Source organism: Variovorax sp. E3, assembly GCF_016082275.1.
GTDB lineage: Bacteria > Pseudomonadota > Gammaproteobacteria > Burkholderiales > Burkholderiaceae_C > Variovorax.
On the sequence record NZ_MOWM01000009.1, the window covers coordinates 1 to 111,241 of the forward strand.

Consider the following 111,241-nt stretch of genomic DNA (forward strand, 5'->3'; position numbering starts at 1 on the left):
TTCCTGCTGGTGTGCGCGGCATCGGCGCTGCTGCTGCGGCTCGGTTGATCAGTCGATTGCATTTTTCCGTTTCACAACCACTCACTCCAAGGACTTTCCATGCCTCATTCCCATGAGCACCACGACACGCTCGACGTCTGGTCCGTCGAAGGCCGCTTCCAGCACCTGATCTACAGCCCCAAGGGCGGCATCGAAGGCGTGCTGATCGACACGGACGGCGTGGCCACGCAGTTCGTGTTCGAGCGCCACGATGAAGCCGCCGCGTCCGCCTTCGCGGGCTTGCAGGTCGGCCAGGCGCTTGTGATCGAGGGCACGGAGGAAGGCCCCTCTCCAAAGGGTAAGACCAAGGGCGACGCGGCGCACACGGTGTACCGCTTCGAGCGGCTGGCCTCGATCGACGGTCAGCCGCCGCAATACGCCAAAGCCGACGAACGCGTCGACGGCGAGGTGGTGCGCTTCAACTACGCGCGCCACGGCGAAGCCAACGGCGTGGTGCTCGACACGGGCGACTTCGTCCACACCAGGCCCGAGGGCCTGGCGCGGCTGGGCCTGAAGATCGGCGACAAGGTACGAGCCGAAGGCCGCGCCCACCTGTTGGTGACCGGCGAGGGCCGCGTGGTCGAGGCCGCGCGGGTCAATGGCCGGCCGGTGCGCGAAGCCGGGACCAGCTGACGCCGCCCGCATCGGCTTGCACAGGATCGCTTTTCCTTCAACCAGTTCGCACCAGAGCTCTGACACGCGTTCCGCAAAACACCCTGGCGGCCCAGAGACCATCGGCACCCTGGGCGCGAACGGCGTCCGGTCTTGCTTTGGGACCGTGGAACCGCGGCGGACGGCAGGCCGCGCTGCAGGCGGATGCCGTGTTCGACAAGTCGACGGAACGGGAAGCCTTCTTCGCGCATTGCTCCCGCCATCCCTCGGGTTAGGCATGCAGCGCCGCTGCCGGCGGCAGATGCACAGGCGCAGCCCGCGCCATGCGAAGCCCCCGCCCGGGATTCAGTCGCTCAGTCGCCCTTGGTCACCGCAGCCAGGATCTCGCCGAGCATGGATTTGAGAACGCCCATGTCGCGGTTGTGCCGCGCCTCGATCAGCGGATCCACGCCCGCAGCGCTGGCACCGCCCCCCATCGAGCCCTGCGCACGGCTCACCACGTTGTCGAGCTTGGTGATGAGGTTGTTCCGCATTGCAGTGAATTGCGCCAGTTCACCGCGCATCCGGGCCATCTCTTCCCGCATGGCTGTCATCTGCTCGAGCACATGCTGCAACGCCGCTTCAGTGCTGAAGGCCACGGAGTCGGCGCGGGTGACGGGTTCAGCGGCCGTCGCGGCCAGGACCGCCGCCGAAAGGACGGGGCCAAGCCGCGCCTCCAGATGGTCCGCGGCCCGCGCGGCGGCCAGATCCAGCGCGGCAGGTGCACCCGGGCCCCCCAGGTGCGGCCATTGCGCGTAGACCCGGGCGATCGCGCGCTGGGTGTGCAATCGCAGTCCGGGCCGCCCGCCGCGCGGCTGCCGACGCAGCGCATCGCGTGTGGCGGAGGAAGGTGCTCGTTCGGCCGCTTCTTGCGGGGGAGCCACACAATCGGAGAAAGCGCCCGCCGCGCTCCACTTCTTCAACGAGGACTCGCTGGGCGCTTGATGACCGTGCAGCATGGTCAGGATGCGGGCCAGTTCCGCCAAGCTGCAGCGCGGCGGCCAGCCCTGCAAGGAGGCCGCAACGCTCGGGAGGTCCGGATCGCCGGCTGGGAGAGAATTTTCCATTCCGTTTGGTTACCCCATAACTGAATTATCACTGCGACAGGCCTCGTCCATGCCCTTTCGCCCGCAAACAGGCGCTTTCCGTGAAACATTGCGTGCTTTTGGTCGAGAAAATCGATCTAACTCCTTGTCCCACATCATTTTTTTCTGAAGTGGAAAAAATCCGTGAAACATTGGGATGTGCCTTCTCGCAGATCACGAGCGCCGGCTGTGGATGGCGGGCGCCGGCGATGGCCTCGAGGTCGGCGACACCCCCAAGGCTCGCCAGCGCGTTGTTGCGATCCGCGGGCCCGCCAAGGGCCATCGACGCCCGGGGACCGGGCATACCGCATTCATGGAGAAGAACACCTATCGGGAAATATGAAGTGAGCGCAAACACACTTCATAAATGGAAGCGCGTCCGCCGCGGGATGCGCGGCGGGCGCCAGCGCTCGCGGGTCAGGCGGCCTTGAGCCCGAGGAAGCCGTCGAGCAACTTGACCAGGCGACGTTGCTGGGTTTCGTCCAGCCCTTCCAGGAGGATCGTTGCCCGGCCCTTGCGATCCGTGCTCATCGACGCGACCCGCCTGCCCTGCCCGTCGAGCCACTCCGCCGCGCCGGCACGGCGCGGCTTGACGCCCGGCGTCTGAATGAGCATCTTGAACACGTCGGCCGACGCTGGCCGGGGCTCCTGAGCGGCCATCGCGCGCGCGCGCTCCAGCACCCCTTCAGGATCCTTCTGCAACGCTTCCGTCAATGGCTTGCCCCATCGGAACTGCAGGTCCAGTGGAGACATGAAGGCGGCCACGACCTCCTGCGGCAGGCTGCTGAGCGAACGGGCTTTCGAGACCGCGCCCATGTCCACGCCAAGCGCGGCCGCGAGCTGCTTGCCCGACGGAAACAGGCCTTCATCGAGCGCCCGCGCGTACATGACGCCCTGCTCCCAGGGAGACAGATCCGCGCGCTCCCGGTTCTCCCGGTCCATCTCGATGAACAGCTGCGCATCCTTCATGCCCTCCTCGACCAATGCCAGCACCGGCAGGCCCAGCTCGAGACAGGCCCGATGGCGACGATGGCCGTAGACGAGTTCGAAGCGCGGCGCATCCGGCACGGCGGCCGAGATGGCCCGTACCTTGATCGGCTGGATGTTGCCACCGGCACTTTCGATTTCGGCTTTGAGGCTGGCGAAGGCTTCGCTCGTGAAGTGCGCCGCGTTGCGATTGGCCCATTTCGAGGCCACGACATGGCGCGGATCCAGGCGCCGGGTGATCTCAGCCCCATCGAAGGCTTCCAGCCGCTGGCGCAGCTCGACGACCTCCTTGTGCACCTCCGATTGCTCGGCCATGAAGGCCAGCATCGACCCCGGGCTGGTCCTTGGGGCGACGACTGGACGGACCACCGGCAGCGATTCGGACACAGAGGCTGCGGGGGTGGGCGCAGCAGGTGCGCCCACCTCCTCGGCACTCGCCGGCTCCACCGGGACGGCGGCCACGGGCGACTCGACCGGCGCCAGGTGCAGCGCATCCACCCGTTGACTCGGAAGGTTGGCGGTGACGCTGAAAGCGCGCTTGATCAGGTTCTTGTTTGCCATTGCTTTGATCCCTCTCTAGTCGCGGTGTGCCACCGCTGGTTGTTGCCCCCGTCGACCGCGGGCATCGAATTTTTCCGGTGACGCCAAGCGCCCTGCCCTTGCCAAGCAGCGCGGATTTCCGTCTCGCCAACCCGGCACGGGGTGCGCGAAGAACGGGGATTTGAACGGTTCAAACCCCCATGCCGAGGCGATCACGCCAAAGGACCGACCCTCGGGTGCGTGGCGCTTTTTTTGACAGGCGGGTCTCGTCCTGATCAAAGACCGCAGGGAAAACAGGTCCCAATGCACGTCCTTGCGGGCCTGCGCCACGCCGGCGGCGCGATGTCCAGCAGAGGCTTTGAACCGTTCAAACCCCTGCACTGGTGGTCGAGAACGGGCACGGCCTGCTTGGGTTGCTCCGGCTGTTGCCGGCAACCTCCGGCGTCGGCAGCGATCCACACGACAAGATTGCGAAGAAAGGGTCTGTGTCCGGCCCGCGTCTTCAGAAAAAAGAATCTGAGCGGCGAAGGACCCGTCCGGATGTGCGGTTCGGCCTCGCCCCGGTCGCGGCGCCTTTTGCGCGCTCAAGCCACCACCTCCTGGGGGTTTGAACGGTTCAAACCTCCCAGGCCCTCGTCGGCCTGAAGCTGTCGGCTCCACGCGTTGCGCACCGACACTTCCACATGCTGCACGAAAAGATCGTACGCATCCCGCGCTCGCTTGTACGTCTTGTCCTTCGCGTCGCTGGCCTCGCTGTCATAGACCGTTCCGAAGCCCGACGATTTCTGCGAAGCGATCGAGGTTCTTGGAATCTCCAGCGGCAATACCTTCTCCTTGTACGTCGCGGTGATCCATTCGCGCACGGCGTCGGCGGTCGTGGACGCGCCGCGGCCGGCCTTGGGAGGCACGCGAGACAGAAGCACATTGATGAAATCGAAGCTCTTGGTCTGGCCGCGCGACTCGAGCATGCTCTCGGTCAGGTCGGAGAACAGCGACCAGAACTGGGTCGAGGAGGCGAAGTCCAGCGTCTCGGGCGGCAACGGCATGATGATGCCGTTGGCCGCCATCAACGCATTGATCGTCAGGTAAGACAGGGCAGGGGGGCTGTCGATGATGATCACGTCGTAGTCGGCCCGCACGTCGTCGATGCCCAGGTCCAGCACCTTGTAGAACTCGAAGCCCGACAGCCCCTCCTTGCCCTGGCGCGAAGGCAGCATGAACTCCGCGTCGAACAGCGAGGAGGCCGCGGGTACGAGGTCCAGCCCATCCCAGTAGGTGCTGCGGATCAGCGGACGCACGGTCGTGAGCGATCCATCGGCCAACGACATGATCGTGTCCTTGGCACCGATCTCCACATCGGGCAAGATGCCGAACAGGGTCGTCAGCGACGCCTGAGGATCCGTGTCGATGACCAGCACCTTGTGTCCCATCAGCGTCAGGCCCTGGGCCAAGGTCATGGCCGTGGTGGTCTTGGTGGTGCCACCCTTGAAGTTCGCAATCGAGATCGTCACGGCCTCCGCACCTTCCGGGCGCAATACCGCCTTGCGATACTCGCGCACCCATTGCCTGGCCTCCGCGAGCTCGAACACCCGTTTGCGGCCGTTCGACACCAGGGTGCCGGCGGGCATGTCCTTGCGGCTGCCGATCTTGTGGGCGAAGGAGCCGCGAGACGATGCCTCGCACATCGTGGCGACCTGGTCGGCACTGAAAGTGGGAGAGGCTTTGCGAACCATCGGCGCCAGCATGGCCGCGCGAATGCTGGCCAGCATCTCCGCGGCATCCTCTGCCTGCTGATGAACCCCTGCCAATGTGATCTGCGGTCGAATTTCCATTGTTAAGCCGTTTGTGGTTTGATGGTGCGATTGTGCAGGTTGGACGAGTTTTGCGCAAACAGATGAGATTTCGTCCAAATGATTGGGCTTTCTTCCTGAAAAAGCTCCACGCGCCGGAGGCGGGTATTTTCAGATTTCATACCCTTGAAACCCTTTATCTCTTTAGCAGGGAAAAGTCTTTTAAAATCAACAGCTTACGACATATATTGGAGGTTCTTCGGTTGAAAATGGAGGTCCTTCAGGCCGCCATGGAGTGGATTCAGGACGATCCGGAGAACGGGCAGGGCGCTCTGGCGGTGGATACAGTGACCTGAAAAAAACCGGTTTTCGCACGCTTTGGTGGCAAATATCCGACCGAAAGGGCGCCGTGCCGGAGCTTTTTCGGTGAACACGGACGCCGCCGCAGGCGCGGGTGCCTCCCAGTAGGCGGAGCTTTTTCAGTGAACCCCAGGGTGGGACCTGAAAACCCACAGGTGAATCGCCGACTCACATGTCGCCGTCGGTGCGTTAAAGTCGCGGCCATGAATCAAGGAGCGAGAGATCTCACGGCGGTGGCACGGGCGGCAGGACCGCTGCGCAAGCCCGTGTTCTCGCTCGCGCTCGTGCCGCAGAACAGCAAGATCACGGCGCTGGGACGACGCACCTGGAATGTGCTGCTGCACATCGCACAGAGCCAGGGCCTGGAGCAGGAGAGCTTTCGCGCCGCGCTGACCGACATCGTGCGCGGACTGGACTACAACTCGGGCGACATGAAGATCATCAAGACGCATCTGCGCTCGATGGTGTCCACGCTCGTGGAGTGGCAGTCGCCCACCAGCGGCGAATGGCAGACCTGGGATGTCTGCGGCATGCTCTCGCATGCCCGGCTGAGCAAGGAGCGCGGCCAGGTCTTCGTGGAGTGGTCATATGCGGTGAACATGCGTCACGAACTGCTCGACCCCGAGATCTTTGCCAAGCTGTCGCTGGATGTCATCTCGCAGCTGGGCTCGCACCCGGCCGTCGCGCTGTACGAGATCTGCTCGCGCTATCTCGGTGTGGGGCAGACGGCGCGCAAGGCGTGGGGCTGGTGGCGCCCGGTATTGCTAGGTCGCCCGGACGACGAGCGGTTGCAGAAGCTGGAGTACCGCATCTTCAAGCGCGACACGCTGCGTCCAGCCATCGCCGAGATCAACGCCTTGGCCGACATCGAGATCGAGATGCTCGAATTCAAGTCGGGGCGTTTTGTCGCTGACCTGCAATTCACCGTGCGCAAGAAGCCCGCCAAGACCCTGGTGTCCCAGCAGCGCAGCGCAGCCGAGCCGGTGGATGTGGCCGTCCTGGCCAGTGCCCAGCGCCTGGGCATCGACCACGCGCGCGTGGAGCGCCTGATCGACGAGTTCGGCGAAGGGGCGGTGACGACCGGTCTGGAGGCGGTGGAAAAGCGCGCGGCCAGCGCGTTCCCCGAGCCGCTGCGCGATCCGCTTCGCTACCTCAAGAGCGTTTTGCCCGGCCACGCGGTGGAGCAGGAGCAACTGGCGCAGGAGAAGGGGCAGGCCGCCAGCGAAGCGGCGATGCCGGCCGCGCTGCCGCCGGCCGAGAAGCTCGTCCAATGGGAAAAGAAATGGCTCACTGGACGTATCGAGCGCATCGTCCAGGAAATCGGCGCGCTGCCGGCGCCGCGGCAAGCTGAACTGATCGAGGAATTGCGCGAGCACCTGCAGCGCCGCAATGCGCACCCCGCGGTGATCCAGCGACTTGCCGCCAAGGGCTGGACGCACGGCATGGTCCGCCATGAAATGGTCAGCTTCTATGCTGCGGCGGTCTACGGCGAGCATTGGGACAAGCCGACCGACCGCGATCTGCTGGTCATCGCGACGGAGTAGGGCGGCCTCGTGCGCGAGGCGCGTTGCCCCCGCCGTGGCGCGATCGATCAAGCGTCGGACGGCAGCGCCGGTAGCGCGTCTCGCAACGTCCCATCCGTCTTTCGGTCTCTCTGACTCTCAAACTCGGAGCCTCGCGAACAAGGCTGTCGGCGCGGCATCCTGCCGCACCCGGGTGTGCGGCTGGCCGGCGGCGTTGGCGGCGGGACGCAGGCCGAGCCGTCCCAGGATGCACGGCTCGTTCCGAAGTGGTCGGTACCGCTCAGTCGCCGCAGACGCGGGCAAGCCCACGATCGAGCGCGATGGCTTCCAGCGTGCTCAGCCGGCGCGACTGCGCGTACGCCTTCGTCGTGCGTGCCATGTCGCCGCGGCACGCCGGGGCATCCCGCAGCGTTTGGGTGGCCGCCAGCTCGTCGATGAACCGGGCGCGCAGATCGTCGAGGGCAGGGCGCAGTTCGGTCTTCAGATCGGCGCGGCGTTCCGGCGGTGCCGTGCCGGCGCGTCGCCACTCGGCCATCAACGCGAACTGCATGAGCTTGCTGGCCTCGATCTGGTCCGAGAAGAATGCTGCGGCCAACTCCGTCGGCACGTTGCGGCGTTTCGCCTCGTCCACCGCCGCAGCGATCACCTCCTTTTCGCGCGGATCGTTCGGGGGATCGGCAACCGGTTGGCGCGTGTCCCATTTCGTCAGCGCGACGCCACGCGAGATGCCCAGGCGCTTGGCGCTCAGATCCACGAGCGCAGTGAAGTCCCGCGCGGGGACGGCCTTCGCGAGGCTGCAGACACTGGCAATGCAAAGCGCGAAAGCCATCGCCGTGCCCGCGGCACGAAGCGATGGGCGAGAAAACGTGAACGACATGAAAACTCCTTTCGGTCTCGGGTTGGGGAAAATTGGAAAGGGTGGCGCATCGGCGCCAAGGACCGTGGGCGGCGCGACGTGCGCGCGATCACCGTGGCGAGGCCGGGGACGCGAGGCACCCGCGGCGCAAGGTGCGGGTGGCATCAGAACGACTGCCGAACGAACCGTCGGATCCGAGGGTCCGCGTCGTCAGAAAAGAATTCGCCCGGTGTCGCTTCGAGCAGGATGCGCCCGCCTTCCATGAACACGATCTTGTCGGCCACGGCGCGCGCAAACCCCATCTCGTGCGTGATGCAGATCATCGTCATGCCCTCGCGCGCCAGCAGCAGCATCGTGTCGAGCACCTCCTGGACCATCTCCGGGTCCAGTGCGGACGTGGCCTCGTCGAAGAGCATGACCGAGGGATGAAGGCACAGTGCCCGCGCGATGGCGGCGCGCTGTTGCTGACCGCCCGACAGCTGTGCGGGGTAGGCCGACGCCTTGTCGGCCATGCGGACCCTGTGCAACTGCTCCAGCGCGAGTTGGCGCGACTGCTGGACCGAGCGGCGACGCACCCAACGCTGTGCCAGCGTGCAGTTGTCCAGCACCGTCAGGTGCGAGAACAGGTTGAACTGCTGGAACACCATGCCGATGTTGGCGCGAACCAGATCTGCATGACGCATCGCGGGCGAGACGCACATGCCGTTGACGATGACGCTGCCACTGCCGTAGCTTTCGAGACCGCCGATGCAGCGCGCCAGCGTCGACTTGCCTGAGCCGGACGGACCGCAGACCACCACACGCTGCGCTGCATGGACCAGGAGGTCGACGTGGCTGAGGACTTCGTGGGCGCCGAAGTGCTTTGTGAGGCCACGCACGGACACCACGGCGGATGATTCAAGCGGGTCCATGTTCATGCGCCCCGCCGGTAGAGCGCCGCGGCCGGACTCTCGGGCCACGCGAGCAGACGGGCGGCGCCCGTACGCTCGCGTCCGTAGACGATCCATGCATCGTCCACGGTGCCGAGAAACTGCACGGTGCGCACGCACTCGGGATGCGTGGCCGCGATCGACGCATAGGCAAGCCCGGCCCCGAACCGTCCTTCGATGAGTCCGCGGGTGACCTCGGCCACCGTGGCCACCAGCTCGACGCGCTCCCACTCGCCGGGGTCGATGTAGTCGAGCGTGGGGCGCATCGCGGCCAGCGCGGCGGGATGCGCGACATCCCTGCGCTGGACGATGGCCAGATCCTGGCTTGCCGAGATGAACGTATCGATCACGAAGAGGCCGCGGCGGAACTTGGCGACCGTCGCCGCCGTGGCTGGATGCACCGCGCACTGGACCATGAAGTCCGCGCGGCCGTCGAGCACGGCGGCCGCGCCTTGCTCGAAATCCGCGACGAATTCCAGCGTCGCGCGGTCGTGCAGGCCGTGGAACGCGAGGTAGCGAGAGGTGACGTGATCGTGGTTGCTGCCCGAAGGGCCGAGCGTGATGAATTTCAGGTGGTTCATGCGGGAGTGGCGCGGTGGTGGTCGAAGCGTTTTTCCAGGCGCCGCATCGCGAACATCAGGGACGTGTTCAGCGCGAGGTACATGAGGCCTGCGCTCAGGAAGACCTCGTACGGCGCATAGGTCTGGGCCGTGAGCAGGCGGGCGGTGCCGGTGAGCTCGAGCAAGGTCACGGTGCTCGCGAGCGAGGTGGCCTTGCAGGTGAGGATGAGTTCGTTGCCGAAGGCCGGCAGCGCCGCGCGAACGGCCAGCGGCAGCTCGATGAGCCAGAAGGTCCGCGCGCTGCTCAGCCCCAGCATGCAAGCGGCCTCGCGCATGCACGCGGGGACCGCGCGCAGGGCGGTCGCCAGCGTCTTGCCGGTGTAGGAGGCGGAGTTCAATCCCAGCGCGATCACGACGCACCAGAAGGGATCGCGCAGCACGGGCCAAAGGGGCGACAGACGCAGCACGTCGAACTGCGCCGCGCCGTAGTACAGCAGAAAGAGCTGCACGAGCGACGGTGTGCCGCGAAAGAACATGATGTAGGCGCCAGCCAGCACGCGCAAGCCGCCAAGGCGCGCATTCCGGCACAGCGCAAGCGGCAGCGCGAGCGCCGTGCCGACGAGGATGATCAGGGCCGAGAGTCTGAGCGTGAGCCAGATTCCCGTGGCCAGCGTGGGCATGACGGACCCGACGAGAGGAAGGTCGAACATGGGGATCAGCGGGCGTAGGGGCGCGAGGCGCGATGCTCCGCCCATTCCAGCAGCACGGTGGCGCCGGCCGTCAGGGCGAGGTAGATGCTGGCGGCGGCCAAGTACATGGTGAAGGGTTCGCGCGTGGCGCCTGTGGCCTCGGCCGCTTTGCGCATGAGTTCATCGCAGCCCACGATCGAGACGATCGACGTCTGCTTGAGCAGCACGATCGACTGGTTGCCGAACGGGGCCAGCGCGGCGCGCATCGCTTGCGGCCAGATCACGGTCCGCAGCGCCTGCATCCTTGTCAGTCCGAGCGATCGCGCCGCTTCGCGCTGTGTCCGCTCCACCGAGCGCAACGCGCCGCGCGCGATCTCCGCCACGTAGGCGCCGAACGACACAGCCAGCGCGATGATCCCGGCCACGAAGCTGTCGACCTCGACGTAGCGCCCGCTCAGGTGGGCGAGCGTCAACGAGCCGCCGAAGAACACGGCGAACACGATCAGCAGATCGGGCACGCCCCTGACCACGGCCGCGTAGGCATAGCCCAGGGCTCGCAGCGCCCGCAGGCCGGACAGCTGCAGCCAGCAGCCGGCCGCGCCGAACAGCACGCCGACGACCAGCGCGCAGCCCGCGAGTTGCAAGGTCGTGAGCGCCCCCAGCAGCAACTGGCTGCCGAATCCGTGAAGCATTGCCATGGCTGCGGGCCGTCCTACATGAGCTTGAAGGGGAAGTACTTGGCCGTGATGCGGTCGTAGGTCCCATCGGCTCGGATGGCAGCGAGCGCGGCATTGACCTTGGCGCGCAGCGCCGCGTCGCCCTTGCGCATGGCGATGCCGTTGCCGTCACCCAGCAGGCCGCCTTTGAGGTCGGGGCCGACGAAGGCGAAGTCGCGGGCCTGGGGGGTCTGCAGGAAGCCCACGAAGTAGGTCACCATGTTGCCCAGGATGTACTCGACGCGACCTGCCACGAGGTCGTTCTCGGCCGCCTGGGGCGTGTCGTAGTACTTGATGTCCGACGCCCGGAATGCATCGGCCAGGTAGGCGGCCTGGATTGAGCCGCGCTGCACGCCGATGGTGCGGCCCTTGAGTGCGGCCGGGCTCACGTCGGGGGACGCGCCCTTTCTCGCGATGAAGCGCGAGACCGTCTCCTTGTATTTGTCCGAGAAATCGACGCGTTGGCGACGTTGCTCCGTGATGGCCATGCTCGCGACGATGAGGTCGTAGCGTCGGGCCATCAGGCCAGGAATGATGCCGTCCCAGTCCTGGGCCATGACCTCGCACCGAGCCTGCATCCGTTCGCACAGCGCATTCGCGATGTCGACGTCCCATCCCTGCAAGGTGCCCTGCGCGTCCTTGAAGCTCCACGGCGGGTAGGTGCCTTCGGTGGCGATGCGATAGCTGACCTGCGCACTCGCGCTGCTGGCGGCGATCCCGCAGCAAAGCAGCCACCAGAGCCATGGGCGTGGCCGCCCGACAAGAGAAAGAGCGAAATTCATGGAAAGACCTCGTGAAGCAACCGGCGAATGCTCACGAAACCCAGCCCGACCCGCAACGCTTGCATCCTGTGCAACCGCATCGTCCTTTACGAACTGCGGCTGTTCGAGAGCACGCGCGTCGCGAAGGACATTGCAGCGCATGCAAAACATGCCTTGGCTTTTTTACGAAGTCTTCTTCCTCCTCTGGCTGGCCGGCAGCTCTGCAACCAGGTATGAAGACGTGGTGGATGCCACGGCAAACACAGGTGCGAATCGCTCGGAGATCCGTCGCAGGCTCAGCTGCTTTGCCTCTCGGATTTCAGGGACGACCTCGAGCACCAGGGCGACTGTTGACTCGTCCCGCACTTCGCCTGGAGGCAGCAGGGTGACGGCCGCTCGAGCCTGCGGAACAGAACCCTCCGCGAGAAGCCGCAATTCCGCGAGTGATGCCAAGTCGGTGTCGATCTCCTCCCAGAACTCCTTCGCCAATCTTTGCATCGCCGCAGCATCCCGGTCTTGGATGTCGCAAGCGCGGAGCGGCCGCAGGGGTTCGCTCCACAGCCGTCTTCGTTGGCGATCGATGTCAGAGCCTCAAGTGCCGATGAACAGTTCTTGCGCCGCCTGCTCCAGGCACTCGGCGAAGCTGGGATCTCCGGTGTAGGGAGAGTGTCCGCGCAACCACAACAGTCCCACCGGGCGAACCAGGAGCGGCATCTCCGTGCGCAGCGGGGCCAGGGTGCCGAGCTCCGCATACTTGTGGACCAGCGACGCGGGCAAAGTCGCGATCGCGTCGCTGCCCTGCAGGTAGGCCAGCGTGACGTTCAGCGAGAGCGTCTCGATGAAACTGATGGGCGGTTCGACGCCGTTCACTTCGAACGCCGTGAGCAAGGGCTGGCGCAGCAGCGAGTCATGTGGCGGCAGCACCCACGGACATTCCACCAGTTGGCGCCAGGTCGGTTTGAACTCGCCCCGTGCCAGCGGGTGGCCGTTGCGGGCCACCAGCATGGTCGCGTCTTCGAAGAGGGCCTTTTCCTCGAGGTTTGTCGCGGCCAACTGGGACGGCAACGTGCCGACGATGAGATCAAGGTGTCCCAGTCGCAGTTCTCCCAGCAGGATGTCCATGGTGGCCTCGCGAACCATGATCGACGACTTGGGAGAGGCGTGCTTGAAGAGCATCAGCGCCTTGGGAAGCAGCCAACCGGCCGAGGCCGGTAGCACGCCTACACGGATCTTGCGGGACGTTCCCGTGGCCAGCGCGTGCAGTTCCTCGCCTGCCTCCGACAGATCCTGCAGGACCTTGCGAGCGTGCCGGATCAGACATTCACCATAGGGCGTCGGCCGGAGTCCGCGACCGGTTCGTTCGAACAGCGCATGGCCCATGGCCGCCTGTAGATCCGTCAGCGTGCGGGACAGCGCCGGCTGCGTCACGTTCATGGCGGTGGCTACCTTGCCTTGATGACGAAGGTCATCGAGGGCCACGAGGACCTGCAGGTGGCGCATCTTCAATCCGGCGCGGATGTACCAGTCCAGTTTGGCCATCGGGAGTCTCCTGATATGCATTCCCGCGAGAGCGGCAAGACGCGAATCATCGCAGTAACTGGTACAGGCCTGGACTCAAGGGGTTACGTTTTAACAAAAACGTTATATCGAGCACTTATTTTTCTAATTGTCTCGGGGACTTTGCGCGCCCATGATTCGGCTCCCGGGGATGGCAGAAAGTCCTCAAAAAGTACACAGATCGCTAGCCCGACCAACGTTCTGAAGGAGCACGAAAACATGTTGAATAAGTCGCTGCGCTGGGCCGCCGGCTTGGTGCTTGTCGCCAGCCTGGCCTCAGGCGCTTGGGCGCAGGCCCCCATCAAGATCGGCTTTCATGCCGGCCTCACCGGCCCTGCCGCGGCCGACGGCAATGCAGCGCTCGCAGCCGCGCGGGTGGCGATCGAGCAGGCCAACGCGCAAGGCGGCATTGGCGGCAGGAAGCTTGCGCTCGTGGTCGAAGATGACCAGGGCAAGCCTGAACAGGCGGCGCAGGTTGCCAACCGCCTGATTGGCGAGGGCGTGCTGGCGGTGATCTCCGCTGCGTACTCCGCGCCAGCGCGCGCCGCCGCGCCGGTTTTCCAGAAGGCGCGGCTGCCCTACGTGGTCGCGGTGTCCTCGGCGCCCGAAATCACTCGGGGTGGGGACTACATGTTCCGCGTCACCAGCGTGGGCGAAGTGCAGGGTCGCGCCGCCGCCAAGGCGATGGGCGAACTGCTGCACAAGAAGCGCATTGTGCTGCTCACGGTGAAGACGGACTTCGGCAAGGCGCTGGTCGCCGGCTTCAAGGAAGCGGCGCCACGCTTTGGGTTGGAGATCGTGAAGGAGTACGAATACGCGCCGACCGATCGCCAGTTCGGGCCGCTGATCGCATCCATCAAGGCAGACAACCCGCAGGCCATCTATGCCACCGGTTTCTATTTCACCGGAGGCCCGCTGGTGGCGCAACTGCGAAGCGCCGGCGTGACGGCCGACATCATGGGTGCGGAATCGCTCAGTCCACAGCCATTCATCGACATCGCCGGCCCGGCAGCCGAAGGCACGGTGATCACCAACGTCATCGACTGGGGTTCGCAGGATCCGGGGATCGTGGACTTCCTCAACCGCTACAAGGCGGCGACCGGGACACCCGCGGCGGCGGTGGCCGCGACGACGCATGCCGCAACGACCGTCCTGCTGGCCGCCTTGCGCAACGCGAAGTCGGATGAGCCCGCCAGGATCCGTGCGGCGCTGGAAACCACCGAAGTCATGACGGTGATGGGTCGAGTCAGCTTCAACAAGTTGCGCGAAGTCAGAAAGAATTTTCCGCTCTCGATCGTCCGCAACGGCAAGTGGCAGCGCTTCGGCGTCATCGACGACGCCGGACTGCTGGCGCCTCCCGAGCAGTGATCCCCCGAAAGAGACCATCGCACCCGTTGGTGCGTCAATGAAGGTGAAACGCAAATGACCTACCACGCCCATACACGCAAAGTCGCCCACGATGACCTGGTCTGGGACTTCGGCACGCCGACTTACCAGGTTTTTCCGTACGAGCACTATCGCTGGTGCCGCGAGAACGACCCCGTACACCGGGTGAACCTGCCGAACGGCAATGTCGTCTACATGATCACGAAGTACGACGACATCAAGGCGGCGGCACTGGACCACAAGCGGTTTTCCGCCGCGGTCACGGACACCGTCGGCTGGCTGATGTTCAAGGATCCGCCCGAGCACACGACGATCCGCAGCAGCGTGCAGTCGCATCTGTCGAAGAAGGGCATCGATCTGATCGATGAGGCCATCGACCGCATCAACCGCGAGACCTTCCAGTACCTGCTGGACGGCCGGGGTGGCGACGCGGCCACGTATTGCCAACTGTTCCCGGCGGCCGTGGTCAATCACATGCTCGGGATCAAGATCGACCCGCAACAGATCGACTACTGGATCGGCTGCTCGCTCAGGGCCATGGGGCAGGCCTTCGGCTTGCCAGGCAAGCCGGAAGACCACAAAGGCCAGGCGGACCTTGTCACCTTCCTCGAAGGTGTGGTGCGCGACTACATCGCCCATCCGGAAGACAACATCGGGTCGCTGCTCGCGCAGAACGCGGCACCGGGCGGCAAGTTGTCCGTGCGCAATGTGGCCGACTTCATGAACATGCTGTTCACGGGCGGACATGAAACGACCACCTTCACCCTCAGCAGCGCGATCGGCATCCTGGGTCAGGACCCGGCCCTGTTCAGGCGCCTCAAGGACGATCGCTCGCGCATCCCGGCCTTCATCGACGAGACGCTGCGCTACCGGCCCGTGCTGCAGTCGAACCCTCGCATCGCGGCCGAGGACATCACGATCCGCGGGGTGACGATTCCCAAGGGCTCCATCGTGAAGCTGTGCACCGGCAGCGGCAACATGGATGAAGACGTCTTCGAGAACCCCGAGGAGTTCAACATCGACCGGCCGAACGTGAGTGAGCATCTGTCATTCAGCCGCGGGGTCCACACCTGCATCGGAGCCGTCCTCGCGCGGCGTGAGCTGTCCAAGGCCATGACGCACTTGTTCGAGACGGTGGCTTCCATCCGGCTGGACGCCGATCGCCCCGTGAAACCCCACCTCGGGGGAACGGGCAACGAGCACGGCTTCGATTCCGTGCCGGTGGTGATCGAAGCGGATGCAGTGAGGGCCTGAGCCGTGAAATACACGAGCATCGAACGATCGAGCCCGCAGTCGCAGGCGGTGCGTGAGAACACGCGCGGCTTTCGCGCGAGCTGCGAGCGACCCGACGCGGTGTCGGTGCAGGATCGCAGGCAGGCCATCGCGGGCATGATGCGGGAGGGCTACAGCCAGCACGTGCGGCGCGAGAGCGACGTTTTCGGTTCGGTGGACATGGATGGAGTATCGGCCGAGGTGGTCAGCATCTCGGGGACGAAACCCGATTGCAATCTGCTGTTCCTCCACGGCGGCGCCTATTTCCTTGGAAACCCGCAAACCGCGCGGACCCTCACAGTCCCATTGGCGCGGCTTGCAAATGCCAAGGTGTTCGTTCCTGACTATCGCCTGGCCCCGGAACACAAGTTTCCCGCCGCGGCGGACGACGCCTGGGCCGCATACAGATACCTCATCGAGGTGGAGGGAGTCGACCCAGCCAGCCTGTTCGTCGGCGGCGACTCCTGCGGCGTCAACCTGGCCTTCGGCGCGCTGCTCAGAGCGCGGCAAGCAGGTCTGCCCACGCCGCGCGGCGTCGTCGCTTTCTCGCCGTGGCTCGACCTGACTTCTTCGCTGCCGTCGTTTCGCACCAATGCCCAGCTCGACGAGTTCGTGCACGTCAACATCGTCGATACGTGGGTCGCGCAATACATGGGAGAGCAGAGCTGGGGCCATCCGCTGGCGTCACCCTTGGGCGCGGACCTCAGAGGCATGCCGGCCTGCTTCATCGCCTGCGGCAGTACCGAAATGTGGCATGACGATGCCGCGGTTCTCGCGCACAGGCTCGACAAGCTCGGCGTCGATGTCGAACTCGAAGTCTGGAAGGACCTGCCGCACGTCTGGCCCATCTTTGCGGGGCAGCTACCCGAAGCAGACGAAGCCCTGAGCAATGCAGCGCAGTTCATGCGCCGCTGTCTGCGCTGATCGACCTCATCCCTTGACTGGAAAGAACATGGACTTCAAGAGCTATATCTGTCTGAGCTGTGGTTGGGTGTACCAGGAGAGCGAAGGCTTGCCCGAGGAAGGGCTCGCCGCGGGAACACGCTGGGAGGACATCCCGGCGGACTGGCGGTGCCCGCACTGCGGCGACAAGAAGTCGGATTTCAACATCGTGGAGTTTTGATCATGACTGTCATCGTCACAGAAAAGTGCGATGGGTGCCGGTTCACCGACTGCGTGACCGTCTGCCCCGTGGCCTGCTTCCATACCGACGGCACGATGGTGTACGTGAACCCGGTCGAATGCATCGATTGCGGTGCCTGCATCCCGGTGTGTCCGGTCCATGCCATCTACGAAGCGCGAGACCTGCCGGCCGAGTTCGAGCACTGGCGAGGGGTGAACGCCGAGCGCGCCGCTGGCCTGCCAAACATCTCCGAGAAGCTCGAACCACTGCCGACCGCACTCGGCCGCCAGCAGGCCATGGGCTATGGCAGTTAAGCCGCCTTCCCACGCAGGAGTGAACCCCATGCGCATCGCGATCATCGGCAGTGGACCTTCGGGCTTTTACGCGGCAGAAGCCGTTCAGAAGAAGGTTCCCGGCGTGGCCATCGATATGTTCGAACGCCTGCATGCGCCCTATGGCCTGGTTCGCTACGGAGTGGCCCCCGACCACGAAAAGCTCAAGTCGGTGACCAAGGTCTTCGACATGATCGCGGCAAAGCCGGGCCTGCGATGGTTCGGCCAGGTGGAGTTGGGGCGTGACATCCAGCTGGAAGACCTCACGCGGCGGTATCACGCCGTCGTGCTCGCCACCGGCGCCCAGGCCAGCAGAAGGCTCGGCATCCCCGGGGATGACAAGCCGGGCAGCTACAACGCCGCGGACTTCGTCGCCTGGTACAACGGCCACCCCGACTTCCGTCACCTTCGGTTCGACTTGTCAGGCGAGACCGCGGTGGTGGTCGGCCATGGGAACGTGGCATTGGATGTCGCGCGCATCCTGCTCAAGCCGGTCGACGAGTTGGCTTCTACCGAGATCGCCAGCCATGCGCTGGAAGCGCTTCGCAACAGCAAGGTGCGCAAGGTGTGCGTGGTCGGCAGGCGCGGGCCGGCTCAGGCCAAGTTCACCAACAAGGAACTGGCCGAGTTCGAGCAACTTGCGGGCGTTAGCGCGTTGGTGCGCGACGACGAGATGGCATTCAACGAAGCCAGCCGATTCGAGCTGGAAAGTCCGGCCGGGGACGAGGCCCGCAGGAACGTGGCGCTTCTGCGCAAGTTCGCCGAGGCGCCCGCCGATGCCGCATCTCCCAACGAGCGGTGCATCGAATTCAGGTTCTACCTGGCACCCGTCAGGCTGGAGGGGGAGGAAGAAGTCGCGGCGTTGGTGCTGGAGCGTACGGCCCTGACCGGATCCGCCTTCCAGCAGGGATCGCGCGGCACGGGCGAGTTTCTTCTCATGCCCTGCCACGCCGTGTTTGCCAGCGTTGGCTACAAGGGCGTTGCACCGGCCAACGTTCCTTTCGACGCGCGCGCAGCGACCGTACGCCATGTGAACGGCAGGATCGTTGACGAAACAGGCGCGCAACGCCCGGGCCTGTATTGCACCGGTTGGATCAAGCGTGGCCCGAGCGGTGTCATCGGCACCAATAGAAACGACAGCTCGGAAACCGTGGCGACGCTGTTGGCCGACCTTCGGGCCGGTGCGCTGGGCGAGCCGGCGGCCGACGGCGACATTGCGACCTGCTTCGCGACCGCGGCGTCGACTTCCTGGACTTCCAGGCGTGGTCCAGGCTGGATTCGTTCGAAAAACAAACGGGCGCGCGCTCCGGTAAAGCGCGAGAAAAACTGGTCCACCGGCACGAAGTGCGCGCGGCGCTTCAAGCAATCGCTGGATCTTCATTGACCTGCACTACGTGAGAAACACATGGATCTAAATCTTTCCGGCAAGAAATTCTTCGTCACCGGCGTGGCATCAGGAATCGGTCACGCGACCGCCGAACTGCTGATTCGAGCCGGCGCTGAAGTCGTGGGCGCCGATCGCGCCGAGTTGAGCAGTCCGCTGCCACTCGCTGTCTTTCATCACCTGGATCTGAGCGATCCCGCGCTGATCGATCGCGCCGTCGCGGCGGCAGGTGACGGCTACGACGCGCTGATCAACGTCGCGGGTGTGTCGTCGCTCGCCTCGACGGACATGCAGTTCCGCGTCAACTTCCTCGGCACGCGGCACCTGACCCTGGCGATGGTGCCCAGGCTCAAGGCCAAGTCGGCCGTCTTCAACGTCGCCTCCAGCACGGCGGTGCGCTGGGAACAACATCTGGACCGTTTCACGCCGCTGGTCGAGACGAAGAATTTTGAAGAGGGCTTGCGGTGGCTCCAGGCGAATCCTCAGGAGAGCCCGATTTCCTATGCATGGTCCAAGGAGGCGCTGATCATCTGGACCATGAAGACCGCGCTCGAATGGATCGGCACGGGGCGCCGCATCAATGCCTTGAGCCCGGGACTGACCTACACGCCGATGCATGCCGAATTCGTGCAGGCGCACGGCGAGGCCCTGCTGAAGAAGGACGCCGAGCGCACCGGCGACGCCGGCCGCGCCGAAGACGTGGCGAAGGCCCTGGTCCTGCTGCAGCACGACTACGCCGCCTGGTGGAACGCGGCCAACATCAATGTCGATGGCGGCTTCAGCGCCTCGGTGTTGCTGGCGAAGGAAAACTTCGGCGACGTCTGAGCGCCCGCTGGGCAAGCGTCACGGCAGTCGAGTCAATCCAGGAGACATGATGAAAACCCCAATCCGTTCCAAGATCCGACCGGCCTTTGCGCTGGTCACCCTGATGCTGGCGGCCGCAGCTGCATCGGCTCAAAGCCCGAGCACGGTCGAGTCCAGACTCAAGGCCGAACTGACCGCCATGGGCTACCCCGAAGGCAAGCTGCCGAGCCTGGCGCCCGACAGCGGTCCCTGGCTGCACGGCGCCGTGGTCGGCAACCTGTTGTTTCTCTCGTCCGCCGCTCCGCAGGATGCCGATGGCCAATGGGTCAAGGGATCCGTTCCGGACAAGATTTCGGTGCAGAACGCGCCCATGCTCGCGCGCCGTGCGTGCGTGCGGCAGATCGCCCGAATGAAGCACGTGCTTGGGGATCTGGATCGGGTCAAGCGGATCGCCTACGTGCGTTTCAACATCGCCGTGGCACCTGGGTTCTCCGACCTGACTCCGATCGCGGAGGGTTGCTCGACGCTCTACACCGCGGTGTTCGGTGAGGCCGGAAAGCATCCGCGCGTGCTGGAGGGGGTGAGCGCCAACCCGAGCAACACGGCGATGGAAGTCGAAACGATTGTGGAAGTCCGGTGATCCGGATTCTTGAAGGAGCAGATATGGAAGTGATTGTTGTTGGGGCAGGTATCGGTGGACTGAGTACCGCACTCAGCCTGCACGATGCAGGAATTCCCGTAAAAGTTTATGAAGCAGCGCCGCGCATCGAGGCGATGGGTCTCGGTATCCACCTGCAGCCCAATGCCGTGCGTGAACTCACTGAACTGGGCCTGGGTGAAGCGTTGAAGGCGATTTCCGTCGGCATCGAGAACCTGGGCTTCTACAGCGTGCATGGCAAGCGAATCTGGAGCGAATCGCGCGGCAGCGCTTCCGGTTACCGCTGGCCCCAATGCGCGGTGCACAGAGGCGATTTGCAAGTGCTCTTGCTCAAGGCCGCCAGGGAGCGCATCGGGGAGCAGAACATCGTCACCAATCACACCTTGACGGCGTTCGAGCAGGACGAGGATGGCGTCACGCTGCACTTCGTCGACAGCGAGACCCGGCAGCGGCTGCCCTCCGTGAAGGGCGGCATCCTGGTGGCCGCGGATGGCCTGCATTCGAGCGTGCGCAAGCATTTTTTATCCCGAGCAGGGATTGCGATTCGGTGGCCAGTTGATGTGGCGCACGGCCGTGGCCGTGGAGGCTTGGCTGGGCGGCAACACGATGACCATGATCGGCCACCGCAACCAAAAGCTGGTGGCCTACCCGATCCGTGCACTGCCCGATGGCCGGGTCCTTGGCAACTTCATCTTCGAGCTGGGGCAGTCCGGCGACGGCCCGCCGCGCGAGGAGTGGAACCGCAGGATCGACAAGGCAAAGTTCGCGCACGCCTTCGCGGATTGGAAGTTCGACTGGCTCGACGTGCCCGCGCTCATTGAGGCGGCGGACAGCATTTTCGAGTTTCCGAAAGTCGATCGCGACCCTGTCGAACGCTGGTCATTCGGACGCGTCACCTTGCTGGGGGATGCGGCCCATCCCATGCACCCGGTCGGATCGCAGGCCGGCTCCCAGGCCGTGGTGGACGGCCGCGTGCTCGCCAAGCATCTGGCCGACCATCCGGACCGCCCCGAGTTCGCCCTGCAGGAATATGAAGCGGAACGACTGCCGCCGATGCGCGACATCTGCCTGTCCAACCGCAACCTGTCGCACGAGATCATCATGGACCTTGTGCAGGAGCGTGCACCCAACGGGTTCAGCGACATCGACGATGTCATTCCGGCAGCGGAGATCGCGCAGCGTGCCGAGGCATTCCGCACCAGGGCGGGATTCGACGTGACATCCCTGAATGCGCGCGAATCCCACTCGCGCCATCGGGGCTGCCCGGTTCATCGCGCTTGAGGCCCTGGCCTCCACTTGACTCATCTTCAAGGCAATAGGCGCTCTTCATGAACCTTATTCTGAATCTCACCACCCAGGGGCTGATCAACGGCGCGATCTACGCGCTGGTCGCGATCGGCCTGGCCATGGTGTTCGGGTTGCTGCGGGTGCTGCACATTGCGCACGCGGGCCTGTTCACCCTCGGAGGCTACCTGGCCCTGGTCACTACCAACGCCACGGGCAGCTTCGCATTGGGCGTGCTTCTGAGCATGGCAGCCGTGGCCGCGTGCGGAATGCTGATGTACCGGCTCTGCTACGAACCGATCCTGGAGCAGCCGCCGTATGTGCCCCTGATCGCTTCCGTGGGCATGTTTCTCGCCATCGAGGAACTTCTGCGGCTGGTCTTTGGCGACTATGGCCTGTCCTACCACGTGCCGCCGCTGCAAGGCGCCGTAGTGCTCGCCGGCATGCAGATCAAGTACGCCGAATTGGCCGCCGTGGCCATGGCCGTGATTCTTCTGGCGGGGCTTGCCGTCTTTGCCGCGCGCACACGGGTCGGCATGGCCTGGCGCGCCAGCGTCAGCGAGCCGCGCATGGCGGCGTCGTGCGGAATCAGCCTGCGGCAGGTCCGCTATGTCAATTTCGCGATCGGTTCCGCCTTCGCCGCGGCCGCCGGTGTGATGGTGGGTGTGCTCAACAACCTGGTGGAGCCTTCCATGGGCGCGGTGCCTACCTACAAGGCCCTGGCAATCATCGTCATTGGGGGGCTGGGCAACATGGGAGGCACCCTCGTGGCGTCACTTCTGCTGGGCCTGGTGGAAGCGTTTGGATCGACCTACCTGGCCAATGTGCTGGACCGCGACAGCGTGGCGTTCGCCGCAATGCTCGCCGTGCTGCTGGTCAAGCCGGAAGGCCTCTTCTCCGGCGGCCACTGGCTTCGCCGGCTGGTGCAGCTTACGAAACAGAAAGGAGCGACTCAATGGGCGCTTATGAAACGTCACTCCTGACCCTGGTGGCCATCCATGTGATTCTGGCGCTGAGCCTCAACCTCATCACGGGCTTGTGCGGGCAGGTGAGCCTGGGGCACGCGGCGTTCTTCGGCGTTGGCGCCTATGCGACCGCGCTGCTCGCCAAGGCCGGCTTCGGCATGGCCGTCACCTTGCCCTGCGCCTTGCTGCTGGCTGGCGTCGTCGGCCTGGTGGTCGGCTTCTGCAGCCTGCGGGTGCGGGATGACTTCCTGGCGATCGCGACCATGGCGGCGGGCTTCCTGTTCGTCGGCGCGGTGCGCACGACCGATGCGCTGGGGGGAGAGCTGGGCATCTCGCAAATACCCGCGACCGGCCTCGGTGCTGCCTACCCGCTCCTGGTGGTCGCCTGCGCGGCATTGACAGGGTCGGTCTGCTGGGTCGTCAAGCGCAGCTGGCTGGGCTATGTTTTCGAAGCGGTCAGCGCCGATGAGCAGGCCGCGCGCAGCCTTGGAATCGACACGCCGCTTTACAAGCTGGCGGCGTTCACGATCGGCACGGCATTGGCAGGCCTGGCCGGTTGCCTGTACGCCTATCACCTGGGCAACGTGGGCACGGAGGCATTCGGGTTCCCCGTCTCCGTGATGATCCTGGCCATGGTGGTGATCGGCGGTATGGGTTCGCTTTGGGGCAGCGTGCTCGCCGCGGCGCTGCTGACACTTGCGCCCGAGTGGTTCCGCTTCGTGAACGACTACAAGCTTCTGGTGTTCGGGCTGTTGCTGTTCGCCATCATGCGTATCGCCCCTCAAGGATTGTTTCCCTGGCTGGTGCAGCAACTGCGCCTGCTGCGGGCGAAGGAGGCCGCATGAGCACGAAGCTGTTGCAGATGCGTGACCTGGGCGTGCGCTTCGGCGGAGTCGTCGCGGTGAACGGGGTCTCGTTCGAACTCGCCACGGGCGAACTGGTGGGGTTGCTCGGACCCAACGGGGCCGGCAAGACCACCCTGCTGCGGCTCATTTCCGGAGCGGTCGCACCCGGATCGGGCGAGATCCTGTTCGGCGGCCGGTCCATCAGCGGGCTGGCCGCGGCTGCGCGCGCGCGGCTCGGCATGGCGATGTCGCATCAGATCGTGCGTCCGTTCCGCAACATGACCCTGCTGGACAACGTGGTGCTGGCCGCCGGTGCCCAGATCACCCTGACACCATGGCGCGCTGTCGCCACATTGGATCGCAAGGGCCTGCGCGAGGCGGCGCTGCGCTGTCTGGACATGGTGGGCATCGCGGCTTTGGCGAACAGCATGCCTTCGACTCAGCCGCTGGGGGTACTCAAGCGCCTGGAGGTTGCCCGCGCCCTGGCGACGAAGCCTCGCTTGCTTCTGCTGGATGAACCGCTGGCGGGCCTCGGGCACGACGAGGCGGTGCGATTGGCCGACCTCATCCAGCGGCTGAACGCATTGGGAACCACGATCCTTCTGATCGAACACAACCTCGCCGAGGTGATGCGGATCTGTCCGCGCATCGTCGTGCTGGACAACGGCCGCAAGATCGCCGACGGCCGCGCCGCCGAGGTGATGACCAACCCGCACGTGGTCGAGGCTTACCTCGGCGAAGGAGCAGTCCATGCTTGAAGTCGAGCGCTTGAGTTGCGGGTATGGCGCCGCCGTGGTTCTGCATGAACTCTCTCTGACGGTGAAGAGGGGAGAGATCATCGCGCTGATCGGATCGAACGGCGCAGGCAAGACCTCCACGTTGCAATGCATCGCCGGCCATGTGCGCGCGACCAGCGGCAGCGTCCGTTTCGATGGCCGGGATGTCACCGCCTTGGCGCCGCAGGCCCGGGTGCGTGCCGGCATCGCCATCTCGCCCGAAGGCCGCAAGCTGTTCGGCGACATGACGGTGCGCGAGAACCTGCTGGTGGGAGGCTATTCGCAGCCCGGCCGCGTGGCTGCGCGCAACATGCAACGCGTGCTGGACATGTTCCCCCGGCTGCAGGAGCGATTCGGATCGATGGGACGCACGCTCTCGGGCGGCGAGCAGCAAATGGTGGCGATCGGCCGCGCGCTGATGGCGCAGCCGGATCTCATCCTCATCGATGAACTGTCGCTGGGCTTGATGCCGAAGAATGTGGACATCTGCTATGCGGCCCTTCACCAGCTCAAGCAGCAAGGGCTGGCGGTGCTGCTGGTCGAACAGAACCTGTCCAAGGCACTGGCGTTTTCGGATCGCGTGTACGTCCTGGACTCCGGTCGGCTGATCTGGTCGGGCAGCGCCAAGGCCGCGCGTGCGCGCGGCGACCTGGCCGCCACCATTCTGGGACATGCGCCCGCCGAAGCCGGCGCGCAAGAGGAGGCACTCCAATGAAGGCGATCGACCTGGCCTACGTGCGCTACCAGACGCCCGATCTGTCGCGACTGGAAACCTTCCTGCTCGACTTCGGCATGCATCCGGCAGCGCCCTGCGACGGCAAGCGCCTGCTGATGCGCGGGAGCGGCACCGCGCCGTTCGTGTATGAGGCCGTACTGGGCAGCGAACCTCGCTTCCTCGGCGCCGGACTGCAGGTGGCATCGCGCGCCGACCTTGCCGCACTGGCGCGCTTGCCCGGATCGAGCGAAGTTGAGCCGGTGTCCGAACTTCCCGGGGGCGGCGATCGCGTGCGCATGCGCATGCCCGACGGCTTCGAGATCGATGCTTTGCACGGTGCTGTGCCCGCGCAGCCGCTGCATCTTGCGCGGGTGGACGACTTCAACGCCGCTGCAGCCAAGCCGCGCAAGAACCTGCCGGTGCGGGTGGCACGGCAGATCCAACCGGTGCGGCGCCTGGGCCATTTCGTACTGCACGTCAGCGATCACGACGCGTCGGTGGCCTGGCTGCGCGAACGCTTCGGGCTCATCGCCTCGGACTACCTGGCCGTGCCAGGCGAACCGGCGCGCACCATCGGCAGCTTCCTGCGGGTGGATGCGGGACAGGCGTGGGTGGACCACCATTGCATGCTTGTGCTGCAGGCGCCGGTGGTCGGCGTGCACCACTGCTCGTTCGAGATGGACGGGCTGGATGCGGTGATGAGCGCGCACGACTTCCTGCTGGAGCGGGGCTACACCCTTGACTGCGGTGTCGGCAGGCATCTGCTCGGAAGCCAGATCTTCGACTACTGGCGCGATCCCTTCGGCTTCCGGATCGAGCACTACACCGACGGGGACGTGGTGAATCACCTGCACCTCGCCAGCGTCTTCGCCGGCACGGCCGACGAGACCACCCAATGGGGGGCGAAACCGCCCCTGGACTTCTTTTCTTGACGGAAGCAAAGCGCATGACGATACAACGCATCAGCAGCCCCGAGGTCACCGAACCCGCGCCGGGCACGTGGTCCAACTGCCTCAAGGTGGGCGACACGGTGTACGTCGCAGGCCTCACGGCCCGCGACCGCAATCTGCAGCCCGCCGGCGGCGACGAATACCACCAGGCTCGCCTGATCTTCGAGCGGATCCAGCATCTGGTCGCCGCCGCGGGTGGCGCCATGCGCGACGTGGTGAAGCTCAACATCTACGTCACGCGGATCGCAAATCGCGAACAGGTCTGGCGGGCCCGCCGCGAATTCTTCGAGGGCGCGTTTCCGGTCGCTACCTTGGTCGAGGTCAGCGCGTTGGCGCAGGCCGAGATCCTGGTGGAGATCGAAGCGGTCGCCGTGCTGGGACATGGAGGAAGGCCATCATGAATCTCAGGGAACAACCGATTCACAGCGACGTCGCGACCGTTCTGTCGCCCGCCACACGCGAGAAACTGTCGCAGGTGGGGACGGCGAACATTGCCAACTCGCTGCTCAGGCGCGGGTTCCGCAACGCCTACCTGTTGGGGCTGCATCCGGTTTCCGGAATGCAGGAGTCGATGGTGGGACCGGCCTACACGCTGCGCTTCATGCCGGCGCGCGAGGACATCGACACCATGGCCAATTACGGCCGTGACGACAACCTGCACCGCCGCGCCGTGGAGGAGTGTCCGCCCGGCCACGTGCTGGTGATCGACACGGGCGGATGCGTGCGCTCGGCTGCCGCGGGCGACCTGATGGCGTTGCGCATGCGCCAGCGCGGTGTGGCAGGCGTGGTCACCGATGGAGGCTTCCGGGACACGCCCGGTATCCGCGCCACGAACCTGCCGGCCTACCAGCGCCAGGCCGCGCCACCGGCTACCCCCATTGCCATGCACCCGGTCGAGCTCAATGGCCCGGTGGGCTGCGCGGACGTGGCGGTGTACCCGGGCGATGTGCTGGTGGGCGATGCCGAGGGCGTGGTGGTGATTCCGCTGCACCTGGTTGACGAGATCGCCCAGGAAGCACTGGAGGCGGTCGATTACGAGCGCTTCGCGGCACTGCACATCTCGCGCGGGCGCCCGATCTTCGGATTGTTTCCGGCGACCCCGGAAAGCCGCAAGGAATACGACGGCTGGGTCGCGGCCGGGCGTCCCTCACTGGAGGTTCTGCAATGAATGCGCCCAACGAAGCCACGATGAAGACCCTTGAACTGCTGATCCGCACGCAGGAGCTCGATCCGGCCAAGTGGATCGACTTTTCCGAGTACGGATTTCGCCAGTACTTTCTCTGGAAGAACGCGGACACCGGGGCCAGCATCGCCTTGCTGGAGTACCAGAAGGGCGGCCGCATCCCCGTGAAGCACTCGCATGCGTCCAACCAGTTCATGTACTGCCTGGAAGGCGACTACGAGTACACGGACAGCCAGCTCCGGCTGACTGCGGGTTCTTTCTACATGAACCCGAAGGACCATCCGCACGGCCCCACCGTCGCGCACGAGCGCAGTGTGCTGATCGAAATCTACGACGGCCCCCACTACTACGAGAAGCCGGCGTTCCACACGGACCAGTCCATCTCCGGCTTCCTTTCCAAAACCTGAGGAACTCACTCAAATGTTCGACACGCAAGAAGTGCTGCGCCAATTCGGCATCCAGCCAATTCACGCCGGCGCCTGCTCCGGCCCCCAGGGCTGGAGCACAACCGAAGACCGCGTACGCATCGACGCGGTCAATCCGGCCGACGAAACGGTGACCGCCCGCGTTGCCGGTGCGAATGCCGTCGACTACGAGAAGGTAGTGGCCGCGGCAGCCGCCATGCAGCAGTCCTGGCGCATGGTGCCGGCACCTCGGCGCGGTGAACTGGTGCTGCGCATCGGACAGCTGGCAACCGAACACCTCGAAGGCCTGGCGGCCGTCGTCGCGCTCGACACGGGCAAGTCGCTGATGGAGGCCCGGTCCGAAGTGAAAGAGCTGGTCGACATGGCGACCTTCGCCGCGGGCCAGTCGCGCATGCTCTACGGTTTCACGCAGCAGTCGCAGCGCGCAAAGCACCGCATGTACGACCAGTGGCTTCCGCTCGGCGTGGTCGGCGTCATCTCGGCCTACAACTTCCCCGCGGCCGTGTGGGCTCAGAACGGCTTCCTGGCCGCGATCGGCGGCAACACGGTGGTCTGGAAGCCGAGTCCGAAGGTGCCGCTCACGGCCCTGGCGCTTCAGCACCTGAGCAACATCGCCATGCAGGAAATGGGTTTCGAAGGCGTTTTCACGCTCTTCATTCCACAGAGCAATGAGCTCGCCGAACTGCTCGTGGCCGACGCGCGCGTCGCACTGGTCTCGTTCACCGGATCCACCACGGTGGGCCGCAAGGTGGCCAACGTCGTGGGCCGCACGCTCGGGCGACGCTACATGCTGGAATGCTCCGGCAACAACGGCTGCATCGTGGACGAAACGGCAGACCTCAAGCTGGCCGCGCGCAGCATCACCTTCGGCGCCGTGGGCACGACCGGGCAGCGCTGTACCAGCACGCGCCGGGTGATCGTGCATCGTTCCGTCGAAGGCGAGCTCGTGGAGTTGCTGAAGAAGTCCTTTGCGCAGATCCGGATCGGCGACCCGCGCGAGCCCGGCGTCGTGGTCGGGCCGCTCGTGGACAAAGCCGCCGTGGGCCACTTCGAAAGCGCGGTGCGCGACGCGACTGCATCGGGCGGCCAAGTCGTTTTCGGCGGCCGGCGCATCGACCGCCCCGGCCACTACGTGGAGCCCACGCTCATCACCCGGGTTCGCCCGGAGTGGCCTTGCGTGCAGCACGAAACATTTGCGCCCATCGTGTACGTGGTCGCTTACGACTCCATCGAGGAGGCCATCGACATCCACAACGGCGTGCCCCAGGGCCTGGCGTCCGGCATCCACAGCACGAACCTGGGCAACATCGAACTGTTCCTCTCGGCCGCGGGCAGCGATTGCGGTATTGCCAAGGTCAACATGGGAACGACGGGCGCCGACATCGGTGCGGCGTTCGGCGGCGAAAAGGAGACGGGCGGCGGTCGAACGGCCGGGTCCGATGCCTGGAAAGGCTACATGCGCCGGCAGAGCGTGTGCATCAACTGGGGCGGCGAGTCGCCCTGGGACAGCCGGCTCAAACTCTGAGGACAATTCTTGAAACTAGGAACTGTTGAACTGCGCACCGGCGAGGAGCGCCTTGCCTGTCTGCGCGCGGACGGCAACGTCGTGATAGCTCCGCGTGAGTTCAGTGACATGCAGCGCGTGATCGACGCATGCGACACCGCCGTTCCGGCATTGCGCAAGCTTTGCGAGTCCGCGCGCTCCGAAGTCACCGCGCTCTCCGAGTTGCGGCTTCTGTCTCCGATCCGCCGCTTGCGCCGCGACGTGCTGTGCACGGGTTGGAACTACTGGGACCACTTCTACGAGAGCGATGGCAAGCGCGAAGGGCAGGACGTCCCGAAACCCGAAGCCCCGACCTTTTTCACCAAGGGACCGGATGTCCTGATCGGGCCGCACGACGACATCGCGTACGACCCCGTCATTTCCGGGAAGTGGGACTACGAGGCCGAGATTGCGCTTGTCATCGGCAAGGAGGGGCGCAGCATCCCTTGCGAGCACGCGATGTCGCACGTGTTCGGCTACTGCCTTGCCAACGACGTCTCCCAGCGCGACCTGCAACGCCGGCACGGCGGCCAGTGGCTCAAAGGAAAGAGCATCGACGGCACCATGCCCCTCGGCCCGTGGCTCACGCTGCGCGACGACGTCGAACTGGCGAATGTCACTCTCGAGTGCGAATTGAACGGCGCCGTCATGCAGCAGGCGAGTGCATCGCAGATGGCATTCGGCATTGCCGAGCTGGTGAGCGAACTCTCGTTTGGAATGACCCTGAGGCCCGGCGACGTGCTCCTCACCGGCACCCCCAGCGGGATCGGCAACGCACGAACACCGCCGGTGTTCCTCAAGGCGGGCGATCTGGTGGTCGTCCGCGCGACCGGTCTGGGAGAACTGAGAAACCGGCTCGTCGCCAAAGACTTGGCTTTCTATGAGACCCCCGCCTGACATCCCCCATCCAATGAAACCAAAGGAATTTTGCATGCCCACCATTGCAGTCGTCTTCCACTCCGGCTACGGCCACACCCAGCGCATGGCGCAGGCGGTGGCGCAAGGCGCCGGCGCGGAACTCATCGCCATCGACGCCGAGGGCAACCTGCCGGCCGGCGGCTGGGAGCAGCTCAAGGCGGCCGACGCCATCATCTTCGGCACACCCACCTACATGGGCAGCGTCAGCTGGCAGTTCAAGAAATTCGCCGATGCCTCATCCAAGTACTGGTATGCGCAGGAATGGAAAGACAAGATTGCCGCCGGCTTCACCAACAGCGCCGGCGTGAACGGCGACAAGCAGTCGACGCTCACCGCGCTGTTCACGATGGCCATGCAGCACGGGATGATCTGGGTCAGCCAGGGGCTGATGCCGAGCAACACCAAAGACGCGAAGCGCAATGACGTGAACTATCTCGTCTCCTTCAGCGGCGCCATCGCGCAGTCGCCTTCCGACGCGGGCGCGGCGAGATGGCAGCGGGCGACCTGGAGACGGCGCGCCTGTTCGGCGAGCGCGTGGCGTCGGTGACGGCCCGGATGGCCGCCGCGCAGCATTCGGACACCGCGCCCGCTTGATCGCCGGGGCCATCACGCTGCCTTGAAGCGATTTCCTCTCGACAACCATCAGGAGCAATGCGAGTGAAAACGCCCGCCATCGTCAACCGCCGAACCGCGCTGCTCGCAGCCGCCTGTTGCCTCCCGGGGGCGGCGGCTTTCGCGCAGGAGCCGCGGTTCCCCTCGCGGCCCGTGCGATTGATCAGCCCATTCCCCGTTGGCAGCGGGCCCGACGCAGTGGCGCGTCTCGTCGCGGACAAGCTTGCACGCGCCTGGGGCCAACCGGTCGCGGTAGAGAACAGGCCGGGCGGCAATGGGTTCATCGCCATCAACGCCTTCAAGCGCGGCGCCACCGACGGGCACGACTTGATCCATCTGGAGAATGTGCACCTGACGGCGTACCCGTATCTCTTCAAGAGGCTGCCCTTCGACGGCAACAGGGATTTCGAACTCATCGCCCCGCTGTTCAAGACCTATTTCTTCATCACTACTTCGGCCAACAGCAAGTACCGCGACGTGGCCGACCTGGTCGCCGATGCCAAGGCGAACCCGGGCGGGCTCAGTTATGGCTCCTGGTCGGTCGGCAATCCTGCACACCTGGGGTCGGCACTCTTCGAGACGATGACGGGCACCGAAATGCAGCACGTCGTCTACAAGGAAACGAGTCAGCTTTACAGCGGTGTTGCCAACGGGGAACTGACCTTCGCCTTGGGCACCAGCGCCACGGCGGGCGCGCTCTATCGGGCCGGAAAGCTCAAGTTTCTTGCGATCGCGGCTCCCCGCAGGCTCGCGGCATACAAGGACGTGCCCACGGTCGCGGAAGCAGGCGGGCCCGCCGGGTTCGAAGTCAGCGGTTGGACCGCTTTTGCCGCGCCGCGCGGCGTATCCCCGGCGGTGCTGGAAAAGATCCGCCGCGATGTCGCCAAGGCCCTGAGCGAGCAGGATGTTCGCGACAAGCTCGCTGCTTTGGGCTACGAGCCCTTTTCTGCCACCCCCTCGGAATTCGCCCGGCATATTTCCGCCGAATCATCCAGGTTCGCCGAAGTCATCAAGAAAGTAGGCGCGCATCTGGACTGACGCGTCCGCTTTCAAGGCTCGGGCTCGGGCTTGTGCTGGCGCTATTGCCTGATCTTGCCCGTGCTGCTGACGATCGAGAGTTCGACGTACCTCGAGCCGACATGCATCCCCGGCTTGAAGGCGACGACATAGTCGCCCGCGTCATAGTTGCCAATGCTTTCGAGCGTCGCGGGCATGGCTTCACGGGTGACCTTCGCGTTCTGGCGCCGAACCGCTTCCACAATCACCTTGGCCGCGATGAAACCCTCCATCATGGCGAAACTCACCGGCAGGTCCAGCTTGCCGGCCCGTTCGGCGGCGTCGTTGAGCTCCTTCGCGAGTCGGCTTGAAATCCGATAGGGGCTGGGCGTTACTTGAGCAATTGCCACGCCTTGCAGCTGCTCCTTGCCAAGTCGCTTGGACAGTTGCTCGACATCGGCATTGGAGCTTGCGAACAGTTGCGCAGACCCGCCGCTCGCGCGGTATTGCTCGATGAATGCGGCCGCGGGGGCGCCATTGGACACCATGATGATCGCCTGCGGCGATGCTTTGGCGAACACTTCGACTGCGCGAGCGACACGGGTGGTGCCTGGCGGATAGGAGGCCTTGGCCATGATGGCCACGTGTGCCTTTGCCGCCGCTTCGTCTGATGCCGCAATGACTCCTGCGGCATCCGGGCCGTCTTCATAGAAAAGACCCAAGCGGGTGATCCCTATCGTGGCAAGGTGTTGCGCGATCTTGCCGATTTCGTCGTGCAGACCAGCGCGGATGCTATACAGGTAAGGTGTACTGGCGCGCAGGTCGGTCGCGCGGTATCCCAGCAGTGCAATCTTGTTTTTTTCCAGGATGCCGGACTCCACGAGGCTGGTGATGTTCCGATTCCCGAAATAGCCGGCCAGCACGAGCGGCCGTTCTTCGGCAATGAGTCGCCGGGTCGCGTTGACCGTATCTTCCGGCCGGCCGCCGTCGTCTCGAGTTGCCAAGGTGAAAGTGTTGCCGTTCGCGCCTCCCGCCTTGTTGACGGTGTCGAAAAGCAGTTGCATGCCAGCGGCATACGCACGCCCCTGACCCGCCTCGAGACCCGACATCGGGCCCACTTGGCCCACAACGATCTGACCGCCTTGGGCAACCGTCATGAATACGGCGGTGGCGACGGCCAACGAGAGGCGCACCGAGCGAGGGGTAGATTGCACTTGAGATACCTTCTGTGTGACGACATCGACCTGATGCGTCAACGGGTCCGCAATCAGAGCCCCAGTGGAAAAGAAGCGATTGTTGCCAGGTCCCTCCTTCACATCCAATGAGTTTGTCGGAGACCGACATAACTGCCCTGGCATGATCCCAATGGCAGTGACCTGCCCGGTTTCTTCGAGACATCAATTTCCAGGAAGACGCTCCCGCCCGAAGAGGAGCCCATGAAGAAGAGCCGATTGAGCCAAGAACAGATGGTCGCCATCCTGCGTGAAGCGGATCGCACCACGGTGGCCGAGGCGGTCAAGAAAAGCGAGGTCGGCGACGCCACCATCAATGCCTGGCGCAAACACTTCGACCAGATGGAAGCGACCGACGTCAAGCGTTGACGGCGCTGCCTGGTCAGCGTCGCCTGCAGCCGGCGGTAGCCATCGCAGCGGTGGTTCAGGTCGAAGATGTCGATGATGGTTTGCCGCAGCGCGGCGTGCTTGTCTGCCACCTTCACATGCGCTCGATGGTAGAGGTACGGGCTGCGCGCCAGATCCAATTGGGCAAGGAGCGCTGGCAGCGCATAGGGCTCTTTGAGGTCGCCAACCAGCATCCTCGATTCCGGAGATGGCATGGTCCGCCCACCTACAGTTCCGCGGTTGAAGTGAGGCATCTGCCCAGCAGGATGGGGTCTCGCGGAGGCGGAACCAGCGTGCCAAAGTGGAGGTTCAACGTAACCACTTAACCTGGAGGCCCCAAGCATGCAATCTATCGCAAATCTGCCGGTTATTGGCCTGGATCTGGCGAAGTCGGTGTTCCAACTGCACATCGTCGATGCAGATACGGGCGAGATCCAATGGCGTCAGATCAAACGCGCGAGACTCACCGAGTTCTTCACCAAGTGCGTTCCAAGCCTGGTCGCCATGGAAGCGTGTGGCGCCTCCCACCACTGGGCTGGAACAATTCGGCAACCGGGTCTCGAGGTCAGGCTTCTGCCGGCTCAGCATGTCAAGGCATTCTTGCTTCGCGACAAGACAGATGCGATGGATGCCCAAGCGATATGGGTGGCGGCTCAACAGCCGCACATTCATTGCGTGCCCGTCAAGACGGAACGTCAACAAGCCTGCATGGCGCTGCACGGGATGCGTCGCCAGCTTATGAAGATGCGCATCATGCAGACCAATGCGTTGCGAGGGATCTTGGCCGAGTTCGGAGTCGCGAGCCGAAGCTTGCCGACCCGGACGCACGCACGGGGCGGCCCAAACGCGCGACGAACGGCGAATCGCCCTGGGAGGGAAGGCTCGGCGAGGCTGTCAGGGTGTAGGCGGGCCGCAGCGCGCGGCCTGCTCAAAAGCGCAGATGGGCGCGATCTCAGGTCTTGCCGTGGAACTGGTCGCGGTATTGCGAAGGGGACATCTTGAGCACGCGAACGAAGGCCCTTCGCATGACCTCTTCCGACGAGAAGCCGCAGTGCGATGCCACCGCCTTGAGCGACAGCAGCGTGTTTTCGATGGCAATGCAGGCCGTCTCGATGCGCAGAAGTTCGACCGCGCGCGCAGGCGTGATGCCCGTGGCGCGTCGGTAGAAGCGCGCGAACGTGCGCTGCGTCATGGCCAGCCGCCGCGCAAGGCGCTCGTTGGTCAGCGGTTGGCGCGGATGCTGGACGATCCAACGGTGCAGCGCCAGCACGCGCTCGTCATCGCGCCCTTCGCCGGGAAAGCCGGTGCGAAACCGCCGGGGCGTTCCAAGGCGATCCGCAGAAGGCGAAAGGCGCTGCGCGATCTGCGCTGCGAGCGCCTGGCCGCAGTCATGCGCCACGATGTGAAGTGCCAGTTCCATCCCCGACGCGGCGGCGATCATGTCGATGCCGTCCGGCGATCCGACTTGCGACGCGCGCGCGCTCGCCGCTTGCCCCACGACGAATCCTTCCTCGCCGATCGAAGCCAGCGAGCGGATCCGTTCGCTTTGGCGCGCGATCCACTCCACCACCTGTTGCTGACCCAGCGAGAGGTTGCGCACTGCGCGGACGGCGCCATGTCCGCCAGCGACGATGAAGCGATCCACCGGCCGCTGCGGTTCGTCGGGCAGCGCCGCAACATGCAGTGCGGCCTCGCCGTTGCTGTGCACCGGGCCGGCCCGCGTCGCAAACGTGCGTACGGCGTAGTGCGGCGGCGTTTGCGCGTCATGGCACGCCTGGCGATCGAGCGTCTCGTTGGCCAGATCGAAGGTGCGCATGGCGGCGCTGGCCTCGAACAGGTCGAAGCCTTCCAGCAGAACGATCCACACCTCTGGCATCGGTGTGCGCGCTACCGGGACCGCGCCGCAGGCTCGGCGCACATCCTGATGCCGCGCGCATCGCAATGGAAGCTTTGGTTCCAAGCGCTTGGCGTGGACCGCTCGGCGTGGCAGGAACAATGGAAGATTTGTCGCTGCGGTCCCACGCTGGTCTCCTTAGACTTTTGATCTTAGGCCGCGGCCGTGCGCTTGCCTACAAACCTGAAGGCGCAGCGCATTCCACGCGGCTTTTCCTGGGGTTCGTGCCCCCGATGAAAGGTGGAAGATGAGCGCACAAGGTCGCTTTGGATGCGAAGGACGATGCTGCGAAAAGTCTGTGAGCACAGAGGGCGCCAGCGTTCTGGCCGAGCCGGCGCGAAGCGACGTGCAAAGGGACATCCGCGATGCACTCGAACAAGTCACCGACCTGCAGGCGTTGTTCGACGTGGTGGCGCGCGGGGCGCGCAGGCTGGGGTTCGAGCAATGCGCCTACGGGCTGTGCCTCGGCCTGCCGTTCACGAACCCGAAGACGCTCATCATCAGCAACTATGACGCGCGGTGGCAGCGTCGCTACTGCGACGCGGGGTACCTGCGCATCGATCCGACCGTCGCGCACGGCATGCGCTCGGACAGTCCGCTGATCTGGAGCAACGAGCTTTTCCGGCATGCGCCTCAGCTGTGGTCGGAGGCACGGTCGTTCGACCTGCGGGTGGGATGGGCGCAGTCGCGCTTTGGCGCAGCCGGTACCGTGGGCATGCTGTCGGTCGCACGCTCGCATGATGCGCTGTCGACCGCGGAAATGGCGGCCCGCGACGCAGCCTGCGGTGGCTGGTCATCGCCGCTCACTTCAAGCTGTCCGCGGCGCTTTGCCGTGTGCATGGTGTCGAACGACCGGCGCTGACGGCGCGCGAAGCGGAGGTGCTGCGCTGGACTGCCGACGGCAAGACCTGCGAGGAGGTCGCGCTGCTTCTTCGCATCTCGGTGAACACCGTCAAATTCCACGTCCGCAACGCGGTCGAGAAATTGAGCGTGGCGAACAAGACCGCTGCTGCGGCAAACGCCGTCGCACTGGGCCTGCTGTGAGGCGACGGGGCGCGTTTCGCGCAGACGTGCGGCAGTGCCGTCGCGCCTTGCTTGCGTCCCAACTCACCAGCGCGCATCGTCCGTGCGTGTTCACCGGGCTCACGCGCTGACACGCGCGCGATGCGCCAGGGAGGGCGCAAGTTCGATGCGACAAGCAAACAGCCCATGCCGGCCCAGGCACACCGGAGGCGCAAGGCGCGTGGCCGTGATGCCTGCGCGCGCGAGCATCCGCTCGATGCCCAGCGGCGACACGGTCACCAGCTGCTGCACGCCTGCTGCGCAAGCGATCTTCATGACGCTGTCGAGCAGCGCGAGCGCGTCGGCCGATGCACCGAAGCGGGCATTCGCGGGGCGCGGCGCATCGGGGTCGATCGCGGCAAAGCGCGACAGCTCCCAGACGCGGGCGCTGCGCACGGGCGCCTGGCCCCCAAGAAGCTCGGGAAACTCGTCGGCCAGCAGGTACGGGCGCTCGGTGGGCAGCAGGCGTGCCATGCCGCGCACGCTGCCGCCGTCGTCGTCGAGCGCAAGCACATACCGGGTGTCTCGCCGGTCGAAGCGGTCGAGCTCGAGGCGTCCGCGCGGATGAAGCTTCCATCCCAGCATCTGCACGAAGACCCGGTATCGATAGTGCGCCATGTCGAAGAGCGTTGCCGCGGGCAACGTCTCTGCCGTGCCTGTCACGATCTTCATGAGACCCTCCAGTTGGCTGTGACAGGGTCATTACAAGCAAAGCGCGCGGCGCTCAAAACTACCCGAATGGGCAGGTCGTGATGCTGCACGGCGCGCGCGCCGGGATCCTCGCGCAGCGTCCTTCGGTTGCGGGACTTGCATGAGATGGCGCCGCCTGCCGCTGCGCATGGACCGGTTTCCAGGGCGAGCGCGCTGGCACCATCGCGCGCGGCAGCAAGCGCGGGCGGATCGGCCTTCCTTGCACCGCATGCAACGCTTGCTGCAGTGCCGGCCAGCAGGAATGATCCTTGCCCCATGACCATACCGCGACACCATCCTTGCCATCCTCGCGATGGGTTTGCCGGAAGAGGCTGCGCGCATCGACCTGCTCGCACTCCAGAGCGGCAGCCCGCAGGAAGGGGCACCGGCTTTGCCGCAGCGTTGCGGCTGATTCGTCCACGGGCGTTGCCGGGAAGGCGCCGGCATGCGCGAACCCTGCCGCATGCAGGCGCATGCGTGGAGAGTCTGCCGTGAGCCGCAAGCAACGCGCGTCGCCCTTTCCCACCGCCAGCGTGTTCAAGCTGCCGCTGCGCATCTCCTCCGCCTCGGTCAGGCCCGCGCCGTCGCAGCCGCCACGCAGTGAACCTGCCTCGTTGCTCGGCCTGCAGATTCGGGCGCTGCGCAAGGCCGCGCTCACCAGCGGCGGCGAACTTGCGGCACGCGCCGGCGTCTCGCGCTCGATGCTCTCGCGGGTTGAACGCGGCCTGGCGTCGCCCTCGGTGGAGACGCTCGAGCGCATTGCGCAGGGCCTGGGGGTCTCAATCTCGCAGTTCTTCGCTGCACGCGCGCCGCGCGAGATCTTCTTTCATGTGCCGGCGGGGCGCGGCTTGCCGCTGGACCGAGCGCTCACGCACGCGCGCATTCGCCACGAGCTTCTGGGGCGACTGCGCTCGGGCGATCTGAATGTGATGCCCTGCCTGGTCTGTGTTGACGCGCCGTTCCAGACGCCGGAAATGGTCCGGCACGAGGGCCTGAAGTTCATCTACGTGCTCGGCGGCAGCGCGCAATACCGCCATGGTGCCAGGCAGATCACGGTGAGTCCCGGCGACGCCTTGCTGTTCGATGCCAACGTCGAGCACGGCATCGTCGCAACGCAGGATCTGCCGCTGCGCTACCTTTACGCGGCCTTCTCTTTGCGCGACTGACTCCCCGGCCGCGGTTGCCGCATGACCCGGTGGGAGGAAAGAAGCAACAAGCGCGGCGCGTGCGGCGGGACGCCGATGCCGTCCTTGCCGGGCCGGGACCACCGCGCGGGGTCACGCGGGGCGGGCACCGCGCAGGTTGGAGATCCCGGCGACAGCGATCACCGCGATGCCCAGCAAGGTGACCGGGTCAGGCACGTCGCCCCAGACGAGATAGGCCAGCAAGCTGGCCCACACGAGGATGCTGTAGCGAAAGGGCGCCACCAGCGCCAGATCCGTTCGGCGGCACGCCGCGATCAGCGCATAGTTTCCGGCCGCGGCGCAGGCGGCCGCGCCCAGCAGGGCCAACGTCTCGCGTCGCATCAGCGGATGCCATGTCTCATGCAGGGCAAGGCCCAGCAGCGGGGCTGCCGCACAGACCGCTGCTGTCGTGGCGACGGCGACCGTGGCGGTCGATACCGATGGCGGCAGACGGCGCGTCACCACGTCCCTGGCGGCCAGCGAGATGGCGCACAGGACCGCCAACGTGAGACCGGCGCCATGGGATCGGGCCTGGGGCCGCATCACGAGCAATGCGCCGAAGAGGCCGGCGAGGACGGCCAGCAGCCGTGCCGGCCGCAGCGGCTCCCACCGCATCAGCATGCTCGCGACGGCCACGAGCAGAGGCGCGACCATCATGAGCGCGCTGACCGTCGTGAGAGAGGCGCGCGCGAGCGCGAGCACGGAGGTGACGGCTGTACTGACCTCCAGGGCGCAGCGCAGCAGCACGCCGGGTTCGCGCAGGTCTGCCTTGAGTTGCGTCCCGTCAGGGCGCACGACGATGAGCACGAGGACGCTGGCGGCCACCCCTCGCACCGCCAGGACCTGACCTGCTGGAAAGGCCTGCAGCGTCAGCTTCACGAGCGTGTCGTTGAGCACATAGCACGCCATCGCGGCCATCATCAGGAGTGGGCCGCGCCAGGCAGGGGCCTGCTCAATCACCGTTGCCCCCCATGGGCGCAGGCGGAGCTACCGTGGTCGGTTCCGATGTCGGCGACGCGCCCGGGGCGGCGCCACATTGCTGAAGCACTTCCACCGCCGCGCGTGCCTTCAGCACGATCTCGGCCACCTCGTCGTCGGGGTCCGAAAGCGCGATGATGGCGCCGCCGCTGCCGATCGACACGCCTTTGTCGGTGCTCACGATGGTGCGGATCACGATGTTCAGTTGTGCGGTGCCATTGAACGACAGGTAGCCGATGCTTCCCGCATAGACGCCGCGTGGCGCGCCCTCGAGATCGTCGAGGATGCGCATGGTGCGCTCCTTGGGCGCCCCCGTCATGGACCCTCCGGGGAAGGTGGCGCACACGCAGTCGATGGCGCCCAGTCCCGCGCGCAACTGGCCGCGGATGGTGCTGACCATCTGATGCACGGTGGCATAGGATTCGATGTCGAACAGGCCGGGGACATGGACCGTGCCGACCTCGCAGACCCGGTTGAGATCGTTGCGCAGCAGATCCACGATCATGAGGTTCTCGGCGCGCGTTTTCTCATCGGCCGCCAGGACTTCGCGGATGCGGCGGTCCTCCTCTGCATTCGCGCCGCGGCGCGCGGTGCCCTTGATGGGGCGGGCCTCGACGCCGGCGTCGGCCCCGATGCGCAGGAACAGCTCCGGCGACGCACACAGCAGCGCCAGACCGGGCGCGTTCAAAAAAGCGGCGTAGGGCGCCGGGTTGCGCGCGCGCAGCGCCCGGTAGACCCGCCAGGCCTCGATGCTGCCGTCCCCGGCAAGCTGGTTGGTCAGGCACACCTCGTACGTCTCGCCCTGCAGGATCTCCTGCTGGGCACGCAGAATGCCCTCCCGGTAGGTCGACAACTCGGTGCGCCAACGCAGGGGCCCCAGGCGCTGCGCCGCGCCGGTGGCGTCGCCTGCAGCGCTTGCCGGTGCCTGCAGGAGGTGCGCCTGCGTCGCGTCCAGCCATTGCGCATTGGAAGCGCACAGCGTGGGCGCGTCCAGACAGACGATCCATGTCTGTTGCTCCGCGTGGTCGAAGGCGATGAAGCGGTCCGCGAGCATCCAGAGCGCATCGGGCGTCTCGGCGTGGTGACCGGGCCCGCCGCCGAGTTCCCGCTTCAGCTCATAGCCGAAGTAGCCGACGAAGCCGCCCGCGAAATCGAAGGGCAGGGGCGGCGTGCCGGGCCGCGGTGGGGGAACGTGTTCGCGCAGGTAGTCGAAGATGCTCTGTGCGCGCTTTTCGACCGTGCCATGCGCGTGGATCTCCAGCTCCCGGGTGTGGGCGCGATAGGTCACCCGCTTGCCGAGCGGACCGCCTGCGTCGCCCATGAACGAGAACCGCGCGCGCCCGGTGTCCGCCAGGCTGCTGTCGAGCCAGAACGAGACGGGGGCCTGCGCGAACAAGGTCGCGAACACCTGTTCGGGGTCGGGCAGCAGGTCGATGCACCGCGCATGCACCGACGGTGCGGCCTCCTTGCCGAAGCGGAACTCCGGCAGGAAGCTGCCCATCGTGGAGGCTCGGCGCCGCCCGTCGCGCCAGGTCTGCGTGAGCTCTCGGAAATTGCGCAGCAGCGTCGCGCCATACTCGGTGCAGATCGATTCCGGATGGAACTGCACACCCCACCAGGGTCGTGTTCTGTGCCGCAGCGCCATCAGCGTGCCGTCTGCCGACCACGCCAGCGGCTCGAGCTCCGCGGGCAACTGCGTCACGGCCAGCGAGTGGTATCGCACGGCCTCGAAATGGTTGGGAATGCCGCGAAACAGATCGATGGCTTGATGGGCGATGCGGTCCAGTCGCCCGTGCATCGGGCGCACGGCCAGGTCGACGTTGGCCCCGCAGTGGTGGGCGATGGCCTGGTGTCCGAGACACACGCCGAGCACCGGCACGCGCGCATGGCACAGCGCGTCGGCCGAAATGCCCAGGTCACTGCGCCGCTGCGGGCGGCCTGGACCGGGCGAGATCACGATGTTGTCGAAGTCCAGTCGCTGGACATCGCGCCAGGCCATTTCGTCGTTCTTCACCACCATGGGTGGCTCGTCGTTGCATGCGGCCAGGTACTGGTAGAGGTTGTAGGTGAACGAGTCGTGGTTGTCGATCAGGAGGGTGCGCATGGGGGACTCCAGACGGTGCGAATCAAGCTGCGCATGGTTGGCTCGCGGCGGGGTTGCTGCAACTGCCGGATCGGGCAGTTGACACTTGAGGCGGCCGCGCCCAGGCTCATCCAACGCGTCGTAAAAGCGTTGACTTGTTTCGGCGCGGCATCCCCGGGATAGCGTTTGCGCCAGTACGCCCGGTAGCAGATGTCGGTATCGGTGGGTACCGCGTTGTCAGCGCCCGCCAGCACGACGGGCACGCCGCTTGCCTAGAGCTTCTTCGCATGCCGGTTGAGCGTCCCGGCCCATGGGAGCTCGTGGCCGAATCTCGTCCCCGGTCGTGGATGGGTGTGGGGGCAGACAGAGGCAGCCGATCAGCACGCCGTGGACCACCGCCTTGACGCAGTGGCGCTCGAGGGCGTCTTCCATGTCAGCCAGGCCGCGGCCTGTTTCGATCGGCTCGCCTCCGCGTGAGGACGGCCACGCCGTTCCAAGCGCGTTGCCCGTGAGCGACCCCGCCGTAGCCCGCGCCTCGAAGCGCCACGAGCGGCAGCCTCTCGTTCGGCCTGCCCAGGCGGCGGAAAGCGCTTCGGTTGCGGGGGCTTTCCTTTCGAGCCGAATGCAGCGGGTTTCGGGTCATCGCGGGACGCGACGTGCAGGGCATCCGAATCCGAAGCCGCGATGCCGAACCCCTTGAGCGCAACTTCGCCGATCTGCACAAACTCTGGCCCGGGTTTTGCCGCCAGGCTGTGCGACGGGTCTTTGCGTGGCGGCCGCGCGCTGCCTCGGGATGGGGGCGCGGCAAGGGTAGCGCTCAGACGACGAGCATGACCTCAAGGAGCGGCTGCTGGATTGCGCGAAGCGGCGGTGCCCTTGCGAGCCGAAGGTCTTCTGCGAGTGACATATGCCGGATGAAAGCTGCGCCGGCTGCCATCCGGGAACGCAACCGTGATGGAACTCGTGTCCGACGCGACAACCACACCCGCACCGAATCGCCCGACCTTGACGGCATCGCTCGCCGCGAATTGGGTGCTGCCGCGCACCGTGGCCGTGGCTGTTTGCTGCTCCTCGGTCACGAGGATCGGGCTTGCCATCTCGGCCTCATGGGCCGCGATGCGCCGACAGTTGTCGCAAGTGCCGCAGCGCTTCATCGACGATGCGGCGTCCAGATCGCTCAAAAGCAGCTGCCAGCGACATTGCCCGGATTGCGCATAGGAGATCATGCGCTCCAGCGTTTCGCGGTCTTGCGCGCGCCTGTTCTTGTCGTCCTCCAGCATGGCCGCGAAATTGAAGTCGCCCTGTGCGGTCTGCCGTTTGCGAAGCGTGATCTTGCCCTGCCGGTCGACCTTCAATACCTTTTGCGCTCTCATCAAGGCGAGAGCCGATTGCATCTTGGCGCGGGGACGGCCAAGCGCATCAAGAAGACCGGCGGTGCTCCAACCCGAAGGCTCGGGTGGTGTGGCCAGCAGTTGCCGGTAGAGGGCATCGAGGTCTTCGAGTTGAGGATACCGGCCCGCAAGGAAGAACTGCTGCACTGCGCGGTCCCTGGTATTGAAAAGCAGCACGCAGCGCGCGGGACGACCGTCGCGGCCCGCGCGCCCGGCTTCCTGGTAGTACGCGTGAATGCTGGACGGCATCTGACAGTGCAACACGAAGCGAATGTCGGGTTTGTCGATGCCCATGCCGAATGCATTGGTGGCCACCATGATACGGATCGCGCCCGACATGAATGCCTCCTGTGCATCGCCGCGTTCACGCGCGCCAAGCTTGCCGTGGTAGATCGCGACCGATTCGTCGTGTGCCTTCAGAGCCTCAAAGGCTTACTGCGCGATCTTGACGGTGGCCGCATAGACGATGCCGCAGCCCGGCGTCTGCTGAGCGAACTGGGCGACACGCCGCAGTCTTTCCTTTTCATCGACCATCTGTTCCACGGCGAAGTGAAGGTTTTCCCGGTACGCGCCCGTGTCGATCAATCCGGACCTCGGAATGCGCAGATGCTTCATGATGTCGCGGGCCACGTCGTCACCCGCCGTGGCCGTGAGCGCCAGCACGGATGGTTGACCGAGCGCCTGCAGCGCGGGACCGATCTCCAGGAACGCGGGCCTGAAGTCATGGCCCCACTGGGAGATGCAATGGGCCTCATCAACCGCGACCAGGCGCACGGGATGGGCACGCAGGCGCTGGATGAAGGCCGGGTCGCAAAGCCGTTCGGGCGTGGTCAGCACGATGTGTGCGCTGCCGTCCTTGATGGCGAGTTCGGCCTGCGCCAGTTCTGCAGCATTCAGCGCGCTGTGGACCTGGATGGCTGCGATGCCCTGACGCTGCAATTTGTCGCACTGGTCTTTCATCAACGCGATGAGTGGCGACACCACGACGGTGCGTCCCGGGAGTACCACTGCTGGCAGCTGATAGCACAGGGATTTGCCCGCCCCTGTGGGCATCACCGCCAGTGTGGGAAGACCTGCCATGACCCGTTCGATGACCTGCGCCTGCCCGATGCGCAGGTGGGTGTGACCAAAGACGCTTCGCAGCGTATGACGCAGGCGTTCGTCGAGCGACCTCTGTGATTCATGGGGCGCTTGGGCGATTGCGCCAGACATTAGTCGTTCTCCTCGTCGTTGGTGTCGTCGCTCCCAAGCTCCAGTTCGTGGGCGTTTGCCGCCACCTCGGCGGCGGCGTCCGGAAGCACGCCCACGCGGTCGGGAAGGATGTCCGCGTGCGTTGGTTCCTCGATGGCTGCTTTGCCCGCAGCGCGGCCTTCGGTGCCTGCGGCGTCGCTGCCACTGTCACTGGAATCGCTGGGGCCCAGGCTGTCCACATCGACGCCCTTGTGTTCGACGGGCGGAAGGGTGCCGCCCAGAATGCTGCTCGTTGCCATTTCATGCTCCTTTGCTGAATCGGTGTCACCACCCTGGCCGTTTCTGATCGGGAGCAAAGTAGGAGCGGGGCGCGTCCGGAACGCTGCGGTGTTCTGCCTTGATGTGCTGTTGCGCGCTGGTGGGTCGTGGAAGCAGGATCGCCCTGTGCCGCACACTCGCGGCCGCAGGCGTCTCGTTGCCAGGGGCAGTCCGTGCGGGAAGGGCTTGGCGCCGGCGGGGTGCGCTGTGGACCGGGGCCACCGCGGGCCGAACTCACGCCCTTGGCTGGCGCCTCAGCACGGTGAGTTGGCCATCGCGCTCGAGGGTCGCGCGCGCGACGTCGGAGAGCGACGCGTCGCCCAGTTGCTGGCGTATCGCCTCTTCGAGGTTGCGCCGCGAAACCAGCGCTTGATGCATGGCGTCCTCGTCGAGGTGGCCGTTGTTCAGCAGCACGATTTCGTGTCCGTTGACGAGGTCCTCGAAGCGTGGCCAACGGCTGCTACCCAAGGCCACGGCGCGGTGCACGAGGACCAACGCGGCACCTGCGGCCATGGTGCTCCAAAAAGGAGATGCCCCCACCACTGCACGGCCCAGTACAGCGCCCAGCAAGACGGTGATGCATGCGTCGAACGCGCTATGCTGGCCGAACGAGCGGCGCCCGGAAGCACGGATCAGGGCGAGCGTGATGAAGAAGACCGCGACGGCTCTGGCCGCCATCTGCCACACCTCAAGCTCAGAGCCGTGTCCGAACAGCCAAGCGGCAAATTGCATCGTCGCGTGCATGGGATCTCTTCGCGGACTTGGTGGCTACCGCGAAGTTCGCTGTTCCAAAGTTCTGCCCTGAGGCCTCAGGGCCGGGGTTTGCTCGATCGGGACGCCGGCTGCGCATCGCTGACTTTCTTCTTCGCGGTTCACTGGGCAGCTCGGCTGGCGTGCGGCCGTCAGGATTTGTTCCGGTCGTCGGCTCGGGTGTCTTGGAGGGACTGCCCGCCGAATGAACTCCTCTTCGCTGTGCCATCGCTGTCTCCGTGGAAATCAATGCGGCAAACATCGCGCGTTGCCAGCCAACGCGTGTAGGCAGGGGCCGCTTTCTCCTTGAAGAAGCTTCCGAATGTGGATGCGGAGGGTCGTGGATCGCCGGGCATTCTGTTCGGGCATGCCGGGCTGCGGCATGGGCCGCGCGCTCCGCGTGCTGTTGGGCCTGCCGGTGCGAGGGGCCGATGGAACGTTGGCAGCCGTCATGCGCACGGCGATGGCTCGCCCCTTTCTGCTGGCGGCCGGTGGGTCGATGTCTGACCTCGGGCGCGACATTGCAGCTTGCGTCGTCGTCTTGGGTGCCTGCGCGACTGGGCAAGCGCGTGTCGGTCGCGCCGCTGCGCAAGCACGCCCTCTACGAGATCCTGATGGCACAGGGTGTGAAGTTTGGGCGAGTGATCCAGGAGATCACTGCGGAGGTGGCCGATCCTGCGCGCGCGCGCCTGCTGAACGTCGAAATCGGCGCGCCGCTGCTGAAAATGGTGCGCCTGCTGCACGACCTCGACGCGCAGCCGGTGCAGCACCTCACGGTGTCAATGACCGCCGAGCGCAGCCGCGTGCTCATGGACATCCCTGGCGAGACCATCAACACGCTCACCGCCGGGCAACTGGTGCACGAAGTCCATCCCGCGAGGTCACCGCGAACCGCCTGATGCGTTGGGAATGGGGCGCAGCCCGGACCGGTACGCTGCCATCCGCTCTCGTTCAGGCTTGCCGAAGGCAGGTACGTGTCGAGCAATTCGTCGAAGAGCGCGGTGCCCGACCGGCTGCGAAGGAGGGAGAAGGCCAAGTAGGGTCGGCCATTTCACTGGATGCAGGTTGACAGCCGGACTTTGCTATCGTGACGAGAAGGCTTATGGTGACTACGGTAGGGCGGCAACCGAGGTCGCAGTCGTTGCACGGCGCGACGCAGCCCTCGGCGGGCTTGGGCGGTGCCTTGATGCGAAGCATGATGAGTCAGAGCGTGCGCCATGAATCGCCGATTCCCCCTCCGTGCTGCCGTGCGATCAGCGGCCGGTAGTCGCCCAGTTCACCGCAGCCATCCCCGCGAATTCGCCAGAGGCAGTGACTTGGCGTCCCGCGGTGCAGACTTCGACGAGATGCATACCGCCGTGCGCGCCATTTCGCGCGGGGAGTTCGTGCTGGTGGTCGACGACGAGCATCGCGAGAACGTGGGCGCGCATCACCGACGTTTTCCACAACCCCACGGCCGCGACGATCGATGCCTCGGTGCTCTAGGACACCCATCTCGGCTCCGACAACGGGGGCATCCTTTACCCCACGCCAGACGCCACGCAAAAGGCATGGAGCGCATGGGACTACAAGTCGAGCGGCAACGGTGTCGGCGGTCGGGACGTCGGCTTCGCATTCGGCACGGCGGACACTGTCACCTACAAGTCCGCCACGGCACGTGGCACCAGGGACGGCAGCGACGATATCAACTTCAAGTTCAACATCTCGGTCCCGGCAGGCGGCACCGTCACGCTGAAGAACTTCTAGGCGACGGGAAGTTGCTGCCGTGAGTTGACTAGCTGCCCACCGACCGCGCGCGCCGCGGGCGACGGGCCGGCGTCTTCGCAGCCGACAAGCCGCGCTGCTGTGCGACCTGTTGGGCCGCGTCGGCAAAGTACGCCCGCACGATGGCGAATGCGCGCTCGGCCGCGGGTGCCAGCGTCCGTCCGGCGTGCCTCACGATGCCTAGCGTCATGTCCAGATCGAGCTTGGGCTCCACGTCGAGGGCCACCATCGTTCCTTCGCCCAAGGCCGAGATCACGGCGATGTCGGTGGAGGGGGCAATGGCGTCGCTTGACGTGACCAGCGTGTGGATCGTGTTCACGTCGTCGGTGTTCAGGGCGAAATGATTCTGCAGCGGCATCGAAAGACCATAGAGCTCTGCAATGCGGTGGATGACCGACTGATCCGCGTATCCCGCCATCACCATCGGATGGGCGGAAAGTTCGGACATGCCGATGCGTTTCCGCCCGGCCAGCGGATGGCCGGCGCGTGCGAACCAGCCGAAGGTGCTCACATAGGCGGGCTCCGCCACCATGTCCGGCTCGTGCGCCGCCATGCGCACGTCGCCAATGAAGAAATCGAGCCGCTCCTTGCGCAGCGCGTCGAACAGCACGTCCGAGCTTTGCACCATCGCGCTGAGCCTGAGGCCGGGTGATTCCGCCACGAGCTTCAGCATCATGAGCGCCAACAGGGAGCGGGCAATGGACGAACCCATGCCGAAGGACAGCGACCCCAACTCGCCCGCGCGCATGAGCGACAGCGACCGGGCGCCTTCCTTCTCGTCGAAGACGATGCGTCGAGCGCGTTCGACATAGGCGTTGGCATAGGGCGTGGGTCGCAGGCGCCGCCCTTGCCGGTCGAAGAGCGGCACACCCAGGGCCTCTTCCAGCGCACTCAGGCTGCGCGAGAGGGCCGGCAGGCTCAGGTGCACGCGCTCTGCCGCGGCACTGAGCGAGCCGAGATCCATCACGGCTAGGAAATGTCTGAGCTGTCGCGTGTTCATGTTTTTTACTTGCACTTCATGCAAGTTTTTCTCAGTTAAATTGCAATTTACTAAACTGTAGTCGATTCCTAGACTGCGATCGAACTCACCAGATCGCGTCGATGAATCCCAACTCTCCCCGTTCTCCAGCCCTTCGACCCGTGGTGGTCATCGCGTCCGATCGCATCGAGCGGGACGGCCATGCCGCGCACGCGGCGCTGGACGGCTACGTGCGTGCCGTCGGCGAGATATCCAAGGCGCTGCCGCTCGCGCTGCCGGCCGCCGGCGAGGCGATCGATGCCGACAGCCTGATCGATGCGATCGACGGCATCGTGCTCACGGGCAGTCCGTCCAACGTGCATCCCTCACGCTACGGCGCCGCCGAGCCGCACCCTGAAATGCAGCTCGACCTCGCGCGCGACGCGACGATCCTGTCGTTGCTGCCCCGGCTCATCGCCGCCGGCGTGCCGGTACTTGCCGTGTGCCGCGGCTTCCAGGAACTGAACGTCCTCTACGGCGGCACCCTGGAGCCTGCCGTGCACAGGCAGCCCGGCCGTCTGGACCACCGCGAGGGCGACCACAACCGTCCGATCCAGCGTTGGTACGACGACAGCCATGCGCTGCATATCGTCGAAGGTGGCGTGCTCGCGCAATTGGCGGGCGGCACGCGCGCGGTCGTGAATTCACTGCATCACCAGGGCATCGAGCGACTCGGCAAGGGCCTGCGCGTGGAAGCGACCGCACCCGACGGACTGATCGAGTCGTTCTCGATCGAATCGGCACCGCGGTTCGCACTGGCCGTGCAATGGCATCCCGAGATGCGTATCGACGACAGCGCGTTTGCGCGCGCGTTGTTCAACGCCTTCGGCGACGCTTGCCGCGTACGCGGGCGAGAGCGCCTGGGCACCCCTGAATCCACTTGAACAGCACGCCTGGAGACACCCTTGAAGAACAATCAGATCACCGCGCTCTTCAGCGCTGACTACGCCGAGGCACGCGGCAAGTTCCTGCGCGCCGCGGCACGACGCGGCCTTGCCGTCGAATCGCACGAGCTCGCGCTACCCGGCGCGCAAGGCGAGGTGCTGGCCACCGACGTCGTGCTCGACGGCCCCGCCGATGCATCGAAAATGCTCGTCGTCATCAGCGGCGTGCATGGTGTGGAGGGCTTCTGCGGATCGGCGATCCAGACCGGCATGCTCGATCTCGGTGCCCCGGCGCAAGCACAGGGCGCGCACGATACCGCGGTCCTTTACGTTCATGCGGTGAACCCCTATGGCTTCTCCCACCTGCGCCGGGCCACACAGGAAAACATCGATCTGAACCGCAACTTCGTCGACTTCTCGAAGCCTCTGCCGGTCAACGCCGGCTACGCCGAGATCCACGAGCTGTTGCTGCCGCCCGAATGGCCACCGCAGCCGGACACGGAATACCGTCTCGATGCGTATGGCGAGCGCCATGGCGCCCGGGGCCTGCAGCGGGCCATATCGCTCGGCCAGCACATCCATGCCGACGGGCTGCACTACGGAGGCACCGAGCCGGCCTGGAGCAACCGGACCTTTCGCGAAATCCTGAGGCGCTGCGCAGCCCAGGTTCGTGAGCTTGCTTCCATCGACATCCATACCGGCCTGGGCCCCTACGGTGTGGGAGAGCGAATCTTTGCCAGCTTCGACGAGGCCGTGCTCGAGCGCGGAACGCGCTGGTGGGGTGAGCTCACCTCCGTGACCACCGGTACCTCCACCAGCATCCCGTTGACGGGTCCGATCCAGACAGCACTGGCCGAGGAGTGCCCGCAGGCAAGGCATGTGGGCATCTGCCTGGAATACGGCACCTGGCCCATGCCGCGGGTCTCGGCGGCCATGCGCGCCGAGCATTGGCTGCATCGCCACGGCTGCGCCGACGTGGCCAAGGCGGCCGCGATCCGGCAGGAGATGAAGGATGCCTTCTTCCCCGACGCCGAAGACTGGAAGCTTGCAGTCTGGAAGCAAGGCTCGCAAGCCTGCCAGCAAGCGCTGCGCGGACTCAACGAAGACGCCGCGTCGAAGCTTGCAGCCTGACCCGAGCGTCGCACCACCACGCAGAACAAAGAGACAAAGAGGCCCCACCATGAGCACCACCATCGCCCACGTCCGCCCGGGCGGCGCGACACGTCCGGGCAGCACTGCCACCGACGCGCCCGAAGACGCGGCAATCAGCCGCAAAGCAGTTGCCGCCGCCGTGGCCGGCAATGCGCTCGAGTTCTATGACTTCGTCATCTACGCCTACTTTGCGGTCTACATCGGGCGCACCTTCTTTCCGGTGGGCGGTGAGTTCGGCAGCCTGATGCTTGCCCTTGCGACCTTCGGCGTCGGTTTCTTCACGCGCCCCCTGGGCGGCGTGCTCATCGGCGCTTTCGCCGACAGGGTCGGGCGCAAGCCCGCCATGATGCTCACGGTGGCGCTCATCACGTTCGGCACGCTGGGGCTGGCGGCCACGCCGAGCTACGCGAGCATCGGCATCGCGGCACCCCTCATCGTGGTCTTCTGTCGCCTGCTGCAGGGCCTGGCACTCGGCGGCGAGGTCGGTCCCGCCACCGCGCTTCTCATCGAGGCAGCGCCGCCTGGGCGGCGTGGTCTCTATGCCAGCTGGCAGATCGCAAGCCAAGGCATCGCGGTTGCGGTGGGCGGCGTGCTCGGCGTGACGCTGTCGCTCGTGCTGCCGCCCGAGCAGCTCGCCGCCTGGGGCTGGCGCGTGCCGTTCCTGCTCAGCCTCGTCCTGATTCCGGTCGCCTTCTACATCCGCCGCAGCTTGCCGGAGACGCACGAGGGCTCGCGCGACCAGACAGGCGCACAGATCGTCGGCTCGGTCTTCGGCAAGCACCGCCGCCTCCTCGTGCTGGGCATCCTGATCTCGGCTTCCACGGCGGTTGCGTCGCAGGTGGGCAACTACATGGTCACCTATGCGGTCCAGGTGCTCAAGCTGGCACCGGCGCTGGCGCAGGGCTCGGTTCTGACAGGGGGGATCATGACCTTCTTGTTCGCGTTGCTGGGCGGCTGGCTGTGCGACCGGTACGGTCGCAAGGTCACCAATACACTGCCGCGCGTCGCGCTGCTGGTGCTGATCGTGCCGATGTTCCTGTGGCTGTCCGGCGCACCGAGCGCGCTCACGTTGCTGGGCGTTTCCGCAGTCCTGGCGGCGCTGACTGCCATCTTCGGGGCGGCCGGCCTCGTGACCGTGCCGGAGCTGATGCCGATCGCGATCCGGAGCACGGGCCTGTCCCTGGTCTATGCGATCAGCACCTCGGTGTTCGGCGGCACCACGCAATTCGTCGTGACCTGGTTGCTGGCCGTGACGCACAATCCGCTCGCGCCTGCCTACTACGTGATGGTGATCAGCGCACTCAGCGTCTGGGCCATGTGGATGCTGCCCGAGTCACGAGATGTCGATGTGACAAAGTGAGGCTGCGAGCGCGGTGGGCATCCGAAGACGAGCGCTACTTCGGCGCGTAGCTCATCTGAGTGACCACGTCCGTGCTCTCGGGTCGCCCGCCCGTCGCGGGAACGAAGGCCTTCAGGCGCTGGCCGCGAAAAGGCCCTTCGGCCGCGATCCATGACGTGACATCGACCGTGATGTCGGGCGACTTGCCCATGGTGGTGGTGCTGGCCAGAACGAATCGGCAGGTGTCGAACGTGCCGAGCGCCGTCGACAGCTTCTCGCGGCCCTGGTAGGTCAGGGCTTCGGTGACGTCCATGGCCACCTTGGCACCGGGACTGACGGTTTCCACGCGGTAGGCGAGGGTCACGGTCTGTCCGGGCTGCATCGAGACGGGAATCGCTGGTACGGGCGTATGGGTGCTCGTTGCCCGCGTGCCGCCGCCGTGCGTCTCGCCGTAGCGCACCATCTTGCCGTCGACCAGGTCCCGCAAGATCGTCGCCGTGGCGAACGGCTTCTTGCCGGCGTCGTAGAACGTCTGCTCGAAAGCCACCGGCGTGGCGCCGCCGAACGATTGGCGCTTGCCTGTGGTGACGCCGTGGTGCGTAGTACCCGTGGGCCGGCCGGGCGAGGTCTGCTGCAGGTCGTAGGTCAGCTGCGTGCCTGCGTTGAAGTCGGCCTCGTTGGTGCAGGCGGACGAATCCGCTGCTGCAACTGCCGCCGGGGAGGGCGCTGGCGAAGCTGCCGCCGGTGACGTCGTCGCGGCCACGGGCGGGGTGCCTGCATCGCGGCCACCGGTACCACTGTCGCCGCAGGCCGTGAGCCACACGGCCGCCGTGAGCAGGGAGAGTCGACGAACGCGTGCGGTCCTGGAAATTGGCATGGGTCCCTGTGGTGCGGGGGGCGCGATCACGACATGTGACAGCGCAAGAACTCTAGCAGCGCGGCACGGCGCTCACCAGTCACGAAAGTCATGGCGGGCCTTGCCAGCCGACCGCTTTCTCCGACGCGGGCGCCTACGAGACTTCGAAGGGCGAGCTCTCTCTCGCAGGACCCCTCACGGCGGGCGCGAATTTCCGCAGCAGGACACATCGCTTCCCGATGCGGCGAAATCCTACCGAGCTCACCGCCTCTCGCCCACGGCCTCGCCGCACCGCGGCCCTACGCTCTTTGCAACGCAGCAAAGGATCCGCAAGCATGGCCCACCGCAAAGTCGCCGACCTCGTCATCGAAACCCTTCAGCATGCCGGCGTCAAGCGCTGCTACGGCATCGTCGGTGACACCCTCAACCATGTGACCGACGCCATTCGTCGCAGCGAGATCGAATGGGTGCATGTGCGCCACGAAGAGGCGGCCGCCTTCGCTGCTGGCGCGGAGTCGTATCTGTCGGGTGAGCTCACTGCCTGCGCGGGCTCGTGCGGGCCCGGAGGGCTTCACTTCATCAACGGGGTCTTCGAGGCCAACCGCAACCGCGCGCCGATGGTGCTCATCGCCAGCCAGATCGTCACGACCGAGCTGGGCATGGACTTTCCGCAGGAGGTGGATTTCAAGTCGCTGTACGCGGGTTGCAGCGTGTTCTGCGCGCAGGTGCACTCGGCCGATCAGGCGCAACGCGTGACGGCGCTGGCCGCACAGGCGGCGTTGTCGCGCGGCGGCGTGGCCGTGGTCATCTTGCCGAGCGACATCGCGCAGACCGAAGTGAAAGAGGGCCTGACCTTTGCCGTCCACCGCACCGCGCCCGTGGTCCGGCCGAACGACAGCGAACTCGCGCAGTTGGCGGCGTTGCTGGGCAAGGGCAAGAAGATCGCCATCTACGCCGGGCACGGCTGCGAAGGCGCGCACGAGATGCTGCTGGCCCTCGGCCAATGCCTGAAGGCACCGATTGCCCACACCTCGCGCGCCAAGGACTTCGTGGAGTACGACAACCCGTTCAACATGGGCATGACCGGCATCTTCGGGGTGGAGTCGGGCTATCGCGCGCTGCAGGCGTGCGACACGTTGCTCCTGCTGGGCGCCGACTTCGCGTGGAGCCAGTTCTATCCGTCCAAGGCCACCATCTTGCAGATCGACACGGACGGCAGCCACCTGGGGCGACGCCATCCCGTCGCGCTGGGGCTGGTGGGTGACGTGGCGCACACCATCGAGGCACTGATTCCGCTGCTCGAAGAACGCAGCGACCGGAGCTTTCTCGACGAATGCCTGCGCCACCGCGAGGATGCAGTGCAGACGCTGCGGCGCGACGAGCGCCCTGGCAAGGAGGGGCTCATTCATCCGCAGCACCTGACGCATGTCATCGACGAGCTGGCGGCCGACGACGCCATCTTCACCGCCGACGGCGGCAGCCCGATGGTGTGGTCGCTGCGCCACCTGCACATGAACGGCCGGCGCCGCACGCTCGTGAGCCTGCTGCACGGCACCATGGCCAACGCGATGCCGCAGGCGCTGGGCGCGCAGAAGGCCTACCCGGGGCGGCAGGTGATTTCGCTGTCCGGCGACGGCGGCATCGCGATGCTGCTGGGCGACCTGATGACTGCGGTGCAGGAGAAACTCCCCATCAAGGTCGTGGTCTACAACAATGCGAGCCTGAACTTCGTGGAACTCGAGCAGAAGGTGGAAGGCCTGCTGGACAACTACACCGACTTGCTGAACCCGGACTTCGCGCGGTTGGCGGAGGTGATCGGCTTCTATGGCCAGAAGGTCGAGCGCGCCGAGCAGTTGCCCGACGCCGTGCGTGCCTTCCTGGCGCACCCGGGGCCTGCGCTGCTGGACGTGAAGGTCAACCGTACCGAACTGGTGATGCCGCCCAAGGTGGAGTTCAGCCAGGTGGCGGGCACCATGCTGTATTCGGCCAAGGCCGTTCTCAGCGGCAGGTCGTCGGACGTGGTCGATCTGATCAAGGACAACTTCACGCAGTAGGGACCAAGAAGTTGTCTGACTCGCACAGGAGAAAGAACCCCGCGAGCCGGCGGTGGGCGAGAAGAGAGTTTCACTCTCATCGAACACCAGCAGGAGCACTTCATGAGCAACGCATCCACCGTCGGTTCCGGCGACGGAACCCGACCGACCACGAGCGGGGGTGTGGACAACATCGGGGGCGCGGAGAAATTCTCCCCCACCAGGAATTCGGCGGGGGAAGGCGTGTCCGGCCCCGCACCCCAGGAACGCATGCAGGACAGGCGCAAGGGCGCGGAGGCCTCGAAGAATGACGATTCCGCGGCATTCGGGCTGAAGGAAGATCTCACGCCCACACCCAATCGGGAACCCGAGCAAGGTGCTCGACCGCGCGATCCTGCGGAAAGGGAGGCCGCCATTCGGCGTGCGGCCTATGAAGCCTACGAGCGGCGGGGTGGCGAGGCCGGTCACGAGACACAGGACTGGCTGGATGCCGAGGCCGAAGTGGATCGGCAGGATGCGGCCCGGGGCTGACCCGCCGACAGGCGAGCCGCGTCGGCCCGCCATTTTTTCATTGCAGCTTTTTTCGAGGAGCGCATCGCATGACACATCCCATGCAGGCCGGCCCGCGCCCGCCTTTTCATACCCCTGCGCAGACGCCGCCGGGCCTGGAGTCCGACATGACGCCGCGCCCGGACTTCGGCGAGACCTCCTATGCGGGCTCCGGCAAGTTGAAGGGCAAGGTCGCGCTGATCACCGGGGGCGACAGCGGCATAGGCCGCGCCGTGGCGCTGGCCTTTGCCCGCGAGGGGGCGGACGTGCTGATCTCCTATCTGGCCGAGGAGGAGTCGGATGCGCAAGCCACGGTTCGACTGATTGAGGGCGAAGGGCGCAGCTGCGTGCCGCTGCCCGGGGACATCTGCAAGGAGGCGCACTGTGTGGCGCTCGTCGAGGCCGCGGTCTCGCGCTTCGGCAAGCTCGACATTCTGGTGAACAACGCCGCGTTCCAGGCGACCCACAAGGATCTGGCGGAGATCACCGAAGAAGAGTTCGACAGAACGTTCCGCACCAACGTCTATGCCAACTTCTTTCTCTGCAAGGCCGCCGTGGCGCACATGAAGCCGGGAAGCTCGATCATCAGCACGGCCTCCGTCAACGCGGACAAGCCGAACGCCACGCTGGTGGCCTATGCGGCCACGAAAGGGGCGATACAGAACATGTCCGGTGGCATGGCCCAACTACTCGCGGAAAAGGGCATACGGGTCAACTGCGTGGCGCCGGGGCCGTTCTGGACGCCGTTGATCCCTTCGACGATGCCGCCGGACAAAGTGAAGGAGTTCGGAATGCAGACGCCGATGAAGCGGCCCGGCCAACCGGCGGAACTGCAGGCCGTGTATGTGCTGCTCGCGTCCGATCAGGCGAGCTATATTTCCGGCGCAACAATTCCAGTCACCGGCGGCGTGCCTTTCATCTGAAGCGGACCGACACCGACGGCCGGGGAGATCGCCTACAGGGCGTGTCGAGTCTTTCCGATGAAGTTGACAGGTCGCGCGCGCCACACCTGCGATCCTGGGCTTTGCGGCATCGTCGGCGTTTCCCAGACGCGCCGGCTCGGAGCACACCATGGCACTCTCGGCAACGGTAATTTCCTCGGACAAGGTGGAAGGCACGACGGTCTACAACGCGGCCGGCGACAAACTCGGAACCATCGACGACCTCATGATCGACAAGATGTCGGGTCAGGTGCGCTATGCGGTGATGGAGTTCGGGGGATTTCTGGGAATGGGCACCGATCGCTATCCCATCCCGTGGGCTGCGCTGAAGTACGACACCGGCAAGGACGGGTATGTCGTGCCGCTGGACAAGGCAACGCTCGACGGCGCGCGAAGTATGACGACGGCAGCGTGCTTCGTACGACGACCAGTACACCACCAGCATCAACAGATACTACGGTTTCTGACCCTTCAAGAAAATTCAGGAAAAGCGCGCGGCGCTGCGCCACGGCACCCTATCGATGGTTGATCAGAACAACAAGCCTGCGCACCCTGTAGAGCGTTTTGTGCGCGTGCGCGGCGCGCGAGAACACAACCTCAAGAGCGTCGATGTCGACATTCCGCGCGACGCGCTCGTGGTGTTCACCGGCATCTCCGGCTCCGGCAAGTCGTCGCTGGCGTTCGGCACGCTGTTTGCCGAAGCCCAGCGGCGCTATCTGGAGTCGGTCGCGCCCTATGCGCGCCGGTTGATCGACCAGGTCGGCGTGCCGGCCGTGGACACCATCGAGGGCCTGCCGCCCGCGGTGGCCTTGCAACAGCAGCGGGGCACGCCCAGTGCGCGGTCTTCCGTGGGCAGCGTGACCACGTTGTCCAGCCTGCTGCGCATGCTCTATTCGCGCGCTGGCGACTACCCGGCCCGGCAAGCCATGCTCTACGCCGAAGACTTCTCCCCCAACACGGTGCAGGGCGCCTGCCCCGTGTGTCACGGGCTGGGCCGGGTCTTCGAGGTGACCGAGAAATCGATGGTGCCGGACGACTCGCTCAGCATCCGCGAGCGCGCCGTCGCCGCGTGGCCGCCGGCCTGGCACGGGCAGAACCTGCGCGACATTCTGGTCACGCTCGGGTATGACGTCGACAAGCCGTGGCGCGAACTTCCGAAGAAGGCGCGTGACTGGATCCTCTTCACCTACGAGCAGCCGACCGTGCCCGTGTATGCGGGCTTCACGCCGGCCGAAACGCGTGCCGCGCTGCGCAGCAAGATGGAGCCGAGCTACCAGGGCACCTTCATGGGCGCGCGCAAATACGTGCTGCACACCTTTGCGACGACGCAGAGCGCGCTCATGAAGAATCGTGTCTCGCGCTTCATGGTGGGCGCGCTGTGCCCTTCGTGCAAAGGCAAGCGGCTCAAGAAGGAAGCGCTGTCGGTGCGGGTGGGCGGCCACGACATCGGCGAGATCGCCCGGATGCCGCTGGACGAGCTGTCTCGCGTGCTGGCGCCCATTGCGGCGGGCCGGCTGCCGGGACACGCCGAGGAAAAGCGCATCGCCGCGCAGCGCCTGTCGCACGACCTGCTCGAGCGCGTGAGCACGCTGCTCGGCCTGGGCCTGGGCTATCTGTCGCTCGACCGAAGCACGCCCACCTTGTCGCCCGGCGAGCTGCAACGGCTGCGACTGGCCACGCAGATTCGATCCAACCTGTTCGGCGTGGTCTACGTGCTCGACGAGCCGTCGGCCGGCCTGCATCCGGCCGATGGGGAGGCGCTGGTCGCGGCGCTGGACATGCTCAAGCGCGCGGGCAATTCGCTGTTCGTCGTGGAGCACGATCTCTCGCTGATGCGGCGCGCCGACTGGCTGGTCGACGTCGGGCCCGACGCGGGGGAAAAGGGCGGCGTCGTGCTTTACAGCGGTCCGCCGGCGGGCTTGCGCGACGTCAAGGCGTCGCACACGGCGCGCTACCTCTTCGAAAAGCCGCAATTGCTTTCGCAAGCGCCGCGCGCGCCCGCCGGATGGCTCAAGCTGGCGGGCATCAGGCGCAACAACCTGAGCGGCTTGTCCGCCCAGTTTCCGCTCGGCGTGCTGACCGCGGTGACGGGTGTCTCGGGCTCGGGCAAGTCGAGCCTGGTGACGCAGGCGCTGGTCGAACTGGTCTCGGCGCACCTCGGCCACGAGCCGGAGGCGGAAGCAGGGGACGCCGAGGCTCCCGCGCTCGTCGAGCGCTCGGCGGGGCACATCGTGCAGGGCATGGAGGGCATCCGACGCCTGGTGCGGGTCGACCAGAAACCCATCGGGCGCACGCCGCGCTCGAACCTTGCCACCTACACCGGGCTCTTCGACCAGGTGCGCAAGCTGTTTGCGAGCACACCGGCTGCACGCAAGCACCGCTATGACGCCGGCCGGTTCTCATTCAACGTCGCCAAGGGCCGTTGCCCGGCATGCGAAGGCGAGGGGTTCGTCAGTGTCGAACTGCTGTTCATGCCCAGCGTCTACGCCCCGTGTCCGACCTGCCATGGCTCCCGCTTCAATCCGCAGACGCTGAAGGTGACCTTGCGCGGCAAGACCGTGGCCGATGTGCTGGGCATGACGGTCGACGAAGCCCACGGCTTCTTCGAGGGCGAGGCCGGGGTCGAGCGACCCTTGCGCCTTTTGCGCGCCATCGGCCTGGGCTATCTGCGGCTGGGCCAGCCCGCCACCGAGCTGTCGGGCGGCGAGGCACAGCGCATCAAGCTCGCGACCGAATTGCAGCGCGCCCAACGCGGCGACACCCTCTACGTGCTCGATGAGCCCACCACCGGACTGCATCCGGCGGACATGGACAAGCTCATGGTGCAGTTGAACGGCCTGGTCGATGCCGGCAACACCGTCATCGTGGTGGAGCACGACATGCGCTGGGTCGCGGCCTGTGACTGGGTGATCGACATGGGGCCCGGCGCGGGCGGCGAAGGCGGACGCATCGTGGCCCAGGGAACGCCGCGCGAGGTCGCCAAGGTTGCCGACAGCCGCACCGCGCCCTACCTGCGCGCCTGGACATCGGGGCAGCAAGACGGCCCTTGAGGGGGCCTTGTGCGCGCTTGGCCTACCTTGACGAACGCCATCGGCGGATGGTCACGCTGCCGTGCGGCGGCAACGTAGGGGCTCTTACTGGAGCCCACTGTGCCCATCGCCGTTCCTTCGTCGAGGCTCATCCGGCTGTATCGCCTGTGCAGGGACGCGGTGACGGCGTGGATCGATGATTTCGCGCCGAGCATGGGCGCCGCCATCGCGTACTACACGATGTTTTCACTGGCACCGTTGCTGGTGATCGTGATCGCCGTGGCGGGGGCGCTCTTCAGTGCCGAGGCCGTGCAGGGGCAGATCGCCGCGCAGTTGTCCGGCCTGATCGGTCGGGAGGGGGCGCTCGCGGTGCAAGGGCTGATCAAGAGCGCGAGCGCACCGTCACGCGGCCTGATTGCCGGGGGCATCAGCATCGCCGTCCTGATCGTCGGCGCGACCACGGTGTTCGCCGAACTGCAGAGCGCGCTCGATCGCATCTGGCACGTGCCCGAGCGCGTGAAACCCAAGGGGCTCTGGGGCATCCTGCGAGCGCGCGTGCTGTCGTTCGGCTTGATCCTCGGCTTGGCGTTCCTGCTGATGGTCTCGCTCATCGTGAGCGCCGCCCTGGCGGCATTCGGAAGCTGGACGACCGGGCTTTTTCCGGGGTGGGAGCTGCTGTTGCAGTCGATCAACGTGCTGGTGTCCCTGGGCATCCTCACAGTGCTGTTCGGAATGATCTTCAAGTTCATGCCGAGCGCACCCATCGCGTGGCATGACGTCTGGATCGGGGCCGTGGTGACGGCCGTGCTCTTCGAGGTGGGCAAGGTGCTCATCGGGCTGTATCTGGGCAAGAGCGGCGTCAACGAATCCTTCGCGGCCGCCGGCTCGCTGGTGGTGCTTCTGGCGTGGGTGTACTACGCCGCGCAGATCTTCCTGTTGGGTGCGGAGTTCACCAAGGTGTATGCCGACGCGCATGGCTCCGTAGCGGCCGCCAAGGCACAAGAAGCCACGGACACCGCGGCGTTGCAGGCCCAGGCAGGCACGGACGCGTGGTGGTGGACAGGGATGGTGTCGCTCGCCTGGCAGACGTGCAGCGGCTGGTCGAGAAAAAGACACGGCAAGCCACGGCGAAACTCACGCGCCAGCTGATCGCATGGGCAGCGGTCACTTTGGCGAGCAGGTTGCTCGCGCGGCGCCGCCGCAAGCAACCGCGGGCAGGGCGCCGATCCGCCGACCCCATTCAGTGAAAGAACAGCGCGATCAGGATGATGACGGGGATCGGAACGCCGAGGAAAAACAAAAGAAGAGAGCGCATGGAATGCTCCTTGAAAAGGGATTGCGTTCAGAGGTCACGGCGGCGGCCGCCGTAGGTCGCTGCAAAGCTCGCGACAAAAGCGCCGATGAGCATCGAAATCACGAGCCACAGCGAGCCGTACGCCGACGCCTTGCGCGCGGCATCCGCGGCTTCCTTGGCCTTCGCTTGCGCCTCCTTCAAGGCGGCCTGGGCCTTGGCATAGGTGTCGTTCACGCGCTTTTCGGCATCTTGCTGGCTGAGACCGGTTCGCTGTGCCACGACCTGCGCCACATACTTCGCGTCTTCGGGCGGCAGTGCGCCCGTGCGAATGCTGTTCAGGAAGATGCGGCTGACCTCCGCGTTCGCGGCGCCGGCGCCGCGCTCCCCGGCGGCAGGGACCGTCGGCGGGGTCGTGGACCCGTCGGTCGCCGCGGGCGCCGGATTGCTATCGGGAGCGCGGCGGAAAAGCGAATCGATGAAATAGTTCATCGGCCCCGCGCCGGCGTCGGTGCCGGCGCGCGAGCCGGGGGATGCCATACCCGTTCCGGCCGCGCCGGCCGCTGCGGCAACGCCCGCCGCCGATGCCGTGCCGCCGGCCACCGTGGCCCCGGCCTGCGCGCCCGCCCCGAGGACCGAGCTCACTGCGGAGCCGAGCAGTGCGGCCGTGAAGAGGGTGGCCACCGACCATGCCAGGAAGCCATGCGCGGTGTCTCTGAAGTAGACCTCGTCGGTGTGGACACCCGACCATTTGGTGCGCAGTCGCCCCGCCAGATAGCCGCCCATGCCGGAAGCCGCGATTTGCGTGAAGGTCAGCCAGAGGATGGTCGCGATGCCGATCGCCGTGGCGCTCGCGCCCTGGCTGGCCCAGGGGCTGATGGAAGACATTCCCAGGCCGGTTCCCAGCAGGAGCAGGATGAGCGAGAGCGACGCGGCGCCTGCGGCGCCGGCAAATATCGCTCCCCACGAAACCCCGCTCGGGCTGGCATCGCCCTCGATCACGCCGACTGGTGTATTGACGCCGTATTGGGCCATTGCTGCTCCTCGAAGTGGAAGCGTCAATGTCGAATCGGCCCCAGTGCCCCTTCGTCATCTGCTCCCGCAAAAAGGGGTAGGCAATGGGCTCGCGGGACCTGCCATTGCGCCTACAAGCCGAAGTAGCGCGGTGACGGTGTCGTCGGTGCCGAGGCGTGAGCTGGATCTTTCTGCTCCCGCAAGGCGAGTGCACCTCGCAACCGGCGGCCCCATCGACAGCATGGAGCTGCGCGATCACGGTGGTACTAGCCCACAGGGTCAGCGTCTTCGTTTTCGATGGTCCGAGGGCCCACTTTTCGTTCCTCCAGCAGGCGCAGAAACGTCAGGTGCCCGGACGACCACGCATCCGCCCAGGTGTCGCACGTCTGTTCGCAAGCGCGTATGTCCGTCCATCCATCCGCAGTGCGCTCATGGAGCACCCATCGGTACTTGCCAGGCGTCGGCTCTTCGACGTAGAAGGAAATCAACTTCAGTGGAGCTGTCATGGCCGCAATCTATCGGAATGGCGAGGGATGCTGTTCGTCTCACAGCATACTGCCGCGCGAACGCCATGGATATGCGGGTCATCGCCCCTCGGAGCGGGCGTTGTTGACCTTGGCGCAGAACTCGAAAAGTCCCTCGAGCTCTGTGGATTTATCGAAGACGGCATCGGCGCCCAAGGCAAGGCACTGGCGTCGAACGTCGTCAGTTGCGTAGTTGGAAAGGATGATGACCCGTTGGGATGGCAACCGGTTTCTGCAACCCTTCAAAACGCCCAGGCCGGACCCCTCCTTCAAGAAGAGGTCCACGACAGCCAGATCCCAGGTGCCTCCATGGGACGTCAGCCACTGGGTGGCCTCCTGTTCTCCGTCCGCAAATCCGATGACCCGCGCATTGGCCAAGTCCGCCAGGGTGGGAATGAGGTTGTCCCGAATGGTCGCGCTGTCTTCGACGAGAAAGGTAATGATTGCCATGAGCGTGTCCCCGGTTGAAGGCAACGTAGGGGGCGCGAATATCGCTTGGCGTGGTGGTATTGCCCGCAGCGGTGTCGGATCCTCCCTTCAACGATCCGGTGCACAGACATGGACCTTGGTCTTGCCGGCCGTTGCATCGACGAGGCCTCAACCGGTCGAGCCGTTGTCTTGCAGCTTTCGCAGCGGGGGACGTAATAATCTTCCGACAGGCCAGACCCCAAAACGTGGAACAAAAAACCGCCCATCGCGTGCAGCTCTTCAGCCCCGAGGAGCGCAATCGCCTGCTCGTGGCTGCAGTGTCCGACTACGCGATCTACATGCTCGACCCGGACGGCTTTGTCGTCAGTTGGAACGCCGGGGCCCAGCGGCTGAAGGGATATACCGAGGCCGAGATCCTGGGGCGCCATTTCTCGACTTTCTATGAGCCCGAAGACGTGAGCGCAGGTTTGCCGACGCGCGCGCTGGAGACGGCGCTTGCCAAGGGCCGGTTCCAGGCGGAGGGCTGGCGTTGCACGAAGGCCGGTGAGCGTTTCTGGGCCTCTGTCGTCGTGCATCCCATCTGGGCGCCTGACGGGGAACTCCTTGGCTACGCGAAGGTGACGCGCGACCTCAGCGAGCGTCATGCCGCCGAGGAAGCATTGCGTCTCAGTGAAGAGCAGTTTCGACTGCTTGTTCAAGGGGTGACGGACTATGCCATCTACATGCTCGACACCCAAGGCATCATCACCAACTGGAATTCGGGTGCTGAGCGAGCCAAGGGGTACGCGCCGGGCGACGTCATAGGCACGCACTTCTCCCGCTTCTACCAGGAAGGGGACCGCGACGCAGGGCTGCCCGCCCGGGCGCTTGCGACGGCCCTGAAGGAAGGCAGATTCGAGGGCGAAGGTTGGCGTGTGCGCAAGGACGGCACCGAATTCTGGGCCAACGTGGTCATCGACCCCATCTTCGATGGCAACGGCGTGCACCGCGGCTTCGCGAAGATCACGCGTGACATCACTGAAAAGCGCAAGGCGCAGCTGGCCCTGGAAGAGGCGCGCGAAGCGCTCTTCCAGTCTCAAAAGCTTGAGGCGATCGGGCAGCTGACAGGCGGTGTCGCTCACGACTTCAACAACCTGCTGGCAGTCATTCTGAGCAGCCTCGAGTTGCTTCGACGCAAAGTCCCGGATGACGCGAAGCTCAAATCACTGATCGAAAACGCTGCGCAGGGCGCCAAACGGGGCGTGGTGTTGACCCAGCGGATGCTCGCGTTCGCGCGTCGCCAGGAGCTTCGTCCAGAGAGCGTGGATCTGGAGTCGCTCGTCGGCGGCATGAAGGAAATGCTCGAGCGAACCCTCGGTCCGACGATTGCCGTCGAAGTGGATTTTGCGGAACATCTGCGCCACGTGGTGGTAGACGCTCATCAGCTCGAACTGGCCATCCTCAACTTGGCAGTCAACGCGCGCGACGCGATGCCTGAAGGCGGAACGCTGAGAATCGAGGCGTCGGAGCACATGCACGCGACGACGTCACGTGAGCCCCATGGCCTGAAGGCCGGAACGTATGCGCGTCTGTCGGTCCGCGACTCAGGCAGCGGCATGAGTCCGACGACGCTGGCGCGCGCTGTTGAACCGTTCTTTACGACGAAGGGCGTGGGCAAGGGGACAGGTCTCGGCTTGGCGATGGTGCAAGGGTTGGCAGTCCAATCGGGAGGCGGCTTCGCGTTGTCCAGCACGCAGGGCATTGGAACCCGTGCTGATCTGTGGCTTCCTCTCGTGACCGCCGATTCCGTCGAATCGGTCAGCGTCGTCCCGCCCAAAGGGCCGACCAGTTTTCCGCAGGCTGTCCAACGGCTGAAGGTGGTCGTGATCGACGACGACCCGCTTGTTCTGCGGGGGACCGTCGCGATGCTGGAAGACCTCGGGCACAGCGTGGACAGCGCCTGCAGCGCTTCGGACGCACTTGCACTCATCGACGGCACGGTGGACCTGGTCGTTTCAGACCAGGTGATGCCCAAGATGACCGGCGCGCAGCTTTTTGCTGTTCTGCGAGAGAAGCAGCTCAGGCCGAGTCTCGTGCTTGCCTCGGGGTATGCGGACCTGCCGGAGGATACGGAATCGGGGATGGTCAAGCTCGCCAAGCCGTTTGATCAGGAGCAACTCCATGCGGCCATCGCGCAAGCCATGGCTGACAGGACAACACCGGCAAGAAAAGCAGGGGGATGACGCAGGAACCGGCCCACGAAGGCGTTGGGCAGGTTGTGCTTCGCAGGTCGCCTCGGCGTGCGGGATTTTTCCTGTCGCAATTCTCCCGAAGGCGATGAGCCGCAATCCTACAAACGCCCCTTCTCGTCACCCATAGGCTCGCGTTCCCATTTTGAGAGGACGCCATGCCCAAGAAAGCTCCAGCATCCACCGCGGCAAGCGCCGCCGAGATCGACGCGGCCCGCGCCGCGGCCCGCGCCGCGGCACGCAACACCGACAGCGCCCCCGCCAGTCCCGCGCCGGCTGCGGCGGGAAAGGGCGATCCCCCCGCGCAGAAAGCCATCGACACCCAGGCCACGGCCGGCGGCATGCCCGCCAACGTGAGCAAGCCGCTGGAGTACGGCGAAGCCAACGCGCAATCCACGCCGGCCGGCGCCACGGTGTCCGCGCCGTCGAGGCTGCCGGGCGCCAGCACGCTGTCGGAAGGCAATGCGTCGGACAAGACGGGATCGGCGGCGCCCGAGGCGCTGAACGCCACCATCGGCAGCCTGGACCGCGTGCGCGTCGATTCAAGCGGCCAGGTGCTGACCACGAACCAGGGCGTGCACGTCTCCGACAACCAGAACTCGCTCAAGGCGGGCGCACGGGGGCCGGTGCTGCTTGAAGACTTCGTGCTGCGCGAGAAGATCACGCACTTCGACCACGAGCGCATTCCCGAGCGCATCGTGCACGCGCGCGGCTCCGGTGCGCACGGCTTCTTCGAGTGCTACGAGCCGCTCACCCGCTACACCAAGGCCGCGCCTTTCAAGGAGGCGGGCAAGATCACGCCGGTGTTCGTGCGTTTCTCGACGGTGGCCGGCGAGCGCGGCTCGAAGGACACCGCGCGCGACGTGCGCGGCTTCGCCGTGAAGTTCTATACCGACGAGGGCAACTGGGACCTGGTGGGCAACAACATGCCCGTGTTCTTCATCCAGGACGCCATGAAGTTCCCCGACCTCGTGCATGCGGTCAAACCCGAGCCGCACCACCAGATGCCGCAGGCGGCCAGCGCGCACGACACCTTCTGGGACTTCGTGTCGCTGATGCCCGAGTCGACGCACATGCTCATGTGGCAGATGTCGGACCGCGCCATACCGCGCAGCTACCGCATGATGCAGGGCTTTGGCGTGCACACCTTCCGGCTGGTCAACGAGGCCGGGGAGAGCGTGCTCGTCAAGTTCCACTGGCAACCCAAGCTCGGCACGCATTCGCTCGTGTGGGAGGAGGCGGTGAAGATCTCGGGCGCCGACCCCGACTTTCATCGGCGCGACCTGTGGGAAGCCATCGAGGCGGGCGAGTATCCCGAATGGGAACTGGGCCTGCAGATCTTCACGGAGGAGCAGGCCGAGCAGTTCAGCTTCGACATCCTCGACGCGACCAAGATCGTTCCCGAGGAGCTGGTGCCCGTGCAGATCGTCGGGCGCATGGTGCTGAACCGCAACCCCGACAATTTCTTCGCCGAGACCGAGCAGGTCGCGTTCTGCACCGCGCACATCGTGCCGGGCCTGGACTTCACGAACGACCCGTTGCTCGCGGGGCGCATTCATTCCTACGTCGACACGCAGATCAGCCGGCTGGGCGGGCCCAACTTCCACGAGCTGCCGATCAACGCCCCCGTCGCCCAGGTCCACAACAACCAGCGCGACGGCATGCACCGCCAGGCGATCCACCGGGGCCGCGTGGCCTACGAGCCGAACTCGCTGGCCGGAGGCTGTCCGTTCCAGGCGGGCGCGGCGCAGGGGTTCACGAGCATTGCAAGGCGAATCGACGCGAAGGAAAGCGCCGACAAGGTGCGCATCAAGCCCAAGAAATTCGCCGATCACTACACGCAGGCGCGGCTGTTCTTCGAGAGCCAGAGCGAGGCGGAGCAGGCACACATCGGCAACGCTTCCGCTTCGAGCTTTCGAAGGTCACGGTGCCGGCCATTCGCGAGCGGGTGGTGGCCAGCCTGCTGAACGCGTCGCCGGAGCTGGCGCAGCGGCTGGCGCAGGACCTGGGCATGACGCTGCCGGCGCCGCTGCCCAAAGCCCTGGAAACGCCCGTGGCCCCGGAAGTCGATCAGTCGCCCGCGTTGTCGCTGATGGCTCGGCCCGGCGACGGAGGCATACGCACGCGCAAGGTCGCCGTGCTGGTGGCGCAAGGCGTGGAGGGCGCCTCGCTGCAGAAGCTCGTGTCCGCCCTGGTAGCCGAGGGCGCGGTGCCGCGGCTCGTCGGCGCGCGGCTGGGAACCTGCATCGGCGCCGGCGGGGAAAAGTTCGCCGTCGACGCGACGATGGAAAACTCCCCCGGCTTCCTGTTCGATGCGCTCGTGCTGCCCGACGGGCCACAGGCGGTGGAGGCGCTCGACGCCGACGCCCACACGCTCGAGTTCCTGCGCGACCAGTACTGGCACTGCAAGACGATCCTGGCGCTGGGCGCGTCGAGCGCGCTGCTGGCCGAGGCGCAGATTCCGATGACGCTGCCGGACGGGTCGGCGGACCCGGGCCTGATCCTTGCGGATGCGGCGGGCGTCGACGGCGCCATCGCCGCATTCATCGCGGCGGTGGGCGGCCCGCGCCATTTCGGGCGCGAGAACGATCCGCCGCGCGCACCCTGAACCTCACCTTGGGCGACCGAGCCATGGTGCACCGCTTCAAAACGCAGCACATTTGCGCAGGCACGGCGGCCGATGCGAAAGCCTGGGCGAAGAACCTGGGCTGCACTGTCGCCGAGCTTCGCATCGCCCTTCGGGCCGTGGGCAACTCGGTCGAGCGCGTCAAGGCGTACCTGCATGCGCTGAACGGCCGGGAAGGCGCGGGGCATCCTCCCCCCGCGTGAGTGAAGCGGATCGGCCTAAGCGAGGGGAACGTCGAGTTCGACCCACGCCGGTGCGTGGTCGCTGGCGCCGGGCAGGCCGCGCACGTCGCGGTCGACGCCGGCCGCGCGAAGCATGGGGGCGAGCTCTTCGCTCAGCAGCAGGTGGTCGATGCGAAGCCCGGCGTCCCTCGGGTAGCGGTTGCGCCAGTAAGTCCAGAACGTATAGGGTACGCGGTCGGGGTGACAGGTGCGAATCGCGTCGCACCATCCCTGCTCGAGCAAGCGTGCGAAGGCGTCACGGCTTTCGGGTTGCAGCAGCGCGTCCTCGCGCCATGACGCGGGGTTGTAGATGTCGGCGTCGGTGGGAACGACGTTGTAGTCGCCCGCCAGAACCACGGGCATGCCGCTCGCGACGAGCTTCTTCGCATGCCGGTTGAAGGCTTCGAACCATTGCAGCTTGTAGTCGAACTTCGGCCCCGGGCGCGGGTTGCCGTTGGGCAGGTACAGGCAGCCGACCACCACGCCGTGGACCACCGCCTCGATGTAGCGGCTTTGCGGGTCGGCTTCCATGCCGGGCAGGCCGCGCCCGGTTTCAATTGGTTCCCGCCCGCGCGCAAGAATGGCCACGCCGTTCCAGGCGCGCTGCCCGTGCGCGACCACGCCGTAGCCCGCGTTTCGTATCGCATCGAGCGGCAGCTTCTCGTTCGGCGACTTCAGCTCCTGCAGGCACGCGACGTCGGGCTTCGATTGCGCAAGCCACGCCAGCAGGCGTTCGAGACGGCTGCCGATGCCGTTGATGTTGAAGGTGGCGATCTTCATCGGTGTCGGAGCGGTGGGGAGTCGAAAAAAGATGTCGTCATCTTCCGCCTTCCGCCGGCTGGCCGCGCGTCGGACAACGCGTCTTCTTGGACGATGACAAGGCTTCCAGCGATTCCCCCGATGCTCGCCAAGGTGGCGGCGGACCTGCCGGACGGCGGCGACTTTCTCTTCGAGCCGAAGTGGGACGGCTTTCGCGCCATCGTGTTCCACGATGCCGATGGCGTTCGCATTCAAAGCCGCGATGCCAAGCCGCTCGATCGTTACTTTCCGGACCTGCACGCGGCGTTTGCCAACGCGTTGCCGCTCGGCTGTGCGCTGGATGGAGAGATCGTGGTCGCCACGCCGTCGGGGCTGGACTTCGACGCGCTGCAGCAGCGCGTTCATCCCGCCGCGTCGCGCGTGGCGCGGCTGGCCGCCGAGCAGCCGGCCGCTTTCGTTGCCTTCGACATCCTGTACCTCGGCGGTGCCAGCTGCATGCCCCGGCCCCAGGCCGAGCGCCGCCTGCTGCTTGAAGCACTGCTGGCCGGCGCCGAACCGCCGCTTCGCCTGACCCCACTGACCATCGACCTCGGCTTGGCGCGGCGGTGGCTGCGCGACTTCGAGGGGGCCGGGCTGGACGGGGTCATGGTCAAGCCGGCCGAGGCGCCGTACCAGCCCGGCAAACGGGCGATGCTCAAGGTCAAGCATGTGCGCACCGCCGACTGCGTGGTCGCCGGGTTTCGCTGGCACAAGAGTACCGTGGACGGCGGACCGGCCGCCGTCGGCTCGCTGCTGCTGGGCCTGTACGACGGCGCGGGCGTGCTGCAGCATGTGGGCATGACGGCTTCCTTCGGCATGGCGATGCGCCGGGCGCTCGCGGCGGAACTGGCCGCGCTGCGAAGTCGCGCGCTGGCCGGGCACCCGTGGGCCTGCTGGGCCAGCGACACCAACGACGACGCGCGGCGCATGCCCGGTGCACGCAGCCGCTGGAGTTCGGGAAAGGATGCGTCGTGGGAGCCCTTGCGGATCGAACGCGTCTGCGAGGTCAGGTACGACCATCTGCAAGGCGACCGCTTTCGCCACGGCACCACGTTCATGCGCTGGCGCCTGGACAAGTCGCCGGCCGAGTGCACCTACGAGCAACTCGAGATCACGCCGCCCTACGAGATCGCGAGGGTGTTCAGGGCCTGAGGTCTTCGACGCGCCACCCGCGGCTGCCGCAAAGCAACCCCTTCACATCCACGTCGTGCCGAGCATCGCCAGCGCGGCAGCCGCCATCACGCCGGTGGCGGCCCAGCCGATGACTTTCCACCGCAAGGGAATGACCAGCTCGCCCATGACCTTGCGGCTCGATCCCGCGAGCATCACGCCGGCCATGATCGGCACGGAACTCACCGCGTTGATCACCGCGGCGTAGACCAGTGCCTTCATCGGGTTGACGCCCGACACGCCGATTGCCAACCCGAGCAGCATGGCTGCCGCAAGGATGCCGTAGAACGCCGGCGCGCCGGCCGCGGGCCGGTCCAGACCCTTGCGCACGCCGAGCATGCTGGCAAGCGCATAGGCCGCCGAACCCGCCAGCACCGGCAGGGCGAGCAGGCCGGTCCCCACGATGCCGAGCGCGAACAGCACGAACGCGGCATTCCCGGCGATCGGCTTGAGTGCCTGGGCCGCCTGCGAGGTCGTTTCGATGTGCGTCTGGCCATGGGCATGCAGCGTGGCCGCCGTGGCCAGGATCATGAAGAACGCGACGACGTTGGAAAAACCCATGCCGATCCAGGTGTCCGTCTTCAGGCGTCCCAGCTGGGCCGGCGCCTGGTCGGGTGCCCGCTTCAGGGGATGGTCTTGCGGCACGCGCCGGATCTCCTCGACTTCCTGCGAGGCTTGCCAGAAGAACAGGTACGGGCTGATGGTGGTGCCCAGGATCGCGACGACGGTCGTCACGAACTCCTTGTCCCATTGAAAGCGAGGCAGCAACGCGCCCTTGAGCGACTCGAGCCAGTCGACGTTCGCGGCGAATGCGACCGCCACATAGGCCAACAGCGAAAGCGTGAGCCACTTGAGAACGCGCACATAGCGCTCGTAGGGCAGCCAGACCTGCAGCCCGAGCGACAGCAAGCCGAAGAAGATCGCGTAGGCGGCCTTCGGTCCGCCGATCACCAGCGCGACCACGTCGCCCATCGCGTTCAGGTCGGCGCCCAGGTTGATGACGTTCGCGACGACCAGCGACGCGATCAACAGCCACACCACCGGTGCCGGCCACAGCCGCGAGAAGGCCTCGGCCAGGCCCTGGCCGCTGACCCGGCCGATGCGCGCGCTGGCCAGCTGGATGCCGACCATGAGGGGGTAGGTCAGCAGCAGCGTCCATCCCACGCTGTAGCCGAATTGGGCGCCCGCCTGCGAATAGGTGGCGATGCCGCTGGGGTCGTCGTCGGCCGCGCCGGTGATCAGGCCGGGCCCCAGCTTTGCCAGCCAGCGCTTGTCGGCAGGCGGTGTTTCGCGGGGCGTCGCGAGGCCGACGGGGTCTGGCAAGTCTGTCATGGCGTGGTCCCGAAGGTGGGCGGGCGGTGGCTGTCGTATCAGGTCATGGCGCTCGTGCCGCGCACAGGCGCGACGACAGCCTGCGCAAGCCGCTGCGCGACGGCATTCAGCAAGGCGCCCGCGAATCCGCCGGGCGCTCGCGAGTCGACACGCGCGCTGGTCACGACGCGGGGCAGGGAACTCCAGGCGACACGGTGGCCGGCGGCGGCCAGTGCCGCGACCAGGGCCGCGACCAGGGCCGCGACCAGGGCCGCGTCTTCGCCGCAGGCCAGGTGCCTGAAGCCGCCAACGCTCCGGTACGCCTCGGCGGACACGCCAAGATTTGCGCCATGCACATGCCGGTGCCCCTCGCAGTCGAAGTAGGTCTGCTGGAAATGCGCGCGCAGCAACTCGGCGTTGCAGCCGTGGGGCGACCAGTCGTGGACACAGACAGTGCCGCAGACCACGTCGGCCTGTACCGCGAGTTGATGGGCCAACCACTTTGCGGAAACCACCGTGTCGGCGTCGGTGAACGCGAGCCACCTCGCGCCCCGCGCGAGCAGCACCTGTGCGCCGACGGCCCGCGCCATGCCCACGTTGCGACCGCGAATGGACACGGTGAGGGCTCCGCCGGCCGCGGCCAGCACACCCGTGGCATCGCTGCAGTCGTCCAGCACGACGACAATCTCTACGGGCTCTCCCTGGAGCGCAGGGTGCTCGGCCGCAGTGCGTGCGGCGCCGAGGCAGGTGGCAATGAGCCGCTCTTCGTTGTGCGCCGGAATGACGATGCCGATCATGATCGAGACGCTCCTGGTGCCGGTCCTTGAATGGGGATTGCAAGGACCATAGATTTGCACTCGACGGCGCTGCGTCAGGCAAGAGGCGCCGAATTTGTAGGTGTCCGCTTCATCCCCGGCCAGACGAGGCCGCCAGGTCACGCGCCGTCCGGTGAATGGGTCTCCGAGATGGAGGCTGCCATCAGGCGCGTCGCTTGCGCGAAGCCGCCGCAGCCGCAGCAGCGCCTCGCCGGTGGCCGTGTGTGGCAACTGGTCGAGCAGCCGGATCTGGTCGGGGCGTTTGCGCTTTCCCGGTCGTGCCTCGTTGTGTGCACACGATCGCGCCAGCAGCGCGCCAGCAGCGCGCCAGCAGCGCGCCGGCACCACGAAGGCCACGGGCCTTTCGATGAACTGCTCGTCGGGACGCCGACCGCGCAGCATTCCCAGACGCTCAGCACCTCTGAGCATCGCTGCCGCGATCCCGAAAGAAGACGTGGCTGAACGAAGGCGGCATGCGACGAAGTCGACCTCTCCTCGCGCGATCGCCAGCAACGCATTGTCTTGACCGGCTGCAGCAGGCGGGCGTCGGCGCGTGCCGCCCGGCACGCTCTCATCGTCGCTTGATTTGGGCTAAATTCAGTGCTAAATTTAGACCCACGTGCGCTCAGGGGATCTCTATGCCATCCGTTGCCAACATCAAGTCCATCTCTTACTTGAAAAGTCACGCCGCCCAGATTTCCGAAGAGCTGGAGATGAACGGCGCGCCTTTCTTCATCACGCAGAACGGTGAAGCCAGCATGGTGATTGAAAGCGTCAAGCAGTTTCAGGAAAAAGAGGCACTCATCGCCGCCCTGAGGGTCATGGCATTGGGCGAAAAAGATCGAACGCAGGGCAAAGGTATTTCCGTGGCTGACTCTCGCGCGCAGTTGGCTGCAGCTCGTCAGCGTCGCAAGTAGTGGCCCTCTTCATTCTTCCCGATGCCCAGAAGGACCTACTCTCGCTGCAGGAGTACATGCTCGACAAATGGAGCGAATCCGACTGGCTCAAGGCTGAGGACGAGATTTTCGAGAAGCTGGCGCTGGTGGATACGGGTTTTTTGACTGGGACGCCGGTCCAGGAACTTGCATCCGTTGGCATCTTTGACTACCAGAACGTCTTCACCTCGCACCACAAGCTGGTCTATCGGCGCATCGCCGACGACACCTTTGTTTATGCCGTCGCGGGGCATCGGCAAGACTATCCAACGCTCTTGATGAAGCGCCTTCTGAGGGTCTGAGGAGAGGGTATTCGACTTGCCTGCGGCCCTCTACGACATCCTCCCCGTCCACTGCCTGTGGCCGACGGTCGGCGAGGTTGGGTTCAGCAGCCGCTGCGGGCAGTGGAGGCGCTTCCCTGCAGACCGCGGGCGCCAGGGATGAGCTGCGCAAGCGTTCCAAGGCTCGACAGGTTCGTTGCAGCGCGGCAGGCGAGGCGTTTACGCGTAGAGTCCAGGTTCGCACAGCCGCAAACCTGCAGGGCAGACCACTGTTCTTACCCCACACCAGCGACGCGCGGCAATCCCGTCGACTTACGTGGTCGCGATCTCGTGGTTCCTTTGCATCTCAGGGGCAGCACGTCGGCCGGGGCTGCTGCAGAGAGCCGAACGTTAGCTCTTTGTGTGGGGCGCACGGGCTGTAGCGGTTGTGCCGAGCTACTGTTTGAGCAGGGCTATGGATTCCAAGGTCAAACGTCAACGGAAGTGTTTGAGGAATTCGTCCTTCAGATCTTCTGCCTTGTCCTTGACATCCAGAAGCTAAGCTTTTGGTGAGAACGCTCGTTGGCCAGGTATGGCGTCGAGGAAAACCACCCGCCATCCACCACGATGTCGGTGCCTGTGATGTAGGACGACTTTTCGCTCGCAAGGAACAGGGCCGTGTTGTTCATGGCGTTGGACTGCATCTTCTTCATCAGCGGATTCGAAGTCATCGGCGCTGTGAGATGGGTCTCGATAAAGCCGGGCTGCAGGACGTTGCCGCGGAGCCCCCAATCGGCGTACACATACGCAGCAGAACGCGACAGCTCCTCGACCGCCCATTTGGAGGAAGAGTAGGCGGTGCTGAAGTTGCCCGTGATGTCCGCGACGGAGCCGATGTTGACGATGGAGCCACCACCCGACGTCGACAGAAACGATTGAACACGGCTGCCCATCAAGATCGGCAAGGGATTCGAGAACTGCATGTGCGCACTGCTTGATGTCGGAGAGCGCAAAGCGACCTGGATCGTCGTGAAGCGGAACTCAAAAATGCTGATGGAGGTTTGGATCCTCTCCTTGGCGCTCAAGGGCACCGACGTAGAAGTTCGAGGTTCTGAAATAGAGACAGGGCAGATACGTCCGCCACAAGCGGCGTAGGCATGCGGCTCCATTCATGTTTCTTGCCAGGGCGGCGGTCGATCGACGGGTGCTCAAGAAAAGCAGTCCGACACATTCGTGTGCCGAAGAACTTTGAAGCTCGAAAACTGCGGATCTTTGACCCGGTCTGCAACGACGAATGCGAGGAAGAGTGCGTGTCCTACGCATTCGCAGTTGAACAAGCTCAACCGCGTTCTATCCACCGCTTGTGCCAACAATCCTCGGCTAACTGAAGTGAAGATCTAGTGCGGGCTCAAGTCGTTCAATGATCGGCATCCGTCGGACAGTAACCAGTTAGAGCGGCCTGCCAAGACGATGCGGGTAGCGCTTGACTCGCAAGAAGCTGGTCTTGCCGAAATCCTTCTGTGTGCTTTAGCGGAGGAAGTCACCAAAGCGCCGAGGGGGTGCTGCTTGACCTGCTCTGCGCGATGCCCACGAACGGAGTGTTCATGCCGGCTCCCGAGGACGCAAGGAAAGATCTCATCGGCGATGATGCTCGGGTCCCTCCGATCGCAAGATCCTGACGCGCGGGGCAAGCGAACTGGGTATGAGCGACGGAACGTTGAATTTGACTGTGCACCTCACGTACCGGCCTGAGTTTTGGCCCTGGCGACGCCAGCTGCAGGTGATCGTGACGTTCGCGAGCTCCCCGGTGGCGCGACCGTCCAGCAGGTTGCCAATTGCTTGGGCTATGAGTCACCCTCTGCCTTCACAGGATGTTCAAGAAGGTTTTTGGAAAGCCACCCGCCAGCTACGTCGGTGACCGCTTTCGCGTCGGTGGATGACACGTGAGTTCAGATCGGCGCGCCGCCCCGGACGCCAGCGGCCATCCAGCAGTCACACTCACCTGTAGGCTCGGGCGTGGGTCACACCACCGTCCACCACCAGGGTGGCGCCCATGACATAGTCACCTGCGCGCGACGCCAAGAAGATCGCCGCGCCCGCGATGTCCTCTGATGTGCCGATGCGTCTGGCGGGTATGTATTCGGACAGCTCGTCGCCGCGGTCGCGTGCGTTGCGGTTCATCTCGGATGGAAACGCACCAGGTGCAATGGCGCTGACCGCGATATTGTCCTGGGCCAGGCGCAGCGCCATTCGCCGTGTCAGATGGATCAAGCCCGCCTTGCTGGCGACGTAGGAGTAATTCTCCTGAGGGTTGAGCGCGATGCCATCCGTGGAGGCGATGTTGATGATCTTTCCCACATGCCCCTTGGCCGCAGTGCGCAGCGGCTCGGACAGTGCTTTCGTCAAGAAGAAAGGCGTTTTCAGATTGAGATCAACCACCTTGTCCCAACCGCTTTCCGGGAAAGCATCGAAGTCTTCTCCCCAGGCGGCGCCGGCGTTGTTGACCAGGATGTCCAAGGTGGTTTCATGCTGCGCGTAGGCAGCGGCCAGGGCCTGGCAGCCGGTGACCGTCGAGACGTCGGAGGGCAGCGAGACGCAATGGCCGTTCTTCGACAGTTCCGAAGCCGCCAGATCGCACGCCGCGGCTTTGCGCGCGCTGATATAGACGCGTGCGCCTTGCGCCAAGAACCCCTCGGCGATCATGCGACCAATACCGCGTGAGCCACCCGTGACGAGCGCGGTGCGGCCTCGCAGAGAAAAAAGATCTTGCGTCGTCATCGCGATGCCTTGGCCGTGGTGTTCTTGCGCATGTGAAATAACTCCTGTCTGACTTCTGGGCGCCAAAAGATGTAAGGCCCTGCCGGAGAAGGACCATGGGGCCTTTGGCGCAGAGCTGGCGTCCTTTGCTCGCCGGCTGGCTCATCGGCGGCGCGCCAGCTTCGTGGCCACCGGCCCTTCGCCCCGCTGTCTTCAGAACTGCCGCGCCGGCAGTTTGGTGAGATCAGCCCGCGTCGAGAAGGGCTCGCCTCACGTAGCGGTGCCATCCAACAGCCGGCGAGCAGTTCGAGTGAAGTGCACTTCCCGGACCGTCCACTGGTCGTCGCCTGTGCGAGCCACGTTCGCAAAAATTCCGATCACGCCGCTGGGATGACCGATGCGGATGCGCGTGGGACCGGTATGACTTAATCGCGCCTCGGCAGGAATCGTCCCTGCGATCTGTGCGGCCACGGACAGGCACACCGAGCCGCCGCCCGGAAAAGCCTTGTGCATCGCACCGCCATTGAGAACCATGCGCGCAACGAAGTCGATCTCCGACGACTGGACGATTCGATCGCCGCCGATGGTGCGGTAGTCCTGCGCCGCGCCGATGAGGATCTGGTAGGGCGTGAGGGTTCCTGACGCTGGCAGGTTGCAGCGATCGGCGGCCCAGCGCCGCACCTCCTCGGCCATTTCGTAGATATCGGGGCTGAGTTGACCGGGAAGCTCGGTGCCGATAACGCCGAGATCCGCCGCGCGGATGAACACACACGCCGTGCCCACATCGACGATCGAGACGGGTATCTCGCGGCCGAGTTGGGAGACGTAGACCGAATCACGTGCCTGCCCGGTGGGCAGCAATCTGCCGGTGGTGGCGCCGCTGGTGCCGGAGTAGTCCAGCGCGACCTCGGCGCCCCTGGCGGGCACCCCATCCACTTCGGTGTCGCCCTCCACGCGCGGCTCGCCGTGCGCACATTGCACGACCATGCGCAGAATCTTGCCGGTGTTGGTGTTGTGCACCCGCACGGTGGTGGCGGGCTCCTGCACGGGAATCAACCGCTCCTGCAGTGCGTAGACCCCGGTGGCCGACGAGATGTTGCCGCAGACGATCTCGAAGCTCACGCTGGGCTGATCGATCCCGATCTGCACGAAGGTGTAGTCGATGTCTGCGTCAGGCCGTGACGGCGGTCCAATGATCGCGCATTTGCTTGTGAGGATGTCGGCGCCTCCCAGCCCGTCGATCTGGCGCACGTCCGGGCTGCCGAACAGAGCCAGAAGGAAGCGCTGCAGCGCCTGCGGATCGGAGGGCACGTCACGCCGTGCGAGAAAAACAGCCTTGCTGGTGCCGCCGCGCATCAAGGTGACCGGAACGCTCATTTGTTCTTTCATTCATTCAGTATGCGCGTGCGCATGGCGTGCGTCCTTGCAGTTTGGCTGCGCTCGCTTTAGCAGAACTACACGCTTGAAACGCTTTAGGAAGGCTAAAGAGTGCGCAGCACAAATCCAATGACCGGGCGGCGCGGGGTCACCACACTTCCTGTTGTCGTGGCCATCGCCACCGGAACAGGAGACACCTTTGAAGATCATCAAGCGTACGGATTCCCACATCCGTGACACCCCTGGCGGCATGGTGCTTGTGGCCACCCAGGCAGGCGGACAGCCCCCCCAGTTTCCGCCGATCGAATTCGTCCACAACGACCAGCCGGTCGAGGAAATCGAGCTCGGACCGACCGGGTCCCTCTACAGCTTCACCGTGGTCCATCCCGGCAAGGACAAGCCTGCCTACGGCCTGGCGATGGTCGACTTCGAGTCGGGGGTTCGCGCCTTCGGTCGGCTCCTCTTCGATGGAAGCCCGCCTGCGATCGAAAGCCGCGTGCGCGTGGTGCCTTTCACGTTGCCCGACGGCACCCCCGACTACGCCTTTCAGGAGCAATGAAATGAAGCAACCAATGATCACCGGCGTGGGAATCACCGACTTCGGCCGCTTTCCGGAATTCACCGAGGAGGCGATGGTCCAGTCGGCCATTCTCGACGCGCTGGAAGACGCCGGCACGCGGCTTTCCGAGGTACAGGCGCTCTACTGCGGCAACGCGCTCGGTGCCATGTTGCCAGGACAGCGGGCACTGCGTGAACTGCATGCGAACGGGGGCGCGGTCTACAACGTGGACAACGCCTGCTCCAGCGGAGCGACTGCACTGAATCTCGCATTGCAGGCGCTCAAGGTCGGGCAGTACGACACCGTCCTGGTATTCGGCATGGACCATCTGAGCGCTCTGGGAGGCGGGCCGTTGCAGCTGAGCCAACAGGACTGGAACAACAGGCGGGGCATGATCATGCCCGCCTTGTACGCCATGCGCGCTCGGCGGTACATGCATGACCACGGGCTCGGGCTCGAGACGCTTGCGGACATCTCCGTGAAGAACCGAAAGCACGGCGTTCTCAATCCCATCGCCAAGTTTGCAAAGCTGGCGACCCGCGAGGAGATTCTTGCGTCCCGCCCGGTGGCTGAGCCGCTCACGCTGCTGCAGTGCTGTCCCGCCGTGGTCGACGGTGCTGCGGCGCTCGTGCTCAGCACCAAGCCCTCCCGAGGCGTTGCGAAGCCGGTTCAGGTGCTGGCGTCCGTGGTGCAGTCCGGCTTGTTCGAAACCACGCCGGTCGACATGACGGAGGCAGAGATCACGGCGCGTGCCGCCAGGCTGGCCTATGAGCAGGCCGGTGTGGAACCGCAGGATCTCAGCCTGCTCGAAGTGCACGACGCCTTCACCATCTCCGAATTGCTCTACTACGAAGCGCTGGGGCTGTGCGATCGCGGCGACGCGGCTGCGTTGCTGCGCAGCGGTGCCACCGCCCTGGGCGGGCGGGTGCCTGTCAATCCGAGTGGCGGCCTTCTCGCAAAGGGACATCCGCCCGGCGCAACCGGTGTCGCACAGATCGTGGAAGTCTGCGAGCAGTTGCAAGGCCGCGCGGGAGCTCGGCAAGTGCAGGGGGCACGGATCGGCCTCACGCAGGTGACTGGTGGCGGTATCTGGGGCGTGGACCACGCCGCCTGCGCCATCCATATTCTTTCGCTCTGATCGGCTCGACATGAACCAGAAACATCCAACTCCTGCGGCCTCGCTGCAAGGCCTTGTCGCCGTCGTCACCGGGGGCGCGAAGGGCATCGGCCTTGGCATCGCCCTCGAGCTGGCGCAGGCCGGCTGCCGTCTCGCGCTGTGGGACCTCGACGACGAAGCCCTGCAAGCGGCCCAGCGCAGCCTTGCAGGCGAAGGGGTCGACGTGACCACCTTCAAGGTTGACGTGAGCTCGGTGGAGCAGGTGGAGTCGACAGTGGCCCAACTGCTGGCGTCCCATTCACGCATCGACATCTTGGTCAACAACGCTGGCATCGGTGGCGACAAGCTTGTTTCCAAGATGGATCTGGCGTTCTGGCGCCGCGTGATCGAGATCAACCTCCATTCGCAATTCATCTGCTCCAAGGCGGTGTTGACCTCCATGGCTGAAAACGGGTTCGGACGCATCATCAACATCGGTTCTCGTGCCTGGCTGGGCAATCGCGGCCAGGCGGCCTATTCCGCTTCCAAGGGCGCCGTGGTGAGTCTGACCCGCTCGCTGGCGCTGGAGTACGCGCGCAAGGGCATCACGGTGAACGCCATCGCGCCGGGCATCGTCGAGACGCCGCTGTTTGAAACGCTCACCGAGGAGGTCAGGCAGGGTCTTCACAAGACCGTGCCGATGGAGCGCATCGGCCAGCCAGAAGACATCGGTCGCGCCGTTCGATTCTTCGCGGAGCCGGGCTCCAGCTACGTCACGGGGCAGCTGCTGTACGTGTGCGGCGGACGCAGTCTCAGCAGTGCGTCGGTGTAGTGAACCGATGCGAACCCAAGAAGAACATCCAACGAGATCGAAGGTCGCATGCTCGCAAATGCATTGAGCGGATTGAAGGTGATCGACTTCACCCAGGTCATGGCGGGTCCCACCTGCACGCTGTGCCTGGCCGACCTCGGGGCCGATGTCGTGAAAGTGGAAGCCCCCACAGGCGATCTTTCGCGAGCGCTCTCGCCCTGGGTTCACGGCGAGGGCGTTCCCTTCCTTGCGCTCAATCGCAACAAGCGCAGCATCGTGCTCGATCTCAAGCAGCCGACCCACCGGCAAGCGGCGCTGCAGCTGGTCGCGCAGGCGGACGTGCTGGTGGAGAGCTTCCGTCCGGGCGTGATGGAACGCCTGGGGCTTGACTACGCCACGGCGGCTGCGGGCAATCCGCGGCTGATTTACTGCTCCGTCTCCGCGTACGGCCAACAGGGTTCCGCAAGGGACCTGCCCGGCGTGGACGGCGTGCTGCAGGCCGTGAGCGGCCTCATGAGCGTCACCGGCGCGCCCGATGGACCGCCGTGCAAGGTGCCGGTGCCCGTTGTCGATCTTGTCACGGGGTCCCTGGCGACCATCTCGATCCTGGCGGCCCTCGCGCAGCGCCAACGCACCGGGCTGGGCCAGCATGTGGAGGCAAGCATGTTCGCCAGCGCCATCGCGCTGCAGCACGTGAGCTTCGCGTCCTATTTCGCGGACGGCCACGTGCCCGGCCCGCAGGGAAACGCAGCGCCGTACTCGACGCCGAACGAGGCCTTGCGTTGCGCCGACGGGTGGATCATGGTGGCGGCCTACCACCCCGCGCGATGGCGGGCCTTGTGTACCGCCGTCGGTGCGCCCGAGCTCGCATCGGACCCGCGTTTCGCCGAGAACAAGGATCGGTTGCAGCACCGCGAGACGCTGTTGCGCCTGCTCGAAGCACGCATGCTGGCGCGTCCTCGTGCCTTCTGGCTCGAGCAGTTCGCGGCCGTGGACATCATCTGCGGTCCGATCAACAACTATGCCGAGGTCGCGCAGTCCGCGCCCTTCGTCGAAGCGGCGCTCACGGAGACCTTGCCGCACCCGATCGCAGGTCCGTTGACGCTGCCGCGCAGCGTCATTGGCGCGGTTGGCGAGCGGCCCCGGGCGAGGCGGGCCGCTCCAACGCTCGGACAGCACACCCGCGAGGTGCTGCTCGAGCTGGGCATGCCGCCCGCAAACATCGAGGCGGTCATCGCCGCCGACTCCCCCACCACCTGAGACAAACCCATGCCCATCGTCAAGACAGTCCGGGATGGCGTCGCCATCGTCACCCTCCATCGTCCCGAAGCCATGAATTCCATCGACCCCGAGTCGAACGAGCAACTGCTCGCGATCTGGGATCAGGTCTGCAGCGACGAGGAAATCCGCGTCGTCGTCCTGACCGGCGCGGGCGAGCGAGCGTTCTGCACAGGCGCGGACCTCAAGAAGACGATGCCGCCGGCCGACAGTGCCGCGCGGCAGGTCTTTCGCGCCGACAACAGACATTCCAATTTCGGTACGCTGCAGACTGACAAGCCTGTTGTCGCCGCGATCAATGGCTATGCCCTGGGCGGTGGACTGGAACTGGCCTTGCTTGCGGACATCCGCATCTGTTCGGAGAACGCGCAGTTCGGCTTGCCGGAGGTGCGCGTCGGCAGCATTCCGGGCGCCGGGGGCACGCAACGCCTGATCCGCGCGGTGGGCCAGTCGGACGCGATGTGGATGCTGCTGACGGGCGAACGCATCGATGCCAACGAAGCGTTGCGGATCGGATTGGTCAGCAAGGTGGTTCCGCTTTCCGCGCTGGAGGAAACGGCGATCAACCTGGCACGCGCGATGGCCGCCAATGCACCGTTGGCAATGACCGCGGCCAAGCGTCTGGCAATGACCGGACGGGAACTGCCGCTTGCGGGGGGGCTGGAGCTGGAACGCCAGGCCTTTGGCGTGCTCAGGGACAGCGAGGATCGACTGGAAGGGCGCCGTGCTTTCGCCGACAAGCGCGCCCCGGTCTTTCGGGGTCGCTGACTTTGCCTGGCGCAGCGGGCGCAGGCGTCGTGGGGCGCTGCGCGCTCGAATCCCTCGAGTGGCCTCGTGGACGACGGCGCAGCACCCGACGTGACGTGGCTGCATTTCCCCGGAGAAGCTCTTGAACAAACCCAATACGGCCTGGCTCCACAGCCTTGCACTCATCATTGCCGCGTACTGCGGCACGCCCTGGGCCATCGCGCAGTCGGCCAGCCGCCCGCCCGCAAGGATTCTTGTGGGCTTCTCGCCTGGCGGGACACTCGATGTCGTCGCGCGCGCGCTTGCGGATCAACTGCATGAGCCGCTCGATCGCACCGTCGTGGTGGAGAACAGGCCCGGAGCCGGCGGAAGGATCGCGATCGATGCGCTGCGTGCCGCCCCCGCCGACGGAAGCGTGGCCATGCTGTGTCCGGACTTCCTGCAATCGATCTATCCCTTCGTCTTCAACAAGCTCAACTACGCTGCGCAGCGGGATATCCTGCCAGCGTCGACGGTGGTCGAGTTTGCGATGGCGCTGGCTGTACCCGCATCCTCGCCCGTCAAGACCTTTGCCGAATATGCCCCCTGGGTGCGTGCCCATCCCGAGCATGCCAACTTCGGCCATGCCGCATCGGGAGGCCCGACGCATTTCCTGGGATTGCAGATTGCCAAAGTCATCGGAACACCGCTACAGGACGTGCCGTTTCAGGGCGCTGCCCCGATGATCGTGAACCTTGTCGGCGCCAATGTCGCAGCGGGAAGTTCGACCGTCGGAGACTTTGCACAGCACCACAATGCCGGCAAGCTTCGCGTGCTGGCCGTGACCTCCGCGCAACGCTCGCCGCTTCTGCCCGGCGTTCCAACCTTCGGCGAGCTTGGCCGCAAGGAGCTCACCGCGGTGGGCGTATTGGCCATATGCCTGCCTCCCGGAACGCCTGCGGTCGTTGTCTCCGAATGGAGCGCCGCGATCCGAAAAGCCGTTGCAACCGAGCAGTTCGCGCGCAAGATCCGCACGCTCGGCTTTGTGGAGACGGCAAGCTCGCCGGCCGGGGCTCGCGCCAGGTTCGACGAAATGCAAGCCTTCTGGGAGCCCGTGGTCAAAGCTTCGGGATTCAAGGCGGACTAGGGCCGCGGCGGCGCCGGAGGCGGCAAGCCAGGGGCGCGACAGTGCGCGCATCGGCCGCGGGATCAGCCAGGGCCGTCGCTCGCGGCTGCGAGCAGCGGCACCAGGATATCGCTGATCGGCGTCGGGACGCCCAGAGCCCGACCGCGACGCGCGACCACACCATTGCGAATATCCCACTCGAGCGGCCGCCCGGCTTCGCGATCCGTGAGGATGGAGGTGCCCATGTCTGCGGGCGATGACTGGAACTTGTCGAGAATCTCCTGCGGCGCTGCGTCGTCGAGCTCCACACCCTCGGCGCGGGCCACGGCCAGACATTCGCGCAAATAGGCAAGGGCGAGCTCGGCGATATCGGTGCGGCCGAACATGCCGCTACGGCGCTGCGTAAGCACCATGAGCCCGGCCACCGCGTTCTGCAGCAGCTTGCGCCAGACCAGCGCGCGAAAGTTCGTGGCCAGCTCGACGCGGCACCGTGTGCCTTGCAGCGCCTGGGCCGCCGCACGGGCGTGCGGCGTGTCCGGCAGGCTCAGGCGCATGTCCGCCCGCAAGCGCACCGAGCCGTCGGATTGCGCTTGCACGGGGAACCACACGACGGCGGGAACGAACCGCCCGGGTCGGGCGTGCAGGGCGATCCCCTCCAACTGCTCGACGCCGTTTTGCAAGACGCACACCACGGTCTTCGGGCCACTCAACGCGGCCAGCCATTCTTTCGCCGCCTCGACCTGTGTCGCCTTGACCGCCAGGAAGACGAGGTCGACCGTTCCCGCGATTTGTGCGGGATCCACCCGGACCGGACCCGAAACGGTGACGAGGCGATCGCCGTCGTGCAGCGTCAGGCGCTCCCGGGGGGTGCGGCCGCACAGCAGCGGTGTGCGGCCGGCTTCGTGCAGCGCCGCCGCGATCGCGGTGCCGATGGCACCGGGACCCACCACAGCCACCGATGCAGCCCTTGTTGTGTTCATGAACACAGACTCCTTCAAGCCTCTTGGTCGGCGCTCGTGCACGCCATGCTTGCGCGTGCCGCGAGCGCAATGTAATCTATTACCTATTATGAATGAAGATGGTAATGGAGTTTCAGAGAGCGGGCGCCGCTTGTTGCAATGGATCGGAAGCATCCAGGCCCGAACGGGCGATCTGGCTGCCAGCGAAGCGAAGGTCGTCGCGCTCTTGCTCGCCGATCCCTTGTTCGTCGGCGCGAGCACGACCGCGCAGGTGGCTGCCCGCGCTGGCGTCTCGCCGCCGAGCGTGATCCGCGCCGCGCGTGCGATCGGCTTCAGTGGCTTCACCGAACTGAAGATCGAGATCGCTCGTGCCCGCGGTACCACCGGGTTCTTCGCGCCGTCTGGCGTGCTCACCGCGGGTGCGACGACTGCGGCGGTGCTCGAGGCCTCGATTCGCGCCGGCACTGATGCCCTGACCGCGCTCGGCGGCGCCCTGGCGCTGCCGGCGCTCGAGCAGGCGGTCGGCACCATCGAGCACGCGCGCCAGGTGATCGCATTCGGAGCCGGCCCCTCGGCGACGGTCGCCGCCGATGCGGTCTTCCGACTGCGCGCGGTCGGGGTGACGACCATCGGCATTGCGGACCATCTGTCGGCAATGATCGCGGCGCGGCTCCTGGGGCCCGGTGATGTCGTGATCGCGGTCAGTTCGACCGGACGCACCTCGACAACGCTCGCCGTCGCCGATGCGGCGTCTTCGGCCGGCGCTTTGCTCATCGCCATCACCAACCAGTACGGCACACCGCTGGCGACCCTCGCGAACATCGCGCTCGTCGTCGGCGGCGCACCACTGACGACCCAGATGGCGGCGGCCGGCAGCCGGCTGGCGCAGCTTGTGGTGATCGATGCGTTGGCCGCGGCGTTGGCTCTGCGCGACCCCCAGCGCAGCCGTCGCGCGGAACGCGCGGGCATCGACCTGCCCGATATCGCCTGATGCCACCCGGTACCGTTGCGATGGTCCTCGCCGCGGCGGTCGCCCACGCGGTGTGGAACCTGGCCTCGAAGTACAAGCGCGGGGATGCCTTGCTGTTTGTCTGCGCCTATACCTGCGCGTCGGCGCTGCTGTGCGTCCCGATCGGCATCGTCTTCATGGCGAAAGGGCAGCAGGTGCTCGACTGGCGGCTCGCGGCGGGCGCCGCCGTTTCGGCGGTGTTGCACACCGCTTACTCCCTGACCTTGCAGGCCGGCTACGACCGCGCCGAGCTGGGGGTGATTTATCCGGTTGCCCGCGGCACCGCCCCGGTCATCTCGATGTTGTGGGCGATCTCCCTGCTGGGCGAGCAACTCACCGTGGCCGCGATGTTCGGCGCTTCGCTCGTCGTGGCGGGCGTTCTCGTCGTCACCGGCAACCCGTTCAGAGGCGCAAGCCGCCGGCCGCTGCAGGGCCTGCTGTGGGGCGCCGCGACGGGGGCGACCATCGCCGCGTACACGGTCTGGGACGGCTACTCGATCGTCGCGCTGCACCTGGCGCCCGTGAGCTACTACGCAGCCACGCTGCTGCTGCAGAGCCTGATCCTGTTTCCCGGTGTATTGCGCCGGCGCCATCGCATTTGGGCGGCCATCCGTGTTGATGCGGTACCGATTCTGATCGTGGCGGTGTTCTCCCCGCTCGCTTACATCCTCGTGCTCACCGCCATGCGGGAGGCGCCGGTGGCACTCGTCGCGCCGCTGCGCGAGTCGTCGATCGTCATCGGATCGCTCGTCGCGTGCAGACTGTTTCGCGAGGGGCATCTCGCGCGCCGCATCGCCGGCGCGGTGATCGTGCTGGCCGGGATCGCGGCGATCAGTTTTTGAGGACTTCGTCGGGCCCGCTCTGCACGCGGTCTCGGGATCTTTCGATCTGCCGTGGCCAGGCTCGCGCGTTGTGAGAATTCCTCGTGTGTCGCAGGGACGCGCCCGCAGACAAACGTTCTTCTTTTCCGCTTCGACGTGTCGAAGGTCTCGTCAGGACGGGGCACCGCCTGGTAGCACTCAGGTGATGCTCATCTCCAGCGGCGTGGTCTGGAACGCCAGCTGCCGCCAACGGCCTTCGTCGCGCGTCCAGACCTGCATGACACGCGAGTCGATGCGCACCGTGCCGCTGCCATCCTTGCGCACGGCCACCAGCAACTGGCGTCCGGTCATGAGCGCCGACGTGCCCAGCACCCGCACCTTCAGGTCCGAGCGCTCGATCTGCTGGTACCTCACGTGCGTGCCGCCCGAGCGGAAGTAGCTTTCGTAGTCGTCGAGCTGGCCCTTGGCATGCACGTGCGTGAGGCCGGGGTGCAGGATCTCGCGCAGCCGCGCGAAGTCGACGCGTTTCATGGCTTCGCAGCGCTGTGCTTCGAGGTCGAGCAGCAGCGCTTCGTCGGCGCTGGAGGAGGAGGGAGCGGCGTTCATCGGAGGCTTTCAAGAAAAATCAATCGAGCGCCATGCCCAGCCGCGCGCATGCGCGATGAAGCAAGGCCCTGATTTCGCCGATGTCCTTCGCCACGCCGTAGACGACATGGTCCGGTCGCACCAGCGCGGCGCCGCAGCCGTTTCGCTCGAACCATTGCGCCAGCAGTCCATCGACTTCCACGAGCGCGAGAACGCCCGCCACAGGGGCTTCATCGCCCGTGCAGACGACCACCTGCGCCTGCAGCGCAGCCAGCGCCTCCTGCCATTGCGCCAGCAATGCGGCGGCGGGGGCGGCGCGCAGCACGAGCAGGAAGCCCGGCGGCGCGAGGTCGTCCATCCTCTGCGCGTCGCCCACCGTGGCGGCGCCGGCAATGCGCACGACGGGCTGGGGAAATGGCGTGCCCTGCGGCGTTTCGGCGCTGTCGATCAGGCCGTGGCGGATGCCCGGCAGCAGGCTATGGCGCAGTTGCACCTTCACCCGGTTGCCCTGTTGTGCGCGCAGTTCGCGATCGCGCTGCATCGCACGCGCCGGATCGCGCTCGCAGATGATCTGCCCCAGGCGCTTCACGGTGGCGGTGACTTCCTCGACCTGCGGGCCGCGCTCGGCGCCGTAGCTGTCCAGCAGGCTGTCGGGTGCGCGGCCGTCCAGCACCGTGTCCAGCTTCCAGGCGAGGTTGAGCGCGTCGCGCAGTCCCTGGCACATGCCCTGCGCCAGAAAGGGAGGCATCTGGTGTGCGCTGTCTCCGGCGAGCAGCACCGGTCCCTTGCGCCATTGCTCCAGCACCACGGCGTGAAAGCGGTAGGTGGCCGCGCGCCAGATCCGCGCATCCATCGGCGCGAGCCAGGGCGCCAGCAGCTTCCATATCGCGTCGTGCGGCATCTCGCGCTGCTCGGCTTCGTCCGGCATCAGCAGGAACTCCCAGCGGCGGTGCGTGCCGGGGCCGACCACGTAGGTGCAGGGCCGGGAAGGATCGCAGTACTGGATGTTGGTGGCGGGCAGGTCCGCCAGCCTGGATTCGTGCACGTGCATGTCCACGACGATCCACGGCTCGTCGAAGTCGAGGCTCTTCAGGCGCAGGCCCAGCCGCTTGCGCGTGGGGCTGGCGCCACCGTCGCAAGCCACCACATAGCGAGCCCGCACCCGCGAGATCTCGCCTTGCGGCGTGCGCACCGTCAGCACGGCGCCGCCTTCGGCGTCTTCCTGCTGCACGTCCGTCACTTCGTGGCCGAGGCGGACCTGCACCGTGGGCAGCGCCGCGACGGCGTCGCGCAATGCGGCTTCGAGTGCCGGCTGGTTGAAGGTGTAGGAGGGGGCCCAGGCGAGCGGATAGGGGGAGGGCCCCATGTCGAAATGCTGGATCGGCTCGCCATCGCATCCCTGGTAGAGGGTGGGCCGGTACGGCGTCATGTGCGCGGCCAGCGCACCCGCGATGCCCAGCTGCTGGAAGGTGCGCATCGCCTCGTGGTCGAGCGCGAAGGCGCGTGGCAGCGGGTAGACCTGGTCCGACTTGTCGAAGACGGCCACGCGCCGACCTCGCTGCCCCAGCAGTGCGGCAAGCGAGGCGCCCACGGGGCCGAAGCCGACGATGGCGACGTCAAGGGTGTCGTTGAGGGAGGAATGCATTAGGTCGTTTGTGCAGAATAATTGAATTGTGCATAAAATACTTGAACGTGCATTCAGGGTTCATACCGATGCGACGGTGGGCATGGGGAAGAAAATGCACAAAACTGCAAATTGTGCATTTTTTAAAAGGAGACAAGATGTCGACGATGAAAGCCGCGCGCCTTCACAAGGTAGGCGCCCCCATGGAAATCGAGCAACTGCCCATTCCGCAGCCCGCGGCCAACGATGTGCAAGTCCGCGTGAGGGCCTGCGGCATCGTGCCCAACCTGGGCAACATCCTGGCCAATTGGACCACCTGGTTCCCGGAACTGCCGCTGCCGCCGCTGCCCGCGGTGTTCGGCCTGGACCCGGCGGGCGAGGTCACCGCGGTGGGATCGCACGTGCATGCCTGGAAGCCGGGCGACCGCGTGTACGTCAACCCCAGCCTGTACTGCGGCGGCTGCCGGGCCTGCCGCGGCGGCGACCTGATCAACTGCACGCACTATGCCTTCAGCGGCTACTTCGGCTTCTCTGAGCACTCGCTCAAGCTCTACAAGAACTATCCCAACGGCGGACTGGCCGAATACATGATCGCGCCGCAGTACGCCCTGGTGAAGTTGCCCGACAACGTCAGCTTCAACCAGGCCGCGCGCTTCGGCTACTTGGGCACCATGTACTCGGCCATGCGCAAGGCGGGCATCGGGCCGGGCAAGAGCATGCTCGTCAACGGCGTCAGCGGCACACTGGGCATCGGTGGCGCGCTGTTCGGCTTGGCCATGGGCGCCACGCGCATCCTCGGCACCGGGCGCAACGCTGAACTGCTCGCCCGGGTGAAGGCGCTGGCGCCCGATCGCATCGAGGTGTTCTCCAATGCCGGCGGCGAAGCCATCGACGCCTGGGCCAAGGCGCGCACGGGGGGCCTGGGCGTGGACACTTTCATCGATGCCCTGGGCCCCGGCGCGCCGCACGAGACGATGCAGCAGGGCATCCGTGCGCTCAAGCGAGGTGGCCGTGCCTTCAACATCGGCGCCATCGCCGGCATGGTCGGGCTGGACCTGCACACCATGATGGACGACCAGCAGAGCATCGAGGGCTCGGCCTGGTTCACCGCCGGCGAAGGCCAGGACATTGCCGACATGGCCGAGGCCGGAACGCTGGACCTCTCCATCTTCGAGCACGTCTGCCATCCGCTGGAGCGCGTGAACGAGGCCATCTCGGGCATCGCGAGCCGCAACGGCGGCTTCAGCAACTTCGTCATCAATCCCTGAGAGGCGCACATGAAAGTCAGACGTGTGGTGGCAGGGACATCGGTCGACGGCCGCTCCCGGGTGTTCGAGGACACGGCGGCTGCGCGCGCCGTCGAATTCGAGAGTTCGCCCGGCTTTGCGGCGACGCTGTTGTGGGCCACGGACGGCACGGGGCAGGTCGGGCCAGGCGCGCCGCGCGACCGCACCCGCTCGGCCACCTTCGTGCCGGGGCAGGGGGAAACACTGCTCATGTTCGTGACCTTCCCGCCCGACAGCGTGATGACGCGTGCCGACTTCGACGGCGCGGCATTCGGTGCCGAGTTCGCGCAAAAGATCCCCGGGCTGGCCGAGGCCTTCGAAGTCGACCATCCCGGCATGCACACCACGGACAGCATCGACTACGACGTGGTGCTCGACGGGGAGATCACGCTGGAACTGGACGACGGCGCGCAGGTTGCGCTGCGCCGGCACGACGTGGCCGTGCAGCACGGCAACCGCCATGCCTGGCGGAACCTGAGCGACAAGCCCGCCACGATGCTGTTCGTGCTGATGGGGGCGAAGCGCACGGCGTGAGCCGGGGACCGCGGCATGGTCCGCTGCGCCGATGACCGCGGCATGGTCCGCTGCGCCGATGACCGGCTCAGGCCGGCCGCAGGCGCGCGCCGGCCAGCATCGCGATCTCGTCCAGCAGTTCTTCGAGGGCCACGCGGATGAAGTCGAGCGTCGGCGCATCGGCCAGCCGGCCGTCCTGGATGCGCGAGGCCACGTTGGCGATGGCCACGTGCTGGCGCGCCAATGGGCGCGCCAGCGTGGCGGCCAGTGCGTCGCGGATCTGCGCCTGCGCCCGCACGCCGCCGGCGGTGCCGGGCGACGCGGTCATGATGAGCGCCGGCTTGCTCCTGAGCGGCGAGGCGAAGCCCGGCCTGGAGGCCCAGTCGATGGCGTTCTTCAGCACGCCCGGCATGCCGTAGTTGTATTCGGGCGAGCACAGCACGAGGCCGTCGGCGCCTGCAATGGCGTTCTTGAGCCGTGCCACGGGTTCGGGCGGGGCGTCGCGTCGAGGTCGGCGTTGTAGGGCGGAATGTCTTCGAGCGTGACGATCCGCACCGTCACGCCGGGTGGCAGCAAGGGTTGCAGGCTGCGCAGCACGGCCGTGCAACTCGAGGCCCGGCGAAGGCTGCCGGAGATGGCGACAAGCTGCGCGGTGGGGTGGTCGTCGTTCTTCAAGGTGTTCGGCTCCGGTTTTTGGGCGAGGGGAGTTTATGCATAAAATCGAAACCATGTACAAAAAAGAACCGACCGCCGACCGGGCGCTTCCGCTCGTCGACCAGGCCTTCATCCGGTTGCGCCAGGATGTTCTGTCGGGCACCTATGGCGCTGGCGCGAAGCTCAAGCTCGACGAGCTCCAGGCCGCTTATGGTTTCTCTAGCAGCCCGTTGAGGGAGGCGCTGAGCCGTCTGGCGCAGGAAGGGCTGATCCGTTCCGACGAGCGTCGCGGCTTCCGCGTGGCGGACATCTCGCCGGAGGATCTCGCGGACATCAGCCGGATGCGCGTCATGCTCGACCTCCCGGCGCTTCGCGAGTCGATCGCGAATGGCGACGACGCGTGGGAAGCGATGGTGGTCGGCGCCTACCATCGGCTCGAGAAAATCGAGGGCCGCCTTGGTGATGGTCCCGTCGTGCTCGATGACGACTGGACCCAGGTTCACTCGGCCTTCCACGCCGCGCTGCTGGCGGCCTGCCCGTCGGAGCGCATGCGCAACTGGAGCGCGAGCCTTTTCGATCAAGCCGAGCGCTACCGCCGCTACTCGGCCCGCTTTCGCAAGGCGGCACGGCGCAAGTCCAACGAGCACCGCAAGATCATGGACGCCACCCTGCGCCGCGATGCGCAAACGGCCTGTGCGCTGCTGGAAGAACACATCCTCAGCACGCAGCGCAACGTGATGGCGGTGCTCGGCACGGCCGCGGAGCGGGCCGGCAAGAGCTAGCACCTGCTGCTTGCGGGTTGCGGTCCGTCATGCGCATGCGCATGCGAGTGCCGACGATGCCCAGGTAGCCGCCCCATACCCGCCTACCGGGCCCATGGGTACGCCCTTGGCGCGCGATAGATCGTCGGTGCCGGGATCGGGCAAGCCCGAGGTCTGGACCCGACCAGCGCCTTGACCTTCCGCGGGCACTTCAGCGCGAAGTTGCCTGCCCTTGCCGTCCACGGCAAGGGCGCAGGGACAGACCTTTCCACCTCCGCCTTTCAGGCGGCCTGCATGGCCGCATCAAGGGAGCCGCGCCTGCGCAAAGCACCTTCTTCGGCGATGGGTACGTTCTCTCCCCGTCACTGCAGCGGTCGCACCTGCCCCCGTGGAAACCACTATGCATGTATTTTGTTTTATGCACAAAAATCTATTCGTGCATTAAACTGAAAACTGAACACGGGTCGATGCCGCCCCGTTGTGCAACGCCCAATCCGAAAGAGTCAACGCATGAAACTGATGTCCTACTCACTCGCAGGCCGCGAAACCTGGGGCGCCGTCGTCGACGCCGGCGTGGTCGAACTGGCCGCCCGGACCGGCCACGCCACGCTGGCCGACTTCATCGCCAGCGCGGACTTCGCGCGCCGCGACGCACTGGTGGCGGGGCTCGCCGCCGATGTGCCGTTGTCCGACGTGCGCTACCTGCCGGTGATTCCGAAACCCGAGAAGATCATTTGCGCCGTGCGCAACTACATGGACCACCACCAGGAGGTGCTGGCCGCGGGCATGCATCGCGAGCTGTCCGAGCAGCCGCCGATCTTCCTGCGCGTGTGGCGTTCGCAGACGCCGCACGAAGGGCCGATCGTGCGCCCGCGCGTGTCCGAGTCGCTCGACTGGGAGGGCGAACTGGCGGTGATCATCGGCGAGGGCGGCCGCGATATCCAGGAGGCCGACGCCTGGAAGCACGTGGCCGGCTACAGCTGCTACAACGACGGCAGCGTGCGGGAATGGCAGTTCCACGCCAAGCAGATCGCCTCGGGCAAGAACTTCGAATCGACCGGCGGCTTCGGCCCGTGGATGGTCACGGCCGACGAGATCGCGCCGGGGCGCGAGCTCAAGCTCGAGACGCGCCTCAACGGCGAGGTGGTGCAGTCGAGCCACACGGGACACATGATCTTCCCGATTCCGCGATTGATTGCGTACGCGTCCACGATCTTCACGCTGGTACCCGGCGACGTGGTCATCACCGGCACGCCGGCCGGCGTGGGCTGGAGCAAGAAGCCCCCGCGCTTCATGAAGCCGGGCGACATCGTCGAAGTCGAGATCGAAGCCGTGGGCCTGCTGCGCAATCGCGTGGTGGCGCAAGACTGAGCGCCCGTCCTTCGGTCCGGCATCGTGCGAGACGCCCGCAAAAGGGCGCCGCCCCCCAGGAGACAAAACCTTGAAACGAAGAACCCTTCTGGCCGCCTGCGCGGCGACTGCCGCCGCGTGGCCGGCCTGCCAGGCCCTTGCGCAGGGCTACCCCGATCGAGCGGTGAAGCTCTACCAGGGCTTCGCGCCGGGCGGCAATGCCGATGCGATCGCCAGGGCCATCGGCGTCGAGATGGGCAAGGCGCTCGGTCGGCCGATCGTGGTCGAAGCGCAGCCGGGCGCGGGCGGCACCATTGCGGCAGCCTCGGTCGCGCGCGCCAAGCCCGACGGCTACACCCTTCTGCTGGCCACCGGCGGGCACGCGGTGGCGGGGGCGCTTTACAACACGCTGCCCTACAAGACCGTGGACGACTTCGAGGCCGTGTCCACCGTCACCTACTTTCCCTTCCTGATCGTCGTCAACGCCGGTTCGAAGGTGCAGGGGCTCGCCGAACTCGTCGCGCTGGCGAAGGCCGCGCCGGGAACGGTGGCGTACGGCACCGCAGGCATCGGGTCGACACACCATCTGGCCGGCGAACTGCTCACCAAGATGGCCGGCGTGTCGATGATGCACGTGCCCTACCGCGGCGATGCCGCATCCGTCACCGCGCTGCTCGGTGGCGAGGTGCCCTTCATCATCGCGCCGCCGACGGCGGTGCTTTCGACCATCCAGGCCGGCAAGCTGCGCGCCGTGGCGACGACGGGGCCGCAGCGCTGGCCGGGACTGCCGAAGGTACCGACGGTTGCGGAGCAGGGCATAGCGGGGTATGACGTGCGCTCGTGGGCGGGCATCCTGGCGCCGGCGGGCACTCGGCGCGCAATCGTCGATCGGCTCAACGCCGAGACTTTGCGTGCGCTGCAGGCTCCGTCGGTGCGCCAGCGCCTGGAGGACATGGGTGGCGAGGCACGCGGCAGCACGCCCGAGGAGATGAAGGCTCTGGTGGCACGGGAGCTGGAAAAGTGGACCCAGGTGGTCGCCGACGCAAGGATTCCCAGGCAATGAACGACCGTCCGAATGATTGGACGCATGAATGAACGAAAGACTCACGCCATGTCACTGATCGCGCTGCGCAAGCGAAGCCTCACCGTCGAGACCGTCTTCCACGAGGGCGGCCCACCGCCGCGCAAACCGCTGCGCATTGCCGCCGCGTGCGCGGTCGTCCGCAACCCCTACGCCGGCCGCTACGAGCCCGACCTGATGCCGTTCATGGCGGAACTGAGAAGCCTGGGCACCTCGCTGGCCGAGGAACTCGTGGCCACGCTGGGCAAGGACAACGTCGAGGCCTACAGCAAGGCGGCCATCGTCGGCGTTAACGGCGAACTCGAGCACGGCGCGGTCTGGCACGAGGCCGGCGGCTGGGCGATGCGCCAGGTGCTCGGCGAGCCCAAGGCCATCGTGCCCGCGGCCAAGGCGGTCGCAGCCACCGGCTACCGCCTGATGGTGCCGCTGCACTACATCCACGCTGCCTACGTACGCAGCCACTTCAACACCGTCGAGGTGGGCATCCAGGACGCGCCGCGGCCCGACGAGATTCTCTTCGCGCTGGTGATGGCCGACGGCGGGCGCATCCACTCGCGCCTGGGCGGCCTGACCAAGGACAAGGTCTCGGTGAACGACGGGCAGCGTTGAGCATGACGAACCACACCATGCGCGCCGTGCAGCTGTCCGAAACGGGCGGCCCCGAGGTGCTTCGGCTGGTCGACGTGCCGCTGCCCGATCCCGGCCCGGGCCAGGTGCGCGTCCGGGCCGCGGCCATCGGCGCGGGCGGTCCCGACGTGCTCATCCGCAACGGCACCTACAAGTGGATGCCGCCGCTGCCGGCCATTCCGGGCAACGAAATGGCGGGAATGGTCGATGCGGTCGGCGCGGGCGTCACGCGTCTGTCCGAGGGCGATCGCGTGCTCGTGAGCGCGCGCGAACTCGCGCAGCGCGGCGGCTGCTACGCCGAATGCATCTGCGTGAGCGAGTCGGCGCCTTTTGTGCTGCCGCCGGGGCTGGGCTTCGAGGACGCGGTGAGCTGGGCAACTTCCAGCTCGCTCTTGCGTTGCTTGCGAGCAATGGCAACCTGCGGGCGCAGACCATCCTCGTGCCGGGTGCGGCGGGCGGCGTCGCGACCGCGCTGGCGCAGGTTGCGCGCGCACGCGGGCTGCGCGTGATCGGCACCGCCTCGTCGGACGAGAAGCGCGCCTTCGCGCTGGAGAACGGCGTGAGCGAGGTCATCGATGGCGACCCCGCGACGCTGCCCGACCGCGTGATGGCGCTGACCGACGGGCGCGGCGCCGACCTGGCGTTCGACCATGTCGGCGGCGCGCTCTTCATTGCCTGCCTGCGATCGCTGGCGCCATTCGGCATGGCCGTTTCCTACAACATCCTCGCGGGCCCACCCGCGAACGACGTCTTCGGCGAACTGCGAAAGCTGCTCGGCAGGAGCCTGGCGATCCGCACGTTCTCGATCCACACCATCGACAGCGACATCGCGCAGCGCCGCGGCCTCATGGAGGAGGCCATCGCGCTGATGGCGGCGGGAAAGGTGCGCGCTGCGCGTGCCACCCGCATCCCGCTGGCCGAGGCGCGGCGCGCGCACGAGCTGCTGGACCACGGCAATTCGCTCGGCAAACTCGTCCTGATTCCCTGACTCCCCATCGAGGCCATCGTGAACGCACCCTACATTCCCAACCTGTCGCACTGCGGCATCTTCTGCCAGGACCTCGCGGTGATGAAGCGCTTCTACACCGGCGTGTTCGACATGCAGGAAACCGACCGGGGTGTCGGGGGCACCTTCCGGTACGAGCTCGTGTTCCTGAGCGGGCGCGACGACCAGCACCACCAGCTGGTGCTGGCCGGCGGCCGCGCCGTGGACGCGCCGAGCACCGTGATGCAACTGTCGTTCAAGGTGAAGACCATCGACCACCTGCGCGAGGCGCGGCGCCGCGCGTTGTCGCTGGGCGCGACGAAGATGCGCGGCCTGAACCATGGCAACGCCCTTTCCATCTACTGCATGGACCCCGAGGACAATACGGTCGAGGTCTACCTCGACACGCCGTGGTACGTCAGCCAACCGCATGGAGATCCTTTGGATCTGGACGACACCGACGATGCGATCTGGGCCCAGACGGAGCGTGCGGTCCGCGCGGACCCCAGCTTCATGCCCGCGGAAGAATGGGCCGCCCGTTTCGCCCGGCGCGGGGAAGCGCTGCGCGCCACACATCGATGAGCCTGTCCCGCCCGAGGTGGAGCGCAGCGGGGGGCGCGGATCGCCGCAGGAGGCAGGAGGCGCCCGACAAGCCGGCGACCTCGGTCCCGGCATGGGTGGGATCCAATCGCGCCCGTTGCGGTGGCTACCGGACAGAACGGATCCAGTCTCTGAAAAGCCTCACGGGCGCCTGCGCGGCCTTCAGCGGATCGCAGACCAGGTAGTAGCCGGACTCCGTTCTGGCGATGTGATCCACCGCAACGACCAGCCGCCCGCTGCGGATTTCGTCGTCCACGTAGGCGCGCTGCGCGATGGCGACCCCCAGGCCATCGGCCGCGGCCTGGTAGCACAGCGCGGCATTTGCAAGAGTGATGCCGTGCAGGCGCGGGAAATCTGCAAGGTCGGCCGAACTGAACCAGAGCGACCAGGCCTCTGGCCGCATCATCGAGTGCAGCAGGTTGGCTTGCAGCAGGTCGCGAGGTGCCTTCAGATGCCTGGCCAGGTGGGGCGCGCAGACGGGCAGGAATTCGTCGTCGAAGAGGTGGTCCAGCTCGACATCTCCCCACTCTCCCATGCCATGCCGGATCGCGCAGTCGGCGCCCTCCAGCCGGATGTCGTCGGCCCGTGCAATGGTCGAAATCTCGAGATCGATGTCGGGATGTTGCGCGTAGAAGCCGCGCAGGCGAGGTACCAGCCAACGGATGGCCAGGCTCGGCGTCACTTTCAGGCGTAGCCGCTTGTCCAGCCGGATATCGACCACGTCATTGAGCGCATCGTTCAGGCGATCGAAAGCATCCGAGACGCGGTGGGCCAGTCGTTTGCCCACCGCGGTGAGCTCGATCTCCCGGCCGGCTTTCTGAAACAGCTGCGCTCCGAGTCCGGTCTCCAACTGCTTGATCTGCTGGCTGACAGCACCGGGGGTCACGTGCAGCACCTGGGAGGCCCGAGTGATCCCCTTGGCGCGGCACACTGCATCGAACACCCGCAGCGGCCCCAGGAGCGCACGAAGGCTTTGCATTGCGTCCAGCGCGAAGGCGCAGCGAGCTCAGCGCTCGCTCGAACCTGCCGCCGCGACCGTGCCGCCCGCGTGCGTGGCGCCCGCGCGCTCGGTCAGGCAGATCATCGCGGCTGCGAGCAGCAATCCTGCCGCCAGACAAAGCCACGAGATATAGCTGCCGGAAATGTCAAAGAGCAGCCCTGCGAGGAATGGCCCGATGCCGGCGCCGATTGCCACCGTGGCATAGACGCCCCCGAAGAGGGTGCTGTAGAGGTTCAGCGGGAATTTTCGGCTCACCAGATAGGCTGCGAGGTCGAACTCCGCGCCGACCGCGAAGCCCGTCATGAGCAACCCGGGAAGCACCAGCGCCGAGTTGCCGGTCGCCAGAAGCAGCATGCCGGTCGCAGACAGCATGAAGAGCGTGGCCGACAAGCGCGCGGCGTCGAACATGTCCAGCAGAAAGCCGGTCACGATCCGTCCGACGATGACCGCCACGCCCAGGATGCTGGCGAGACCGGCGGCGCGGTTCGGGGAAAGCCCGAGATCGGTGAGCATCGGAACGACGTGCACGATCGTGCCGAAGATGCCGACCGAGCACAACAGGAAGACTGCGGCCATGCGGAAGAAGCGTGGATCCGCCAGCGCCTTCAGGTTACTTCCTGCCGGGGCGGGACGCGGTTTCTCCGCAGGGGCCGCGTCCGCGCCCCGCAGGAAGTAGGCGATCAACGGCAAAAGCGCAAGCACAATGGCCGCAAGGCCCAGGTAGGTGGCTCGCCATCCGAAATTGGCGATGGCCGGCGTGACGATCAACGGTATCAGGATGGCCCCCACACCGGTTCCGGTGATGGCGATGCCCAGCGCCAGCCCGCGTTGACGAGAAAACTTGCCCACAAGGATTCTCGTGAACGACAAAGGCGAGGTCGCACCACCGAGCAGTGTCAGAACAGTGACCAGCGCAAGGAAACTGGCCAAGCCTTGCGTCCACACCCCCAGAAGCAGGAACGACGCTGACAGGCCCACCAGGGAGAGCAGGGTGACGCGTCGCGCGCCGTAGCGGTCGATGACCTGCGCGATGAACGGCGCGGCGCAGCCCAGCAGCACGCTGCTGGTCAGCGACCCCAGGGAGGCCGTGCCCCGGGTCCATCCGAACTCCGCTGCGAGCGGCTTCAGAAACAGACCGGAACTGTAGAAGTACAGCGACGAGACGCCGCTGGCCAGGCCGAGGAAGCAACCCAGAACGTAGCGCCAATGCTGCCGCAGTTCTGAAGGTGAGGAAGGAGAGGGCGTCATGTGCGTATCCTTGAGACGAATTGAAATTGAACGCAGGAACGGCGGCCGTCGCCCTCGCCGAGAAGAATCTGGCAGCGCCATCGGCATGCACACACGGTCGAACGGCGCGCATTCGTCGTCAGCACTTCTGGATGCCAATGGTGCGGTTCAGCAATGCCTCTTCGCCGCTCAGCGCCGCTGCGGATCCGGCGTAGGCGGCCAGGCCCCGTTCCAGCACGATCACGTTGTCGGAAAACCCGAGAACGACATCCACGTGCTGCTCCACGATGATGCAGCCCACGCCGAGCTGGTCGCTCATCCGGACGATGGCATCCATCAACTCCTCGCGCACCATGGGCGCCAGGCCTTCCAGCGGTTCGTCGAGCAACAGGATGCGCGGCTGCCCGACGAGTGCGCGTGCCACGGACAGCATTTGCTGCTCGCCGCCGGACAACTGCGTGCCTGCGTTGCGCCGGCGTTCCTTGAGCCGCGGAAACAGCGCGTAGATCGGAGGCAGGGCAACGCCCGCCGAGCGTCCCTGCAAGCCCGACAGCAGGTTTTCCTCCACCGTCAACGAGGGGAAGATGTCGCGGCTCTGCGGGACGTAGCCCAGGCCGGCGCGCGCGCGTGCGAAGGTGCTCGCGTTGCTGATGTCGTCGGCGCCGAAATGAATGCGCCCCTTCATCAGGTCGGCCAGGCCCACGGCTGTCGCGAGGGTCGTGGTCTTGCCGGCGCCGTTGCGTCCGATCAGTCCGAGGCGCTCGCCTTCGCGTACGCTGAAGCTGAGGTGCTCGAGGACTGGCAGGGCGCCATAGCCGGCGGTGACGTCGTCGAATCGCAGTTCAGTGGTGGGCATGGCCGTCTCGTCCGAAGTAGATTTGCTTGACCTGCTCGTTGGCAGCGACTTCTTGCGGCGTTCCCTCACACATCACCGAACCGGCGACCAGGACGATGATGTGCGACGCGAACCGGAAAACCAGGTCCATGTCGTGCTCGATCAGCAGGACGGACAGATCCTTCGGCAAGCTTCCGATGGCGTCCATGATCCGGCCGCCCTCTCCCTGCGGCACGCCTGCGCCCGGTTCATCGAGGAGCAGCACCTGGGGCCGCATCGCGAGTGCCAGGGCGATCTCCGCAAGCCGTTGCTCGCCCAGTGCCAGTTGTCCCACCACCCGATGCGCATGGGGATGCAGCCCCAGCATGCCGAGTGTCTCGTCGACATCTTCCCGCACTCGTGCGGAACGCACGGGCGAGGGCCACCACTGCATCGAGGCCCGGTGCCGCTGCAGCACGGCAACCTTGACGTTGTCCGCCACCGTGAGTTCCTTGAACAGGCGGCTGATCTGGAACGTGCGAACGATGCCGCTGCGCACGCGTGCGTACTGCGGCAGCTGCACGATCGAGCGGCCGTCCAGCCGGATGTCGCCCGAGCGCGGGCGGATCGTCCCGCTCAGCAGATTGACCAGCGTCGTCTTTCCTGCGCCGTTGGGACCGATCAATGCCGTGCGGGCTCCCCGAGGCAGGGACAGCGTGACGTTCTGCGTGACCGCCAGGCCACCGAAGGAGTGGCTCAGGTTGTGGGTCTCGAGTCGGTGGTTCATCGTGCCACCCCGCTGCGACCAAGCCGTCTCGTATACGCCACCACGCGGTCCACGAGCCCGATCAAGCCTTCAGGCAGGACGATGAGCACGACGATCAGCATCGAGCCGATGAAGAACAGCCAGTGATAGGGGTTCAGCGTCGATGCGATGTGATGGATGGTCATGTACGCGACGGTGCCGAGCACGGCGCCTGACAGGCGCCGCGCTCCGCCCAGAACGATCATGACCACCACACCGGCCGACGTCGTGAAATCCAGCATGAAGAGGTTGGCCACCTTGCTCGTCTGTGCCGTCAATGCGCCAGCCAGCCCCGCCACGACACCGCCGACGGTGTAGACGGTCAGCAAATGCAGGTAGACGCGGCCGCCCAGCGCCTGAACCCGTCCGGGATCCTGCCGGATCGCCCTGGCCGTCAGGCCGAATGGCGACTCCACCAGGTTCCTCACCAGGAAGTACACGAGCACAAGCGCGCCCAAGGCATAGAAGTAGCCCGTGTGGCCCAGGAAGTTGAATTCCCAGATGCCCAGCAGCGGAGCGATGCTGAAGCCGGCAAGGCCATCGTCGCCGCCCGTGAGCCACCTGGCCCAGTTGGCCAGTTCAAGCAGCAGCTGTGCCACCGCGATGGTCAGCATGACCAGCGTGAGTTTGGTCGAGCGCAGCATCACGCGCCGCTCAGCAGTGCGATCGCGCCGCCGCCCAGACCGCCGAACAACAAGCCGACCATCGGATCCGCCGTGAGATACAGCGCCGTCCAGCCCGCCACGTAGGCGCCGCTGCCATATAACGCGGCCTGACCCAGGGTCGCGATGCCGGCCTGGCCCAGCACGAGACTGAGCGACAGCGCGAAGATGGACATGGTCGCCATGTTGGTGAGCAAGCCAAGGTCCTGCGGGAACAGCACGAAGGCCAGCAGCCCCACGATCGTCAGCACGAGCTCCCCGCGCAGTTGCATCCACGGGCGGGCGCGAGACGGTGCGGTCACCGTCCTGAGTGCACTGAGCGCGTTCATGCGTGCCTCCCGAAGAGCCCTTGCGGTCGAACCAGCAGGACGATGATCATCGTGAGGAAAAACGCAGCCGATGCGAGCTGCGGAACCATGTATTTCATCGAAGTTTCCACAATGCCCAGCAGCAACGCTGCAAAGAATGAGCCGAACAGATTTCCGTTGCCTCCCACGGCAACGACGGCCAGGAGGATCACCAGGTACTTGGAGGCGTAGGTCGGTTCCATGGGCAGCAGTTCTGCGCCGGCGATGCCTCCCAGCGCGGCGAGCGCCGCACCCATCGCAAAGGTGGCCGCGTAGATCTTCGTCGTGTCGATGCCGATGGCCCGTGCGATGGGTGCGTTGTCGACTGCGGCGCGTACCCGGATGCCGAAGGACGATCTGTCCACCGTCAGCCAAAGCACGGTGACGACCGCGAGCCCGCAGGCGACCACGACGAGGCGATGTCGAGGGATGGACCGAAAGCCCAGGTCGACCGTGCCGTTCAGCAGTTCCGGCAGCGCCACCGTTGTCACCGTGGAGCCGAACATCAGGTTCACCGCGGCCGTCGCCACGAACATCAGGCCGATCGTCACCAGCATCTGATCGAGATCGTCACGCCGATAGAAGCGCCGAAGCAGGAGGCGCTCGAACATCAGCGCAGCCAGTGCGACCAGCGCGATGGCCAGCACGAAGCCCAGCCAGATCGGCACGCCCAGGCTTTGCGGGATCGTGGCCGCGAAGAACCCGCCGAGCATCGCGAAGGCGCCATGGGCCAGATTCACCACCCGCATCAGGCCCATCGTCATCGACAGGCCCACCGTGATCATGAACAGGATCATCGCGTAGGCGACCCCGTCGATCAGAATGCTGCTAAGAAGCGCGAGAGACATGCTGCAGGCTCTGCGTTACTTGGCGGCGTTCTGGGAGCGGCCGTAGTCGGGCTGCATCTCGAACGTCCGGAACTCCCGGTTGACGTAGCGTCCCGACGGATCCTTTTCGACGACGCGCATGTAGACGTTCTGCACCAACTCACGGGAAGTCGGGTCGATCTTCACGGGGCCTCGCGGGCTTTCCCAGGAATGCCCCCTGGCGCTGGCAAGCGCCTTGGCGCCGTCCCGCTTCCCATCGGTCGCCTGGACCATGTGATAGATCACATGCAGGCCGTCATACGCGTTCGCGAGCTGGACGGTCGGAATGGCCTTGGGGGTCACCTCGCCGAGGGCCTTGATGAGCGACTTGTTCAGCGCAGAGTCGTGTGTTGCCGAATAGAACATGCCCGTCTCGATGCCCAGAAGGTCCGGGCCGATCGCTCGCAGCTGGTCCTCATCGGTCTCGGCGGTGCCGAGAAAGCGCACGCCGGCCGTCCTCAAACCAGCCTCGTTGTAGGCCTTGACCATCGCATAGGTCGCGGGACCGCCCGGGGCGAAGACGTAGAGGGCGTCGGGCTTGAGCGCCTTCACGCGCTGCATCAAAGGACCGAAGTCGGTGGTTTTCAGCGGCGCACGGATGGCCTCGAGCAGTTGGCCTCCGCCGCTGACGAACGCCGTGGTGAAGGCCTTCTCGGCGTCCAGGCCCGGACCAAAGTCGCTGACCAGCGTGACGACATTCCTGACGTTCTTCTCCAGTGCGTACTTGGCCACGGGCACCGCCATTTGCGGCAAGGTGTACGAAGTGCGCAGCAGGAAGTCCGATTTGTCCAGCAGCGAGGACGTCGATGCGTTGAAGATCACGACCGGTACCTTGGCCTCCTGCGCGAGCGCGGCCACCGCCAGGGTGTCGGGGGTGAAATAGAGCCCGGCGATGTACTGGGCGCCCTCCTTGACGATCAGTTCCTGTGCCAGGGCCTTGGCTTGCGCCGGGTTGATCTCCGGCAGGTCGCGATAGACGACTTCGATCGTGTGTTTGCCCACGGTCGTGCCGTTGAGCTTCTGGTATGCCTTGGTCGCACCTTCCCAGGTTTGCCCCACGGCCGAGAACGGGCCGGACATCGGCGCGATGACGCCGACCTTGATGACGTCGGCGCGGGCCTGAAAGCCCATCGTCGCGAGTGAAACCGCCAGGGCGGCAACGAATTTGATGCTCATTCTTTTCTCCAGGTGGTGGGGCGTGCCTGTTGCGGTGGGCAACAGGGGGGCTTAGGCCGAAGCGCCGTTTTCTGGCTCGCGGGTCGCTTCGAGGGCGACATCCCGGGCCATCAAGGTCGCGTACTTCTGATTCATGTCGAACAGGTTGGCGTCGTGGGCCTGCAGCGAGCGGTCGCCCACGCAGTCGGTGACAACGAGGGGACGGAACCCGTGGCACATCGCGTCGACCACGCTGGCGCGCACGCAGCCGCTGGTCGTGCATCCGGCAATCAGGAGGGTCTGTATGCCGCGCAGCGACAACCACGCGGCCAGCGAAGTCCCGAAGAAGGCCGAGGGACTGGTCTTGCGCAGCACCAGTTCCCCCGCCACCGGTTGCAGTTGCGGCACGATCTGGCTTTCACTCGCATCCTCGCGCAAGGCCAGGATGGGAGGAACCTTGAGCGCGAAGATGTTCGCGTCGGCGCCATCGTCCTGGTACACGACCCGCGTATGCACGATCGGCCATTGGCGATGGCGCGCCTGGGCGAGCAGCCCGCGCGTGCATTCGATGGCGCTGGCAATGTTGCCGCCGCCAAATGTGAGCGGATCGGCGAAGCCATTGACGAAGTCGATGATCAACAGGCCGTAGGGCGCCATGGGCGCTACGGCGTTGCCGAATCCCTGCTTGCGGTAGATGTCCTGATCGACGCTCATTGGAACGCCTCGTCGATCACCTTGCCGTCGCGAACCACGACGATGTCATCCAGCGCCACCGTGCAATTGCGCAGCGGAATGTCCAGGTGGCAAGGCGTGGTGCGCGAGCCGCCGGCCTCGTTGTTCGGCCCCAGGGAGAACAGGAAATTTCCTTCGAACGAGCGCGCATCCTGGCCGGTGGTCGCCTCGCGGTCCATCAGCGACAGGGTGTGCCAGTAGCACCGTGGCTGCATCCCCCAGCCGATGTGCGCGATAGCGTAAGCCTCGGGGTCCTTGTAGGCATCCATGAACTCGCGCAGAAGGGCGGCATCGACGTCGCCCTCGATGCCGCGCACGAACCCGCCGCTCAGGTTCATCGTGATCTTGTCGGAGACATAGTTCTTCTGCGGCAGCAGGATGTCGCCGCGATCGATCACGATGGTGCCGTCGCTGCCGCCTTCATTGGCGAAGGTAAAGAGGAAGCCGCTCGGCCAATGGTCCCAGCGCCCGGGTTCCTCGCAGAAGCCGTACTCGCTGATGACCGGGAATTCGCCGAGCCGGAACGTCACGTCCGTGCCGGCCGGCGACGTCACGTGCATCCGCTTGGCCTTCTTGAGCAGCTTCGATGCCTCCAGCACGCGCTTGCGGTCGGCTTCGGTGGGCACCGCCCGCACCAGCACCTCCGGCGGCTCCACGGCCAGAAGGATCTTCGTTCCAGATTCGAGGATCTCCATCTGTTCGGGCGAGAACAGCAGCAGCATCAAGTCCAGGACGAGGTCGCTGTTCTTCATCGCCGCCAGCGCGGCCGCATTGTTGGTCAGGGGCGTTGCGCCCAGGTAGTTCATCAGGTCGCGGCTGGTGGCCTTCTCCGCGTTGATGGGTTGCAGCTCGATCCTGGTCACGACCGCGCCCGCGGCCTGCGCGGCAATCGTTGCCGTCTGGAGCGTCTGCGGGTGCGTGTGGGGACCGCACAGAATGGAGACCGTCTGTCCGCGCTCGACTTTGCTGAGCTTCAGGACCTCGTCCCAGGCCTTGATCATCTGATAGTCGCTGACTGCCATTTTTCGTCCTTTGAGTGAAGTTTCAGAACTGCAGCAGCGCCAGCTCTTCCGGGCTGCCTAGCTTGAAGAGTCGGCGCGCGTTGCCGTGGCACACCTGTGCCCGTGTCTTGTCGTCGAGGGGTGCGTCTTCGATGAAGGTGCAGGCCTCGGTGGTCGACTCGTAGGGGTAGTCCACCGAAAAGAGCACGGCCTGCGCCCCGAGCTCGCCAATGGCGCCCAACAGGGCCGGCGCGGAGCACACACCGGAGGTGGTGATCAGGATGTTGCTGCCGATGTACTCGCTGGGTTTGCGCGCCAACGTGATGCCGCATGGATACGCGGCGAAGCGGCTGTCCATGCGCCAGCGCTGGTACGGCAGAGCCTCTCCCATGTGGCCCAACACCAGGGTCAGGCGCGGGAACCGGTCGAACACCCCGCCGAACAGCAGGCGCAGCGCATGGCCCGCCGTCTCCACGCCCCATCCCCATGCAGCGCCCTGGAGCACCGGCATGCCTTCGAGCAGGGCCGGTGCCTGGCTGAACGCGTTCGGATGCAGATAGATGGGAACCCCCAGCGCCTGCGCGCGCTCCCAGAACACATCGAAGGCGCCGCCTTCGTAGTAGCGGCCCAGGGTATGGCCGTTGATCATCGCGCCTTTGAAGCCATACTCGACGACGGTGCGTTCCAGCTCTTTTGCCGCGGCGCTCGGATCCTGCATGGCCACGTGGGCAAAGGCGCCGAAGCGTCCCGGATGGCGCGACACGCGCTCGACCAGGAACTCGTTGTTCTCGCGCGCTCGGCGCACGGCGGTGTCGCGATCGGCCTCGGCCTGTACGCCGGGCATCGTTTGCGACAACACGACGTATTCGATGTTCCCGGCGTCCATCTGCGCAAGGCGCTGGTCGTCGAAGTCGGTCAGCCTGGCGTCGAGCCTGGCGACGAAGTCGGCGGGAAGCGCTCGCGTGTAAGGCGCCGAGTACGCGTCGAAGCCGGGGGCGCAGAAGTGCTCCTCCAGCGCGATCTTGGGGGTTTGATTCATAGTCTTCCTAAGTGGCCTCAGACCGGGTAGGCCAAGGCGGTGTCGAGAATTTCCGTGTCGTGGATCACTTCGCGGCTGGCAAGAAGCAGCCGTTCGCCTTCGCGCACGAAGCGGTCGTGATAGACACCGGCGAGATGCACCGTCGACGGGCCCTCCACCAGGGTCTGCATCAAGATGAATGGGGTCTGGGAACTGATGGTGCTCCCCGTCTCTTGCAGTACGCGCGCAATCCCCAGCACATGCAGCATGTGTCGCGGCGCGAACATCTGCGAGTGCGCGACAGCGAGGGCGCGATCAACGATCATGTCCAGACCCTCGCAGTAGATGAGTCCCACGGGCATGTTCAGCAGCGCGTTCTGGCGCGACGTCACGCGGTACGTCGCTTCCTTGCTGAAGAAGTCCGGCCAACGCTCGACGTCGTTCGCATCCAGGGCCGCACAGTACTCGACGTGAAACGACTCGATCTCGGCACGCAGCTCGGCCGTGCGTCGGGGCGAGAGGGTGGGCTGGGCGTAGGCGAGCCGCTCCTTCATGCTGCGCTCTCCGCGACACGGATGTCCATCACGTCCCGGTAGTACTGATAGAGGGAGCGGATGCAGGACTCCGAAATGAGATTGCGTGTCGTGCCTTCGTGGCCGGCATCGAGCTTGACGACGTTGTTGTCGGTGGACGAGTTGCGCAGGCCCTCCTGGACGAACTTCAATGCCTCGTTGTCCTCCAGGCCCAGGAAGCCGGCCGGGCCCATCAGGTTACCCTGACGAAGGCGGTGCCGTGTCATCTCCGGCGTGTCGTCCTCGTAGCGAACATGGTCCACTGCATCACCATGCTGTTGGGACCGTTCGGGATGATCTGGCGCACGCCCATCGTGTTCATCTGTCGTTGAACGATGAGGTTCGGCCACATGGTCATCATGTTGGCGGACCAGGGCGACTTGAACTCCCGTATGTAGTCCAGGAACCGTTCGTCCCTCAGCCGCAGGCTGTCGCTGAAGGATCGCATCTGCGCCTTGTCGTCGGCCGCGACAGTGGCATAGATTTCGTCCGGCTTGGCCGACGCCATGAACCCGTGGCGCCCATGCGCTTTGTCCGCGAACACGATCGACTTGATGCCGGGAACCAGCAGGCCGAACACCACGAGAAACGAATGCAGCAGCGTCGCGTGGTACGGGTCCTTGAGGTTCTCGTGGTACATCTTCCAGTTGCAGGGAAGCTCGTTGCGGCAGTAGCCAAGGATCTTGAGTTTCTTGCCCGAGAACGGGACGTCGAACTCCTCGGCGATCTCCGTGGTCATGTACTCCTCCAGAGGCGGGGTCTTGTCCGAGTAGGTGGCGAAGATCACACCGTTGCGTGTAGCGACGCGCAACTGGCGGGTGCCGTGGTCGGCGTTCTTGAAGTCCGCCGGCATGCCGCCGACCTTGTTGATGCCGCGCTTGAACGGAACGCCCTGCAGGTTTCCCTTCAGGTCGTATGACCACTGGTGGTAGGGGCAGACGAACTCCTTCGTGTTGCCCAGGCTGGAGCGGCAGAACTCCGCGCCGCGATGGGCGCAGCGGTTCTCGAAGACGGAGATCGTTTGGTCCTCCGCGCGAACGATGACGACGGCCGTAGCGCCGACGTAGCCGCGCTTGTAGTCGCCCGGGTTGGGAATCTCCGCTTCCAGGGCGACGAAATTCCAGGTGTCGCCCCGAAAGATGCGCTCGATCTCCTGGTCATAGATCGCCTGGCTGGTGTAGATCCAGTCCGGGATGTTGTTCATGGCGTCGGCTGGCCAGACGCACTGTTCCAAGGGCGGGTTCTTTCGGGCATTCGTGATGCCGATGACCGCCTGCGATTGATACATGAAAGCTCCTTTGGCTTAGAGAGAGGTGATTGAAGCGGTGGTCGCGACGTCGGCCTGCATGTGCTTGGCCCAAGCGCGCAGGTTGGTGGCGTCCAGTTGAAAGTCCTCCAGCCGCACGGGCCGCCCACGTTCGAAGAGGGGGCGAAGGGCTCGCAGATCGGCGCCGGCATTGATGGCGATGCCGTGCAGCGGGACACAGGCCCGATGGCCGATCCACAGCACCTTGTCGTTGGCCGGGTCGCCGCGGCGCACGTATTCGAGATCGCTGGCCGGCAGGCCCAGCATCTGGACGTTGTGTCTTCCCTGGTCGGTCCAGAACCAGGGCACGGGGGGCACGGGAAGCGGCGCGCCCTGCATGGCAGCGGCGGCCGTGCGCGCCTGCTCGTTTGCGTTCTGCCAGGATTCCAGGCGCGTGGGCGCAGCCTGACCCGGGCGGCGCTGGCTGGTGCAATCGCCACATGCAAACACGTGCTCGTTGCTGGTGCGGCAGGACGCGTCGACCAGAATGCCGCCGCCCGGCGCGATCTGCAGCCCCGCATCTCGCGCCAGCGCGTCGTTGGGAGACAGGCCGATGGCGACGACCACCTCGTCCACTTCAAGATCGCCGCTGCTGGTGCTCAGGCGCGACCGACCGCGCGGCAGTGAATGAACGCCGCTGCAGGAGGCGCCCAGCAGGAGCCTGGCGCCCGCTGCCCGCATTTGCGACGCCAGCCACGCAGACGTCTCCCGCGGCACGAAGCGATCGAGCAGGGACGCGGCGCGCTCGAGCACGGTCACCGAAGCGCCTGCGGACAGTGCCGAGTGAGCGATCTCGAGGCCGAGGAAACCCCCGCCCAGGATCGCGACGCGCGGCGATCCTTCCAGGGCGGCTCGCAGCCGGCGCGCGTCGTCCAGGGTGCGGATGTAGTGCACACCCGGACGGCCGGGCGGGACGGACGCGAGCGTGACGGCCTCGCCGCCGGTGGCGAGCAGGCAGGTCTCGTACGCGAGCACTTGCCCGTCCGCAAGGCGGACATGCCGACGCACAAGATCCAATGCAACCGCATCGCTGCCGCTCAGCAGGTCGATCTTGCTGTGCGCCCAGGATTCGTGGGTGAGGACGTCCAGCCTGGGTTCGTCGGCCGCCACCAGGACGGCCTTGGACAAAGGGGGGCGCTCATACGGTCTGTGGCGCTCCCGACCCAGCATCGTGATGCGCCCGCCGTATCCGTGCTCGCGCAGGGCGTGCGCTGCGACGGCCGCCGCTTGACCCGCCCCGACGATGACGATACCGCTTGACGTCATTTGCGAGCGGGCGACAGCACGTAGATGTGATCACCCTCCCGTTTCACGGCGTGAGTGCGCAAGTCCACGGTGACTGGCGCACACATCGCTTTGCCCGTGCGAATGTCGAAGCGGCCCTGGTGCAAGGGGCATTCGACGCAACCGTCTTCCACGTAGCCCTCCGACAGCAGGGCGGTGGCATGGGTGCAGATGCTGTCCGTGGCAAAGAACTCGTCGCCGATCCGGTACAGCGCCACACCGTGGCCAGCGACATCGACCGTCTTCGCTTCATCGTTGCTCAGCTCTTGCGCCGAGGCGACCTTGATCCAATCCATGGCTCCATCCTGTCGTTCAATGATCCGAAATAAATACTCAGTGAACTGTCATAATAGGCAGATCCAACTCGCTTATCAAGTACGGGTTTGTACGTGTGACGCCGTATCGATTGCAAATCGAGATGCATCTGGATAACGAGCAGGAAAGGTGCATCCACGGCCTGTGGAAGCACCGAGTTGGTGAGTCCGGCTCGTCAGGGTTTTTATCGAGAACGGCTGTCTTCACACATGCAATATGCAGGTCTATACTTCTGCATGTGTACTTGCATAACTGACGCAAGAAGCCGTCTGAATGAATGAGCGGCGGCCGGGATCGCTGGAACGTTGCCGGGTGCCGCACATGCTGTGCGGCACCCGGAAAGATCAGTCAAGGAAAAGGAAACGCATGAACCAAGCAGACGTTCCGGCGAGAGCGCTCAAGCGCGAAGGCATCGGAGCCCGGGTGCCTCGCAAGGAGGATGCGCGCCACATGGTGGGCAAAGGCAATTTCGTGGGCGACTTCGTGCTGCCGGGTCTGCAGGAGGTCGCGTTCCTGCGCAGCCCTGTGGCGCACGCCACCATCACGGGTGTCGAGATTCCGCAAGCGCTTGCGGGGAAGGTGTTCCTGCGCGAGATGATGCCGGATGCGGCGGACATCGGTTCGCCTTCTTCGCTGCCCACGTACCAGTACTCGGCCTTGCCCCCGCTGGCTTCGGGCAAGGTCCGGCACGTGGGAGAGGCGGTCGCCATGGCAGTCGCCCCAACGCGTGCAGTGGCGGAAGACCTGCTCGAAGAGGTGCAGGTTTCCTATGACGAGCTACCCGTCTACCACGGCGCCGAGTCTTCTCTTGCGGCGACGGGAGACTTTCTTCATCCTGGGTGGAAAGACAATGTGTTTCTTACGCTGCGGGCCAATCGCGACTTCGATGAGCTTGCCGCAAAGGCGGAGGTGAAGGTCAGCCGCACCGTCGAGCTGTCGCGTCAGTGCATCGTGCCGCTGGAGGGCAAGTCGGTGCTGGCCTACTGGGACTTCCAGGCCGACCAACTCGTGGTCGTCAGTGCGACGCAGGTCCCGCATCTGCTGCGCGTGGGCATCGCGCAGCATCTCTCGATGAACGAGGAAGCGGTGCGCGTGGTGTCTCCTGATGTGGGAGGCGCCTTTGGCTACAAGGGGCAGCTGTACCCCGAAGATCTGTGCATCGCCTGGCTGGCCAAGACGTACCGAACCCCATTCCGCTATCTCGAGGATCGGCGCGAGCACCTGATCGTCGGCGCCAACACGCGGCAGCATCACTACCGGCTCACGGCCTACGCTGACCGCACGGGAAAGCTCCTTGCCCTGGATGCCGTGATCACCATCGACGGCGGCGCCTATTCCTACTATCCCTTCTTCGTCGGTCTGGAGCCTGGTCAGGCGATCGGCAACCTGCCGGGCCCCTACACCTTCCGTGGCTATCGCTGCGAGACCTTGTGCGTGGCGACCAACAAGCCGGGCTTCATGGCCTACCGCGGCGTGGCGCGCACCGGCGTGTGTTTCGCGATCGAACTCCTCATGGATGCCGTGGCCCGGGAAGTGGGCCGAGAGCCGTGGGAGGTGCGCATGGACAACCTGGTCCCGGCCGCTGCCATGCCTTACGTCAACGTGGCCAACAAGCACTTCGACAGCGGCGACTTTCCCGCGAGCCTGCGCCGCGCCGTGGAGATGATCGGACTTGGCGCTGTGCGTGAGCGGCAAGCCCGGGGAGAGCCGGACGGCCGTCGGATCGGGTTCGGAACGGCCACCTACACAGAGCAGTCTGCCCACGGCACGACCGTTTTCGCCAACTGGGGGTTGCCGGTGGTGCCGGGCTTCGATCAGGCGGTCGTCAGGATGACCGCGGATGGCGGACTCGAAGTGCGCGTCGGCGTGCACTCGCATGGCCAGGGCATGGAGACCAGCTTTGCGCAGATCGCCAATGATGCGCTTGGCATTCCGGTTTCCCGGATCCGGGTCGTGCATGGCGACACCGCGCTCACGCCGTTTTCCTCGGGGACGTACGCCTCCCGGGCCACCGTCATGTCAGGAGGCGCGATCTCCACGGCATGCAAGGAACTGTTGCCTCGCATCCAGTCGATCGCCGGCTACCTCATGGGCGTGGACCCGCAGAGCGTCGCATTGGTCGAAGGATTTGCGGTCGCCGGGGAAAAGTCGATTCCGCTGTCCGAAGTCGGTGGCGCGTGGTACCTCACGCCACAGGACCTGCCTGAGAACGTTCATCTCGGTGGGCTGGAGGTGTCGCGTGCGTACAAGCCCAGGGTCGACACAGGCACGTTCACGTATGCCACCCACGCCGTGGTTGTCGCCGTCGACACGCAGACGGGCGAGGTCGAGATCCTCGACTACGTCGTCGTCGAGGATTGCGGCACCATGGTCAATCCGATGATCGTGGAGGGGCAGACCATCGGTGGCATCGCGCAAGGCATCGGCACCGCGATGTATGAAGAGAGTCCATACGACGACCAGGGCCAGCCCCTGGCTTCCACCTTGGCCGACTACATCCTGCCGGGGGCCACAGAGGTGCCGCGCATCCGCATTGAACACTTCGAGACACCTTCGCCTCACACCGAGTTCGGCGCCAAGGGCGTGGGGGAGGGGGGCGCGATCGCCCCGCCGGCGGTGATCTTCAATGCCGTGAACGACGCCTTGCAAGGCACGGGTGCCGCCGAGGTGCTGATGACGCCGCTGACACCGCGCCGCCTGCTCAAGGCCCTGGAAAGCGCGAAGCTGGAGCGGGAGCTCGTCCGATGAAGGCGGCGAAGTTCGAATACGCGCGGGCCTTCGGCGTGGATGAGGCGATCCAGGTGCTGGCGGCGGGCGGCGGCACGGCGAAGGCGATGAGCGGCAGCCAATCCTTCGGTCCCATGCTCAACCTGAGACTGGCGCGGCCGGCCCGAGTGGTCGACGTCGCCAATATCCCGGCGCTGCGCGCCGTCAACCGCAAGGACGAGTGGGTCGAGATCGGCGCGGCCGTCACGCATGCCGAGATCGAGGATGGTGTGTACCCGCCGCTGGCGGCGCATCCCATGCGTCAGGTCGCGGGCGGGATCGCGTACCGGGCGATCCGCAGCCGCGGCACTGTCGGAGGTAGCCTGGCACATGCGGATCCTGCTGCGGACTGGGTGGTGACGCTCGCGGCACTGTGTGCGCGCATCATGGTCCGGTCGCCGCGCGGAGAACGCACGATCGAGGCCGACGGCCTCATGCTTGGCGCCTACACGACGGTGCTCGAGGCTGACGAGTTGATCGTCGCCATCCGTGTGCCCTCCGAGACGCCGGCCACACGCTGGGGTTATCACAAGGTCTGCCGCAAACCTGGCGAATTCGCCGAAGCCAGTGCGGCGGTGTATTTCGATGTTTCGCGCCAGCGTGCACGCGTCGTTCTGGGGGCCGCGGACGGGCCACCGATCCTCTTGAACGAATTTGCCGCCGAAATTGCCCGCAAGGGCGCGCAGGCTGTGGGGCGTGAAAAGGTGAGCGCAGCCATCAGCGTCGCGCTCCCCGATCGCGATGCCATCGACCGGAAGCTCTTCACGGCCTGCGTCGAGCGCGCGCTCGAACAGTCCGGTGTCTTTTCCAACCTCAAGCAAGCGGAGTAAGAAGACTTGGACCCCATCTCTATTCAGGTCAATGGCCGCGGCTTCAGCCGGCACGCGGATCCGCGGATGCATCTTGGCGACTTCCTGCGGGACGAGCTGTGCCTGACAGGCACCCACCTTGGCTGCGAGCATGGCGTCTGCGGTGCGTGCACGGTGCTCGTCAACGGGCAACCGACGCGCTCGTGCATCACTTTCGCGGTGGCATGCGAGGGCCAGGAGGTCACGACCATCGAGGGCTACGACGATGATGCAGTGATGCGGAAGCTGCGAGCGGCGTTCACGCGTCACCATGCATTGCAGTGTGGGTTCTGCACACCCGGAATGCTCACCACGGCGCGCGACATCGTGCTGCGTCTGCCTCACGCCGACGAGGCGCGCGTTCGCCTCGAGTTGTC

General features: G+C 65.8%; 112 protein-coding genes and 7 pseudogenes (1 of these 119 cut by a window edge). 67 read left to right on the forward strand and 52 right to left on the reverse strand.

Annotation, left to right across the window (positions count from 1 at the left end; genetic code table 11):
* Positions 1-99: 99 nt before the first annotated feature.
* Positions 100-672: a hypothetical protein gene (locus BMG07_RS05255; RefSeq protein ID WP_198083662.1), complete on the forward strand. Its 573-nt coding sequence runs from the start codon at positions 100-102 to the stop codon at positions 670-672.
* A gap of 332 nt (positions 673-1,004) precedes the next feature.
* Here the strand turns inward: BMG07_RS05255 and BMG07_RS05260 are convergent, their stop codons facing one another.
* From BMG07_RS05260 to BMG07_RS05270, 3 genes are all read right to left on the reverse strand, one after another.
* Positions 1,005-1,676 carry a hypothetical protein gene (locus tag BMG07_RS05260; protein ID WP_198083663.1) on the reverse strand — a complete coding sequence of 224 codons (672 nt, stop codon included), beginning with the start codon at positions 1,674-1,676 and terminating at the stop codon, positions 1,005-1,007.
* 516 nt (positions 1,677-2,192) lie between these two features.
* Positions 2,193-3,323 carry a ParB/RepB/Spo0J family partition protein gene (locus BMG07_RS05265; RefSeq protein ID WP_198083664.1) on the reverse strand — a complete coding sequence of 377 codons (1,131 nt, stop codon included), beginning with the start codon at positions 3,321-3,323 and terminating at the stop codon, positions 2,193-2,195.
* A 563-nt stretch (positions 3,324-3,886) separates the two neighbouring features.
* Positions 3,887-5,134, reverse strand: a complete 1,248-nt coding sequence (locus tag BMG07_RS05270; protein WP_198083665.1) for an AAA family ATPase — start codon at positions 5,132-5,134, stop codon at positions 3,887-3,889.
* Between the two features lie 62 nt (positions 5,135-5,196).
* Between BMG07_RS05270 and BMG07_RS05275 the strand changes: the two genes are divergently transcribed.
* Positions 5,197-5,448: a hypothetical protein gene (locus BMG07_RS05275; protein WP_269758669.1), complete on the forward strand. Its 252-nt coding sequence runs from the start codon at positions 5,197-5,199 to the stop codon at positions 5,446-5,448.
* Between the two features lie 207 nt (positions 5,449-5,655).
* Positions 5,656-6,996 (forward strand): replication initiation protein, encoded by a 1,341-nt coding sequence (locus BMG07_RS05280; RefSeq protein WP_198083667.1) that lies wholly within the window; start codon positions 5,656-5,658, stop codon positions 6,994-6,996.
* A gap of 259 nt (positions 6,997-7,255) precedes the next feature.
* On the opposite strand, the gene BMG07_RS05285 is transcribed toward BMG07_RS05280, so the two are convergent.
* From BMG07_RS05285 to BMG07_RS05310, 6 genes are all read right to left on the reverse strand, one after another.
* Entirely contained in the window at positions 7,256-7,852 is a 597-nt protein-coding gene (locus tag BMG07_RS05285) for a chorismate mutase (protein WP_269758670.1), read from the reverse strand.
* A 143-nt stretch (positions 7,853-7,995) separates the two neighbouring features.
* Positions 7,996-8,748: an amino acid ABC transporter ATP-binding protein gene (locus BMG07_RS05290; protein WP_198083668.1), complete on the reverse strand. Its 753-nt coding sequence runs from the start codon at positions 8,746-8,748 to the stop codon at positions 7,996-7,998.
* A complete protein-coding gene (locus BMG07_RS05295; RefSeq protein WP_269758671.1) occupies positions 8,745-9,341 on the reverse strand; it encodes a hypothetical protein in 597 nt (198 codons plus the stop codon). The genes BMG07_RS05290 and BMG07_RS05295 overlap by 4 nt, the downstream gene beginning before the upstream one ends.
* Entirely contained in the window at positions 9,338-10,030 is a 693-nt protein-coding gene (locus BMG07_RS05300) for an ABC transporter permease (RefSeq protein ID WP_198083669.1), read from the reverse strand. Before BMG07_RS05300 ends, BMG07_RS05295 begins: the two co-directional genes overlap by 4 nt.
* 5 nt (positions 10,031-10,035) lie before the next feature.
* Complete coding sequence (locus BMG07_RS05305) at positions 10,036-10,707, reverse strand: ABC transporter permease (protein WP_198083670.1); 672 nt, start codon at positions 10,705-10,707, stop codon at positions 10,036-10,038.
* Between the two features lie 14 nt (positions 10,708-10,721).
* Positions 10,722-11,507, reverse strand: a complete 786-nt coding sequence (locus BMG07_RS05310; protein WP_198083671.1) for an ABC transporter substrate-binding protein — start codon at positions 11,505-11,507, stop codon at positions 10,722-10,724.
* A gap of 27 nt (positions 11,508-11,534) precedes the next feature.
* Between BMG07_RS05310 and BMG07_RS05315 the strand changes: the two genes are divergently transcribed.
* Positions 11,535-11,723 carry a hypothetical protein gene (locus BMG07_RS05315; RefSeq protein WP_198083768.1) on the forward strand — a complete coding sequence of 63 codons (189 nt, stop codon included), beginning with the start codon at positions 11,535-11,537 and terminating at the stop codon, positions 11,721-11,723.
* Here BMG07_RS05315 and BMG07_RS44685 read toward each other — a convergent pair.
* On the reverse strand, positions 11,670-11,984 hold the full coding sequence (locus BMG07_RS44685; protein ID WP_374221236.1) for a 3-hydroxyacyl-CoA dehydrogenase NAD-binding domain-containing protein: 315 nt from the start codon (positions 11,982-11,984) through the stop codon (positions 11,670-11,672). The genes BMG07_RS05315 and BMG07_RS44685 overlap by 54 nt on opposite strands.
* A gap of 93 nt (positions 11,985-12,077) precedes the next feature.
* Entirely contained in the window at positions 12,078-13,025 is a 948-nt protein-coding gene (locus tag BMG07_RS05325) for a LysR substrate-binding domain-containing protein (protein WP_198083673.1), read from the reverse strand.
* A gap of 237 nt (positions 13,026-13,262) precedes the next feature.
* On the opposite strand from BMG07_RS05325, the gene BMG07_RS05330 reads away from it, so the two are divergent.
* The 22 genes and pseudogenes from BMG07_RS05330 (at position 13,263) to BMG07_RS05435 (ending at position 31,256) form a co-directional block, all read left to right on the forward strand.
* Positions 13,263-14,411 carry an ABC transporter substrate-binding protein gene (locus tag BMG07_RS05330; RefSeq protein ID WP_198083674.1) on the forward strand — a complete coding sequence of 383 codons (1,149 nt, stop codon included), beginning with the start codon at positions 13,263-13,265 and terminating at the stop codon, positions 14,409-14,411.
* Between the two features lie 54 nt (positions 14,412-14,465).
* Complete coding sequence (locus BMG07_RS05335) at positions 14,466-15,683, forward strand: cytochrome P450 (protein ID WP_198083675.1); 1,218 nt, start codon at positions 14,466-14,468, stop codon at positions 15,681-15,683.
* 3 nt (positions 15,684-15,686) lie between these two features.
* Complete coding sequence (locus tag BMG07_RS05340; protein WP_198083676.1) at positions 15,687-16,625, forward strand: alpha/beta hydrolase; 939 nt, start codon at positions 15,687-15,689, stop codon at positions 16,623-16,625.
* 28 nt (positions 16,626-16,653) lie between these two features.
* Complete coding sequence (locus tag BMG07_RS05345) at positions 16,654-16,824, forward strand: rubredoxin (RefSeq protein WP_198083677.1); 171 nt, start codon at positions 16,654-16,656, stop codon at positions 16,822-16,824.
* Positions 16,825-16,826: 2 nt separating this feature from the next.
* Positions 16,827-17,138: a ferredoxin family protein gene (locus tag BMG07_RS05350; protein WP_198083678.1), complete on the forward strand. Its 312-nt coding sequence runs from the start codon at positions 16,827-16,829 to the stop codon at positions 17,136-17,138.
* A 28-nt stretch (positions 17,139-17,166) separates the two neighbouring features.
* Positions 17,167-18,540 (forward strand): FAD-dependent oxidoreductase, encoded by a 1,374-nt coding sequence (locus tag BMG07_RS05355; RefSeq protein ID WP_198083679.1) that lies wholly within the window; start codon positions 17,167-17,169, stop codon positions 18,538-18,540.
* A gap of 21 nt (positions 18,541-18,561) precedes the next feature.
* Entirely contained in the window at positions 18,562-19,365 is an 804-nt protein-coding gene (locus BMG07_RS05360) for a coniferyl-alcohol dehydrogenase (protein WP_198083680.1), read from the forward strand.
* A gap of 49 nt (positions 19,366-19,414) precedes the next feature.
* Positions 19,415-19,984, forward strand: coding sequence for a RidA family protein (locus BMG07_RS05365; RefSeq protein WP_198083681.1), 570 nt, complete (start codon positions 19,415-19,417; stop codon positions 19,982-19,984).
* A gap of 23 nt (positions 19,985-20,007) precedes the next feature.
* Positions 20,008-20,460 (forward strand): annotated as a pseudogene (locus BMG07_RS44690) (FAD-dependent monooxygenase); the annotation flags it as partial.
* Between the two features lie 31 nt (positions 20,461-20,491).
* Positions 20,492-21,283 carry an FAD-dependent monooxygenase gene (locus tag BMG07_RS41530; RefSeq protein WP_269758673.1) on the forward strand — a complete coding sequence of 264 codons (792 nt, stop codon included), beginning with the start codon at positions 20,492-20,494 and terminating at the stop codon, positions 21,281-21,283.
* Positions 21,284-21,330: 47 nt separating this feature from the next.
* Entirely contained in the window at positions 21,331-22,269 is a 939-nt protein-coding gene (locus BMG07_RS05380) for a branched-chain amino acid ABC transporter permease (protein ID WP_198083684.1), read from the forward strand.
* Complete coding sequence (locus BMG07_RS05385; RefSeq protein WP_198083685.1) at positions 22,242-23,096, forward strand: branched-chain amino acid ABC transporter permease; 855 nt, start codon at positions 22,242-22,244, stop codon at positions 23,094-23,096. The genes BMG07_RS05380 and BMG07_RS05385 overlap by 28 nt, the downstream gene beginning before the upstream one ends.
* Positions 23,093-23,854: an ABC transporter ATP-binding protein gene (locus tag BMG07_RS05390; RefSeq protein WP_198083686.1), complete on the forward strand. Its 762-nt coding sequence runs from the start codon at positions 23,093-23,095 to the stop codon at positions 23,852-23,854. Before BMG07_RS05385 ends, BMG07_RS05390 begins: the two co-directional genes overlap by 4 nt.
* Complete coding sequence (locus BMG07_RS05395; RefSeq protein ID WP_198083687.1) at positions 23,847-24,587, forward strand: ABC transporter ATP-binding protein; 741 nt, start codon at positions 23,847-23,849, stop codon at positions 24,585-24,587. The genes BMG07_RS05390 and BMG07_RS05395 overlap by 8 nt, the downstream gene beginning before the upstream one ends.
* Positions 24,584-25,519, forward strand: a complete 936-nt coding sequence (locus tag BMG07_RS05400; RefSeq protein WP_198083688.1) for a VOC family protein — start codon at positions 24,584-24,586, stop codon at positions 25,517-25,519. Before BMG07_RS05395 ends, BMG07_RS05400 begins: the two co-directional genes overlap by 4 nt.
* Before the next feature lie 14 nt (positions 25,520-25,533).
* A complete protein-coding gene (locus BMG07_RS05405; RefSeq protein WP_198083689.1) occupies positions 25,534-25,938 on the forward strand; it encodes a RidA family protein in 405 nt (134 codons plus the stop codon).
* Positions 25,935-26,705, forward strand: coding sequence for a ribonuclease activity regulator RraA (locus BMG07_RS05410; RefSeq protein ID WP_198083690.1), 771 nt, complete (start codon positions 25,935-25,937; stop codon positions 26,703-26,705). The genes BMG07_RS05405 and BMG07_RS05410 overlap by 4 nt, the downstream gene beginning before the upstream one ends.
* Positions 26,702-27,127, forward strand: coding sequence for a cupin domain-containing protein (locus tag BMG07_RS05415; protein WP_198083691.1), 426 nt, complete (start codon positions 26,702-26,704; stop codon positions 27,125-27,127). The genes BMG07_RS05410 and BMG07_RS05415 overlap by 4 nt, the downstream gene beginning before the upstream one ends.
* Positions 27,128-27,140: 13 nt before the next feature.
* Entirely contained in the window at positions 27,141-28,670 is a 1,530-nt protein-coding gene (locus BMG07_RS05420; protein ID WP_198083692.1) for an aldehyde dehydrogenase family protein, read from the forward strand.
* A 9-nt stretch (positions 28,671-28,679) separates the two neighbouring features.
* Positions 28,680-29,585: a fumarylacetoacetate hydrolase family protein gene (locus BMG07_RS05425; RefSeq protein ID WP_198083693.1), complete on the forward strand. Its 906-nt coding sequence runs from the start codon at positions 28,680-28,682 to the stop codon at positions 29,583-29,585.
* 34 nt (positions 29,586-29,619) lie between these two features.
* Positions 29,620-30,200 (forward strand): annotated as a pseudogene (locus BMG07_RS05430) (flavodoxin family protein).
* 57 nt (positions 30,201-30,257) lie between these two features.
* Entirely contained in the window at positions 30,258-31,256 is a 999-nt protein-coding gene (locus BMG07_RS05435) for a tripartite tricarboxylate transporter substrate binding protein (RefSeq protein ID WP_198083694.1), read from the forward strand.
* Between the two features lie 41 nt (positions 31,257-31,297).
* Here the strand turns inward: BMG07_RS05435 and BMG07_RS05440 are convergent, their stop codons facing one another.
* A complete protein-coding gene (locus BMG07_RS05440) occupies positions 31,298-32,470 on the reverse strand; it encodes an ABC transporter substrate-binding protein (protein WP_307866875.1) in 1,173 nt (390 codons plus the stop codon).
* 180 nt (positions 32,471-32,650) lie between these two features.
* On the opposite strand from BMG07_RS05440, the pseudogene BMG07_RS44695 reads away from it, so the two are divergent.
* Positions 32,651-32,812: pseudogene (locus tag BMG07_RS44695) on the forward strand (transposase); the annotation flags it as partial.
* Here BMG07_RS44695 and BMG07_RS41535 read toward each other — a convergent pair.
* A pseudogene (locus tag BMG07_RS41535) lies at positions 32,746-33,036 on the reverse strand (IS3 family transposase); the annotation flags it as partial. The pseudogenes BMG07_RS44695 and BMG07_RS41535 sit on opposite strands and share 67 nt — an antisense overlap.
* A 139-nt stretch (positions 33,037-33,175) precedes the next feature.
* On the opposite strand from BMG07_RS41535, the gene BMG07_RS05450 reads away from it, so the two are divergent.
* Entirely contained in the window at positions 33,176-33,835 is a 660-nt protein-coding gene (locus BMG07_RS05450) for an IS110 family transposase (RefSeq protein WP_269758674.1), read from the forward strand.
* On the opposite strand, the gene BMG07_RS44005 is transcribed toward BMG07_RS05450, so the two are convergent.
* On the reverse strand, positions 33,786-34,700 hold the full coding sequence (locus BMG07_RS44005) for a GlxA family transcriptional regulator (RefSeq protein ID WP_198083696.1): 915 nt from the start codon (positions 34,698-34,700) through the stop codon (positions 33,786-33,788). The two genes, BMG07_RS05450 and BMG07_RS44005, sit on opposite strands and share 50 nt — an antisense overlap.
* A gap of 373 nt (positions 34,701-35,073) precedes the next feature.
* Between BMG07_RS44005 and BMG07_RS05460 the strand changes: the two genes are divergently transcribed.
* Positions 35,074-35,589 (forward strand): autoinducer binding domain-containing protein, encoded by a 516-nt coding sequence (locus BMG07_RS05460; protein ID WP_198083697.1) that lies wholly within the window; start codon positions 35,074-35,076, stop codon positions 35,587-35,589.
* Entirely contained in the window at positions 35,562-35,771 is a 210-nt protein-coding gene (locus tag BMG07_RS05465) for a helix-turn-helix transcriptional regulator (protein ID WP_198083698.1), read from the forward strand. Before BMG07_RS05460 ends, BMG07_RS05465 begins: the two co-directional genes overlap by 28 nt.
* Before the next feature lie 99 nt (positions 35,772-35,870).
* Here the strand turns inward: BMG07_RS05465 and BMG07_RS05470 are convergent, their stop codons facing one another.
* Positions 35,871-36,461 (reverse strand): acyl-homoserine-lactone synthase, encoded by a 591-nt coding sequence (locus tag BMG07_RS05470; protein ID WP_198083699.1) that lies wholly within the window; start codon positions 36,459-36,461, stop codon positions 35,871-35,873.
* A gap of 551 nt (positions 36,462-37,012) precedes the next feature.
* On the opposite strand from BMG07_RS05470, the gene BMG07_RS05475 reads away from it, so the two are divergent.
* Positions 37,013-37,645: an XRE family transcriptional regulator gene (locus BMG07_RS05475; protein WP_307866876.1), complete on the forward strand. Its 633-nt coding sequence runs from the start codon at positions 37,013-37,015 to the stop codon at positions 37,643-37,645.
* A 111-nt stretch (positions 37,646-37,756) separates the two neighbouring features.
* On the opposite strand, the gene BMG07_RS05480 is transcribed toward BMG07_RS05475, so the two are convergent.
* The 7 genes from BMG07_RS05480 to BMG07_RS05505 all read right to left on the reverse strand — a co-directional run bounded on the left by BMG07_RS05480 (position 37,757) and on the right by BMG07_RS05505 (position 44,368).
* Positions 37,757-38,623 (reverse strand): DMT family transporter, encoded by an 867-nt coding sequence (locus tag BMG07_RS05480; RefSeq protein WP_307866877.1) that lies wholly within the window; start codon positions 38,621-38,623, stop codon positions 37,757-37,759.
* Positions 38,616-40,745 (reverse strand): aminodeoxychorismate synthase component I, encoded by a 2,130-nt coding sequence (pabB, locus tag BMG07_RS05485; protein WP_198083701.1) that lies wholly within the window; start codon positions 40,743-40,745, stop codon positions 38,616-38,618. Before pabB ends, BMG07_RS05480 begins: the two co-directional genes overlap by 8 nt.
* Positions 40,730-40,987: a hypothetical protein gene (locus BMG07_RS05490; protein WP_198083702.1), complete on the reverse strand. Its 258-nt coding sequence runs from the start codon at positions 40,985-40,987 to the stop codon at positions 40,730-40,732. Before BMG07_RS05490 ends, pabB begins: the two co-directional genes overlap by 16 nt.
* A 573-nt stretch (positions 40,988-41,560) precedes the next feature.
* Positions 41,561-42,535: a helicase-related protein gene (locus BMG07_RS41545; RefSeq protein WP_269758691.1), complete on the reverse strand. Its 975-nt coding sequence runs from the start codon at positions 42,533-42,535 to the stop codon at positions 41,561-41,563.
* A 12-nt stretch (positions 42,536-42,547) separates the two neighbouring features.
* Complete coding sequence (locus BMG07_RS41550; RefSeq protein WP_269758676.1) at positions 42,548-43,327, reverse strand: DEAD/DEAH box helicase; 780 nt, start codon at positions 43,325-43,327, stop codon at positions 42,548-42,550.
* On the reverse strand, positions 43,327-43,605 hold the full coding sequence (locus tag BMG07_RS05500) for a hypothetical protein (protein ID WP_198083769.1): 279 nt from the start codon (positions 43,603-43,605) through the stop codon (positions 43,327-43,329). Before BMG07_RS05500 ends, BMG07_RS41550 begins: the two co-directional genes overlap by 1 nt.
* Before the next feature lie 253 nt (positions 43,606-43,858).
* Complete coding sequence (locus BMG07_RS05505) at positions 43,859-44,368, reverse strand: DUF421 domain-containing protein (protein WP_198083703.1); 510 nt, start codon at positions 44,366-44,368, stop codon at positions 43,859-43,861.
* 437 nt (positions 44,369-44,805) lie between these two features.
* On the opposite strand from BMG07_RS05505, the gene BMG07_RS05510 reads away from it, so the two are divergent.
* Positions 44,806-45,273 (forward strand): UTRA domain-containing protein, encoded by a 468-nt coding sequence (locus tag BMG07_RS05510; RefSeq protein ID WP_198083704.1) that lies wholly within the window; start codon positions 44,806-44,808, stop codon positions 45,271-45,273.
* Positions 45,274-45,627: 354 nt separating this feature from the next.
* Here BMG07_RS05510 and BMG07_RS05515 read toward each other — a convergent pair whose 3' ends face one another.
* Entirely contained in the window at positions 45,628-45,783 is a 156-nt protein-coding gene (locus BMG07_RS05515; protein ID WP_198083705.1) for a hypothetical protein, read from the reverse strand.
* Positions 45,784-46,148: 365 nt separating this feature from the next.
* Positions 46,149-47,138, reverse strand: coding sequence for a LysR family transcriptional regulator (locus tag BMG07_RS05520; protein WP_198083706.1), 990 nt, complete (start codon positions 47,136-47,138; stop codon positions 46,149-46,151).
* Positions 47,139-47,239: 101 nt separating this feature from the next.
* Between BMG07_RS05520 and BMG07_RS05525 the strand changes: the two genes are divergently transcribed.
* Genes BMG07_RS05525 through BMG07_RS05535 form a run of 3 tightly spaced genes read left to right on the forward strand, consistent with a single transcriptional unit; the run spans position 47,240 to position 50,552 of the window.
* On the forward strand, positions 47,240-48,040 hold the full coding sequence (locus BMG07_RS05525) for a gamma-glutamyl-gamma-aminobutyrate hydrolase family protein (protein ID WP_198083707.1): 801 nt from the start codon (positions 47,240-47,242) through the stop codon (positions 48,038-48,040).
* A gap of 21 nt (positions 48,041-48,061) precedes the next feature.
* Positions 48,062-49,171: a M14 family metallopeptidase gene (locus tag BMG07_RS05530; protein WP_198083708.1), complete on the forward strand. Its 1,110-nt coding sequence runs from the start codon at positions 48,062-48,064 to the stop codon at positions 49,169-49,171.
* Positions 49,172-49,220: 49 nt separating this feature from the next.
* On the forward strand, positions 49,221-50,552 hold the full coding sequence (locus BMG07_RS05535) for an MFS transporter (protein ID WP_198083709.1): 1,332 nt from the start codon (positions 49,221-49,223) through the stop codon (positions 50,550-50,552).
* A 34-nt stretch (positions 50,553-50,586) separates the two neighbouring features.
* On the opposite strand, the gene BMG07_RS05540 is transcribed toward BMG07_RS05535, so the two are convergent.
* The gene (locus BMG07_RS05540) at positions 50,587-51,408 is read right to left on the reverse strand and encodes a hypothetical protein (RefSeq protein ID WP_198083710.1); all 822 of its coding nucleotides are present in this window, start codon (positions 51,406-51,408) and stop codon (positions 50,587-50,589) included.
* A gap of 314 nt (positions 51,409-51,722) precedes the next feature.
* On the opposite strand from BMG07_RS05540, the gene BMG07_RS05545 reads away from it, so the two are divergent.
* The 6 genes and pseudogenes from BMG07_RS05545 (at position 51,723) to BMG07_RS05570 (ending at position 59,088) form a co-directional block, all read left to right on the forward strand.
* Entirely contained in the window at positions 51,723-53,441 is a 1,719-nt protein-coding gene (locus tag BMG07_RS05545; protein ID WP_198083711.1) for a thiamine pyrophosphate-dependent enzyme, read from the forward strand.
* Between the two features lie 102 nt (positions 53,442-53,543).
* A complete protein-coding gene (locus BMG07_RS05550; RefSeq protein ID WP_198083712.1) occupies positions 53,544-53,951 on the forward strand; it encodes a DUF2934 domain-containing protein in 408 nt (135 codons plus the stop codon).
* Positions 53,952-54,019: 68 nt separating this feature from the next.
* Entirely contained in the window at positions 54,020-54,892 is an 873-nt protein-coding gene (locus BMG07_RS05555) for a glucose 1-dehydrogenase (RefSeq protein WP_198083713.1), read from the forward strand.
* Positions 54,893-55,040: 148 nt separating this feature from the next.
* Positions 55,041-55,377 (forward strand): annotated as a pseudogene (locus tag BMG07_RS05560) (PRC-barrel domain-containing protein).
* Between the two features lie 54 nt (positions 55,378-55,431).
* Positions 55,432-57,960 carry an excinuclease ABC subunit UvrA gene (locus BMG07_RS05565; RefSeq protein ID WP_198083714.1) on the forward strand — a complete coding sequence of 843 codons (2,529 nt, stop codon included), beginning with the start codon at positions 55,432-55,434 and terminating at the stop codon, positions 57,958-57,960.
* Positions 57,961-58,059: 99 nt separating this feature from the next.
* Positions 58,060-59,088 (forward strand): YihY/virulence factor BrkB family protein, encoded by a 1,029-nt coding sequence (locus BMG07_RS05570; protein ID WP_307866878.1) that lies wholly within the window; start codon positions 58,060-58,062, stop codon positions 59,086-59,088.
* A gap of 193 nt (positions 59,089-59,281) precedes the next feature.
* On the opposite strand, the gene BMG07_RS05575 is transcribed toward BMG07_RS05570, so the two are convergent.
* Positions 59,282-60,265 (reverse strand): hypothetical protein, encoded by a 984-nt coding sequence (locus BMG07_RS05575; protein ID WP_198083715.1) that lies wholly within the window; start codon positions 60,263-60,265, stop codon positions 59,282-59,284.
* Positions 60,266-60,828: 563 nt separating this feature from the next.
* Complete coding sequence (locus BMG07_RS05580; protein ID WP_198083716.1) at positions 60,829-61,218, reverse strand: response regulator; 390 nt, start codon at positions 61,216-61,218, stop codon at positions 60,829-60,831.
* A gap of 224 nt (positions 61,219-61,442) precedes the next feature.
* Between BMG07_RS05580 and BMG07_RS05585 the strand changes: the two genes are divergently transcribed.
* The 3 genes and pseudogenes from BMG07_RS05585 (at position 61,443) to BMG07_RS05595 (ending at position 66,254) form a co-directional block, all read left to right on the forward strand.
* Complete coding sequence (locus tag BMG07_RS05585) at positions 61,443-63,419, forward strand: PAS domain-containing sensor histidine kinase (RefSeq protein ID WP_198083717.1); 1,977 nt, start codon at positions 61,443-61,445, stop codon at positions 63,417-63,419.
* A 164-nt stretch (positions 63,420-63,583) separates the two neighbouring features.
* Positions 63,584-66,033 (forward strand): annotated as a pseudogene (locus BMG07_RS05590) (catalase).
* Positions 66,034-66,041: 8 nt separating this feature from the next.
* Entirely contained in the window at positions 66,042-66,254 is a 213-nt protein-coding gene (locus BMG07_RS05595) for a DUF3606 domain-containing protein (protein ID WP_198083718.1), read from the forward strand.
* A 15-nt stretch (positions 66,255-66,269) separates the two neighbouring features.
* Here the strand turns inward: BMG07_RS05595 and BMG07_RS05600 are convergent, their stop codons facing one another.
* Complete coding sequence (locus BMG07_RS05600; protein WP_198083719.1) at positions 66,270-67,052, reverse strand: exodeoxyribonuclease III; 783 nt, start codon at positions 67,050-67,052, stop codon at positions 66,270-66,272.
* A gap of 93 nt (positions 67,053-67,145) precedes the next feature.
* On the opposite strand from BMG07_RS05600, the gene BMG07_RS05605 reads away from it, so the two are divergent.
* Positions 67,146-68,222 carry an ATP-dependent DNA ligase gene (locus tag BMG07_RS05605; RefSeq protein ID WP_198083720.1) on the forward strand — a complete coding sequence of 359 codons (1,077 nt, stop codon included), beginning with the start codon at positions 67,146-67,148 and terminating at the stop codon, positions 68,220-68,222.
* A 42-nt stretch (positions 68,223-68,264) separates the two neighbouring features.
* On the opposite strand, the gene BMG07_RS05610 is transcribed toward BMG07_RS05605, so the two are convergent.
* Positions 68,265-69,572, reverse strand: coding sequence for an Nramp family divalent metal transporter (locus BMG07_RS05610; RefSeq protein WP_198083721.1), 1,308 nt, complete (start codon positions 69,570-69,572; stop codon positions 68,265-68,267).
* Between the two features lie 38 nt (positions 69,573-69,610).
* On the reverse strand, positions 69,611-70,348 hold the full coding sequence (locus BMG07_RS05615; RefSeq protein WP_198083765.1) for a glycosyltransferase family 2 protein: 738 nt from the start codon (positions 70,346-70,348) through the stop codon (positions 69,611-69,613).
* A 656-nt stretch (positions 70,349-71,004) separates the two neighbouring features.
* On the opposite strand from BMG07_RS05615, the gene BMG07_RS05620 reads away from it, so the two are divergent.
* Both BMG07_RS05620 and BMG07_RS05625 read left to right on the forward strand, forming a co-directional pair.
* Positions 71,005-71,283 carry a type II toxin-antitoxin system Phd/YefM family antitoxin gene (locus BMG07_RS05620; protein ID WP_198083722.1) on the forward strand — a complete coding sequence of 93 codons (279 nt, stop codon included), beginning with the start codon at positions 71,005-71,007 and terminating at the stop codon, positions 71,281-71,283.
* Positions 71,283-71,603, forward strand: coding sequence for a type II toxin-antitoxin system RelE/ParE family toxin (locus tag BMG07_RS05625; RefSeq protein WP_198083723.1), 321 nt, complete (start codon positions 71,283-71,285; stop codon positions 71,601-71,603). Before BMG07_RS05620 ends, BMG07_RS05625 begins: the two co-directional genes overlap by 1 nt.
* Before the next feature lie 482 nt (positions 71,604-72,085).
* Here BMG07_RS05625 and BMG07_RS05630 read toward each other — a convergent pair whose 3' ends face one another.
* From BMG07_RS05630 to BMG07_RS05640, 3 genes are all read right to left on the reverse strand, one after another.
* On the reverse strand, positions 72,086-72,646 hold the full coding sequence (locus BMG07_RS05630) for an SDR family NAD(P)-dependent oxidoreductase (protein WP_198083724.1): 561 nt from the start codon (positions 72,644-72,646) through the stop codon (positions 72,086-72,088).
* Between the two features lie 913 nt (positions 72,647-73,559).
* Positions 73,560-74,339: an SDR family oxidoreductase gene (locus tag BMG07_RS05635; protein ID WP_198083725.1), complete on the reverse strand. Its 780-nt coding sequence runs from the start codon at positions 74,337-74,339 to the stop codon at positions 73,560-73,562.
* Positions 74,340-74,588: 249 nt separating this feature from the next.
* Positions 74,589-75,695 carry a PrpF domain-containing protein gene (locus tag BMG07_RS05640; protein WP_269758677.1) on the reverse strand — a complete coding sequence of 369 codons (1,107 nt, stop codon included), beginning with the start codon at positions 75,693-75,695 and terminating at the stop codon, positions 74,589-74,591.
* Between the two features lie 199 nt (positions 75,696-75,894).
* On the opposite strand from BMG07_RS05640, the gene BMG07_RS05645 reads away from it, so the two are divergent.
* The 6 genes from BMG07_RS05645 (at position 75,895) to BMG07_RS05670 (ending at position 81,312) form a co-directional block, all read left to right on the forward strand.
* Complete coding sequence (locus BMG07_RS05645) at positions 75,895-76,254, forward strand: Zn-ribbon domain-containing OB-fold protein (protein ID WP_198083726.1); 360 nt, start codon at positions 75,895-75,897, stop codon at positions 76,252-76,254.
* A 1-nt stretch (position 76,255) separates the two neighbouring features.
* Entirely contained in the window at positions 76,256-77,392 is a 1,137-nt protein-coding gene (locus BMG07_RS05650; protein ID WP_198083727.1) for a thiolase family protein, read from the forward strand.
* A 10-nt stretch (positions 77,393-77,402) separates the two neighbouring features.
* Complete coding sequence (locus BMG07_RS05655) at positions 77,403-78,182, forward strand: SDR family NAD(P)-dependent oxidoreductase (protein ID WP_198083728.1); 780 nt, start codon at positions 77,403-77,405, stop codon at positions 78,180-78,182.
* A gap of 48 nt (positions 78,183-78,230) precedes the next feature.
* Complete coding sequence (locus BMG07_RS05660) at positions 78,231-79,421, forward strand: CaiB/BaiF CoA-transferase family protein (RefSeq protein WP_198083729.1); 1,191 nt, start codon at positions 78,231-78,233, stop codon at positions 79,419-79,421.
* A gap of 9 nt (positions 79,422-79,430) precedes the next feature.
* Positions 79,431-80,207, forward strand: coding sequence for an enoyl-CoA hydratase/isomerase family protein (locus BMG07_RS05665; protein WP_198083730.1), 777 nt, complete (start codon positions 79,431-79,433; stop codon positions 80,205-80,207).
* A 121-nt stretch (positions 80,208-80,328) separates the two neighbouring features.
* Positions 80,329-81,312, forward strand: a complete 984-nt coding sequence (locus tag BMG07_RS05670) for a Bug family tripartite tricarboxylate transporter substrate binding protein (protein ID WP_198083731.1) — start codon at positions 80,329-80,331, stop codon at positions 81,310-81,312.
* A 62-nt stretch (positions 81,313-81,374) separates the two neighbouring features.
* Here the strand turns inward: BMG07_RS05670 and BMG07_RS05675 are convergent, their stop codons facing one another.
* The gene (locus BMG07_RS05675; RefSeq protein WP_198083732.1) at positions 81,375-82,271 is read right to left on the reverse strand and encodes an oxidoreductase; all 897 of its coding nucleotides are present in this window, start codon (positions 82,269-82,271) and stop codon (positions 81,375-81,377) included.
* A 130-nt stretch (positions 82,272-82,401) separates the two neighbouring features.
* Here BMG07_RS05675 and BMG07_RS05680 point away from each other — a divergent pair, with 130 nt between their 5' ends.
* Positions 82,402-83,241: a MurR/RpiR family transcriptional regulator gene (locus BMG07_RS05680; RefSeq protein WP_269758678.1), complete on the forward strand. Its 840-nt coding sequence runs from the start codon at positions 82,402-82,404 to the stop codon at positions 83,239-83,241.
* A 20-nt stretch (positions 83,242-83,261) separates the two neighbouring features.
* The gene (locus BMG07_RS05685; protein WP_269758679.1) at positions 83,262-84,101 is read left to right on the forward strand and encodes a DMT family transporter; all 840 of its coding nucleotides are present in this window, start codon (positions 83,262-83,264) and stop codon (positions 84,099-84,101) included.
* Positions 84,102-84,278: 177 nt separating this feature from the next.
* Here the strand turns inward: BMG07_RS05685 and BMG07_RS05690 are convergent, their stop codons facing one another.
* Positions 84,279-84,686, reverse strand: coding sequence for a nuclear transport factor 2 family protein (locus BMG07_RS05690; protein WP_198083735.1), 408 nt, complete (start codon positions 84,684-84,686; stop codon positions 84,279-84,281).
* Between the two features lie 19 nt (positions 84,687-84,705).
* Positions 84,706-86,310 (reverse strand): bifunctional 3-(3-hydroxy-phenyl)propionate/3-hydroxycinnamic acid hydroxylase, encoded by a 1,605-nt coding sequence (locus BMG07_RS05695; RefSeq protein WP_198083736.1) that lies wholly within the window; start codon positions 86,308-86,310, stop codon positions 84,706-84,708.
* 137 nt (positions 86,311-86,447) lie between these two features.
* Between BMG07_RS05695 and BMG07_RS05700 the strand changes: the two genes are divergently transcribed.
* Together BMG07_RS05700 and BMG07_RS05705 are read left to right on the forward strand one after the other, a co-directional pair.
* On the forward strand, positions 86,448-87,557 hold the full coding sequence (locus BMG07_RS05700) for an alcohol dehydrogenase catalytic domain-containing protein (RefSeq protein WP_198083737.1): 1,110 nt from the start codon (positions 86,448-86,450) through the stop codon (positions 87,555-87,557).
* A 9-nt stretch (positions 87,558-87,566) separates the two neighbouring features.
* Positions 87,567-88,109 (forward strand): cupin domain-containing protein, encoded by a 543-nt coding sequence (locus BMG07_RS05705; protein ID WP_198083738.1) that lies wholly within the window; start codon positions 87,567-87,569, stop codon positions 88,107-88,109.
* Positions 88,110-88,176: 67 nt separating this feature from the next.
* Here BMG07_RS05705 and BMG07_RS05710 read toward each other — a convergent pair whose 3' ends face one another.
* On the reverse strand, positions 88,177-88,875 hold the full coding sequence (locus tag BMG07_RS05710) for an NAD(P)H-dependent oxidoreductase (protein WP_307866879.1): 699 nt from the start codon (positions 88,873-88,875) through the stop codon (positions 88,177-88,179).
* Between BMG07_RS05710 and BMG07_RS05715 the strand changes: the two genes are divergently transcribed.
* From BMG07_RS05715 to BMG07_RS05740, 7 genes are all read left to right on the forward strand, one after another.
* A complete protein-coding gene (locus BMG07_RS05715) occupies positions 88,799-89,524 on the forward strand; it encodes a GntR family transcriptional regulator (protein ID WP_198083739.1) in 726 nt (241 codons plus the stop codon). The two genes, BMG07_RS05710 and BMG07_RS05715, sit on opposite strands and share 77 nt — an antisense overlap.
* Before the next feature lie 489 nt (positions 89,525-90,013).
* Positions 90,014-90,874 (forward strand): fumarylacetoacetate hydrolase family protein, encoded by an 861-nt coding sequence (locus BMG07_RS05720; protein ID WP_198083740.1) that lies wholly within the window; start codon positions 90,014-90,016, stop codon positions 90,872-90,874.
* Positions 90,875-90,944: 70 nt separating this feature from the next.
* A complete protein-coding gene (locus BMG07_RS05725) occupies positions 90,945-91,916 on the forward strand; it encodes a tripartite tricarboxylate transporter substrate binding protein (RefSeq protein WP_269758681.1) in 972 nt (323 codons plus the stop codon).
* Positions 91,917-91,964: 48 nt separating this feature from the next.
* Positions 91,965-92,543 carry an amino acid synthesis family protein gene (locus BMG07_RS05730; RefSeq protein ID WP_198083741.1) on the forward strand — a complete coding sequence of 193 codons (579 nt, stop codon included), beginning with the start codon at positions 91,965-91,967 and terminating at the stop codon, positions 92,541-92,543.
* A 2-nt stretch (positions 92,544-92,545) separates the two neighbouring features.
* Positions 92,546-93,070, forward strand: a complete 525-nt coding sequence (locus tag BMG07_RS41555; protein WP_269758682.1) for an alcohol dehydrogenase catalytic domain-containing protein — start codon at positions 92,546-92,548, stop codon at positions 93,068-93,070.
* Positions 92,959-93,549: a zinc-binding dehydrogenase gene (locus BMG07_RS41560; RefSeq protein WP_269758683.1), complete on the forward strand. Its 591-nt coding sequence runs from the start codon at positions 92,959-92,961 to the stop codon at positions 93,547-93,549. The genes BMG07_RS41555 and BMG07_RS41560 overlap by 112 nt, the downstream gene beginning before the upstream one ends.
* Positions 93,550-93,567: 18 nt before the next feature.
* Positions 93,568-94,128 carry a VOC family protein gene (locus BMG07_RS05740; RefSeq protein WP_198083742.1) on the forward strand — a complete coding sequence of 187 codons (561 nt, stop codon included), beginning with the start codon at positions 93,568-93,570 and terminating at the stop codon, positions 94,126-94,128.
* A 124-nt stretch (positions 94,129-94,252) separates the two neighbouring features.
* Here BMG07_RS05740 and BMG07_RS05745 read toward each other — a convergent pair whose 3' ends face one another.
* The 15 genes and pseudogenes from BMG07_RS05745 to BMG07_RS05810 all read right to left on the reverse strand — a co-directional run bounded on the left by BMG07_RS05745 (position 94,253) and on the right by BMG07_RS05810 (position 107,231).
* A complete protein-coding gene (locus BMG07_RS05745; RefSeq protein WP_198083743.1) occupies positions 94,253-95,125 on the reverse strand; it encodes a LysR substrate-binding domain-containing protein in 873 nt (290 codons plus the stop codon).
* A 27-nt stretch (positions 95,126-95,152) separates the two neighbouring features.
* Positions 95,153-96,394 (reverse strand): MFS transporter, encoded by a 1,242-nt coding sequence (locus BMG07_RS05750; RefSeq protein ID WP_198083744.1) that lies wholly within the window; start codon positions 96,392-96,394, stop codon positions 95,153-95,155.
* A 118-nt stretch (positions 96,395-96,512) separates the two neighbouring features.
* Positions 96,513-97,229, reverse strand: a complete 717-nt coding sequence (locus BMG07_RS05755; protein ID WP_198083745.1) for an ABC transporter ATP-binding protein — start codon at positions 97,227-97,229, stop codon at positions 96,513-96,515.
* Positions 97,216-97,974, reverse strand: a complete 759-nt coding sequence (locus BMG07_RS05760) for an ABC transporter ATP-binding protein (RefSeq protein ID WP_198083746.1) — start codon at positions 97,972-97,974, stop codon at positions 97,216-97,218. The genes BMG07_RS05755 and BMG07_RS05760 overlap by 14 nt, the downstream gene beginning before the upstream one ends.
* Positions 97,971-98,636, reverse strand: a complete 666-nt coding sequence (locus BMG07_RS05765) for a branched-chain amino acid ABC transporter permease (RefSeq protein ID WP_269758684.1) — start codon at positions 98,634-98,636, stop codon at positions 97,971-97,973. Before BMG07_RS05765 ends, BMG07_RS05760 begins: the two co-directional genes overlap by 4 nt.
* Entirely contained in the window at positions 98,636-98,983 is a 348-nt protein-coding gene (locus BMG07_RS41565) for a hypothetical protein (protein WP_269758685.1), read from the reverse strand. Before BMG07_RS41565 ends, BMG07_RS05765 begins: the two co-directional genes overlap by 1 nt.
* Positions 98,980-99,849, reverse strand: coding sequence for a branched-chain amino acid ABC transporter permease (locus tag BMG07_RS05770; RefSeq protein ID WP_198083747.1), 870 nt, complete (start codon positions 99,847-99,849; stop codon positions 98,980-98,982). Before BMG07_RS05770 ends, BMG07_RS41565 begins: the two co-directional genes overlap by 4 nt.
* Before the next feature lie 15 nt (positions 99,850-99,864).
* Positions 99,865-101,043, reverse strand: a complete 1,179-nt coding sequence (locus BMG07_RS05775) for an ABC transporter substrate-binding protein (RefSeq protein ID WP_198083748.1) — start codon at positions 101,041-101,043, stop codon at positions 99,865-99,867.
* 51 nt (positions 101,044-101,094) lie between these two features.
* Positions 101,095-101,736: an isochorismatase family protein gene (locus tag BMG07_RS05780; protein WP_198083749.1), complete on the reverse strand. Its 642-nt coding sequence runs from the start codon at positions 101,734-101,736 to the stop codon at positions 101,095-101,097.
* Positions 101,733-102,776 carry a 2,5-dihydroxypyridine 5,6-dioxygenase gene (locus tag BMG07_RS05785; protein WP_198083750.1) on the reverse strand — a complete coding sequence of 348 codons (1,044 nt, stop codon included), beginning with the start codon at positions 102,774-102,776 and terminating at the stop codon, positions 101,733-101,735. The genes BMG07_RS05780 and BMG07_RS05785 overlap by 4 nt, the downstream gene beginning before the upstream one ends.
* 22 nt (positions 102,777-102,798) lie before the next feature.
* On the reverse strand, positions 102,799-103,794 hold the full coding sequence (locus BMG07_RS05790; RefSeq protein ID WP_198083751.1) for an amidohydrolase family protein: 996 nt from the start codon (positions 103,792-103,794) through the stop codon (positions 102,799-102,801).
* 17 nt (positions 103,795-103,811) lie between these two features.
* Positions 103,812-104,327: a nuclear transport factor 2 family protein gene (locus BMG07_RS05795; protein ID WP_198083752.1), complete on the reverse strand. Its 516-nt coding sequence runs from the start codon at positions 104,325-104,327 to the stop codon at positions 103,812-103,814.
* Positions 104,324-105,633 (reverse strand): annotated as a pseudogene (locus tag BMG07_RS05800) (Rieske 2Fe-2S domain-containing protein). The gene BMG07_RS05795 and the pseudogene BMG07_RS05800 overlap by 4 nt, the downstream one beginning before the upstream one ends.
* Before the next feature lie 15 nt (positions 105,634-105,648).
* On the reverse strand, positions 105,649-106,917 hold the full coding sequence (locus BMG07_RS05805) for an NAD(P)/FAD-dependent oxidoreductase (RefSeq protein WP_198083753.1): 1,269 nt from the start codon (positions 106,915-106,917) through the stop codon (positions 105,649-105,651).
* Positions 106,914-107,231, reverse strand: a complete 318-nt coding sequence (locus BMG07_RS05810; protein ID WP_198083754.1) for a non-heme iron oxygenase ferredoxin subunit — start codon at positions 107,229-107,231, stop codon at positions 106,914-106,916. The genes BMG07_RS05805 and BMG07_RS05810 overlap by 4 nt, the downstream gene beginning before the upstream one ends.
* Positions 107,232-107,616: 385 nt before the next feature.
* Between BMG07_RS05810 and BMG07_RS05815 the strand changes: the two genes are divergently transcribed.
* The 3 genes in view from BMG07_RS05815 to BMG07_RS05825 are tightly spaced (at most 6 nt apart) and all read left to right on the forward strand, a layout consistent with a single transcriptional unit that may run on beyond the window.
* Positions 107,617-109,998 (forward strand): xanthine dehydrogenase family protein molybdopterin-binding subunit, encoded by a 2,382-nt coding sequence (locus BMG07_RS05815; protein WP_198083755.1) that lies wholly within the window; start codon positions 107,617-107,619, stop codon positions 109,996-109,998.
* Positions 109,995-110,846 (forward strand): xanthine dehydrogenase family protein subunit M, encoded by an 852-nt coding sequence (locus BMG07_RS05820; protein WP_198083756.1) that lies wholly within the window; start codon positions 109,995-109,997, stop codon positions 110,844-110,846. The genes BMG07_RS05815 and BMG07_RS05820 overlap by 4 nt, the downstream gene beginning before the upstream one ends.
* A gap of 6 nt (positions 110,847-110,852) precedes the next feature.
* Positions 110,853-111,241 carry the beginning of a 2Fe-2S iron-sulfur cluster-binding protein gene (locus BMG07_RS05825; RefSeq protein WP_198083757.1) on the forward strand. 829 nt of this gene lie beyond the right edge of the window, so 389 of the gene's 1,218 nt are visible here — the first part of the coding sequence; it begins with the start codon at positions 110,853-110,855; its stop codon lies beyond the right edge, outside the window.

Coding starts and splice junctions, on each gene's coding strand:
- BMG07_RS05315 (WP_198083768.1), top strand. CDS start 11,535: ATGCTCACGAAACCCAGCCCGACCCGCAACGCTTGCATCCTGTGCAAC.
- BMG07_RS05510 (WP_198083704.1), top strand. CDS start 44,806: ATGGAACGTTGGCAGCCGTCATGCGCACGGCGATGGCTCGCCCCTTTC.
- BMG07_RS05400 (WP_198083688.1), top strand. CDS start 24,584: ATGAAGGCGATCGACCTGGCCTACGTGCGCTACCAGACGCCCGATCTG.
- BMG07_RS05815 (WP_198083755.1), top strand. CDS start 107,617: ATGAACCAAGCAGACGTTCCGGCGAGAGCGCTCAAGCGCGAAGGCATC.
- BMG07_RS05665 (WP_198083730.1), top strand. CDS start 79,431: ATGCCCATCGTCAAGACAGTCCGGGATGGCGTCGCCATCGTCACCCTC.
- BMG07_RS05620 (WP_198083722.1), top strand. CDS start 71,005: ATGCCATCCGTTGCCAACATCAAGTCCATCTCTTACTTGAAAAGTCAC.
- BMG07_RS05685 (WP_269758679.1), top strand. CDS start 83,262: ATGGTCCTCGCCGCGGCGGTCGCCCACGCGGTGTGGAACCTGGCCTCG.
- BMG07_RS05690 (WP_198083735.1), bottom strand. CDS start 84,686: ATGAACGCCGCTCCCTCCTCCTCCAGCGCCGACGAAGCGCTGCTGCTC.
- BMG07_RS05650 (WP_198083727.1), top strand. CDS start 76,256: ATGAAGCAACCAATGATCACCGGCGTGGGAATCACCGACTTCGGCCGC.
- BMG07_RS05290 (WP_198083668.1), bottom strand. CDS start 8,748: ATGAACATGGACCCGCTTGAATCATCCGCCGTGGTGTCCGTGCGTGGC.
- BMG07_RS05795 (WP_198083752.1), bottom strand. CDS start 104,327: ATGAAGGAGCGGCTCGCCTACGCCCAGCCCACCCTCTCGCCCCGACGC.
- BMG07_RS05360 (WP_198083680.1), top strand. CDS start 18,562: ATGGATCTAAATCTTTCCGGCAAGAAATTCTTCGTCACCGGCGTGGCA.
- BMG07_RS05275 (WP_269758669.1), top strand. CDS start 5,197: ATGAGATTTCGTCCAAATGATTGGGCTTTCTTCCTGAAAAAGCTCCAC.
- BMG07_RS05285 (WP_269758670.1), bottom strand. CDS start 7,852: ATGTCGTTCACGTTTTCTCGCCCATCGCTTCGTGCCGCGGGCACGGCG.
- BMG07_RS05610 (WP_198083721.1), bottom strand. CDS start 69,572: ATGACAGACTTGCCAGACCCCGTCGGCCTCGCGACGCCCCGCGAAACA.
- BMG07_RS05300 (WP_198083669.1), bottom strand. CDS start 10,030: ATGTTCGACCTTCCTCTCGTCGGGTCCGTCATGCCCACGCTGGCCACG.
- BMG07_RS05535 (WP_198083709.1), top strand. CDS start 49,221: ATGAGCACCACCATCGCCCACGTCCGCCCGGGCGGCGCGACACGTCCG.
- BMG07_RS05640 (WP_269758677.1), bottom strand. CDS start 75,695: ATGAGCGTTCCGGTCACCTTGATGCGCGGCGGCACCAGCAAGGCTGTT.
- BMG07_RS05555 (WP_198083713.1), top strand. CDS start 54,020: ATGACACATCCCATGCAGGCCGGCCCGCGCCCGCCTTTTCATACCCCT.
- BMG07_RS05770 (WP_198083747.1), bottom strand. CDS start 99,849: ATGTCTCTCGCGCTTCTTAGCAGCATTCTGATCGACGGGGTCGCCTAC.
- BMG07_RS05325 (WP_198083673.1), bottom strand. CDS start 13,025: ATGGCCAAACTGGACTGGTACATCCGCGCCGGATTGAAGATGCGCCAC.
- BMG07_RS05540 (WP_198083710.1), bottom strand. CDS start 51,408: ATGCCAATTTCCAGGACCGCACGCGTTCGTCGACTCTCCCTGCTCACG.
- BMG07_RS05710 (WP_307866879.1), bottom strand. CDS start 88,875: ATGAAGGCCTGGTCGACGAGCGGAAGCGCCCGGTCGGCGGTCGGTTCT.
- BMG07_RS05520 (WP_198083706.1), bottom strand. CDS start 47,138: ATGAACACGCGACAGCTCAGACATTTCCTAGCCGTGATGGATCTCGGC.
- pabB (WP_198083701.1), bottom strand. CDS start 40,745: ATGCGCACCCTCCTGATCGACAACCACGACTCGTTCACCTACAACCTC.
- BMG07_RS05550 (WP_198083712.1), top strand. CDS start 53,544: ATGAGCAACGCATCCACCGTCGGTTCCGGCGACGGAACCCGACCGACC.
- BMG07_RS05705 (WP_198083738.1), top strand. CDS start 87,567: ATGAAAGTCAGACGTGTGGTGGCAGGGACATCGGTCGACGGCCGCTCC.
- BMG07_RS05700 (WP_198083737.1), top strand. CDS start 86,448: ATGTCGACGATGAAAGCCGCGCGCCTTCACAAGGTAGGCGCCCCCATG.
- BMG07_RS05310 (WP_198083671.1), bottom strand. CDS start 11,507: ATGAATTTCGCTCTTTCTCTTGTCGGGCGGCCACGCCCATGGCTCTGG.
- BMG07_RS05810 (WP_198083754.1), bottom strand. CDS start 107,231: ATGGATTGGATCAAGGTCGCCTCGGCGCAAGAGCTGAGCAACGATGAA.
- BMG07_RS05470 (WP_198083699.1), bottom strand. CDS start 36,461: ATGAAGATCGTGACAGGCACGGCAGAGACGTTGCCCGCGGCAACGCTC.
- BMG07_RS44685 (WP_374221236.1), bottom strand. CDS start 11,984: ATGCAAAGATTGGCGAAGGAGTTCTGGGAGGAGATCGACACCGACTTG.
- BMG07_RS05785 (WP_198083750.1), bottom strand. CDS start 102,776: ATGGCAGTCAGCGACTATCAGATGATCAAGGCCTGGGACGAGGTCCTG.
- BMG07_RS05355 (WP_198083679.1), top strand. CDS start 17,167: ATGCGCATCGCGATCATCGGCAGTGGACCTTCGGGCTTTTACGCGGCA.
- BMG07_RS05420 (WP_198083692.1), top strand. CDS start 27,141: ATGTTCGACACGCAAGAAGTGCTGCGCCAATTCGGCATCCAGCCAATT.
- BMG07_RS05805 (WP_198083753.1), bottom strand. CDS start 106,917: ATGACGTCAAGCGGTATCGTCATCGTCGGGGCGGGTCAAGCGGCGGCC.
- BMG07_RS05305 (WP_198083670.1), bottom strand. CDS start 10,707: ATGGCAATGCTTCACGGATTCGGCAGCCAGTTGCTGCTGGGGGCGCTC.
- BMG07_RS41555 (WP_269758682.1), top strand. CDS start 92,546: ATGACGAACCACACCATGCGCGCCGTGCAGCTGTCCGAAACGGGCGGC.
- BMG07_RS05405 (WP_198083689.1), top strand. CDS start 25,534: ATGACGATACAACGCATCAGCAGCCCCGAGGTCACCGAACCCGCGCCG.
- BMG07_RS05730 (WP_198083741.1), top strand. CDS start 91,965: ATGTCACTGATCGCGCTGCGCAAGCGAAGCCTCACCGTCGAGACCGTC.
- BMG07_RS05790 (WP_198083751.1), bottom strand. CDS start 103,794: ATGAATCAAACCCCCAAGATCGCGCTGGAGGAGCACTTCTGCGCCCCC.
- BMG07_RS05775 (WP_198083748.1), bottom strand. CDS start 101,043: ATGAGCATCAAATTCGTTGCCGCCCTGGCGGTTTCACTCGCGACGATG.
- BMG07_RS05745 (WP_198083743.1), bottom strand. CDS start 95,125: ATGCAAAGCCTTCGTGCGCTCCTGGGGCCGCTGCGGGTGTTCGATGCA.
- BMG07_RS05715 (WP_198083739.1), top strand. CDS start 88,799: ATGCATAAAATCGAAACCATGTACAAAAAAGAACCGACCGCCGACCGG.
- BMG07_RS05695 (WP_198083736.1), bottom strand. CDS start 86,310: ATGCATTCCTCCCTCAACGACACCCTTGACGTCGCCATCGTCGGCTTC.
- BMG07_RS41530 (WP_269758673.1), top strand. CDS start 20,492: ATGGCCTGCATTCGAGCGTGCGCAAGCATTTTTTATCCCGAGCAGGGA.
- BMG07_RS05410 (WP_198083690.1), top strand. CDS start 25,935: ATGAATCTCAGGGAACAACCGATTCACAGCGACGTCGCGACCGTTCTG.
- BMG07_RS05390 (WP_198083686.1), top strand. CDS start 23,093: ATGAGCACGAAGCTGTTGCAGATGCGTGACCTGGGCGTGCGCTTCGGC.
- BMG07_RS41550 (WP_269758676.1), bottom strand. CDS start 43,327: ATGTCTGGCGCAATCGCCCAAGCGCCCCATGAATCACAGAGGTCGCTC.
- BMG07_RS05365 (WP_198083681.1), top strand. CDS start 19,415: ATGAAAACCCCAATCCGTTCCAAGATCCGACCGGCCTTTGCGCTGGTC.
- BMG07_RS05255 (WP_198083662.1), top strand. CDS start 100: ATGCCTCATTCCCATGAGCACCACGACACGCTCGACGTCTGGTCCGTC.
- BMG07_RS05415 (WP_198083691.1), top strand. CDS start 26,702: ATGAATGCGCCCAACGAAGCCACGATGAAGACCCTTGAACTGCTGATC.
- BMG07_RS05615 (WP_198083765.1), bottom strand. CDS start 70,348: ATGATCGGCATCGTCATTCCGGCGCACAACGAAGAGCGGCTCATTGCC.
- BMG07_RS05450 (WP_269758674.1), top strand. CDS start 33,176: ATGCAATCTATCGCAAATCTGCCGGTTATTGGCCTGGATCTGGCGAAG.
- BMG07_RS05660 (WP_198083729.1), top strand. CDS start 78,231: ATGCTCGCAAATGCATTGAGCGGATTGAAGGTGATCGACTTCACCCAG.
- BMG07_RS05295 (WP_269758671.1), bottom strand. CDS start 9,341: ATGAACCACCTGAAATTCATCACGCTCGGCCCTTCGGGCAGCAACCAC.
- BMG07_RS05545 (WP_198083711.1), top strand. CDS start 51,723: ATGGCCCACCGCAAAGTCGCCGACCTCGTCATCGAAACCCTTCAGCAT.
- BMG07_RS05750 (WP_198083744.1), bottom strand. CDS start 96,394: ATGACGCCCTCTCCTTCCTCACCTTCAGAACTGCGGCAGCATTGGCGC.
- BMG07_RS05755 (WP_198083745.1), bottom strand. CDS start 97,229: ATGCCCACCACTGAACTGCGATTCGACGACGTCACCGCCGGCTATGGC.
- BMG07_RS05270 (WP_198083665.1), bottom strand. CDS start 5,134: ATGGAAATTCGACCGCAGATCACATTGGCAGGGGTTCATCAGCAGGCA.
- BMG07_RS05605 (WP_198083720.1), top strand. CDS start 67,146: ATGACAAGGCTTCCAGCGATTCCCCCGATGCTCGCCAAGGTGGCGGCG.
- BMG07_RS05350 (WP_198083678.1), top strand. CDS start 16,827: ATGACTGTCATCGTCACAGAAAAGTGCGATGGGTGCCGGTTCACCGAC.
- BMG07_RS05395 (WP_198083687.1), top strand. CDS start 23,847: ATGCTTGAAGTCGAGCGCTTGAGTTGCGGGTATGGCGCCGCCGTGGTT.
- BMG07_RS05635 (WP_198083725.1), bottom strand. CDS start 74,339: ATGACGACGCAAGATCTTTTTTCTCTGCGAGGCCGCACCGCGCTCGTC.
- BMG07_RS05760 (WP_198083746.1), bottom strand. CDS start 97,974: ATGAACCACCGACTCGAGACCCACAACCTGAGCCACTCCTTCGGTGGC.
- BMG07_RS05675 (WP_198083732.1), bottom strand. CDS start 82,271: ATGAACACAACAAGGGCTGCATCGGTGGCTGTGGTGGGTCCCGGTGCC.
- BMG07_RS05385 (WP_198083685.1), top strand. CDS start 22,242: ATGGGCGCTTATGAAACGTCACTCCTGACCCTGGTGGCCATCCATGTG.
- BMG07_RS05655 (WP_198083728.1), top strand. CDS start 77,403: ATGAACCAGAAACATCCAACTCCTGCGGCCTCGCTGCAAGGCCTTGTC.
- BMG07_RS05575 (WP_198083715.1), bottom strand. CDS start 60,265: ATGGCCCAATACGGCGTCAATACACCAGTCGGCGTGATCGAGGGCGAT.
- BMG07_RS05505 (WP_198083703.1), bottom strand. CDS start 44,368: ATGCACGCGACGATGCAATTTGCCGCTTGGCTGTTCGGACACGGCTCT.
- BMG07_RS05515 (WP_198083705.1), bottom strand. CDS start 45,783: ATGCTCGTCGTCGACCACCAGCACGAACTCCCCGCGCGAAATGGCGCG.
- BMG07_RS05580 (WP_198083716.1), bottom strand. CDS start 61,218: ATGGCAATCATTACCTTTCTCGTCGAAGACAGCGCGACCATTCGGGAC.
- BMG07_RS05600 (WP_198083719.1), bottom strand. CDS start 67,052: ATGAAGATCGCCACCTTCAACATCAACGGCATCGGCAGCCGTCTCGAA.
- BMG07_RS05380 (WP_198083684.1), top strand. CDS start 21,331: ATGAACCTTATTCTGAATCTCACCACCCAGGGGCTGATCAACGGCGCG.
- BMG07_RS05780 (WP_198083749.1), bottom strand. CDS start 101,736: ATGAGCGTCGATCAGGACATCTACCGCAAGCAGGGATTCGGCAACGCC.
- BMG07_RS05335 (WP_198083675.1), top strand. CDS start 14,466: ATGACCTACCACGCCCATACACGCAAAGTCGCCCACGATGACCTGGTC.
- BMG07_RS05330 (WP_198083674.1), top strand. CDS start 13,263: ATGTTGAATAAGTCGCTGCGCTGGGCCGCCGGCTTGGTGCTTGTCGCC.
- BMG07_RS05525 (WP_198083707.1), top strand. CDS start 47,240: ATGAATCCCAACTCTCCCCGTTCTCCAGCCCTTCGACCCGTGGTGGTC.
- BMG07_RS05720 (WP_198083740.1), top strand. CDS start 90,014: ATGAAACTGATGTCCTACTCACTCGCAGGCCGCGAAACCTGGGGCGCC.
- BMG07_RS05765 (WP_269758684.1), bottom strand. CDS start 98,636: ATGCTGCGCTCGACCAAACTCACGCTGGTCATGCTGACCATCGCGGTG.
- BMG07_RS41565 (WP_269758685.1), bottom strand. CDS start 98,983: ATGAACGCGCTCAGTGCACTCAGGACGGTGACCGCACCGTCTCGCGCC.
- BMG07_RS05500 (WP_198083769.1), bottom strand. CDS start 43,605: ATGGCAACGAGCAGCATTCTGGGCGGCACCCTTCCGCCCGTCGAACAC.
- BMG07_RS05345 (WP_198083677.1), top strand. CDS start 16,654: ATGGACTTCAAGAGCTATATCTGTCTGAGCTGTGGTTGGGTGTACCAG.
- BMG07_RS05435 (WP_198083694.1), top strand. CDS start 30,258: ATGCGAGTGAAAACGCCCGCCATCGTCAACCGCCGAACCGCGCTGCTC.
- BMG07_RS05280 (WP_198083667.1), top strand. CDS start 5,656: ATGAATCAAGGAGCGAGAGATCTCACGGCGGTGGCACGGGCGGCAGGA.
- BMG07_RS05820 (WP_198083756.1), top strand. CDS start 109,995: ATGAAGGCGGCGAAGTTCGAATACGCGCGGGCCTTCGGCGTGGATGAG.
- BMG07_RS05565 (WP_198083714.1), top strand. CDS start 55,432: ATGGTTGATCAGAACAACAAGCCTGCGCACCCTGTAGAGCGTTTTGTG.
- BMG07_RS05265 (WP_198083664.1), bottom strand. CDS start 3,323: ATGGCAAACAAGAACCTGATCAAGCGCGCTTTCAGCGTCACCGCCAAC.